Consider the following 91,013-nt stretch of genomic DNA (forward strand, 5'->3'; position numbering starts at 1 on the left):
TCTGAATCCGCCGCTCCACTCCGTTTTCCGGGAAGCCAAAAAGCGGCGCAAAAGCGCCGCTGGCAAATGAAAGGTCAGCTTCGTACGAGCTTGAGGAACTCGCGCATAAAGCCGGGCAAATCCGGCCAAGCATGGCCGGAGACGAGGTTTCCGTCCACGAAGAGCGTGTCCTTCGCATAGGCGGCGCCTAGATTCTCCACATCCGGCCGGCAGGCCGTATACGCGGTCATCGTACGGCCTTCGAAATAGCTGCCGTTCTTCACGACGGCGAGTACGAGAGCGGCGTGGCAAATGGCGCCGACCGGCTTGTTCGTTTCGAAAAAATGGCTGACGATGCGGGGGATGTGCACGTCCAACCGGATATATTCCGGAGCCCGGCCTCCGGGAATAATAAGGCCATCGAACTCGTCGGGATTCACTTCCGCGAACGAAACGTGCGACTCCAGCTGATAGCCCGGTTTTTCCGTATATGTATCCCATCCTTCAAAATCGTGTACGACCGTCCGCAGCACTTTCTTGGTCGGGGAAGCGATCACGGCTTCATACCCTTCCTCCAGAATGCGGTAAAACGGGTAGTATACCTCCAACGATTCCGCAGCGTCACCGGTGATGATCAATATTTTTTTGGACATCGATTTCACGCTCCTCCATTTGGATGAAAGATAGGCCAACTACTATTTAACCTAATAAATCTATCATGAAACAGCATCCGTTTCTTGTAAAGAGGGGGAAAATGAAATGTTTTGTAAATGCGGCTCGAATACTACAACATACCCCCGCGAAGTGGAGTCTATGCTCCGATGCCTATCCGGGTACTTTGCGGGAACCCCGGGATTTATAAATGCTTTAACGACAAAACGGCGCCATGGGCGCCGTTCCGACTATCGATCTTGTATTATTCGGGAATAATGAGCTGAAAAAAGTGCACGTCTTGCCAAGCGTCGAATTTGTAGCCGACTTCGCGGAATACGCCGATCGGGACGAAGCCGAATTTCCGGTGGAGCCGAACGCTAGTCTCGTTGCCTCCCGTAATGGCGGCAATGACGACATGAAAGCCGCGCTCCCTGGCGATCCCGAGCATCCGTTCCAGCAGGGCGGTGCCGATTCCGCCGCCCCGCCGTTCTTTATCCAGATAGATCGAAATTTCTACGGTGCGATCATAGGCGGGCTTGCTCCGAAAAGGGGACAAGCTGCAATATCCCGATACGAAGCCTTCCTGCTCGGCCACGATAAGCGGATAACGGTCCTCGAACTGACCGAACCATGCTTCGCGTTCGTTTATCGTTTGAGTCGCCAAATCGAAGGTGGCGGCGGAATACAATATCGCATCGTTGTAAATGTCGAGCAGCTTCGGTAAATCTTCCCGCACCGCGTAGCGAATTTGAACGGGCACTACGCATCCCTCCACCTATCCCCGCTGTTGTCTCCGTTCCTTATGCTCCTTGTCCGGACGGGAATGCTCCCTGGAAATACTGAGCAAAATGCCGATGCTGCACATCATGACCAGCAGGGAGGAGCCCCCATAGCTGATAAACGGCAGCGTCACTCCGGTCATCGGAATCGTTCCCGTCACGCCGCCCATATTGATCAGCGCCTGGATGCCGATAAGTCCGACGATTCCGGTACCGGCCAAGCTCCCGAAGGAATCGGTGCATCGCAGGGAGACGATAATGCCGCGCCACAATAGCATCAAATAACAGAACAAAAAAAAGATTGTGCCGAGAAAGCCGAACTCCTCGCCGATAATCGCAAAGATGAAATCGTTGTGCGCTTCCGGAAGATAGTGCATTTTTTGAATGCTTTTCCCGAAGCCGGCGCCGATCAATTCGCCATGCCCGAATGCATATAGAGATTGGACGATCTGATAGCAAGCCCCTTGCGGATCGAACCATGGGTTCAAATAGCACGATACCCGGTCCATCCGGTACCCGAGCGAGTCTGAGGTGAGCACGTATATGGTCAAAACTAAAGAGGCGATAACGGCCATCGATCCGACAGCAAGAAAAATATGTTTCAGGTTCGCGCCTCCGACGACGATAACGAGTGAAGCGGCCAAGACCAGAATCATCGTCGAGCCGAAGTCGGGCTGCATCATGATCAGTCCGGCCACGATGCCGACGATAATGACCGTAGGGAGGAGTCCCTTTTTCAAATCGCGGAATCTCTCTCCCTTTTTGCTGATCAATAAAGATAAATAAAGGATGACGGCGACCTTGGCATATTCCGAAGGCTGCATGCCGAAACCTCCGAAAATGAACCAGCTTCTGGCCCCGTTAACTTTGATTCCGAGAAACGGAACGAGCGCAAGCAGGATGAGCACGCCTATAAAAGCGGGACGAAGCAGCGGACGGAGCTTGCCGGCCGGAATATTCATAAGAAAAAACATGCCAACCGTGCCGGCTACGGCAAAGATGGCTTGTCTTTTTACGAAATATAACGGATCGTTGTTGAACTCTTCCTTGGCAAGCGCGATAACGGAGCTTGCACTGAAAACCATCACGAGCCCGAAACCGACGAGCAGAAACGTAAGCAGCAGCAGCATGAAATCCGGTGTGCCCCTACGGGGTTCGTTCATAACGGTTCCGCCTTCACGTTTATTCGCTCAACTGCTTTTTCAATTCGGCCAGCTTCGTGTTTGCGGTTTTCAGGATTTGATCCGGAACGGGGGATTCGTAATCAAGTCCGTGCGGGAATGTGCCGCGTCCGATGTAAGAATCCTCAAGCACCAAAATCGTGTAAGGGGATTCGAGCTTGCCTTCTACGGCTCTAGCGTTGAACCGCAAAAAGTATTCGTCGTTGGTCGCTTTATTTTCCAATTTCAAATCGTATGTAGCGCGGTAATATTCCCATTGCCAGCGAACGAAGCCGATCTTCGTCGACACGCTGTCCAGATGGGCCAAATCGCTTTTCAAGCCTTTCAATCCTGCATTTTCGATTATCACGATAGTTCCTCCTGAGCGTTCATATAAAGTATTTCCGGCAGGCGTGCAATCCTTTATCCATGATAGTATGTTTCCCTTGCATGCGCAAGCCTATTAAGAATCGGAGATTTTAAAATTTGATGGCAATCCGGCCGTACGGATGAAACGGCGGGAGCATTTTGGTACAATAAAGGGAAGGAAAACATTATGCCGGCGGCGGGAGTGGAGAAACATGGACAGCACCACGGAAATTCTGCAATCGTTGTTCCCGGATATGGTGAAATGGCGCCGTCATCTGCATCGCCATCCCGAGCTTTCATATGAGGAGAAGCGAACTTCCGTCTTCGTGGAGGAGCTGCTCGGGCAGTGGGGGATCGAGGTAAGGACCGGAGTCGGCGGATACGGCATTGTCGGTACGGTGCGAGGGGCCAAGCCGGGACCTACGGTAGCTTTGCGGGCCGATATGGACGCTCTGCCCATACAGGACGAGAAAACGTGCGAGTATGCTTCCACGGTGCCGGGCGTCATGCATGCATGCGGTCACGATGCGCATACATCGTCGCTTCTCGGAGTAGCGAAGCTGTTTGCCGACAGGAGAGGAGAGCTGGCCGGAAACATCAAGCTGCTGTTCCAGCCCGCCGAGGAGGTAAGTCCCGGCGGCGCCGCCCCGATGATCGCGGACGGAGCGCTGGAGGGCGTCGATGCGGTGTACGGGGTTCATCTCTGGACGCCGTTTCCGGCGGGAAGCGTATATTCGGCGGCAGGACCGATCATGGCCGCGGCGGACGAATATGTGATCCAGATCAAAGGCAAGGGCGGACATGGCGGACTGCCGCATGAGACGGTCGACAGCATACTTGTGGGCGCCCACCTGATCGTCAACCTGCAGACGATCGTCAGCAGGAGCATCGACCCCGTCGAACCATGCGTCGTATCGGTCGGGAAAATTCAGGCCGGGAACAGCTTTAATGTCATAGCGGAATCTTGCTACATCAACGGCACGGTGCGCTCTTTCGATATGCGCGTACGGGATCGGATCGTCGAGAGAATGAAGCAAATATGCGCACGGACCGGCGAAATGTTCGGAGCGGACATCCAGCTCGACTACAAGATCGGATATCCTCCGGTCGTCAACGATTCGGCTGAGACGGAACGGTTTTTTCGCGTGGCGGCAAGCTTGTTCGGCCCCGAGCGGGCGGTTCGCAGCCCCTTGATCATGGCGGGGGAGGACTTCTCGTATTATTTGCACCGCGTACCCGGCTGCTTTATGTTCGTAGGAGCGGGCAACGCGGAGGCCGGAATCGTCTCGCCGCATCATCATCCGCAATTCGACATCGACGAGACGGCCATGCTGCAATCGGCGGCTTTGCTCGCATCGATGGCTGAAGATTATTTGGAGGCGAATCGCGCCAAGTAATGGAACAAACTCACAGGTATGCCCTCCTCTTGGCCGGAAAGCCTAATGATGCAATCCGTCAACAAAAAGACAGAGGAGGCGTACCGATGAAAAAAATACAGGATATTATGAGTACCGATTGCGTTACCGTAACCTTGAAGGACAATCTTTACGAAATCGCGCTGAAAATGAAGCAGAACGATATCGGCTTCGTCCCCGTCGTCGAAGGCAAGAAGCTGATCGGCGTAGTTACGGACCGCGACTTGGTCGTGCGCGGCTATGCGGAGAAGCATTCCGGCTCGACGGCTGTGGAGGAGGTTCTCTCCAAGGATTTGACGACGGTCACTCCGGAAACGACGGTCGATGAAGCGGCCAAGCTGATGGCGAAACAAAAAATCCGCCGTCTCCCGGTCGTCAAAAACGGCGAGCTTGTCGGGGTCGTCGCAATCGCCGACCTGGCCGTGCGGGAAATATTCGTCAACGAGGCCGGGGAAGCGTTGAGCGAAATATCCGAAAACGTCGATCATGCGGCAACGGCACGGTAACGATAGGAATGGCCAAAAAAAGCGAAAGACGTCGATGGACGTCTCTCGCTTTTTTTATGCGACACTGCGCAATCCGCATACAACCCGGAGAACCCTTAATGAAACGGGGGCAACGTATTGCCGTAAATAGAGGAACTATATTCCGTTATTGTCCCGAATTCCGTTACACTTTTGAAGATAACGGAACAGGCTTCCTTTATCTCGAGCTTTCGGGGTGAAAATGATCGTGAACAGCGAAATAGCGGAACGGATTTCCGTTATTTTACAATCGATCCGAGTACTCGGGTCATTAGCATACTCCAGTTCCGCTCCCTCTGGATTTCGCGGTCCCGCAAGGCACCGGCTAAGGCGGCCGGCCTTCGCCGATCATGCGTTACCTTCACCCGTAAGCGATTTGCAAGTCGCATAACCGCAAACGTTTTTTACATTGTCATCCTCGCAAGAAAGCATAGCCTCTCCTCATCTACTCTCCAGCTTTGCGGAAGCCGGCGTCCGCGGCGTCGTCCTCCGTGCAGAACATCATTTCCGCCTTCGTCTGATTGTAGGAGCTTCCGCCAGGCACGTGATAAATTTTTTCGTTTTTCGAGTTGATGTTGCCTTTGATTTGAGGATCTTTGCAAGAGGCGGTGCCGGCCGTCGCCTTCGAATCGGTACTTCCGTCCCCTTTCGCCCATAAGCCTTTTCCTTTGCTGCGCGCCTCGCGCTCGATATCCACGAACGTTTTGGCGAACATGACGTTGGGCGGGATCGTCATCGTGTTGGCGTAGCCTTCTTTTAACATCGTCGCGTTGTACATCTCGGTCTCGCCTTTGATAAATACATACCGGAGCAGCCGGCCATATTTGTCTTTGTCCCCCGCATCGGCAAACAGGTAGACCGTTGCGTCAGCGAGCCGCTTCTTCGTATAAGCGCTTGCTTCCTTGCCGAATTTCTCGACCGGGCTGTTCGGTTTCACCGTCTCGGGCGTGTTCATGCCGATCAACCGGACTTTGTCGCCGTTACTCGTCTCGAACGTATCTCCGTCGACTACTCGTTTTACTTGCGCCGTCGTATAAGGCCGTCCTTTCAGCTCCGGGTACCGTTTCGTTATGCCGTCCAGGTCGTCGGCCCCGCCGCCCGCGGAAGGCGATCCGCAGCCGGAGAGCAGCATAACGATTAGAAGCATGATGCGAATCGGTTTAAAGTGGTGCATATCCTGTTCCTCCCCCATAAGTTCAACCTCTATAGTACTCTTTCGGCAAGCGGTGTTCAACGCGTAATCCGGGCCGGGCCGTTTATTTCCGCCCGTTTCTTTTCATACTAATACAGATTGAACTAACGGGAATGTAAACGGAGGGACTTAAGGCATGCGTTATGATCCGGATCGACCGCTGGTCGTCCAAAGCGATTCTACCTTGATGCTCGAAGCCGATCACCCGCAAGGCGAAGAAGCCGGCAGCGCCTTGAGCCGTTTCGCCGAGCTGGTGAAAACGCCCGGTCAGATCCACACTTACCGGATGACGCCGCTGTCTCTTTGGAACGCCGCCTCGTCGGGCTTGAGCGTGGAGCGCATTCTGGACGTCTTGAACGGCTACGGGAAATTCGATGTTCCGCTGCAGGTGAAGCAAAATGTAATCCATTTCGTCGGACGTTACGGACTGGTCAAGCTGGTTCCGGACGGTCAACGCATGATGCTCGCGGCCGACGATGCGGAGCTGCTGGAGAAGCTGGCCGGGTACAAGTCGCTTCAGTCGTATTTTATCGGAGGAACGGCTGCTGCGGGCGCATTGGAAATATGTCCGGCATACCGGGGCATGATTAAGCAGGACTTGATCAAGCTGGGATTCCCGGTACAGGATCTGGCCGGGTACCATCATGGAGAAGTGCTGCCGATCCGGCTGCGCGGCAGCACGGCCGCGGGAGAGCCGTTCGTGCTTCGGGATTATCAGCGGAATGCCGCCGACGCCTTCTATGACGGGGAGCGGCTTCACGGAGGAAGCGGAGTCGTCGTGCTGCCTTGCGGCGCAGGCAAAACGGTCATCGGCATTGCAGCGCTGGCAAGGCTGCAATGCGCCGCGCTTATTTTGACGACGAACGTCGCCTCAGTCCGCCAATGGAAGCGCGAGCTGCTGGACAAAACGGATTTGGACGAAGAGCTTGTCGGCGAATATTGCGGGGATCGCAAGGAGGTGCGCCCGGTAACGATCGCCACTTATCAAATATTGACGCATCGGCACCGCAAGGATGACGGATTTTCTCACATGTCGCTGTTCAACGAACGCGATTGGGGCTTGATCATTTACGACGAAGTGCACCTGCTCCCGGCTCCCGTATTCCGGGCTACGGCGGATATTCAGGCGACCCGGAGACTCGGATTGACGGCTACGCTCGTTCGCGAGGACGGCCGGGAGGAGGACGTGTTCTCTCTGGTCGGTCCGAAGCTGTTCGAGGCCGGATGGAAAGATTTGGAGCAGAAAGGCTGGGTCGCCCGCGTTCAATGCACGGAAGTTCGCGTCCCGCTAACCGAGCCGCTGCGGGAAGTGTATACGCGAGCCGAAGCGCGGCACAAGCACCGCATCGCGGGCGAGAATCCGGTCAAGCTGGACGTTCTGGTCGACCTGCTTAATCGGCACAAAGAGGAACCTACGCTGGTCATCGGCCAATATTTGGATCAACTTAAGCATATTTCCGAGAAGGTCGGGGCGCCCATGATCTCGGGGGATATGCCGCACGAGGAGCGGGACGGATTGTATGAACGGTTTAACCGGGGGGATATCCGGACTCTGGTCGTGTCCAAGGTAGCCAATTTCGCCATCGATTTGCCGGATGCCCGGGTAGCTATCCAGGTTTCGGGCAGCTTCGGCTCTCGGCAGGAGGAAGCGCAGCGTCTCGGCCGTATTTTGCGACCGAAGAGGGAAAATAATAATGCGTTTTTTTACTCGCTTGTAAGCGACGATACCCGGGAGCAAGATTTTTCGATGCACCGCCAATTGTTTTTGCTGGAACAAGGATACCGGTACGAAATCCGGAAGTCGGAGCCCGGCTGCGGCTCCGGACGGGAAATGGAGGAGCGACATGAAGCTTGCGGAGCTGCTGGCGAACACGCCTGAACTGATGCGCGAGGAAATAGGGCGCCACAACGGCTGGACGGGGGCGGGGCACGATTTGGGTCGTCTGCTCGGTTCCGAGGAGTCGGTAAGCCGATTGAACGATTCGTTATTCGAGCTTGAGCGCAAAGTACTGGAGACGATCGTGCGTCGCTTCGGTCACGCGCCGTTCGATTGGGCGAAGCTGGAGAAGGCGGGACAGAAGGAAATGTCCGGGGCCGCTCTGAAAGTGGGTCTTATCCGGCTAAGCCGGAAAGGCATCTTGTTCGCGCTGCGGCGGAAATGGGGGGAGGCGGATTACGTATTGCCGGAAGACGGCTTTCCGTTATGGAGAAAGCTGCTGACGCCTATTTCAGAGCAAAAGGCCATATATGCGGGCAATGATGTCGTATCGGATTCGCCTTTTCGCCCGAGCATCGCCGTTCAGATGCTGTCGGTCCTTGCTTACATCGCCGAGGAAGACGTAACGGTGACACAAAAGGGGGGAGCCCATAAAAGGCATGCGGGGAAGCTTGCAGCGCTGGTCCCGGTGCGCGACGAGGAATTGAAGCCGGTCGAGGGGACGGAAGCTATTGTAAAAAGCGAATACGGCTCGGTAGCCGTCGATTTTTTGTGCGGAGCCGGACTGCGGCTCGGCATTCTGGATAAAGGGAGCGAGAGGCTGACCGTGCGGCCCCGTCAATTGGCGTTATGGCTTTCGCAGACCGAGAAGGAGATGGAAGCTCGGTTATACTCGCACTGGAAATCGGTAGTCGCAACGTCCGATCCTTGGCTGCATCACGCTTCAAGCAGCTTGGAGCAGATGCCGGAAGGAAGTTGGATATTGCTCCACGGCTTGGCCGGGCAGCTTCGGGAGGCCGGAATCGGCGGAGCGGACGTGAAGCCGGGCCAGGATGGCCGATTACCCGATCAGACCGGGAAGCTATTGTCCTGGGCAGCCCCTCTGGAGGCTTGGGGATGGGCGGAAACGGCCGCAACGGCCGACGGGAGACGTCTGTTCAGGTGGCTCAGGAAACCTCGGCTTGAATTGGAGGAAGACCGCGGGCAGGAGGCGCGTTCCGTTTCAGGCAACCAAGTCGATGACGACAGACCGCGATTGTTCGTCCAGCCCGACTTTGAGCTGATCGTGCCGCCGGACTGCTCTTACAGGGTCAGATGGGAGCTGGAGATGATAGCCGAGCGGATCCGGCACGAGCATATCGCCGTATACCGGATAACCAGGGAAACCGTCATGCGGGCGCTGAATCATGGAAGATCGGCGGATGCGACAGTCCGATTTCTGGAGCGTCACGCGAAGTACGGAGTGCCGGAAAACGTCAAGACGGCGATCTCGCAATGGGGCGACCGGCAATCGCAGCTGCGGGTGGAAACGGCAACGGTGCTGAGGCTCCGCGACGAAACGACGGCGAAGACGATATGCCGGGACGAGCGGATCGCTCCGCTGCTGGGAGAAGCGTTGGGCCCCACGGCTTGGATCGTTCGTTCGGACAAGGCATCGGAGCTTCGGGCGCTGCTCGAGAAGATCGGTTACAGTCCGGGCGGAACCAAACATGGCCCGGAGGAGGGAGGGGCGTCTTATCCATTGGTGGACGAAGCCGCGCTGCAGAAGCCGGAACAGCCCGTTATGCCGGAGGATGCGACGGTCGAAGGAGAGCTCCCCGCTAAAGGGCTTATTTACTCGAGGGCGGCAGTACAGTATTATGATAGAGAGCGCATTTTTCCGTTAATCGAAGACGTGTATCCCGGACTGCAGGAAGTTCCGTCCATGTGGCTGAAGGACTGCAGGACGTATCACGTTTCGACCCGCAAGCTGATGATCCAGAAGGCACTGGACTGGAAGGCGTGTCTTCGGCTGCGGAAAGCAGGCGCCGACACCCTTTTTATCCCGCTTCGACTGGATGGCATTCGCGACGATTGGGCGGTAACCGGCTTCGAACAGACGAATGAAGTACGGCTTGCCCCGGATCAGTGGGAGGAAATGCAGCTCATCCTGCCGGGAATCAACGACGAGTCCCGGTAACGAAGGAGGCCGGAACCGATGAGCATGACCGAGACTCAAACGCTTGATATGGCGCAACTGCTCCTGCAAGCGTACAATGTCGGAGACATGATCAATAGCTCCGCGGAAGTGGCGGAATATATACGTTGGAAAAACGCCGTGGAACGCGATTCCGTAATCCAGTCGGCCGTCGCGGCATTTGCCAAGGCGAAGCTGATGTTCGAGGATTGCGAAAGGTTCGGACATTTTCATCCGGATTATCACGCCGCGTTGGAAGTTGTTAATAAAGCGCAGGAAAAGCTCGACGCCTTCGAAGCGGTCCGGCGGTTCAAGGAAGCGGAAGCGCGGCTCGACGATCTGCTGTTCAGCGTATCGGAGACGATCGCTCACGCCGTATCGGAGACGATCAAGGTGCCGAGCAACAATCCGCTGCCGACCGGCGGCAGCTGCAGCACCGGCGGCTGCAGCGGGGGTTGCAGCAGCTGCGGCTGACGGTTATAAGTGCAGCTTGAAATCGGGCACGACGGAGCCGACCTTGTCTCCGCTCCAGTTCCGCACCGGCGGACGATGGAACGGGGCGAGGGCGGCCAACTCGTCGGGCTTTAACCAACCGAGTTGAATAAGCGCTTCCACTACCGTAGGATACAGCGCTCGCTGTGCCCCGTCGGCGATTTTGACGGCGAGAGCGACGCCCTCTTCCGGTACGGTCAGCGCGAATACGCCCTCGGCGCCCATTTTTCCGACAATTCGGCCGTTCGTTGCTTGAATAAGCCGGGTATCGAATCGATCCGTGCCCGCGATATAGTGGGGATGGCTTCGAACGGCATCGAGAATCGTTCGGCATGCGGACGCGCGGGGGCCGGACAACCGATCGGGTATCCCGAGCGTGGCGAACGCAAAGGCGAGACGATCGAGCGGCAGGCCGAAGACGGGGACGCCGCAGCCGTCGGTGCCGAGCTGGATGCGCTCGGAAGGGATTCCGGCCAAATCGGCGACCGTCTGAAGCATCGTTCGTTGTACCGGATGATCCGACGAGTCGTAGCCGCCGGCAGGCGCTTCGATGATGCCGGCCAACGCGAGCATGCCTGCGTGCTTGCCCGAGCAGTTGTTGTGCAGCCGGGTCGGTTCGTCGCCGGACCGTTTCATCCGGTTGGCCGCAGGCTCATGAAAAGGATAATGCGGGCCGCACAGCAGCGCGTCCGCTTTAAACCCGATCTTGTTCAGCATTAAGGAGGCTGTCTCGATATGCTCGTTCTCCCCATTGTGGGAGGCGCACATAAGCGCGATTTCTTCCCCGGTAAGTCCGAATCGGCGTGCAGCTCCCGCTTCGATAACGGCGACGGCTTGCAGCGGTTTGGCTGCCGATCTGGCGTATGTTACGCAGCCGGGGTTTCCGGCGTAGGCGATCAAGCTTCCTTTTGCTCCTACGACGGCAATATGCCCGTGGTGAAGCGATTCCGTCAAAGGTCCGCGTTCGATACGAACCAATAATTCCGATCTCATCATTGCGATCACTCCGATCGTATAGTCGTTATGTATTCGGTGCCGGGATTGCACCGCAATATTTTTCAATTTGAAGAGCAGGCTATTACTGCGGAATGCGGTTACCCTAATTCGTCGCATATGCAGCCGACCAGTTCTTGAAATATGTCTTAGCCGTTTTTTTACAGCCGTGAGTGGCTATTCGATAGAGGGAAAGGAAAGAAGACGATGTATCCACAACGTACCGGCCTCATTTTGTGGGTGTCCGATCTGAAGCAGACAAAGCATCTGGAGAAGTTCGGTACCATTCATTACGTCTCCAAGCGCATGAATTACGTCGTCTTGTACATGAATGCCGAGAAGGCAGAGGAAACGACGAAGGCGATCCAAAAATTGTCGTTCGTAAAAAAAATCGAACGGTCGTACCGAAACGAGATCCGGACCGAATATAATAGTAATGTGCCAGATAAAGCGAAACTTTACACATAAGCGGGCGGAAAGCGTTCCATAATCGCCGCTTCAATCATAAAATTTCATTATACCATGCCGCACCGTGTCGTAAACAGTTGGCGGGCGGCATGTTTTTAAAAAAATTCGCGTGCCTCAAACGGGCGGTCAATCTTCAAAAAATGGTACATATTCCATTTGGAAAAATATTAAAGATCGAGTAAAATAAAGTTAACTTCGATGTACATAGGTAATAAGGCCTGATTCGGTAGGAAAGGGGTTGGGATTATGAAGGATAAAATTATGGATCGCTGGAGCACGTATGAACCGTTCTACGTCGTGTTGGGCGATAAAAAAATAGCCGACATCATCATTACGAATCATGCCCGATCCCGCTGGATCGATCGCGTAGAAAGCGAAAAGACCGGCTTCGAGGATATTTGCGCTTTTCTGTGGGATCGGTTGAAAAAAGACCAAGTCAAGCCTTATTACAAAAACGAGAAAGACGTCTATGTCATCGAAGAGGACCTGGTCATGGTCGCCGAATTTTCCGTACTGGAGAACGAATTCGATATCGCCGGAAACCCGCTTCACAAAATGATTATCGTTACGTTTCTCGGACGTATGTCCGAAGTGATCGAGCTGCGCGATTTGAAATCCTATTATTCCTGGCTCCGGCATTCCCGGAGAATGACCTTGATCAAAAATAGCCGCAAACGAAAATAAAACCAAATGCAAGGATGGACCATGCAGCCGTACAAGCGGCCTGCATGGTTTTTTCTGCTCGGGACGGAAAAATTGTAAGGTTTGCGCGGCAGCTTCTCGGTCCGGAGCAGGCCTTCGACAATAGTTGTATGGGTTAGCTTATTCATGAACAGACGATTCATGCATAAAAATGAGTCGATGCCTTTAAGAAAGTGCCGACGGAATCCGCCAAAACCGGTTATTTTTTTCCATTTGTTGCAAACCGTCGATTGTTCCGCTACAGTATCTAATAGATAGGGGGTCGTGCTCGGCATGGCGCTAAATTTTCACCAGCTTCACATTTTTTATACGGTTGCCGATAAAGGAAGCTTCTCGATGGCGGCGCAGGCGCTTCATATGACTCAGCCCGCGGTGACGATGCAGGTGCAGTCGCTCGAAGATTACTTCGGCACGAAGCTGTTCCAGCGCTCGACGAAAAAAATCGAATTGACCGAAGCGGGGCGAACGCTGCTTCCGTTCGCCAAACGCAGCATCGATCTGATTAAAGATACGGACATTGCCATGTCCAAATTTACCCATATGCTGGAAGGCAGACTTCAGCTGGGGGCAAGCCTGACGATCGGCGAATACATACTGCCGCGGCTGCTCGGGCCGTTCAGCAAGGAATACCCGAGCATCTCGGTCAGCTTGAAAGTGATGAATACGACGCAAATTCTTGAGGAAATCTTTAATCACCAGCTCACCTTCGGCCTCGTCGAAGCGCCGATCCATCACCCCGACGTCAAAACCGAAATCGTGTTGAACGACGAGCTGATGCTGATCGTGCCCTCGGATCATCCGCTTGCCGATCAAGCTTCGATCACGCTCGACGATGTGCTGCTGCATCCGTTCATTTTGCGGGAGCAGGGCTCGGGTACGAGGCAGGTGATGGAAGAGGAGCTGCGGAGAGTCGGCTACGGAACGGATCGCCTCAAAATCGTGATGGAGCTCGGCAGTACCGGAGCGATCAAATCGGCGGTGGAGGCCGGTCTCGGCATTACCTTGTTGTCCCCTACGGCCGTTAGGCACGAGACGGCGCTCGGCATTTTTAAAGTGAAATCGATCGAAGGCTTGACCTTTACGAGGCATTTTTATTCGATATATTTGCAGGCCGCGCTGCTTCCGATCTCGGCAGTCACGTTTTTGACATTTTTGCGCGAGCGCGATCTGAAGGCTTGGCTATAGAGCGATACCAGTACGGAATTTGCAGGAAGGCGGGGAACGAGGACGTGACGGAACGGTATGACTTGCATTCTCACACAACCGCATCGGACGGTACGAACGCTCCGGCGGTAAATGTCCGATTGGCCGGAGAAGCCGGTCTTCGCGGGCTCGCCATAACGGATCATGATACGGTCGCGGGCGTAGCTGAGGCGGTTGCGGAAGGAAAACGTCTGGGCATCGACGTCGTACCGGGGGTGGAAATCAGCACGGTTGCGGGCGGTCAGGATATTCATGTGCTCGGCTACTATATCGATACGGAAGATCCGTTGTTCCGGGAGCGCTTGGAGCAGTTGAGACGCACCCGGAATTTGCGCAACGAGATGATACTCGACAGGCTGGTCGAGCTCGGGCTTCCCGTGACGATGGACGAAGTGCTCGAGCAATCGCGGAAAAAGCCGGGCAAGGACGAGACGGTCGGACGCCCCCATATAGCCGCCGTGCTGGTCGCAAAAGGGTATGTCGCCGACATGACCGAAGCGTTCGACCGCTATTTGGGGAAAGATGCGGCCGCTTACGTCAATCCTCCCCGTCTACGACCCGAGGATGCGATAGACTGGATACGCGATGCGGGCGGAGTGCCGATCTTGGCCCACCCCGGCCTGTACGGAGACGACGAGCAGGTGATTCGGCTGATCGAGTATGGAGTGGCCGGCATCGAGGCGTATCACTCCGACCATTCGCGGGAAACCGAAGTCCATTACGCGTCGATGGCGGAACGGTATGGATTGATTGCGACCGCCGGATCGGATTTTCACGGTTCGAGGGGTGGCGTCGTTTTCCATGCGCCGCTGGGAGCGCGTTATACCGATTATTCGACTGTGGAACGTTTGCAAGCCGCAAGCCGTTATTTCGAGAGGAGCCGTGATCAGTCATGACAATACGTAAAGCGATTATTCCCGCAGCGGGGCTTGGAACCCGTTTCCTGCCCGCGACGAAGGCGCAGCCGAAAGAAATGCTGCCGATCGTCGACAAGCCGGCGATCCAATACATAATCGAGGAAGCGATCCAATCCGGGATCGAAGATATCATTATCGTTACCGGGCGGAACAAACGGGCGATCGAGGATCATTTCGACAAATCGGTCGAGCTGGAGGCGACGCTCGAGGAGAAAGGCAACTCGGACCTGCTGCGCATCGTCCAGGACATTTCCAATATGGCGGACATCCACTATATCCGGCAAAAGCAGCCGCTGGGACTCGGCCACGCCGTCCATTGCGCCAGAAAGTTTATCGGGGACGAACCGTTCGCCGTCCTGCTGGGCGACGATATTATCGACTCCAATCCGCCATGTCTGAAGCGGATGATCGAGCTGTACGAACGCGAGCGTTCGTCCGTCATTGCCGTGCAGCGCGTACCCTGGGAAGACGTACATAAGTACGGGATCGTTTCGCCGGCGGAATCGGTCGAAGGCTCGATCAACTTTTCGCGGATCGAAGATTTGGTGGAGAAGCCGGACCGCGAGTCGGCGCCTTCGAATATGGCCGTCATCGGCCGGTATATCATCGAGCCGGATATTTTCCGGCTGTTGGAGGAATGCAAGCCGGGCAGGGGCGGAGAAATCCAGCTGACGGACGCGCTTCGCCTGCTGAATACGATCAAGCCGATGATCGCTTACCCGATCGAAGGCAAACGGTATGACATCGGGGACAAATTCGGCTACATCGAAGCGACGATCGAATTTGCTTTGTCCCGCGACGATTTGAAGCAGGATGTGAAGCAGTATTTGTCTTCGCTCGTGGAGGGATGGAGTTTGGGAGCGAGAAGGTAACGCAATAATCGAAACGTCGGATATAAAAGCGAGCCCGCGGGCTCGTTATTTTTTTATGAGGACGAAATAAAGAAATAGGGCATGTCGCAATAGTGGAGTTCACATGTCACAAAATAGCACTAATCAAAGGGGGGGATCTATGGTATTTTGTAGGGAGTGTCGCTTTTTTTCAGTACAGTACATAATCGAGGGAGTGGATCTGTTGTGATTCGTGTTGCCATGCTGAGCTTTTGGCACGTACACGCCAAAGATTACGCCAAACAAATTAACGAGCATCCGGACACGGAAATAGTCGCGATATGGGACGAGATCGGCGAGAGAGGGCGGAAGGAAGCCGAGGCGAGAGGCGTCCGTTTCTTCGAATCGCTTGACGAGCTGCTCGCTCAGCCCGACATCGATGCGGTCGTCGTCGATACGCCTTCCAACATGCACAGGGACGTGATGGTGAAGGCGGCCAATGCCGGCAAACATATTTTTACCGAGAAAGTATTGGCCACAACGATTCGGGAAGCGAATGAAATCGTCGCGGCCGTGGAGAAGGCGGGAGTCAAGCTCACCGTGTCGCTCCCCCGTCTGAATGACGGCTACACGCTGGCTATTCAAGAGGTATTGGAGCAAGGGCTGCTGGGCGAGCTGACGCTCGTACGCGCGCGGTTGTCGCATGGCGGAGCCGTGGCGAACTGGCTGCCGGCCCATTTCTACAATCTGGAGCAGACGGGCGGAGGCGCGCTTATCGACTTGGGCTGCCATCCGATGTATTTGACACGCCTGTTCCTCGGGCTACCGGAAAGCGTTACAGCCAGCTATGGGTATGTGACCGGCAAAGAAGTGGAAGACAACGCGGTGGCCGTACTCCGCTATCCGAATGGGGCGCTAGGCGTCGTGGAGGCGGGCTTCGTCAACAAATTCTCGCCGTTCACCCTGGAGCTGCACGGAACGGAAGGCTCGCTGCTGTTCGGTACGCCGGACAACCGCATCGTTCTGCGGACGTCCAAGCTCGGCGAAGAGGCGTCCAAAACGTGGAGCGTGAAGGAACTGGCGGCCAACCGGTCGACGGCGATCCAGCAATGGGTAGGACATATCCGCAACAATACGGTCGCTACGGAAAACATAGCGCTTGCGCTCGATTTGACCAAGCTGATGGAAGCGTCGAATTTGTCCGTCCAGAGCGAGCAATCGGTAAAGCTGAGCGAGCTCGGGCAAGAAGACGGCGCCAGATGGCTGTAGAGGGAAACGCCGAAGGTGCCTCATTCGCTTCGGCCAAGCGCGTGGAGAAACGGAATCCGTATGCCTTCATGAAGGGCAGGCATAACGAATTGGAGCGGCGCGACATCCGGTTTCGGTGGGGCAATTACGGCTTCCGCATTCTCCGTTTTCATTGGACGACGTTCTCTCCGTCCAGAGTTGTCGGCTTCCATAAGCATGCCGAGTACGAATTTCATTTTATACCGCGCGGCAAAGGCGTCGTGATCATGGACGATACCGCCCATCCGTTCCATGAAGGCATGTTTTATTTGACCGGCCCCGAAGTCGAGCACCGTCAAGAAGCGGACGCCCGCGAAGGGATGGATGAGCTGTGCCTGCATATCGATATCGTGAAGCTGGAATCCCCGCCGGCGGAGAGCGAGAATGCGGGCCGCGACTCGTATTCGGGCTGGGGAGCGGACTCGGAGGCCGAGGAGGCCGAGGAATGCGTTAGGCGGCTGGCGGAGCTTCCGCGGAAGCCTACGGCGGATCAATTCGGAGCTATGGACGGATTTCGGACGGCATTTCTCGCATGGACCGAGAACGAGTCCGGCATGTACACGACGATCAAGCAATCCGTCATTCAAATATTGCTGCGGGCGGTGCGGGCTTACGGCCACCATCAGGCGGAGTCGAATATTCCGACAAGGGATATGAACGCTTACCGGATACAGCTGGCGAGTCAATTTATCGAAGCCAACTATATGCGGCCCGTCACGCTCGAGGACGTGGCGGAGAAAATCCATATTAGCGGAAGACAGCTCCAACGCATCTTCCGCGAGAACGGCATGGGCTCGTTCAGCGACTACGTCGAATCCGTAAGGCTGGATAAGGTATGTCAAAGCTTGGCCGTATCGGAGGAGCCGATCGAGAGGATAGCGCTTGCTCAAGGCTTTTCCAGCGCCAACTATTTGTATTTCGTATTTCGGAAACGGTTGGGCATGACCCCGGGCGCATACCGGGATTTTACGCGAAGCGAGGCGAAGCAGGCAAAATGACTTCCACCAATACGATACGCATCGGGATTATCGGCAGCGGGGGCATCGCGCGCGCTCATGTGGCCGCGTACAGAACGATCGAGAATGTACAAATCGTCGCCGTGGCTGATGTAGTCCCCGGTAAAGCGCGGGAATTTATTGAGGCGACGGGGCTTGCCGACGCACTCGCTTTCGAAGACCATCGCGAGCTGCTTCGGCTCGATCTGGACGGGGTGAGCATCTGTACGCCGAATATGGCCCACTGCCGGACTTCGGTCGATGCGCTGGAAGCGGGCAAGCAGGTTTTGCTTGAAAAGCCGATGTCGGTTACACTGGACGAAGCGATCGAGATGGTGCAGGTGGCCAAGCGGACGGGCAATATGCTCTCGATCGGGTTTCAACCGCGCTATGATCCGAACATGGACATTATCCGCAACATCGTGCAGTCCGGACAGCTCGGCAACGTATATTACGTGGAAACGGGCGGCGGTCGCCGTCGCGGAATGCCCCGGGGAACGTTCGTCCGCAAGGAGCTGGCCGGAGCGGGAGCGATGGCCGATATCGGCTGCTACTCGCTGGATATGGCGCTGAACGCTCTAGGATACCCGAAGCCTTTGAGCGTCAGCGCGTATACGTCGAACTTCTTCGGCACGAATCCGAAGCACCATCCGGAGGCGGACAAATTCGACGTGGAGGATTTCGGAGTTGCGCTTGTAAGGCTGGAGGGCGGCATTGCGCTCAATTTCAAAATCAGCTGGGCGATGCATATGGATACGCTCGGGGCGACGATGTTTCTCGGCTCGGAAGGCGGATTGAAAATCACTCCGGCCGGAAAAGGCCCTTGGAGCGGCGTATGGGACGGCAAAGTAGGCAGCATTACGTTGTTCCATGACGTGCTCGGCCACCAGACAGAGAGCCCGATACCGATCAAAGAGCATACGATCAACCTGTTCCACGAGAAAGTGAAGGATTTTGTAAAAGCGATTCGCGAAGGAAGGGCGGCACCGATACCGGGCGAGCAAATTTTGTACAATCAGGCTATCATCGACGGCGTGCTGCGTTCGTCCGAGCTGAAGCGCGAAGTCGAAATATCGCTGCCTGGGATGTAGTCGAGATGAAGAGCACATTCAAGCTTATGTCTTACAACATCCAGTTCGGTACCGATTGTAACGGGAACCCGAATTTGCCGACAACGATCAAAACGATTGCAGATGCCGATCCGGACATTGTCGCTCTCCAGGAAGTCGACAGGCATTGGGCTAAGCGAAGCGGATTCGCGGACCAATTGCAGGCTTTGGCCGACGCTTTGGGCATGCAGGCCGTATACGGCGCCAATTTGGACTTGGAGCCGCCGGAACCCGGAGCTCCTCGCCGACAATACGGAACGGCCGTTCTAAGCAAATATCCGATCGGTGCCGGCCGCAACTATCCTCTGTGCAGTCTTGGCTACGAGCAACGGGGCTTGCTGGAGACAGAGATCGATTTGGGCGGAACTCGGTTGAATATGTACTGCATCCATATGGGGCTCACTTCCGATCAGCGAATCGTACAAGCGGAAGAAGCACGGACGATAATCGGCCGGAGGTCCGGACCGGTCGTACTGGCAGGAGATTTCAACTCCGATCCGGGCAGCGCGGAGCTGCATCTGCTGCTGAGCGGAGGGATGTCCGATTGCTTCGACGGGATAACCGACAATCTTACCTTCCCGTCCAATGATCCCAAACGGAGAATCGATTACCTGTTGTACAACAGCCGACTTGCGCAAGGTCCGGCGGCGGTGATCGAGTCGACGGCGTCCGACCATCGCCCGATCGTGTGCGAGTTCCGGATTCGGGACGATCGACAAGCGTAATGTTGGCGGCGAAGGTGCAGGTGCGGGATTAACGGAAGAGCAGAAAAGCCAAGCAGAAAAGCCAGGCCGAGTAGAAAGAACAGTAGAAATGAAAGGACGCATCCAATGAGGATACGTCCTTTTGCGTATTTCGGGGGGCGATATCGTAAGTGAACCAAGGTGCCTCGGATAACCTCCATCCGTTCAAACGCCGCAGCTCCGTCCCCTCCGCTTATTTCACCGATACCGGCATAGCCTTGACCGCTCGCTCGTCCGGTGTCATATACAGCGTCTTCTGTCGCTCGTAGATGACAAAGCCCGGCTTTGACCCGTTAGGCTTGCGCACATGCCGGATCAGCGTGAAATCGACCGGCACTTGGCTGGACGATTTCGCTTGGCTGTAGTAAGCAGCCAGCATCGCGGCCTCCTGAAGCGTCGTCTCGCCGAATTTGTCGGCTCGGATAACGACGTGGGAGCCCGGAATGTCCTTCGTATGCAGCCAGGTGTCGTTGGGCTGGGCGAGACGGTTGGTCAAATATTCGTTCTGGATATTGTTTTTGCCGACATAGATCGGGAGGCCTTCGCCGGACGTATAGCAGGTGAGCAGCGGTTTGTCGGCTTTTTTCTTCTTGCCTCCACGCTTCTTGCCTCCGCGCTCGCGAACGTAACCTTGCTCGACCAACTCTTCGCGGATTCCCTCGATATCGGCAAGCGATGCGCGATCCAAATGGGCCAGCAGCGTATCCATATAGACGATCTCCGCATTCGTGGAATCGATCTGCTCCTCGACGGCGCTCAAGCTGTTGCGCATCTTCGTATATTTTTTGAAGTACCGCTGGGCATTTTCCGATGGCGTCAGTTGAGGATCGAGCTCGATTCGCACCGGCTTTTGCTCCTCGTCGTAATAATTGACGACCTCGACCGATTTATCGCCCTTCCGCATCAGATGAAGCGATGCGGTCAGCAGCTCGCCGAGTATGCGAACATCGTCCGCTTCCTTCGCTTCCTCGATCGTTTCCCGCAGCTTCTCCAGCTTCTTGGCATTTTTATTCCGTTCGTTCTGCAAAAAACGGAGCAGGTCCGAAGCGCGCTGCTTGACCGCATCCCGCTCGGCCTTGTCCCCGTAATACGCCTCCAGACAGGCGCTCACGGAGTCGAAGCGGGTCACCGTTCCTTCGAGGTGCGTCAATGCCATGACGGAGAAGAACGTTTTCCCGCTTGCCGCCTCTTCAACGATTACGGGCTCGTATCGTCCCGAGGCGATCGCCGTCATCGTTTCACGAAATGGGCCCCATAAGCGCTCCGCATCCGTCTGCCCGACGGTTGCACCGGCCGCCGCCCCGCTACGATGGACGATTTCTTTGGCCGCCAGCGGACTCAGGCCGCTATAACGGTCGACGAGCGTTTGCCGGACCGGCTTCCCGCTATCCTCTTCGTCCCGCAGAGTACCGGCAAACTGGGCCTCCGTCGCTTCCAAAGGATTGGCTTTGCCTTGCTCCGGAGGAGCCGTATAAGAGCTGCCCGGCATTACGATCCGGTAGCCGCTTATGGCGGGAGTGACGTGGTGGATACCGTCAAGCACCGTACCCGTTGCCGGATCGAGCAAAATAATGTTGCTGTGCCGTCCCATAATCTCGATGACGATCCGCTTGAAGCTGATATCGCCGATTTCGTCACGCTGTCTGACGTCGATATGGAGGATACGTTCGAGTCCGACCTGCGATATGCGCTCGATGACCGCACCCTCGCAATGTTTGCGCATAAGCATGCAAAACATCGGCGCTTCGGTCGGATTCATCGACTGCGCTTCCGTAAAATGTACGCGCGGATACGTCGGATTGGCCGAGATGAGCAGCTTGCGGTTTTGGCCTTGCGCCCGGATATGAAGATACAAATCGTGACCAGTGGGCTGATAAATTTTATTGATTCTGCCACCTTCGCAAAGCGCCAGCTCGCTAGCGATCGCTCGGGTGACGAGACCGTCCAACGACATGATCCAAACACTCCTTTATAGTGAATCCGCCGTATCGTTCGGCTATACGTAATAATAGGCTTCTCTTATCATGCCATAACAAGGCCGACCGAACAAATGTTTTAACCGTTTTTTCCATCCCGGCGTGCGAAAAATCGCCGCAATGCGGACGGGCGGTGGGATATTTCGCTGCTTGTCTGAATACATTTACCTTGAGTGGGCGTGTACAATTCAGCGCTTCGGGAGGGAAAAAGCGTGGAGCAGAAGAAATGGTATCAGATGGAGACGGAGGAAACGGCCCGGGCGCACGATGTCGTCCCGGCGCAAGGGCTGACATGGGATGAAGCGAAGGCACGCCGGGAGCGGCACGGGGAAAACGAGCTGACGGAGAAGCGGAACGTTTCGCTGATCGCGTTATTTTTGAACCAGTTCAAAGATTTCATGGTGCTCGTGCTCATGGCGGCCACGCTCATATCCGGTTTGCTCGGCGAATATTTGGATGCGATTACGATCGTGGCGATCATTGTCATGAACGGCATCCTCGGCTTCGTGCAGGAGTTCCGGGCCGAGCGGTCGCTGCGAGCGCTTAAGGAGCTGTCCGCGCCGACCGCCAAAACGATTCGTGACGGTGCGCTAGTGCAAATCCCGGCGAGGGAGCTTGCACCGGGGGACATCGTCCTGATCGAGAGCGGCGACCGGATTCCGGCGGATATCCGTTGGATCGAGGCGAACAGCCTGTATGTCGAAGAGTCCGCGCTGACCGGCGAATCGGTTCCGGTGGGCAAGCATACGGGGGCGCTGCCGGGAGAGGAAGTACCGCTTGGCGATCAGAAAAATCTCGGCTTTATGGGGACGATGGTGACACGAGGTACGGCCAAAGGAATCGTGGTCCGGACCGGAATGAATACGGAAATGGGCAAGATCGCCGACCTGATCCAAAATACGGAGGCGATGGAAACGCCGCTGCAGCATCGGCTGGAGCAGCTTGGCAAAGTGCTTATCGCGGTAGCGATCGGACTGACCATTATGGTTGTCGTGGCGGGAATTTTGCACGGTCAGCCGCCGTATGCAATGTTTCTCGCGGGCGTTAGCTTGGCCGTCGCCGCCATACCGGAAGGGCTGCCCGCGATTGTCACGATCGCGCTCGCGCTCGGGGTGCAGCGCATGATCAAGCGCAAGGCGATCGTGCGCAAGCTGCCTTCGGTGGAAACGCTCGGCTGCGCTTCCGTCATCTGCTCGGACAAAACGGGAACGCTGACGCAAAATAAAATGACCGTCACCCACGTATGGCTGGGCGGCGAAGTGCTGGAGGTGACGGGCGACGGCTACGAGCCCGCCGGTCATATCGTCAGCAACGGGGCGATGGTCGATTTGCGGCAAAATCAGACGCTGCGCCGACTGCTGCAAATCGGGGTATTATGCAACAATGCATTGCTTCACGAAGAAATTCCGGAGCAGAAGCGCAAAGGAAGCAAAGGTCCGGTTAAGCCGATCTATTCGATTAAAGGGGACCCGACCGAAGGCGCGCTAGTCGTTTTGGGCGCAAAGGCCGGAATTACCCGTCAGTCTCTGGAAGGGTTGTATGAAAGGAAGGGCGAGCTGCCGTTCGATTCGGACCGCAAGCGCATGTCGGTGCTTATGCAGCATCAGGGAGGCCGTCTGCTGTTCACGAAAGGCGCTCCGGACGTCGTGCTGGAGAAATGCGCCTACGTGCTGTGGGACGGAAAAGTCATTCCGTTTACGCCTACATTGAAACAGAAAGTGATTGCGGCAAACGAAGGAATGGCCCGCTCCGCCCTTCGCGTGCTCGGTCTCGCCTATAAGGAGCTGAAATCGACCGATCGCGACGATACGCCTCATACGTTGGAGCAGCAGCTCGTTTTCGTCGGATTAGCCGGAATGATCGACCCGCCTCGCAAGGAAGTGCGGGATGCGATTCAAGTATGCCGCCGCGCGGGCATCAAGACGGTCATGATTACCGGAGATCACCAAACTACGGCCGAAGCGATCGCCCGTCAGCTCGGCATGATTCCGCAGAACGGATTGTCCATGTCGGGCCAGCAGATTTCAACAATGTCCGACGAAGAGCTGGACGAGAAATCCGACCAAGTGTACGTATACGCACGAGTTTCGCCCGAGCATAAGCTGCGGATCGTCAAATCGCTGCAGCGCAAAGGCCATGTCGTCGCGATGACCGGAGATGGCGTCAACGACGCTCCGGCGATCAAAGCGTCAGATATCGGCATCGCGATGGGGCAGACGGGCACGGACGTGACCAAGGAAGCTTCCGCGCTAATCTTGAGCGACGACAACTTCGCCACGATCGTCGCCGCAATCGAGGAAGGGCGCGGAATATACGAAAATATCCGCAAGTTCATCCGGTATTTGCTCGCCTCCAACGTAGGGGAAATCATGACGATGTTCCTGGCCATGATGATGGGAATGCCGCTGCCGCTCGTGCCGATCCAAATCCTGTGGGTCAACCTCGTTACGGACGGGCTGCCTGCCATGGCGCTCGGCGTCGACCAGCCGGAGAAGGATTTGATGCAGCAAAAGCCGCGAACCGCGAAAGAAAATATATTCGCGCGCCGGTTGGGCTGGAAAATCGTCAGCCGCGGCATATTGATCGGCGTATGCACGTTGGCCGCATTCTGGCTCATGCTGCGGGAAAATCCCGACAGCGCCGATGGGCTCGTCAAGGCACAGTCCGTCGCATTCGCCACGCTCGTTATGGCTCAGCTTATCCACGTGTTCGATTGCCGCAGCTCGCGTTCGATATTTCATCGGAATCCGCTGCAAAACAAATATTTGGTGCTCGCCGTATTATCCTCCCTTGCCTTGATGCTTGTCGTCATGTATGTCGAGCCTTTGCAGCCGATATTCAAAACGGTGCCGCTCGGTTTGAAGGAATGGGTGATTACGCTGTTCTTCGCGAGCGTACCGACATTCCTGATGGGTCTCGGCAGCATCTTGACGACACAGCGCCGCAAACGCCGCAAGCTTGTCGGCGGATATGGCTCGAAGCCTGCTACCAGATAAAAAAAGTGCCTAAACCGGGTAGAAAGTACCCGGTTTTTTTGCATGCAAAAAGGATATTGATTGTTTCTTGAGAATTATACAAATAAACCGAATGGGAGGCGGGAACGACGTGAAGTTCAGGTCAAAATTAGTCATCGGATTCGGAACAATGCTTGCACTCATGCTGCTGCTGGCGTACACGGGTTTAATGTTCTTCCACCAGTTGAACTCCACGTTGAACCGGATCTTGGACGAGAGCTACGTTGGAGTCAAGCTGGCATCCTCGATACGCGGGGAAGTCAATTCGATTAACCGGGAAATTACCGCGTATATGCTGGATCGGGATACGGCCGGCAATACAACGCATATGGAGGCGATCGCGGAAAGCCGCCAACGCATTCTTGGCGATTGGAACCGGCTATCCGGGCTGGAGTCGAAACCGAGCAATTCGGAGACGCTCGCGCAAATCAGCAAGTCGTATGGGGAATTCAACAACGTAGTGGACCAGCTGATCCGCCTGACGGAAGAGGGACGCCGGGAAGATGCGCTGGAGTTGTATTACTCGATTTTGGAAAAAAGCCGGGCTTCCTTGTTTGATAACATTCGGGAATTCAGCGCCATATACGACCGGGAGATCGAACAAGAGCTGGTCGCATCGGACGAAAGCTATAGAGATATGCTGTTACTGCTCGCCGGATTCGTCGCGATCCTATTCGCAAGTTCGGTAGCGGTTGCCGTATGGGTATTCCGAGGCGTTACGGCCAGCTTGCGGCGAGTCTCGACCGTAATGGACGGAATATCGGGCGGGGATACGGATCGGCTTCCGCGAATCAAGGTTGAAGCGGAGGACGAGATCGGCAATATCGCCGGAGCGTACAACCGATTGGCGGAGGCGTTGGAGAAGCATACGCGGGACGTTCGCGTCTACCAGGCGATGCTCGAGGATCGCAACTGGCGCATGACGAAGTTGGCGGAATTTTCCGCCATGTTTCAGAATGTGAACGACGAACGCACCCTTGCCGATACATTTCTGCGGGAAATCGCTCCTGTAACAGGGGCCGGCAGCGGCGCGATATATGCTTGCGGCATTGAGGAGGGGGCAACCTCCTTGATGGACAAGCTCGCTTCATACGCGGATAGCGGAGATGATGTCGGAGATGCGCAGATCGAGCCGGGGCAAGGACTTGTCGGGCAATGCGCGTTGCAGAACAAGACGATTTTGCTGGAGAACGTCCCGTCGACGCATCTCCGCATCCGTTCCGGATTGGGCATATCGCAGCCGTCAAACCTTCTATTGATCCCGATTCCTTTCGACGGGAAGGCGATTGCCGTGATCGAATTGGCCTCGCACGGCTTGTTCGACCGTTCGCGGATCGGGTTATTCGAAGAAATTTGCGGACTTTTCGGCGTAGCCTTGCACAGCGCGTTTGCCTATCGCCAAGTAAGGGATTTGCTGGCGGAATCACAATTGTATACGGAAGAGCTGCAGGCGCAATCCGAGGAGCTGCAAATGCAGCAGGAAGAGCTGCGGACGTTGAACGAGCAGCTGGAAGAACAGTACAATAAAGCGGACGGCAAAAACAAGGAGCTGGAGACGATTCGCGAAGCTTTGGAGGAAAAAAACCGCCAAGTGGTTTTGGGCTCCGTCTACAAATCCGAGTTTTTGGCCAATGTTTCCCACGAGCTGAGAACTCCGTTAAACAGCTTGCTGCTGCTGGCCCAGCTTCTTGCGGACAACAAGCAGGGGAATCTGCTGCCGAAGCAATTGGAATATTTGCGCACGATCCATGCTTCGGGAGCCGAACTGCTCCGGTTAATCAACGAAATACTCGATTTGTCCAAAATCGAGTCCGGCAAAGTGGAATTATTGGAGGATTCCGTCGCCGTGTCCGATTTGGCGGAAGAAATAAAAAACCGCTTCCTGCCTTTCGCCGTGCAGAAAAGGCTTCTTTTGCGAATCGATATTCGGGAGGAGGTGGCTCATGCGCTGCTGCGCACGGATGTGCAGAAGCTGCAGCAAATATTGAACAACCTGCTTTTCAACGCGATCAAATTTACCGAAGAGGGCGGCGTGACGGTGACGTTTCAGCGCTCGGCGGAAGAGTGCCAGGAAAGTGCCGAGCGGTTCGAAAGCCGGGAATGCTTGGTCGTTTCGGTTACGGATACGGGCATCGGAATTCCGCGGGAGAAGCAGGATATGATCTTCGAGGCGTTCCGGCAAGCGGACGGCACGACCAGCCGCAAATACGGGGGAACCGGCCTCGGCCTCTCCATAAGCAAGGAGCTCGCAGCGTTGCTGGGCGGCACAATAGGACTCGTCAGCGAGGAGGGGAAAGGCAGCACCTTTATGCTGCGGATTCCGTTTACGGAAGCGAACCTATACAAGCGTCACGACGTTCAAACGTATGCCGAGAGCGCGGCGGCTTCGGAACCATTTCCCACGTTATCCGGGCAAGCCGTAGCGGACGCTTCGAAGGACAAAGCCGACGATGTCAAAAAGCTCGAGAACAGAACCGTTCTTCTGGTGGACGACGATATGCGCAACATATTCGCCTTGACGGGCGTGCTCGAGTCGTTCGGAATGAACGTCATTTTTGCGGAGAACGGTCGGGAAGGGTTGAAAATGCTGGAGCGTTTCCCCGATACCGATCTCGTGCTGATGGATATTATGATGCCTCAGATGGACGGATACGAAGCGATCAAAGAAATACGCCAATGCGATGAGAAATACCGCAGCCTGCCGATTATCGCCCTGACGGCCAAAGCGATGAAAGACGACAGGGACAAATGTCTGGAGGCTGGCGCCAACGACTACATAAGCAAGCCGGTCCGATACGAGCAATTATTGTCTTTGCTAAGAGTATGGCTTCACCGGTAATTGACGTGTTTAGCATCAGGAAACGTTTCATAAATGGGGGTAGTGATAACATGGTCAAAGTATTAGCCGTCGATGACCGGCCGGAAAATTTGCTTGCGCTGGAGGGGGTGCTGGCATCTTCATCCTATGAAGTCGTCTCGCTCCGATCGGGCGAGGACGCGTTGCGCTATTTGCTTCGCGAAGATATCGGCGATTTGGCCGTCATTTTGATGGATGTCCAGATGCCCGGATTGAACGGATTTCAGACGGTGGAGCTGATTAAGCAGAGAGAAAGATGCCAGGACATTCCCGTTATTTTCGTAACCGCGATCAGCACTTCCTCGGAGCATGTGCGCCAAGGGTATGACGCGGGCTCCATCGACTATTTGTTCAAGCCGATCGATCCGGATTTGTTAAGAATGAAAGTTGGCGCATTTGTGAAGCTTCACCGTTATTACCGGAAGACGATCGAACAGGGGGAAATGCTGAGAAAGCGGACATCGGAGCTGGAGGATTCCAACCGCAGGTTTGCGGAAACGGACGCCTTGCTAAAAGACCAGAACGAGAAGCTGGAGTCGATCGTGGAGGAGCGCACGAAGGAGCTACTCGTCTCTAATATCAGGCTGCTCCGATCGCAGGAGCGGTTCAAGAAAATGTTCATGTCCAGCCCGTGCCTGATTTCGATCCGGCGGTTGAGCGACCTCGCTTATATAGACGTTAATGAAAGCTGGAACAATTTTACGGGGTACGGAGAAGACTCGATCGGAGATTGCTCGAATTTGCTGCAAATGTCGCTGGAATCCGAGGGGGGGACGGAGTTTTTCCGCGATCGGCCTATGCGCAACGTGAAAGTAAACTATAGGACGAAGACGGAAGAATGGAGAGACGGTCTTCTTTCCACGGAAATCATCGACATCGAAGGGGAGAAATGCTTGCTCGAAGTTATCGTGGACGTAACCGAGAAAGTCCGGTACGAGAAGGAGATGACCCGCCTGTCCGAGCTGAATCTGGTCGGGGAGATGGCGGCCGGAATCGCTCACGAAATCCGCAATCCGATGACGACGATACGCGGTTTTTTGCAGCTATCCCAAAACGCCGGGGGGCGGATGGACAAGGAGCATGTCGATATGATGCTGGAGGAGCTGGACCGGGCGAACAGCATTATTACCGAGTATTTGTCGCTCGCCAAAAACAAGCAATCGGACAGGCGTCCGACGTCGCTGAATCGTCTGCTCGATTCGCTCTATCCGTTGATCCAGGCCGAAGCGATGATGTCCGGCAAGCGCGTGCAGATGGAGTTCGGGGATTGCGGCGATATTGCCATCGACGAGAAGGAAATCCGCCAGTTCATTCTGAACATGTCGTTAAACGGACTTGAAGCGATGTCCCCGGGTGGAGTACTGACGATTCGCACGGAGTCTGTCGACAAATTCGTCATCTTGCGCATCATCGACCAAGGCTCCGGAATCAGTAAAGAAAATTTGGAGAAGCTCGGACGTCCCTTCTTTACGACGAAAGAACAGGGAACCGGCTTGGGCTTGGCAGTCTGCTACAGCATTGCGGCCCGGCATCGGGCGGCGATCGAGGTCGACAGCGGACCCGGCGGGACTGCATTCGCCATCCATTTCAACGCGTCGGACGAGCACTGATCGTCCGACGCCCTTTTGTTACATGCGCGCCTTCATCGTTTTCAAATATTCGGAAGGAGCCATGCCCGTCGCTTTTTTGAACTGGCGCGAAAAATAATGGATGCTCGAATAGCCGAGACTTTCCGCGATTTCCGTCACGTTGCACGTTTCCTCGCGTATATGCTGCTTGGCCCGTTCGATGCGCAGCTTGCCGATATATTCCGTAATACCGCAGCCGGTATGCTCGCGGAAAACGGCTCGCAGATGTGTCTTGCTCAGGGCGAATTCCGTGCAAACGCTGTCAAGCGTCGGGTGCTCCAGCAGGTGTTCGTCCAAATATTCGACGATGCGCCCGATCAGATCGCGCTGCCCCTTTTCCTTCGTAATCGAAGACAGCTTCGGATTGATCGCCCGTTCCCGGTTGTTGCGGATCAGCTGGATGAGCAGCCCTTCCAAATACATTTTGATCAGCTGCTCCGAGCCGAATTCCGGTTTTTCCTTTCGCGTAAGCGGGTGCGTCGGCTTTTCCGGCTTTGGCCCCGCATAAGGCCTCGCCACCGGAAGCTCGAACAGCTTGTTCCCTTCGTCGATCAGCTGCGACAGCAGCTCGCGCTCCCCGTTGCCGAGCCGCAGCGCCTTATGGGTGAAAAACTTCATCGCTTCGGATTGGCAGTCGAACGCGACGATGAAGATGTTCGGAGGCGTTTTCTGGTTGCATCTCAAGCTGTGGAACTCATTCGGCGAATAAAATACGATTTCCCCTTGCTTCAGATGAAACGTGCTGTAATCGGTCGAGATTTCCACCTCTCCCTTGTCCACGTACAAAAACTCCCAGAAATCATGCTTCTCTCCGCCGTATACGTAATCTTTATTCAGCTCGCTGTAATGGAACGAATATATTTTGTCGATGGATATTTGTTCCTTGAGCACAATATACCGGTATCGCGTTTCCATGACTCCCCATCCTTCTTTCGAAAGCTTGTCATAAACTCATCGTAAGCGCATCGGACTATCGTGTCAATAAAGTGCAAACAGAAGGACAAAAATGCAAATTTCACATCGTTTAAGCCAAAGATTTCGAACTCCTATCCCCGGTATGATAACGGTAGAAAAACGATTTCGAACCAAATGGAGGAGATGGATTGCTATGAATAAAATTCGCACGGCCGTAGTCGGCCTGAACATGGGACTCGCTCACGCTTACGCCTACAAATTGGCGGAGCGCTCGGAGCTGCGCTGGGTTGTCGATCTGGACGAAGAGAAAGCGAAGAAGGTGGCCGAAGAGCTTGGCTGCAACTACACGACCGATTGGACGAAAATTCTCGACGACGTCGATGCGGTCAGCTTGTGTACGCCCCATCATTTGCACGCGTCCCAGTCGCTTACGGCCATTGCCGCCGGCAAGCATGTGCTTCTCGAGAAACCGCTCGCCAACTCCGAAGAGGATTGCCTGAGCGTAGTACGCGCGGCCGAACAAAATAACGTTACGTTGATGCTCGCCTTCGTCGTACGCTTCTTGCCGGCGATCCGCAAGCTGAAGGAAGCGGTGGACAGCGGCAAATACGGCGTACCGATCAGCGCCCAAGGCTGGGTCGAGGCATTCCTGAATCCGGCGCCGGGCACTTGGTTCGCCAGCAAGGAAAAGCTTGGCGGGGGCTGCTTGTTCAGTCACGGCTGTCACTACATCGATATTTTGCTTTATTTGCTTGGCGAGCCGAACCGGGTATCCCATTTCGGAACGCGCGTAGGCACCGAGTGGATGGAAGGCGAAGGCACGTCGCACGGCATTATCGAGTTCAAGAGCGGCGCGCTCGGCCATCTTGTCACGAGTTGGGGAATGAAATACAAGAAACCGCCGGCCAAATTCCATATCCATATGACGGAAGGCTTCCTCGAGCTGGATAACAGCATGTGGAAGGTGACGGCGATTTCCAAGGACGGAACCGAAACGCTGTACGAGCGTCCGCCGGAATATCCGAATCGCCAAGGGCAAAACGTGCTGTTCGAGATCGAGCATTTCCTGGAAAGCATCGCGAACGGCACGCGTCCCGAAACGGACGGCTACGAAATTTTGAAATCGCACCGGACGATTTGGGCGATGTACGGAAGCCAAGGAGTACCCGTTACGGTTTAACCGATTGAAGAAAGGAGGAAGTTTGCATGAAGACGATTAAAGTAGGGATTATCGGGTGCGGCCTAATGGGCTCTCTCCATGCTCGCACTTTGCATACATTGCCCGGCGTAACTGTCGCCGCGGTGCAAAACCGGTCGAGGGAAAAAGCGGAATCGCTCGCCGCCGAGGTCGGAGCGACCGTGTACGATTCGTATGAAGCTTTGCTGGAACAAGATTTGGATGCGGTATGGGTTGCGACTCCGGACCATTTGCACGTGGATGCCTCCAAGAAAGTGCTGGAATCCGGCAAGCATCTGTTTCTGGAAAAAGCGCTCGCTACCTCGGTAGCCGACGGAGCAGAGATCGTGGCCGCAGGCGCCGCGCATCCGGAATTGAAATCGATGGTCGCCTACCCGCTGCGCTTCTCTCCCGCATTCCGGGCGATGAAGGAAACGGTATCGCGCGGCGATGCGGGCAAGCCGATCCAGGCTTGGTCGATGCGCACCCATTTCCTCGATCCGAACCAGCGCGTGTACGACAAATACCGCGATCATTATTACGACACTCCGAGCTGGTACTTTTCCGACGAAATCGCCAAAGGACCGATCTTCTCGCACGGTTCCCACGATTACGACCTGCTTACGTGGATGTGCGGAGAAGTCGAGTCGGTATTCGCATACGGCGGCACCTACCTGCTTCCTCCGGGAAGCGTAGCCGACGCCTTCACCGTATCGCTGCGCTTTGCGAACGGAGGAATCGGACAGGTCAGCACGCCTTGGGTGACCCGGGTAGAGTATGACATGACCGGAGTAGCGACGGAAAACTTGACCGTAGTGAACAACAACGGCCAACTGCTCGTGAAGGACGACAACGGTCCGGAACGCAAAACGTCGTTCTCCGACAACGATATGTGGGTCCGCCTGAACGGCCACTTTATCGATTGCATTCGCGAAAACAAACAGCCGCTCATCTCTCTCGAGGATGGCCTGCGCGTAATCGCCGTATCGGAAGCGGCGTACCGTTCGCTGAAGGAACGCCGCGAGGTGGCGGTAGACTATTCCGCGCTGCGCAGCGCGGCACGGACAGGCGGCGGGGTATGACTATGAAACCGACAATCAAGCTGGCGTGCATGAGCTGGATCTATATGAAACATCCGTTCGAGCGGGCATTGGAATCGATCGCGGCTACCGGATACAAATACGTATCGTTCGGCTTGCCTCACGAAGGCAAGCCCGCATTCGAGGACGGAGTGGAAGGGGAAGCGGAGCGCATTTCCGGTCTGCTCCGGCAGTACGGGCTCAAGCCCGTATCGCTCGTCAGCACGAATGTGCTGGCGCCGAGCCAGCCGATCGAGAAGGCGATCGAACGACTCGATTTCGCCAAAGCGATCGGTGTCGAAGAGCTTCTGTCGCTCGGCACGACAAGCTACACCCGTTTTCCCGACGAGCCGAAGAGCGAAGAAGAAATGAAGCCGATCAACGAGGCGTTTGCCGAGAAATACCGGCGGATCGGCGAGGAAGCAGGGAAACGCGGCATCGTCGTATCGATCAAGCCGCATACGGGCAATACCGCGACGGCTTCGGTCATTGCGGATACTTTGCGGACGATCGGGTCGCCGTATGTTGTAGGCAGCTACGATCCCGGGAACGTACGGTTCTACGAAGGCATCGAGCCGCATGAAGATTTTCCCGCAATCGCGTCGCAAACCGTATCGATGGTAGCGAAAGACCATGGCGGCAAGCGTGCGGCGATGGACTTCCCGATTCCCGGCGAAGGCGATGTCGATTTCGCGTCCATATTCGCCACGCTGCGAGCCGTCAATTTCGCCGGACCGGTCATCGTCGAGCGTTTGGACGGGGCAAACGGGGCGTTCAGCGCAAACAGTCCGATCGAAGTGCTGGATGAGCGGGTGAAAGCGGCGCGCATCAATCTGGAGCGCTTGCTCGCGGAGGCGGGCTTCGAAGTGTAAAGCATAATATAAGGAGGTAGGCGCATTGGGATCTCCTGAACGACAAAACGTTGAAATACGGCGTTTGGCGGACTGTACGTTCCGACAGGCGGTCGAGCTGTGGAACCTGGGGTTTGCCGGTTATTACTCCGATATGTCGACGACGATGGAGAAATTTGTGCCGAGACTGGGGCGGGAATCGATCCGCCCCGACCTCTCGATTGCGGTCTTCGTGGACGGCGAACCGGCCGGTTTTGTGCTGGTGGCCTTAAAAACGGTAGAAGGCGTCGGCATCGCTTGGAACGGCGGAACGGGAGTAAGCCCGAACCATCGGGGCAAAGGATTGGCAAAGCTGCTTATGCGGGAAGCGATCCAGGCCATGAGGGAAAGCGGGGCGGCCACAGGGCTGTTGGAGGTCGTCCAGAAAAACGCGGGGGCGATCGCCGCATATGAAAGCTCGGGATTCCGGATTTGTGACGGATTGATCGGGGCGAAGCGGACCGGAGCATTCACCGTCAACGATTTGCCGGGCGGCGTCTCCGACGATTACCGGATCGGGCGGATGAAACCGAATCAATTGGCCAAGCTGTCCTTTTTCCGTCATGAGACCGCCTGGTCGGCGGCTTGGTACAATCAAAAAGAAGCCGAGGGCATTGTCGTGACCGACAAGGAAGATGCCGTCGGCGCCTATGCGCTTGTCCGGAAATCGTACGCCGATAGCGGCAAGCTGCAAGGCATTACGCTGTATCAATGCGCCGCGGATCGTTCGAGAACCGATGCGCTTCCTATGCTCCACGCGGCTCTTGCGGCCGCGTTCGCTCCGTTCGGGGAAGATTGCACGAGAGTGACGGACAATTTGTCGATGGCCGATCCGGCCATATCGGAGTGGCTGGAGGCGGCCGGATTCGAGAAGGTATATACGCAGCATTTGATGATCGTTCAGCTTAACTGACGCATGCGAAATAAGCAGGTTTTGCAACGGCAAAAAATATTTGTTTCGGGTCCCCGCAAAGTACCTGGATAGGCATCGGAGCATAAGTCCCACTTTGTGGAGGTATTGGAGGAGGAGCAGCGATGATTCGAGCCGGTATGGCGGAAGTCGATATAACGCCCGCCTTGGGCAGCGAAATCCCGGGTTATTTCGGACCTCGTCTGGCGAGCGGCGTAAAAGACCCGCTTTACGCGAAATCGCTTGTAGTGGAAACGGAAAGCGGAGCTGTGGCGTTTATCGTATTGGATGCGATCGCCGTTTCGAGCCCGACCGTGCAAAGCATTCGAGCAAGCGTGCAGGCGGAGACGGGCATCGAACCGGCCGGGATTTTCGTCTCGGCCACGCATACCCATACGGGCGGCCCGGTTTCCACGGGCTTCGGTTGTACCGAAAGTCCGGAGTATTTGGAATGGATCGCGCGCAGGGCGGCGGACAGCGCGCTGCTCGCTTATCGAAGCCGCAAGGCAGCCAGGATCGGCTTCGGCCGCGGACAAGAAGAGGACATCGCGTTCAATCGGCGCTTTTTCATGAAGGACGGTACATTCCGCACGAATCCGGGAATCGGCAATCCGCTCATCGACCGGGCTGCCGGTCCGATCGATCCGGAGGTGCTGGTCATGCGGATCGATGATGCCGAGGGCAACCCGATCGGCGTCGTCACGAATTATGCATGCCACACGGATACGGTGGGTGGTACCGAGCTGTGCGCCGACTTTCCCGGCGAGCTGAGCCGGTTCGTGAAGCGCGAGCTCGGGGAGCAAGCGGTCAGTCTGTTTCTGTTCGGACCGTGCGGCAATATCAATCATATAGACGTGTCGGGGAAACGGAAGCGGGATCCGGATCATTTCCGCTGGATGGGCCGCATTCTAGGGGCGGAAACCGTCAAAGTCCGCGATAAAATCATCGCAAGCGACGAAGTTTCCATTTCGGCGCTAAACGGCGAGTTTACGGTGGACCTGAGACGACCTACGGAAGAGGAAGTCGAAGCGGCCGGAAAGTTTCTCGAAAGCGAAGCGCACGATTTGCGCGAGACGTTGTACGCCAAGGAAATATTGAAAATCGCCGCCAGCAGCGATTCGGGGCCGGCGACGGTCGAGGTACAAGCGGTGCGGATCGGCGAATTGGCGGTAGTAGGACTTCCGGGCGAAATTTTCGTCGAGTTCGGATTGGACATCAAAGAGCGTTCGGGCAGTGCTTACACGATGATAGACACGATGTGCAACGGCACGATTCGCGCCTATATTTGTACGCGCGAGGCTCATCGGCAAGGCGGGTACGAGCCTAGAATGACATTCCGCAACCGGTTTCCCGTAGAAACCGGCGAGCGTCTGGTCGAACTGGCCGTGCAGCTGCTGGACAGGCTGGACACAAAATAAGCAGGACATCGAATAAACAAAAGGACTCTCGCCATCGCGGCAAAGTCCTTTTGTTTATCTATTGACGTTGGATATGCGCCGCAATCAAGAAGCCGATCCCGGCGGCTCTTCAACGTCTGCATGGGGAACCGGACCCGAACCGGTGAAGACGGCGAAACTCGCCGGGCGGAGACCGATCGCCGATCACCGCGCAAGGAGAAGAAAGGCCGACGGATGGGAGAGGCTCCCGATCCGTCGGTCTTTGCTGCGTTCAACGCTCGCGATAGACATCTCCTTATTTGCTGGTATAAGAGCCATATTCACCGTTATGGCCGATTGAAGCCGCCTTAAGGACGGTTTTCTCGGCCGGAAACGTCCTTACGCACAAAATCACTAGGCATACCGTTCGTTTTGCACTATAATAGGTCTAATCAAAGCGATAAAGAGCAGGGGATGCATGATGAACTTTACGAAAATGCATGGGCTTGGCAACGACTTCATCGTGATCGCGGGCGAATCCCGATTGCCGGACAATGCTTCCGGACTGGCGACCCGATACTGCAATCGGAATTTCGGCGTCGGAGCCGACGGACTTGTGTTCATTTTGCCTTCCGACAAAGCCGATTTTTTAATGCGCATCATCAATTCGGACGGTTCGGAGGCCGAGCAGTGCGGCAATGCGATCCGCTGCGTGGCCAAATACGTATACGATAACGGTTTAACCGATAAAACGGAGCTGGCGATCGAAACGATAGGAGCGGGCGCCCAGACGGTCCGCCTGAACGTAAAAGACGGCAAGGCATTAACGGTTCGGGTGGACATGGGTGCGCCGATCCTTGACGGACTGGCGGTTCCGACGACCGTGGATGAGAATCCGGTCATCGGGCATCCGGTCGAGGTGGAAGGAACCGAATTCAGATTTACCGCCGTATCGATGGGCAACCCCCATTGCGTCATTTATGTGGACGATGCGGCCGACTTCGACTTGCACCGCTGGGGGCCGAAGCTCGAGACGCATCCGCTGTTTCCGAAACGGATCAACGTCGAGTTCGCTACCGTCCTCTCCCGCAGCCATATCGATATGCGCGTGTGGGAACGCGGAGCGGGCCCTACTCTGGCTTGCGGCACCGGAGCGTGCGCGACGCTCGTCGCCAGCGTGCTCGACGGCAAGGCCGACCGCAGCGCGGTCGTATCGCTGAAGGGCGGCGATCTGGAAATCGAATGGAGCGAGACGGATAACCGGGTCTATATGACAGGTCCGGCGGAAACGGTATACCGGGGCGTTTTGGCCTAATCAATATTCAATCATGGGAACGGGTGAGCACGGGATGAAAGCGGGTTTGCGAGAGACGCTCGGCGAGCGCGTGCTGGTCGGAGACGGGGCGATGGGGACGTTTTTGTACCAGCTCGGATTTCCGGTCGGCGTCTCCTACGAGGAATACAATTTGTTAAAGCCGGACGTGATCGCCGACGTTCATAAGCAGTATTACGATGCCGGCGCGAGATTGTTCGAGACGAACACGTTTTCCGCGAACCGGGAAAAGCTGTCCAAGTTCGGACTCGAGAACGAAGTGTCGGCGATCAACAAGGCAGGCGTCGCCATAGCGCGCCAAGCGGTCGGCGATGACGCCTACATCGTCGGCGCGGTAGGCTCGATCCGCGCGGCCCGCCGGCGCAACATTACGACCGAGCAGTTGGTGCGCAACTTTCAGGAGCAGATCGAGGCATTGCTCGAAGGCGGCGCTGACGGTTTGCTGCTGGAGACGTTTTACGACCTGGAGGAGATGCTGATCGCGCTCCGCGTCGCCCGGCAGCTGACGGAGCTCCCCGTCATCGGCCAGTTTGCGACCGACGGCGGAACGACCACCAACGACGGCGTCGGCTACCAGGAAGCGTTCGAGCAGTTGAAGGCGGAAGGGGCGGACATTCTAGGCTTCAATTGCCACAGCGGTCCCAACGGCATTCTGCGGACGATGGAGAAGCTGAAGCCGGTTGACGGGCTGCCGCTCTCCGTATTTCCGAATGCGGGCTTGCCCGGGTATGTGGACGGTAAATACGTTTTCGGCTCGAAGCCCGATTACGTGGCCGAGAACGCCTTGAAGTTTGCCGATTTGGGCGCCCGCCTCATAGGCGGATGCTGCGGTACGACGCCGGAGCATATCGCGGCCATGGTAAAGGCGCTGCAAGGATATACCCCGAGAACGGATCGACCTGCGGCGGACGGAGGCGAGGCCGGTTCGGTTCAGCCCGGTCCTGCCATTGCCGTCATCGAAGCCGAGAAGTCGGCCGAAGCGGCGGAACCTTCGCTGATCGAGCTGGTCAAGCAGCGCCATACCGTTATCGTGGAATGGGATACGCCCCGCGATCTGGACATCGGCAAATTTATGGAAGGCGCCAAGGCGCTGCAGGAAGCCGGCGTGGATTCGATTACGATGGCGGATAACGCGCTCGCGGTGACCCGCATGAGCAACCTGCCGATGGGCTTTCTGCTGAAGGAACGTCTGGGGGCCCGGCCGCTGCTGCACATCGCCTGCCGGGACCGCAATCTGATCGGAACCCAGTCCCATCTGATGGGCATGCACGCGATCGGGCTCGACCATACGCTCGTCATTACCGGAGATCCTTCGCGTTTCGGCGATTTGCCGGGCTCGAGCTCGGTATATGACATGACTTCCTTCGAAATGATCCGCTTGATCAAGCAGTTGAACGAAGGAATCGCTTTCTCGGGTAAACCGCTCAAGCATAAAGCGAAGTTTATCGTTGCCGCCGCCTTTAACCCGAACGTGAAGTATTTGGACAAAGCGGTGCAGAGGCTGGAGAAAAAAATCGAAGCGGGTGCCGACTTCATCATGACTCAGCCGGTATACGACGCGAAGCTGATCGAGAACGTGTACGAATCGACGAAGCATTTGAACGTTCCGATCTTTATCGGCCTCATGCCGATCGTCAGCGAAGGAAACGCGACGTTTCTGCATAACGAGGTGCCGGGCATCCAGCTGTCGGAAGAGGTTCGCAAGCGCATGTCGGGCTTGAGCGGCGAGAAAGGCCGCGAGATGGGCGTGCAAATCGGCAAGGAGCTGCTCGACGCGGCCATGCCGAAGTTCAACGGCATTTATATTATGACGCCTATGCATTTTTACGATATGAGCGTACAGCTGACCCGGTATGTGTGGGGAAAAACGGGCAAAATGCCGTCTTGAGCGATAGAACCCGATTTCCACTTGTCCGCACTTGCAAAATGCTTTAGAATAGGGTAAATGGATGTGATCCCCATTGATTCGCAGCATGACTGGATTCGGCCAATCGGGCCGATCCTCCGGCGGTTACCGACTGCTGGTGGAGCTGAAATCGGTTAATCACCGTTATTCGGAAATCACGGTACGAATCCCCCGCGAGTGGCTTTCGTTGGAAGACGGAGTGAAGCGGGAAATTCAACATGCCGTCAAGCGGGGAAAGGTGGAAGCATTCGTCTCGATTGAAAAGGAAGCCGGCGGATCGAAATCGGTCGAGATCGACTGGACGATTGCGGAAGGCTACCGTCAAGCCGCGGAGCAGCTGCGGGAACGTTTCGGTATAAGCGATACGTTGACGCTGAAGGATATGATGACTCTTCCCGGTCTGATTCTATTCCGCGAAGCGGAGCAAGAGGCGGAGCCGTTAACGGAGCCGCTGCTCGAAATCGTGCGCGAAGCCGCAAGCATCATGCTGCGAATGAGGGAAACGGAAGGCGATCATATATCCCGGTATATGACCGAACGACTGGAGCAACTGGATTACCACCGTCGCGAGATGGTCTCTGCGGCCGGACAGGCGGTAGAGGAGTTTCGTTCGAAGCTGCATGAACGGCTAACGGAGCTGCTCGGCGATGCCGCATTGAGACAAGACGATCCGCGGCTGATCACGGAGGTTGCCGTCATGGCGGACCGATCCGATGTCGGGGAAGAGCTGAGCCGGCTGTCGAGTCACATCGATCAATGCCGGAAGCTGCTAAGCGCCGATGAACCCGTAGGACGAAGATTGGATTTTCTCATACAGGAAATGAACCGGGAAGTCAATACGATCGGCTCCAAATCGAATCGACTCGAGCTTGCGGATCGGGTGATCGAAATGAAAGCCGAGCTGGAAAAAATGCGCGAGCAAGCGCAAAATATTGAATGAACGGCCGTCTTCGAAAGTATGAGCATTGCGGCATTAGGCAAGAATAGTGCAAGGCTGTGGCGGGACCGATTATAGCGGACTCTGCGGTCTTGAATTCGTAGGAGGGCAATGATGGCCATTAAATTGATCAATATCGGCTTCGGAAATATTGTGTCCGCAAACCGGATCATCTCGATCGTAAGTCCCGAATCCGCTCCAATCAAGCGGATCATCCAAGAAGCGCGCGACCGGCATATGCTGATCGATGCTACGTACGGCAGACGTACCCGCGCGGTGATCATCACCGACAGCGACCACGTCATCTTGTCGGCCGTGCAACCGGAAACGGTGGCGCACAGACTTACGAATAACAAGGACGATGATCATGACGAGTAATGCGGACAAAGGCCTTTTGATCGTGCTATCCGGCCCGTCCGGTGTAGGCAAAGGTACCGTCTGTTCCATGCTCCGCAAGCTGGCTCCGGAACTCGTATATTCGGTTTCCGCGACGACGCGCTATCCGCGGGCGGGAGAAACGGAAGGCATTAACTACTTTTTTAAATCGAAGGAGCAATTCCGTTCCATGATCGAGCGGGACGAACTGCTGGAGTATGCCGAGTATGTTGGGAATTACTACGGCACTCCGCGCAGCTTCGTCAACGAGACGATTCAGGCCGGTAAAGATATAATACTCGAGATCGAAGTGCAGGGAGCAATGAAGGTCAAAGAGCGTTTTCCGGAAGGCGTGTTCGTGTTTCTCATGCCCCCGTCGCTAGGCGAATTGAAGAACAGGATCGTAAATCGCGGTACCGAAACCGACGATTCGATCCGCAACCGTCTGTCCGTCGCGGCGGACGAGATCCGGCTGTTGGAGCATTACGATTACGCGGTGGTCAATGACAGGGTGGAGATGGCGTGCGAACGCATCAAGTCGATTATTACCGCAGAACACTGCAAGCGCGAACGTATATTGCCGTACGTGAAATCATTGTTGGAAGAGGTGCGTTAACCTATGTTATACCCATCGATCGACCGGCTTATCGACAAAGTCGACAGCAAATATTCACTCGTCGTGGCGGCGTCCAAACGGGCAAGAATGCTGCGCGACGGCTCGAAAACGGATTTGAAGGACGCACACGCCAGCAAATATGTCGGAGTCGCGCTGGAAGAAATATACGGCGATTATATCAACGTAGAGGCACAGCCTAAAGATACGAAATAGCAAGCCCGCATGACAACAACCTCTGGCAGGTTGTTATTTTTTTCTGCGGACTTCTGCCGATAACGATCAGGCGGTTGCCCCGCTTCACTTTGTGGGAAATGGAGAGGGTTGCACATGCTACAAGGGAAAACGATTGTGCTCGGCGTAACCGGCGGCATCGCCAGTTACAAGGCGGCGGCGCTTTGCAGCAAGCTGGCGCAGGCCGGGGCCGACGTGCGGGTCATCATGACAGCCTCGGCGACGAAGTTCGTTGCGCCGCTGACGTTCCAGACGTTGTCGCGCCACGATGTGGCGGTCGACACGTTCGACGAGAAGGACGCCACGGTCGTGCAGCATATCGATTTGGCGGACAGTGCCGACCTCGTCGTTATAGCGCCGGCTACAGCGAACATCATTGCCAAGATGGCTCACGGGATTGCGGACGATATGCTCAGCACGACGATTTTGGCAACGGAAGCGCCTATTCTGGTAGCTCCCGCGATGAACGTGCATATGTATGCGCATCCTGCCGTGGTGGACAACATGCGTACATTGCGCAATCGCGACATTTCTTTCATCGAGCCAGGGGAAGGGCAGCTCGCCTGCGGTTATGTAGGCAAGGGGAGGTTGGCCGAGCCGGAGGAAATCATGGCGGCGATCGGTCGAATGTTGAATCCTACCAAGCCTCTGGCCGGTAAAAGGGTGCTCGTGACCGCGGGAGGCACGATGGAGCGCATCGACCCCGTCCGTTACATAACGAACGATTCTTCCGGGAAAATGGGGTATGCGATCGCCGAAGCGGCGAAGCGGATGGGAGCCGACGTAACGCTCGTAACAGCCAAGGCGTCCATAGCTGCGCCAACCGGGATGAAAGTCGTTCGCGTCGAATCTACGCTCGATATGATGGACGCCGTCCTCGCCAGATTCGAGCAAACGGACATCGTCATCAAGGCTGCAGCCGTTGCCGATTACCGACCCGCCTATCCTTCGGACATCAAAATTAAAAAGAAAGACGACACGATGACCCTCGAGCTCGTCAAAAATCCGGATATCGCGCAGACGCTCGGCGAAAGGAAAACGACGCAGTTCATCGTCAGTTTTGCCGCAGAGACGAACAATGGCGAGCAGTATGCGCTGGACAAGCTTAAAAGGAAAAAAAGCGATCTGCTCGTGCTAAACGACGTCACGGTACCGGGAGCGGGTTTCGGTACGGACACGAACATCGTACAAATATTCGATGGCACCGGGTTGGTCGCGGCACTGCCGCAAATGAGCAAGCGTGATGTGGCCGAACGATTGCTGAGTCTCGTGGCCGAACGTTTGGACGGTCGAGCCGGGAGTGATGCCTGATGGCCAAGGACGGTGCATCGGGATACGCCGATCTGTATGAGAGTTCTTTGCTGCCCTTGGACGAAGGAAACGAGCCGAACGTGTACGCGCAAGTGATCGTGGATGTGCCGGCCAAGCAAACGAACAGGCCTTTCGATTACGTCGTGCCGGAGGAACTGAGGGCATGGATCGGGATCGGCAGCCGCGTAGGGGTGCCTTTCGGCCCGCGCACTTTGCAAGGCTTCGTCGTCGGACTGTCGGCGAAGTCGGATATGGCGGCCGGCAAGCTGAAGAAGATCGAGCAGGTGCTCGATTTGGTGCCGCCGCTCAATCCGGAGCTGGTGCAGCTGGCCGATTGGATGAGCCGCACTTATGTTTGTCACGAAATAACCGCCTTGCAAGCGATGATCCCCGGTGCGCTTAAAGCCAAATACGAGAAAATGATCGCTGTAGCGGATCGACCGGAGCGGATCGATTCGAGACAGCCGTCAGACGGCGAAGGACAGACGATGCTGTTTGCCGGAAGCGCGGAGGAGGACGCGATCGTCGCGTTCGTCCGTCAGAAATCGGCCGTTAGCACGGAGGCGATGCTGAACCGTTTTCCGGATTCGGGACCGCTGCTGAAGCATATGCTGGAGCAAGGGACGTTAGTGGAAGTACAGACGGTCAAGGACCGGCTGCAGGCCAAAAGAATTCTCTACGTCGAGCCCGCCGCGGAAGCGGAGGCGCTGCTGGAGCATAGCCGGAGCCTACCGTCGAACGCGAAGCGGCAAATGGAAGTGCTGGCTTACTTCTCCGAAAATCCGGAGCCTGTTCCGCTTTCCGAATTGAGCGAGAAGCTGAACGTCGGCGCCGGAACGGTCAAAGGATTGGCGGAGAAAGGGTGGCTGACGGTCCGGGAGCGGGAAGTGTTCCGCGATCCGTACGAGGGCCGGAAGTTCGACAGGACGTCGCCGCTGCCGCTGACCGAGCAGCAAAGGGAGGCTCTCGATCCGATTTCGTCCTCGCTGGACAAGAAAGAGCACAACGTATTCCTGCTGCACGGGGTAACCGGAAGCGGCAAGACGGAGGTGTACCTTCAGGCGATACAGCAGTGTCTCGATCAGGGTCGGGAGGCGATCGTGCTGGTCCCGGAAATTTCGCTTACCCCGCAGATGGTGGAACGGTTCAAAGGCCGATTCGGTGACGCCGTCGCCGTTATGCACAGCAGACTGTCGCAAGGGGAGAGGTACGACGAATGGCGCAAAATCGGCTTGAAGCGCGTCAGTGTCGTGATCGGCGCCCGTTCCGCCGTATTTGCGCCTTTTGCGAATTTGGGACTCATCATTATCGACGAGGAGCATGAATCTTCCTACAAGCAGGAAGAAAGTCCGAAATACCACGCAAGGGACGTGGCGATCCAGCGGGCTTCCCGCCACGGAGCGGCTGTCGTGCTCGGATCGGCTACGCCGTCGCTGGAGAGCTTCGCCAGAACGGGGATGCGTTCGTCGGACGGCGCCGGCAACGAAGCTGCGCCGTACCGGCTGCTGACGATGGCCGACCGCGTGGAAGGCCGTCCGCTGCCCGCCGTCCATATCGTCGATCTGCGAGAGGAATTGAAAGAAGGAAACCGGTCGATGTTCAGCCGGGGGCTGTATAAAGCGATCGAAGAACGGTTACACAAGAAAGAACAGACCGTTTTGCTGCTCAACCGGCGCGGTTATTCGACGTTCGTCATGTGCCGCTCGTGCGGATTCGTCGTCCAATGCCCCCACTGCGACATTTCTTTGACCTACCATCAGGTGTCGAGGTCGATGCGCTGCCATTATTGCGGTTTGTCGCAGCCCGAACCGAAAACATGCCCGAGCTGCGACAGCGAGCATATCCGTTATTTCGGCACGGGCACGCAGCGGGTCGAGGAGGAGCTCGGCAAGCTGTTTCCGGGTATACGCGTCATCCGGATGGACGTAGACACGACGTCGGAGAAAGGATCGCACGAACGGCTGCTGACCCGGTTCCGCAACAAGCAGGCCGACGTTCTGCTCGGCACGCAAATGGTCGCCAAAGGTCTCGATTTCCCGGACGTGACGCTGGTCGGCGTCATAGCCGCGGATACGGTGCTCCATTTGCCGGATTTCCGGGCTGCCGAGAAAACGTTCCAGCTGCTGACCCAGGTGGCCGGACGCGCGGGACGGCACAAGCTGCCCGGAGAAGTGTTCATTCAGACGTATACGCCCGATCATTACAGTATCGTTACGGCCAGCGGGCACGACTATAAAGCGTTTCTCGACAACGAGCTGGAAATGCGCAAAATGCGCGGTTATCCTCCCTATTGCGAGCTGGCTCTCGTTACGTTTTCGCACGAACAGGTACCCATGCTCGTTCGCGCGGGCGAGTCGTTTGTCGCGAGATTGAAAGACAGCTGGCAGCGGTCGCGGCATAAGACGGAAGCCGATCGGTCCCCTTACGATGCTTCGACGTCCTATTTCGAGGTGTATGGCCCGGTCGCCTCCCCTATCCCGAGAATCAAAGATAGATATCGGTTCCAATGCATGGTAAAATATCGGGTGGGTGTCGACGTCTCGGGCATGCTGACGGAAACGGCCGCCGCTTTCGACGAAACGGTCCGTCAGGAAAAGCTGCTGATCAGCATCGACGTAAACCCGCAAGTGCTTATGTAGGGACAGCGATGAACGTATAGAATTCCGTCTTCGAGAGGATGTGCTGTGAAGTATGGCAATAAGGATAATCGTCAAAGATCCGGATCCGGTGCTTCGGGAAAAAGCGAAGCCGGTACCGAAAATTACGCCCAATATTCATAAGCTGCTGGACGATATGGCCGACACGATGTACGACGCCGAAGGCGTCGGCTTGGCCGCGCCGCAGATCGGCATTTTAAAGCGCGTCATCGTCGTCGACGTGGGTGACGACAACGGTCTTATCGAAATGATCAATCCGGAAATCGTAAGCAAGGAAGGCGAGCAGCTCGGCCAAGAAGGGTGCCTCAGCATTCCCGGCTTGAGAGGCGACGTCAACCGGGCGATGAAAGTTACGGTAAAGGGGCTTGACCGCAATGGCGACGAAATCGTCATTACCGGCTCGGAGCTGCTGGCCAGAGCGTTTCAGCACGAGGTCGACCATCTGAACGGCGTCCTGTTCACCGACTTGGCGCAAAGCGTATACCGCGAAGAGGAACGGCAAAAAAAAGGCGAGGAGTGAAGACATGAACGTCGTTTTCATGGGAACGCCCGATTTTGCCGTTCCTTCCCTTAGAACGCTTCTTGACGAAGGCTATAACGTCGTAGCCGTCATTACGCAGCCCGACCGGCCAAAAGGGCGCAAGCGCGAATTGACGCCTACGCCGGTCAAAGCGGAAGCGCTGAAGCACGGCATCCCCGTGCTTCAGCCGCTTAAGCTGCGCGATCCCGTTTCCGTAGAGGATATACGCGGTTATAGCCCGGATCTGATCGTCACAGCGGCTTACGGGCAAATTTTGCCCAAGTCGGTTCTGACGATGCCGCGGCACGGCTGCATCAACGTCCACGGCTCGCTGTTGCCCAAATACCGGGGAGGCGCGCCGATCCAGCACGCGATCATGAAGGGCGAGCCGGTTACCGGCGTGACGATCATGTATATGGCCGAAGGACTCGATACCGGCGATATGATCAGCCGTGTGGAGATTCCGATAACGGACGAGGATACGACCGGCACGATTTTCGATAAAATGAGCTTGGCCGGAGCCGAATTGCTGCGCCGCACTTTGCCCGATCTTCTGGCAGGACGAATCGAGGCGGTTCCGCAAAACGACGCCGAAGCTACGTACGCGTCCAACATAAGCCGCGACGACGAACGAATCGATTGGTCGAAGAGATCGCTCGAGCTGTTCAATCAGATCAGAGGGCTGAATCCTATGCCGGGCGCATTTACGCTGCTGAACGGCGAGGTGTTCAAAGTATGGGCCAGCCTCAAGCCGGGAACGTCCGCAGCCCGCACGTCCGCAACGCCCGGAACCGTTCTGCAAATGACGGACGACGGACTCGAAGTGCGGACGGGCGACGGCTCCTTATGGCTGACGCATGTGCAGCCTGCCGGCAAAAAAGCGATGAGCGTATCCGATTTGAGGCGCGGCGCGCCGATCCCGCCGGGAACCGTATTGGGGGTTTGACCGAATTTGAAACCGAACGGGCAACAACATAAGAGCGGAACGGCCAAGCCGAGCAAGCCTAAAAGCCCGCGTACGAACGGGAATGACGGGAAGCTCGGCTCGAAGCCGCCTTCCGCGAGGGAGCTGGCTCTGGCGATACTTACCCGCGTAGATACCGAGAAGGCTTACAGCAATCTGCTGCTGAATCAGACGCTGCAGAAGTACCGGCCGGAGAAAACGGAGGCCGCTCTCGTCACCGAGTTAGTATACGGCACGATACAACGGAAAAATACGATCGATTTCTTTTTGGACCGGTTCATAGCCAAAGGAAGCGCGAAGCTGGAGGCATGGGTACGCATTTTGCTGCGGCTCAGCCTGTATCAGCTGCTTTATTTGGACCGGATCCCGGAGCATGCCGCCGTCAACGAGGCAGTCAATATCGCCAAGCGGAAAGGGCATTCGGGCATTTCGGGTATGGTAAACGGAGTGCTGCGCAACGCGATTCGCCGCAAAGCGGAGCTTCACGTCCCGGATTCGCTGGACCCGGTATCCCGCATCGCCTTGAAGGAATCCCACCCGCAGTGGCTTGTCGCCGACTGGGTACGGAGATTCGGCGCCGAAACGGCCGAACGGATGTGTCGGGCCAACAATGAGCCTCCTCGCGCCAGCGTGCGGGTCAATGCGCTAAAGCTCGCTCCGGAAGCGCTGCTCGCACGATTGACGGAAGCGGGATACGATGCCCGTCCGTCCGGTTTGTCCCCGAGAGGAATCGTGGTGGAGAGCGGCGGCAATATGGCGCTTACGCCGTGGTACGCGGGGGGAGAGCTGTCGATCCAGGACGAGAGCTCGATGCTCGTGGCCGAGATGGTCGATCCGCAGCCGGGCATGAACGTTTTGGACTGCTGTGCGGCGCCGGGCGGCAAGGCGGCTCACATGGCCGAGCTGATGAACGATACGGGCCGCGTGCTCGCTTGCGATTTGCACGAGCATAAACGGGAGCTGATCGAGGCGCAATCGAAACGGCTCGGTCTTCGGACGGTCGAGACGATGACGATCGATGCGAGAAAGCTGCCCGAGGCGCTCGGAGGGAAGCGGTTCGACCGCATTTTGCTGGACGCGCCATGCTCGGGGCTCGGCGTCATTCGCCGCAAGCCGGACATCAAGTGGGCCAAGCAGCCCGAGGATGTGACGGAGATCGCCAAGCTGCAAGCCGAGCTGCTTGCCGGTATAGCGGCTCTTCTCGCCCCCGGAGGCGTTCTCGTATACAGCACCTGCACGATTTCGGAGGAGGAAAACGAGCGGGTTATCCGACGCTTTCTTCTGGATAATCCCGATTTTTCGCTGGAGCAGCCTCCGAAGCGCTTATTGGAGCGTTTGCCGGAGGGAACAGTCGCAGCAGACGGTACGGTCACCGTGCTCCCGCACCTGTTCGGTTCCGACGGATTTTTCATCGCCAGGCTGCGCAAACGGACCGAATAGGAATGGGAAACGGCCGGAAACTTTAGCTGCGCGGCCGGTTATGCTAAAATGGATTAGAAACGCAGCGGATTCGCGAGGAGCGGGCCGCGCGTGTTATACCGATATGTGAAATTTATCAACGGGTAGGGATGTTTTTGCTGAAACCTTTAAAACCGTTAAAACCATTGGAGCCTTATGTGCCCGAGACTTTATCGGCCTATGACCTTTCCCTGGAGGACTGGCAGGCATGGCTGAAGGAAAACGGCGAACAGTCGTTCCGGGCGGGGCAAGTATTCGATTGGCTGTATGTCAAGAGGGTCGGTTCCTTCGAGGAAATGTCCAACTTGTCCAAAGCTTTGCGGGATAAGCTGACCTCACGCTTCAAATTCGTATCGCTCAAGGAAATTGCCCGTCAGGAGTCGAAAGACGGCACGGTCAAGTTCTTGTTCGAGCTGTCCGACAATAACGCTATCGAGACCGTCATCATGAAGCACGATTACGGCAACAGCGTATGCGTTACGACGCAGGTCGGCTGCCGGATCGGCTGCACGTTCTGCGCCTCCACGCTGGGCGGACTGAAGCGGAACCTGTCCTCCGGCGAGATCGTCGCACAGGTCGTACAAGCCCAGCGGCTGCTGGATGCGACCGGCGAGCGCGTCAGCAGCATCGTAATTATGGGAATCGGAGAGCCGTTCGAAAACTATGAGGCGATGCTCAAGTTTTTGAAGCTGATGAACCACGAGAAAGGTCTGAATATCGGGCAGCGCCACATCACGGTGTCTACTAGCGGTATCGTTCCGAATATTTACAAGTTCGCCGACGAAAATATGCAAATCAACTTGGCGATTTCGATCCATGCTCCCAACGACGAGCTGCGCTCCAAGCTGATGCCCGTCAACAGGCGTTATCCGTTCGCGGAGCTGGTAGAGGCGTGCAAATATTATTTGCGTACGACGGGAAGGCGCATTACGTTCGAGTACGCTCTTATGGGCGGCGTGAACGATGCCGCGGAGCACGCTCAGGAGCTGGCGTCGGTGCTGAAGGACATGCTGCCGCTTGCCCACGTCAATCTGATTCCGGTCAACTTCGTGCTGGAGCGGGATTTCAAACGAACGGAGCGGGACGATATATTCGCATTCCAGCGTATTCTGGAAAAGCAGAATATCCCCGCGACGATCCGTCGGGAGCACGGCAGCGACATTGCCGCGGCTTGCGGCCAACTGCGCGCGCAGCACATGGAATCACAGTGAGGTGAGGGGAACATGCAAACGGCGCATCGTACGGATGCCGGACTCATCCGTCTGATCAACGAAGACCGGGCCGCGGTGAGAAACGAGTGGAACGGGTTTACCCTCGCTATCGTCGCGGACGGCATGGGCGGCCACCAGGCCGGAGAAATCGCCAGTCAGATGGCGATCGAGCTCGTCGAGACGGAAATGCGGACGGTCGGCACGGATATGACGGTGGAGGAGCGGAAAGAAGCGGTACGCCTCGCTATCGCAAAGGCGAACGATACGGTATTCGAATTCGCCTCCAAGCAAGCCCGTTACCAGGGGATGGGCACGACCGTTGTAGCCGCGCTGGCGACGTCCTACGATTTGGTTATCGGACATATCGGCGACAGCCGGGCTTATCTCGTATCGGGCGATTCGATCCGGCAATTGACGGAGGACCACTCGCTAGTGAACGAGCTGATCAAGACCGGCCAGATTACGCCGGAGGAAGCGAACGTCCATCCGCTGCGCAATGTCGTGACCCGGGCGTTGGGTACGGATAAGCAGGTCGAGGTCGACGTCATCCATAATGCTTGGCGGAACGGGGACATTCTGCTTCTGTGCAGCGACGGTCTTAGCGGACTTGTCGAGGAGCGGGAATTGTTCGAGATTATCGCGGCCCGGGAAGATTTGCAGTGGAAGGTGGATAAGCTTGTCGGTCGCGCGCTCGAGGAAGGCGGCGGAGACAATATTACGGTTGTGCTGCTCTCCAACGACGACGCTCAAAGCGCGTACGGAACGAACGATGCGGAAAGGAGGGGTGATGCATGATCGGTCACGTGCTGGGAGGACGATACGAGATTCTCGACCGCATCGGCGGCGGCGGAATGGCACTGGTTTACAAAGGACATGATATATTACTCAATCGGAAAGTCGCCGTCAAGGTGCTGCGCCAGCAGTACGTGCACGACGAAGAATTCATCCGCCGGTTTCGCAGGGAGGCCCAAGCCGCCGCATCGTTGTCGCATCCGAACGTAGTGAGCATTTACGATGTCGGCCAGGAAGAAGAAATACATTTCATCGTGATGGAATACGTCGAGGGCAAGACGCTGAACGACTTGATCAAGGAGCGGGCCCCCCTTCCCGTCGAAGAATCGATCCGGATCGCCGGTCAAATATGCGACGCGCTCGATCATGCGCACCATAATCAGATCATCCATCGCGATATCAAACCCCACAATATTTTGATCGGCAAAAACGGACGCGTCAAGGTGACCGATTTCGGCATCGCCCGCGCCGCGGACGCCTCGCAAATTACCCAGACCGGCTCGGTCGTCGGCTCGGTTCATTATTTTTCCCCGGAGCATGCCAAAGGAACGTTGACCGGAGCGCAATCCGACCTGTATTCGTTAGGCATCGTCCTGTACCAGATGCTGACGGGGCGGCTTCCTTTTCTCGGCGAGAGCCCGATCAGCGTAGCGCTGAAGCATTTGCAGGAAGATGTGGAGGAGCCCCGCAAAGTAAATCCGCTCATCCCGCAAAGCGTCGAAAATATCATATTGAAATCGATGCGCAAAAAGCCGGAAGAACGATACCGCTCGGCCAAAGAGATGATGCAGGATTTCGATACGTGCTTGACGCCCGAGCGCCGAAACGAACCGAAGATCACGTTTACTTCACCCGAGTACGACGATTATGACGATAACGAGAAGACGAGGGTACTCCCGGCGATTCGCGCCGATCATTACGTCCAGGATACGCCGGACGAGGACGAACCCGAGCCGGCGCGCAAGAAGAAGGGCTGGGTAAAGCCGGTCATCTGGACGTTCGTCATCTTGCTGCTGCTCGCGCTAATGTATATGGGGGTCCGTTATGTGAAGCAATCGCTCGAGGTTCCCGAGACGGACATTCCGAATGTTGTCGGCATGCCGGTGAAGGAGGCCGAGGAGAAGCTGAAGGCGCTCCAGCTGCAAACCAAGGTCGTCACGCAGACGAATGCGCAGGTCGCCAAAGATATCGTCATCCAGCAGGACCCGACGCCGGTGCGTGTCAAAATCAACAATTTGGTTACGCTGTACGTCAGTCTGGGACCGGAAAAGCAAAAAATGCCGGACTGGAAAGGCAAAAAGGTTGGCGATGTGATCAAAACCGAGCTCGTCCGACTAGGTATCGCCGAGTCGCAGATCGAGCAGAAGGAAGCGTCCGGCAACGAAGAGCCCGGGACGATTTTGACGCAAACCCCGGCACCCGACGAGGAATTCGATCCGAAGACGGTCGCCATCAAGCTGACGGTCAGCAAAGGCAGAGATCAATTCCCTATGCCGGATCTCATCGGATTGACCGAAGCGGAGGCACAGTCGAGGGCGAAGCTGAACGACTTGAAGCTGATCGTGGAGCAAGCGGGCACCTATAAGCAGCCTAGGGGAAAAGTATACGACCAATTCCCGTTCAAGCCGAAGGACAACGTATCGCCGGGAGCGGAAGTGAAAATATTCGTCAGCACCGGATATCCGGCCGACGCGAAAGAAGTGACCGTCTCCAAGGTCATTCCGCCGGCGGAAAAAGGCAAGGAAAGCACGATCGAAATTATATACAGCGACGCTCGCGGCGATGAGATCAAGTGGGGCAATCCGCGTAAAATTACCGATGCGCAAACGTTCGACATCCAACTGGTATTGTCTCCCGGCAAGGACGGTTCGATCACGTATATGCGCGACGGCAAGAGGTACGATGTCGATACGGTGCCATATTCGGGCAAGACGAGTTCCTCGACGGGCAATAACGGCGCTACCCCGCCGGGAAGCGGCGGACAACAGCAGCAGGGCGGAACGCAGCAGGGCGGTGCGGGCTCGGGTACCGGAACGAGCGGCACTACCGGAGCAACGAGTGGCGGTACGACCGGAACGACCGGCGCCAACAAGCCTGCTTCCGGCACTGTCCAGTCGGGCGGAACGACGGGCGGATCCCAAACGCCGCCCACGGGTACGACTACGCCGACGGGAGGAACAAACTGAATGCCCGAAGGCGTAATCGTGAAAGCGTTGAGCGGCTACTATTATGTATTACCCGCGCAGGCGGAAGCCGAACCGATCCAATGCCGGGCCCGAGGCATTTTCAAGAAAAAAGGAATTACCCCTCTAGTCGGTGACCGGGTCATGTATGAGGTTACGGAAAACGGCGAAGGAACGGTCGATGTGGTACTGCCTCGCACGACGGAGCTGATCCGTCCCCCGGTGGCGAATGTCGATCAAGCGGTGCTCGCATTCTCGCTCGCGGAGCCGGCTCTCAATCTGCAGCTGCTGGACAAATTTTTGGTGCATACGGAGAAGGCCGGACTCGAGACGCTTATTTGCCTGACGAAGCGCGATCTGCTTACGGAGGATGGATTGCTGGACGACCGATCGCAGGAGCAGCCCGCTTTGGACGAAGTAAAACGGTTATATGAAGGTATCGGGTATACGGTGCTGGTAACGAGCACGAGGACAAAGGAAGGCATAGCCGAAGCGCGTTCCCGATTGGCGGACCGGACCAGCGTCTTCTCCGGACAATCCGGCGTCGGCAAATCTTCGCTAGTAAATGCTCTCGTACCCGGACTTTCGTTGGAAACGAATGAAATCAGCTCGAAGCTGGGACGGGGGAAGCATACGACCCGGCACGTGGAGCTGATCGCTCTCGAAGGAAACGGAGGCGGACTCGTCGCCGATACCCCGGGCTTCAGCCAGCTCGATTTTTTGCAGATCGAAGTGGATGAGCTGTCCTCCTGCTTCGTGGAAATGAAGCGCGCTTCCTCCGGTTGCAAATTTCGCGGCTGTCTGCATCAGCACGAGCCGGGCTGCCGCGTATTGGCGGCGGTGGAGAACGGGGAAATCGCGTCGAGCCGCTACAAGCATTACCTCGTTTTTTTGCAGGAAATGAAAGAACGGAAACGGAGGTATTGACAGATGGCGGATTTGATAATTGCTCCTTCGATTTTGTCCGCGGATTTCGCCAAGCTGGGCGAAGAAATCCGCGATGTCGAGCAGGGAGGGGCGGACTGGATCCACGTAGATGTCATGGACGGGCACTTCGTGCCTAACATCACGCTCGGACCGCCGATTGTACAGGCGATACGCCCGCATACGCAGCTGACGCTGGACGTTCATCTGATGATTTCCAGACCGGACGACTATATCCGCGCCTTCGCTCAGGCCGGCGCAGACTATATTTCCGTACATGTCGAAGCTTGCACGCATTTGCACCGTACGGTCCAACTGATCAAAAGCGAGGGAGCCAAAGCCGGTGTCGTGCTCAATCCGGCGACTCCTCTCGCGACTTTGGAGCATATTGTCGAGGATATCGATCTCGTCCTGCTTATGACGGTTAATCCCGGCTTCGGGGGCCAGCGCTTTATCCCGTCGAGCGTGCCGAAAATTTCGCTGCTGAGAAGGCTGCTGGACGAACGCGGACTCGGACACGTGCATGTAGAGGTTGACGGAGGGGTCAACGAGGATACGGCGCCGCTCGTACGTCAGGCAGGCGCGAACGTGCTTGTCGCGGGGAATGCCGTATTTGCGCAGGACGATCGCGGGAGAGCCATTTCCCGCATTCGCAGCGCAGCCGGAACGGGAGGAAAGCTCTTGTGAGGAAGACCTTGATGCTGCTGCTCTGCAGTTTTTTGGCCGGGCATCTGCTATTGATTTTTTCGTGGCATGAATTTTCTATTTTTCGTTACATTTACTCGCTCGGCGCCCTGTTTATCGGCATCTATTATTTCAAATCGTTCGAATCCAAAGGATTGCGCATCAGCTTCGTGCTGATGTCGCTCGTATTTTGGGTGCTGCTCACGGTCGTATACGTCGCTGTGGGCAAAATCCCGATCCTGAATCTCGAACCCCCGGGATTGAAAGTAGAATAGCAACACGCGCCTTCGCGGTATGTTTTCCGGCAGGGCCGCATATAAATGACTACAAGAGTTGCCGCTCTTGTAGTTTTTTTGTCCGGGTCTTCACCTTTTCCGCAGGCGGCGAATAAGCTAAAGTCACGAGGTGAATCCGCGCGGCGGCGCGTAAAACGGGACAACGGCGGGCAATCGGGGCCGCGCGGAACATGCGAGGGAGGGGTAGAAATGAAATTTTATACGATTAAGCTACCGAGATTTCTGGGCGGTATGGTGAAAGCGATTTTGAACTCGTTTAGCAAAAGCTGATTTCTTCGGCCGGCCCGAAGACCCGAAGAAGGGAATTGAAGTACGACCGGCGACAAACAAAGACAGCATGCATCGTGCATACTTGCGTCTACCGTCGGATTCGCTCCATTGCGGGCGCGTACGTCGTCCGGTGCCGGCAGCGCCGCGCCTTGAAGCGGAATCGTCCAAGCGGGCGCATCGCTTCACTGGGCGCCGGGGGCGGTAGGAACGAAAAAAAAGCACCTTGTAACGGGTGCTTTTTGTCTATTCGCCTCGATCGATCGTGAAGCGACGTTTCCGGACGAATGCTTACACGCGCTCGACAAGGCCGGATTTCAGAGCACGGGCGCTTACATAAACGCGTTTCGGCTTGCCGTTAACCATAATGCGCACTTTTTGCACGTTAACGCCCCAGGTCCGTTTGTTGTGGTTGTTAGCATGGGACACGTGGTTGCCTTGGCGCGGGCTTTTGCCAGTAATAAAACATTTGCGGGACATGAATTACACCTCCTGAAAGCAATCATACCGAACACATACCCCAATATATTAGCATATGCCGTGTAGCCGCGTCAATTCCATGCTCTGCGGTTTTTGCATTTCTTTCTTTTGTCGATTATAGTAAAATGGAAGAAACGTTCCGCAATTATGCGAATCAAGTTGCCAGTCGCGTAGAAATCGATAGCAGCACAGATACGGATCGGGGAGGAATTTCGGCATGTCCATGCAGATCGACAACGAATGGGGTAAAATAATCGTTTCGAACGATTGTATAGCGGTACTGGCCGGACAGGCCGCATTGGATTGCTACGGATTGGTCGGCATGGCTTCGCGCAAGCAGCTGAAGGACGGCATTTCCGAGCTGCTCGGCCGCGAGAATTTGAGCCGTGGCGTCGAGGTCCGGACGGAGACGGACGGGGTGCATATCGAGCTGCACATTATCGTCAGCTACGGAACGAAAATTTCCGAGGTCGCGCACAACGTACAATCCAAAGTCAAATATGTGCTGAACGAGGTAGTCGGTTTGAAAGCCGATTTCGTGGACATAGTCGTGCAAGGCGTGCGTATCGCGCGCTAAGGCGGGCAACAAACGGCAAGCCGAGATGTATTCCGAGGGATGGGGGAGTTTTTTCTTGAGTAAGCGCTTTAAAAAGCTGAATGGCTCAAATTTTACCAACATGATGATCAAAGGCGCCGAAGCTTTACACGCCAATGTGGGAAACGTCAACGCCTTGAATGTATTTCCCGTACCGGACGGAGACACGGGAACGAACATGAATATGACATTGACTTCCGGTGTGGAGGAACTTAAGAAAAAGACGTCCCCGCATATCGGCAAATCGGCCGAAGCGCTGTCGAAAGGGCTGCTGATGGGAGCCCGCGGCAATTCCGGGGTTATTTTGTCGCAATTGTTCCGAGGCTTCGCCAAGGCGGTTCAGGATGCGGAAGAAATTGATGTGCAGCAGTTTGCCGCCGCCCTTCAGCAGGGCGTGGACACGGCTTACAAGGCGATTCTGAAGCCGGTCGAAGGGACGATCCTGACGGTCGCCCGCGAAGCGGCCAAGCATGGCTTGGCTTCCGTCCGTCGCAGCGGGGATATCGGAGAGCTGATGCGGGAGGTGCTGGCCAAGGCCAAGGAAGCTTTGGCGAAAACCCCGGAGCAGCTGCCGGTGCTCAAGCAGGTCGGAGTCGTAGATGCCGGCGGACAAGGCCTCGTACTGATCTATGAAGGATTCGTCGCCGCTTTGAACGGGGAAATGCCGGCAGGGAACGGTTCGATCGTGGCCGCGGGAAGCGTTCCCGGCAGCGTTACATTAGAGCATATCCACGCGCAAGCTCATATGGCGACCGAGGATATCGAATTCGGGTATTGCACCGAATTCATGATCCGTCTGGAGCCGGGAAAGACGACGGGAACGGTATTCGATGAGCCGTCGTTCCGGGACGAGATGGAGCGGCACGGCGATTCCGTGCTCGTCGTGGCCGACGACGACCTGGTGAAGGTGCATCTTCATTCGGAGCACCCGGGCGAAGTGCTGACACTGGCGCAGCGATACGGCGATCTGGTGAAGATCAAAATCGACAATATGCGGGAACAGCATTCCCATATCGTGGAAGGAAGCGCAGACCAAGCCGCAAAGGCCGTTCAGGTCCATGAGGCGTCCAAGCCTGCTTCTGCCGCGGAGTCCGTAAAGCCGTTCGGTTTCGTGGCCGTCGCGGCCGGAGAAGGAATAGCGGCGATTTTCAAAAACTTGGGCGCGGACGTCGTCCTGTCGGGCGGTCAGACGATGAATCCTAGTACGGAAGACATTGTCGGCGCCATCGAGAAGGTTCGGGCTGAAACGGTGTTCGTGCTGCCGAACAACTCCAATATCGTGCTTGCGGCACAGCAAGCGCGCGATTTGATGGAGCGCGCCGTCCTCGTTTTGCCGACGAAGACGATTCCGCAAGGGATATCGGCCATGCTGGCGTTCCAAGCGAAAGCCACGGCGGAACGGAATGCCGCTTCGATGGAAGAAGCGATCGGCGCCGTTCAATCGGGACAAGTGACTTATGCGGTCCGGGATTCGCAAATCGACGGGATCGACATTCGCGAAGGCGACTACCTCGGCATTCATAACAACAAAATCGTCGTCTCCGGCCCGGACCTGCTCGATACGTGCCGCAAGCTGCTGGACAGCATGATGGCGCAAGGCGGCGAAGTCGTATCGGTTATGACCGGCGAGGAAGCATCCGAAGCGGATACGGTCCGGCTCGCGGAAATCGTCGAGGAGACTTACCCCGACGCGGAGCTGGAAGTGCTCGCGGGCGGACAGCCGCTCTATTATTATTTGTTCTCGGTTGAATAAATTCAGCAATGGGAAGAGGGGACGCCGATGGCGAACGTCCGAATCGTAACGGACAGCACGTCCGATATTCCGGAATCGGTCCGGAAGCAATACGGCATCGAAATGGTGCCCTTGAAAGTGCATTTCGGCGCTGAGACGTTCTACGACGCCGTAACGATCCAGCCCGACCAATTTTATGACAAGCTGACGTCATCCGCGACGCTGCCTACGACATCCCAACCGTCCCCGGCCGATTTTCTGGACGTGTACAAAAAACTGGGCACCGATCCGGAGACGGAAATCATATCGATTCATCTTTCCTCCGCCCTTAGCGGGACTTATCAATCGGCGGTACTGGCCAAATCGATTCTGGACAGCAATACGAACGTGTCGGTCGTCGATTCGAAATCGGCCTCGTATGGAATAGGCTTGTTGGTCGTGGAAGCGGCCAAAGCGGCCAAGGAAGGGAAGAGCCGGGACGAAATTTTGGCGCAGCTCGAGAAGCTGCGGCAGGAAACCCGCATCTACTTCCTCGTCGGCACGCTGGACTATTTGCAAAAAGGCGGGCGAATCGGCAAAGCGGCCGCACTGTTCGGGTCGCTGCTGAATATTAAGCCTATCCTGACGATAGATACCGAGGGCGAAGTATCTTCTGTGGATAAAGTACGGGGAAGCAAAAAGGCGATGGGCCGCATTATTGAAATGTTGAAGGCGGACTTCGGCGACCGGAAGCTGCATATGACCGTGGCGCACGCCAAAACCAAGGAATCGGCCGATGAATTTACCGAGCTGCTGCGCGCCAATTTCAACATTGCCGAATGGACCTTTACGGATGTCGGTCCAGTAATCGGCACCCACGCGGGGCCCGGTACGGTGGCCGCGTTCGCGAGACCGGCGCCATGAGTACGGATTTGCATGCTCTCCCCGTCCGGTCCGTCTCCGGCGTCACTCCGGCCAAGGCGAAGGAACTGGAGGCGCTCGGAATCGACTCGGTCGCCCGCCTGCTCGAATATTATCCGTTCCGGTACGAGGACTATCGGATACGCGATCTGACCGGCGTGAAGGACGGGGAGAAAATAACGATTCAAGGCAAAATATACAGCGAGCCGAGCGTGCAAATGTATGGGCGCACCAAATCGCGCATGACGTGCAAAGTATATGCGGACCCGTTATTCATATCGACCGTCTGGTTCAACCGGCATTTCATGAAGGACAAGCTGAAAGCGGGACAGGAAATCGTATTGACGGGAAAATGGGACGGCCGCAGGCTGCAGCTTACCGTTGCCGAGTCGGAGTTTCCGGGAGGAAGCTCGTCTCAGTCGGGAACGCTGCAGCCTGTTTATTCGATTACGGGCGGAATTACGCAAAAATGGATGCGCAAGACGGTGCACCAGGCGCTTACCCAGTTCGGTGCGCTCGTAGCGGAAGCGATTCCCGCGGAAATCGCCGACAAATACGACTTCATGGCCCGCAAGCAAGCGGTGTACCGGATTCACCATCCGGACGATGTCGAGGAAGGCAAAAAAGCCCGGAGGCGGCTCGTTTACGAGGAGCTGTTTTTTTTCCAGCTGAAGCTGCAGGCGTTCCGCGCCATTCAACGGAAGCGTGCGGACGGAGTGGCCCATGTATTCGATAATGAGGACGTCCGCCAATTCGTCCGGTCGCTTCCGTTCAAGCTGACCGACTCGCAGAAAAAAGTGATCGCGGAAATTTTGCACGACTTGAAGGAACCATACTGCATGAACAGGCTGCTGCAGGGCGATGTCGGCGCGGGCAAAACGGTGGTGGCGGCCGCAGCTTTGTTCGCGACCGTCAAGGCGGGCTGTCAAGGCGCGCTCATGGTGCCGACGGAAATATTGGCCGAACAACATAAACGGTCGCTCGAACGGTTATTCGAGCCGTATGGCATCCAGGTCGGCCTGCTCACCGGCAGCCTGACCGACCGACAACGGCGGGATACGATCAACTCGCTGCATATGGGGCTCATCGACGTAGTCGTCGGTACGCACGCGCTCATTCAGGACGACGTGCTGTTCCGCAAGCTCGGACTCGTCGTAACGGACGAGCAGCACCGTTTCGGCGTCAACCAGCGCAGCGTGCTGCGGCGCAAGGGGATGAACCCGGACGTGCTGACGATGACGGCGACGCCGATTCCGCGCACACTGGCGATAACCGCCTTCGGCGATCTGGACGTGTCGACGCTCCGGGAGCTGCCTAAGGGCCGTAAACCGATCAAGACGTATTCGGTCGAACACGATAAGCTCGAACGCGTGGTCGGCTTTATCCGGCGCGAGGTGGCCTCAGGCAGGCAAGCCTATGTCATTTGTCCGCTGATCGAGGAGTCGGACAAGCTGGATGTGCAAAATGCGATCGATGTGCATGCGCAAATGTCCCACGCATTCCCCGAATTTCGCGTTGGCTTGCTTCATGGCCGCATGCATCCGCAGGAGAAGGACGAGGTCATGAGGGCGTTCAAGGACAATGAAGTGCAAGTGCTCGTCTCCACTACGGTTATCGAAGTAGGGGTCGATGTTCCGAATGCGACGATGATGGTGATATACGATGCCGTACGGTTCGGCCTGTCGCAGCTCCATCAGCTGAGAGGGCGCGTCGGCCGTGGGGAGCATCAATCCTACTGCATTCTGATCGCCGATCCGAAGAACGAGACGGCGAAGGAACGGCTGAAGGTGATGACCGAGACGAACGACGGCTTCGAGATCGCCCGCCGCGATTTGGAGCTGCGGGGGCCCGGCGACTTTTTCGGAACGAAGCAAAGCGGCCTGCCGGAATTCAAGCTGGCCGACATGATGAGCGACTTCGAAGTGATGGAGATGGCTCGCGACGATACGGCCGAGCTGGTGGCGAAGCCCGGGTTCTGGACGTCGGCGGAGACGCTGCCTTTGCGCGAGTTTTTGCACAGGGAGCAAATTTTGGATGGGGAACAGTTGGATTGAGCTATTGCAAAGCCCGGGCACTCGGGCTTTTTTGCTTTTATGCGCGCCTAGCCCCCGAATAGGCAATCGGTCTGAATCTCGGAATATGTAACAAATTCGGTTTCTCGTTTGTCTTATGGGTAAAACAAACGAGGTGATCCCATGAACAGATACGATGCGGCCGTGATCGGCGGAGGAATTACGGGGTTGACGGCATCCATTTATTTGAGAAAAGCAGGATTGTCGGTTATTGTGCTGGAAAAATCGGAGCTTTTGGGCGGCAGGGCCAAAACCGTGAAGAAAGATCATGCCTTGATGAACTTGGGGGTCCATGCGCTCTATCTGGATGGAGAAGCGGAAGAAGTTCTCAAGGAGCTGAACATTAACTTAACAGGAGCTTGCCCGCCAGCCTCGGCCATCGCCGTCTGGAATAAGAAGTCCTATCCTTTTCCGGCCGGCCCTCTCGCTTTGATGTCATCCAAACTATTCGATTTCGCGGGTAAACTGGATTTAGCCAAAATGATGATCAAGCTGCCCAAAACGGATCCGCGGCAAATGGACAACATGAGTATGCGAGAATGGGTGGAGAAAGAAATTCGGGATCCGATGGTCCGGCATGCCATCTATGCGGTCAGTCGGTCCAATACCTTCGTGCCGCATCCCGATCTTCTATCGGCAGGACCCGCGATCAGACAATTGCAGCGCACTTTGTCAGGGAAGGCGTTTTACGTGGAAAGGGGCTGGGGAGCTCTGGTCGAGCATTTGGAAGAAATCGCTTTGCAAACCGGAGTTGCCATTGCTACCCGCAAACACGTCGTTGAAATTGCGCATAACGGAAAAGTCTGCGGAGTACGTTTGAAAAATGATGAAACGATTCAGGTTTCGAACGTAATCGTTGCCGGAGGGCCGGGAGATGGATATGGGCTTGTCCCGAACGCCGAGCATACGAGCATGGCCAAGTGGAAAAATCAAGCAAGGCCGATTAAAGCCGCCTGCCTCGATGTAGTGTTGCGGAAGCTGCCAAAGCCAAAGCCCTCATTCATCGCGGGATTTTGGCTGGACCAGCCCATTTTCTATAACAATCCCTCCTCCGTTGTCAACATGAGCAGTGACGGATCAGTCGTGATCCATATGATCAAGCACCTTGGGGTGCATCCTGGCGAGCCCAGAGAGGACGAACGTCAGCTGGAACAGGCGCTGGATATGGTACAGCCAGGGTGGCGGCAAGAAGAGCTTGCCCGACAGTTTCTGCCTGCCATGACGGTAACCCATCATTTCCCGACAGTCGATTCGGCCGATTGCTGCTGCGGTCCTGATGTTCCTGAAATCCGCGGCTTGTATGTTGCAGGAGATTGGACCGGGAGAGGCGAAATGCTTGCGGACGCGGCACTGGCCAGCGCCAAAAGAGCAGCCGGAGCTGTCATTCGGGAGCATTACCGCACAAGTTCTTGACAGGAGGCGATAGGACGGAATGATTGTTGACTACGAAAAGTATAAACCGCTGTTGTTTTCCCTCGCCTATCATATACTAGGCAATGTTATGGACGCCGAAGACGCGGTTCAAGAGGTTTTCCTTTCCGTGCAAGAGAGGTCCGGGGATTCCATTCAAAACATGAAATCGTATTTATGCCGATCCGTTCATAATCGCTGTATCAATCTTCTGAACGCTGCAAGCAGGCAGCGCGAAACTTATATCGGGCCGTGGCTGCCGGAACCCTTGCTTACGGAAGGGATTCAGAGTGAAAATCCGTTGGAGAGCTATGTCAGGAAAGAATCGTTATCGACCGCTTATCTGTTGTTGATGCAGCAGCTTTCGGCCACGGAGCGTATCGTGTATGTGCTTCGCGAGGCGTTTCGGTTTCCGTTTGAAGACATAGCGGGCATAGTGGACAAAAGCAGCAACAACTGCCGACAACTTTATTATCGCGCCAAATCGAGCTTGGGCGACACGTCTAGCCGGAACGTTGTTGTTCCCGACAAAAAGAACCATCTTGTGGAGCAATTTACGCGTGCCTTGACGACCGGAAATATTGGCCTTATGGTCGACATTCTGTCAACCGAGAGCGTACTCTTCATGGATGGCGGCGGTAAAGTGAGAGTCGCCTTGCGTCCGATATACGGACCGGATTTTATTATGCGTTACTTTGAGGCGGTACGGCCGGATGTCCCCCCGTTTACAAGCGTCATTCAGGAGATCAACGGCCAGCCCGGGGTTATTCTTATAGCGGAATCGGGTACGTTCGCAGCCATAACCTTCGATTGGCTCTCTGACAAAATAGTCAAGATCTATACGGTAATGAATCCCGAGAAGCTCCGGCACTTTAACAAACAAATATGACTCGCAGGGACCCGTTCAGCAATTGTAGGCAAAATACAGGCACCTTCCTCATACAATGTACAATGGAAGAATTCGGGAGGTGTCCTGGTTGAGCTATCAAAAGTACGGAATCCCGCGGGAACTGGTGGAGCGAGTCAAGCTGAAGCTGAAAAATCCCGATACGAAAGACAGTGTCAAAATGGTATTGGACGGCGTCACCAAGGCGGATTTGCAGGACCGGGCCAAGGTCAAGTCGTTGCTTAGCAAGCTTACGAAAATACTGCATGAACCCGTATCGGAAAGCTTGGCGAATCAAATCGTGCAAATGGTCATCGACTTGAAGATCGATCCGAAAAATACGTTTCATCTGATCAAGCTGTGGGGGATGTTTCGGTAATAGGCGCGGCAAGGGATGACGGACGAGAACCGCTTCGTTCGGAATAAAGGGAAAAGCCGGCCGAAGCGGCCGGTCTTTCAATTGGCGTCGGGACGATCAACGCGTCGAATATCGTCCGAGCCGCCCATAAGACGGCCCTCGGCAAGATCCCGGAATTTCTCCACTCTGGAGAAGACGATGCGATTGCTGTCGTGAAAGCTGTTGGCCCCGTCGTAAGCCGTTCGTACGATATAAATAATGTCATTGCCGTCAAATTGAAAGTCGACGTACTGAAATCCGGTCCGTCTCTTCGATTCCTGGGAAGGGTACCCGAGGTCGTCGTGCAACAGCGCGGCCGCGAAGCGCCATTCCCGCAAATCCGGCGAGACGAACAGGGAGAGCGTTTCCCGTAGCACGTGCTTCGCCGGATCTTCGCCTTTATTGGACAGCGTCCAGTACAAGCCGGTTTCCGGATCTTTGCGGATCGTAAATTTATGCGTGCTACCGGGCAGCCATACGAAATCTTCGGCGGGGTCGAACTCCACCCGGTTGCCGCCGTCATATACCCGGACCATGGCGCATTTGTCGGTCACGGGCTCGGAGCAAATTCTCAGCATGTTATAAATTTGTCCGTCGGGTCCTTCCACGAGATTGCCCTCGATCCAACCCGCGCCTTTATTGTTCGTCCCCCATTCGGGAGGGTCCGCCTCCTGGTCGTATACCAGTTTGTTGCTCATCGTCCAATTGTCCGCCTTCAGCAAGTCGGCATCCGCGTCGCAAGAAATGACGAAGGAACGGAAACCGATCGGGCGTATGGCCGGATCCAAATCTTCGAAAGCGCGATACAGCCGTCCTCCGGCATTCAGTACGGGCATGGGGGCGCAATGATAATTGGGCGGTTCCATCCCCGGTCCCCCGCGAAACAGCAGTCCGCTAGACTCGTCGAGAGCTTGCGTCCACGTAAAACCGTCGTCTTCGCTTTTGCGGATGACGATATGGCCGAAGTCCCCTGTGGTCCCGAGCAAGAATAACTCGCCGCGGTGCAAAAACAGACTGCTCCAGAACGCTCTGGCAAGCTGAGTGACACAAGTCCAAGATAAGCCGGCGTCGTATGAATGGTAAATGCTAGTTAGCGTTTCCCTGCCTTCGTAATCCTTCGGACTTCCTTTGCCGAAATAATCGTGCGAGGCCACTAACGTACCGCCGGGCAGGCGGACGATGCTTGGGCTGCCCAGAAACGTTTGCGTCGCCCGGTCCTGGTACCGGATTTCGCTAATCCACTGCTTCATCGGTTATCCATCCTCTTCTATCCATTTGGCGCCTTGGCCGCAAACGGCCGTGCTTTCCGACAGCGCCTTACTTTTTCTTCGCTTTCTCGGTTTCGACCATCTTGTTGATTTCTTCGTCCGCCTGCCTAAGCGACGTGTTGAGGTCGGTTTTATCCGTGTAAAACAACTCGACCTTTTTCTCGATAATGTCCCGGTTCGCTTTTGTATCATACGCTGTTTTGGCATATGGGGGAGCGCTGCGCAGCGAGAGTACGGGAGCCAAATCGATTCCTTTGACCAACGGGTTATCTTCGTATAGCCGCTTCTTCACGGACGGATTGGCCAGCGCCGGCGGATTTCCGAGCTTGGCAGCCATCGTCTGCACCTCGTCGGAGAGCAGATAGGCGATCAATTCGAAGGCCAGATCCGGGTTTTTGCTGCCGTTCGGAATGACGAAGCCGTCCGAGAAGATGCCCGGCCCGATACCCGGCTTCTCTTTCCATACCGGGAACGTACTGATGCCCCATTCCAGACCTTCCTTCGCGGCTAGAGCGAAATCGGCGTCTCCGATCAAGACGAGGTGGGGGAACATGGCCAAGTTTTGGTCTTTGAGAAAGGCTGTTCTTCCGTCGCTAAACTTGGCGTTTGGCGGGTAATTGCCCGGAATCCCATAGATGCTCTTGAACATCCGGAATACGTCTTGCCACTGATTGTTCGTCAGCAGTACCGACTTGCCCGTCGACCCATCGATAAATGGCAAGGAAAGTTGGGTTTGCAGCCTGTTCACGTTGATGCCTGCGCTCAGCCCCCTGTAGTTGACGCCGTTCTCGGTCCGGGTCACCTTCTTGGCGAGTTCGACGGTCTCTTCCCACGTCATGCCGTTTCTCGGATAGGAGACACCGAATTTGTCGAAGATCGTTTTGTTCCAATGCAAGGCAAAGGAAAAGCTGCGGAACGGCATGAACAGCAGCCCGTTTTTTTCGGAGAACGAGCGGATGCTGCTGACCATCTCCGGTTCAAGACGGTTTAAGTCGAATTTATGCTTTTTGACGAGAGGATCCAAATCCGACGGCCAGCCTACATCTTTGATGACGTCGATATTCGTCAGCCCGTCCCAGATGAAGTCCGGAGTATCCCCGGCGGCGATAAGATCGGAGGGCTGCCGGCCCGCTGCGGCATCGACCTTTTTAACCGTGATGTGCGGGTATTTCGCTTTGAGCGGGTTCTGAATGTACTTGACGAAGTCATCGTCGGTGAGCAGCGTCTTCGCATATAGCGTTACGGTAACCGGGTCACTGCTTGCCGGTTTGACGGGTTGAGCGCTTTCCTCCGTATTCGTCGGATTGCCTTTTCCTGCGCAGCCGGCCAACACGAAGCCGATTGCAAATAAAGTCAACATCGGTTTTTCCCATTTACGGAACAAGATTCGTGCACCCCCAATATTATTTTTCTTGCTGTTTTCCTTCATGGATACCCGTTTCCCGCTCACATCCGCAAGCGAATTCAGTCAGACTGCCGCTTTGACGGATTCTGATTCCGGACATGTTCCTCCTTTCTGGGAAAGCGTTTTCCTGATTTCGCTTTTATTATAAAAAAAGTTGGCGTATAATGCCTATATCAATCTGCTTGCTACATTCACTATTTGGCTACGAATACGAGGTGACGACGGATGGAGCCACTACGGCTGCTCTTGTGCGGTTATTCTTACCATACCCAACCTGCCGCTTATTTGCAGGATCGGGAAGGACTGCCGCACTATTTGTTCCGTTTGCAAACGGAAGGCTATTGCCAAGCGCTGGTCGATGGCGTATTGACCACATTGGGGCCGGGAGATTTGCTGCTGTACAAGCCGGGAGACCGGTATGAGCTCGCATTTGCCCCGATGCCCAATGAGCTGGGTCAAACGGCGGTGTATAGCGGCGACTATTTCTTGTCTTGTACCGGAGATTGGGTCGGGGAGTGGTGGAAGAGAACGCCGAAAATGCAAAGGACCCAAATCCATCTCGATGAGAAGCTTATTTCGCTATGGCGGCATCTGGTGTTGGAGAAGAGGAAATACCGGATGGGGGAAGAGAACGAGGAGTTGCTCGGTTACTTGCTGCGCGCACTTTGCCTATGCATCGAACGCGCCGTATTGGAAACGTCGGCGCCTCACGGCCGCTCATTTTCCGCGGTCCGCATGAAAACGTTCATTCAGGAGAATGCGATGTTCCCCTTCAAAATCGAGGCGGTCGCTCGACATGTCGGGCTCAGCGTGTCGCGTGCCGTTCATTTGTTTAAAGAATGCTTCGGCTTTTCGATTATGGAATATACGAAGCAGGTTAGGCTCGCCGCCGCGATAGAACGAATCAAATACAGCAAAATGCCGTTGGAGCAAATAGCCGAGGCGTCCGGCTTTGCCAGCTACAGCTTTTTTTATCGGGTGTTTCGGGAGAAGTACGGCATCTCCCCATTGGAATACCGCAGGCAAGCGTGGGAGTTGGGCGATGTGAAGGTGGATCCGGCTCGTTAGCCTGTAGCGTGAGAAGTTAGGCGGGCCAAGGTTGCGGTAAGCCTTTGTTCGCGCAGCAATCATTCCAAGCGTAAATAAGGTGGAGCTTGAAGAAAATCGACGACCATGCGCTTCGATTCGCGTACAGCGGGTAATGGAATATAGACAAGGATGAGGCGAGCTGCAGGCTTGCTACATCCATTACCCGAGGGAGGAGCGAAACGATTATGAATCCGGTACATGTTACGATCTTATATTACAGTTCCACGGGAACGAACTATAAAATGGCCAAGGCGGCCGAGGAAGCGGCCAAGCAGCAGGGGGCCGAGGTCCGGATAGTCCGCGCGGCGGAGTCGGCTCCGGAAGAGGCGATATCCGCCAATCCGGCATGGAAAACCCATATGGAGGAAACGGCTTCCGTGCCCGTAGCCTCTCTGGATGACTTGACGTGGGCGGACGCCGTCATCATCAGCACTCCGACGCGCTTCGGCAACGTTGCCGCCCAGATGAAGCAGTTTCTCGATACGACGGGTTCGCTATGGGCAAAAGGGAAGCTTGAGAATAAGATCGCTACCGCGATGACCAGCGCAAGCAACAGTCACGGCGGGCAGGAAGCCACGCTTCTCGCCTTGTATACCAGCATGTTCCATTGGGGAGCGATCGTCGTCGCCCCGGGTTATACGGACGAAGCGATTCGGGCTGCAGGGGGCAATCCGTACGGTACGAGCGCGACGGTGAACGATGACGGGAGTTTTGATCCGAAAGTGCTGATGGCGGCAAAGCATCAAGCGAAGCGCGCGATTACGATCGCAAAGGCGCTGAAGAATGGACTGGGCGCTTAAGGCGGAGGTGGCGACACTTCGTTTGCGTAAAGTTACTCATGTTCGTGGAGTAAAAGGGATAGCCGATTATGGTTATTCTTTTTTTTGACTGAAAGGTTAGCTCATCTTCGCTCGGAGTATTCCGATTCGAAGCATTGCGGAACGGTGTTCCGTCAATGCCGCGATTTCCGGAATATTTCCGGGCTTAGCGGAATTGAGTTCCGTTAGTACTGCCTTTCGGGGGAGAAAAGGGATGCAAACGGCGAGATAGCGGAACGCTGTTCCTTTATTTTGCGGTCGAGAACCGGTCTAGGGTAAATAGAGGAAGCTAGATCCGTCATTCCTCCGCTTTAATTAGGGAAAAGAGAGCCTTCGGCGCGCATCGACAATAACGAATATATCATGATATATTATTATGAATAGAGAAGATGAGCATACGGGCAGGAGGCAGCCTCATGACCAACGATACATCGTCCAAACCGATGTACGAAAAAATATTCGAAGAAGTGAAGCAGCGCATCGCAACGAAACAGTACGAGACCGGCGAGCGGATACCGTCGGAGAAGGAGCTGGCGGACGAATATGGCGTCAGCCGGATTACGAGCAAGAAGGCGCTCGAAATGCTGGCGGGCGAGAAGCTCATCGTGCGAAAGCCGGGACGAGGCTCGTTTGTCGCCGATCCGGAGGTCGACTTCGCGGATTCGGCCGCGAATCCGGACCGGGGAGCGGGGCAGCCGGCACGAAGTTTCGGCAAGCCGGAGCTCGTTACGATCGGTCTCATCATGACCGATTTCGGAAACAGCTACGGAACCGGGCTCGTCTATGGCATGGAGGATGCTTCGCGGGAGCGCGATTGCTATCTCGTCTTGCGCCGGTCGTTCGGAATAGCGGAAAACGAGGAGCAATCCATCCAGAAGCTGCTGCAGCTCGGCGTTGGCGGCTTAATCGTTTTTCCGGCGCAGGGCGAATATTTCAACTCCGAAATTTTGAAGCTGGTCATCCGGAAATTTCCGCTCGTGCTTGTCGACCGGCATTTGAAAGGAGTCGCCGCCACTTCGATCAGCACCGACAATGTGACAGCGGCGAAGCAGGCGACGGAATATTTGTTCGGGCTCGGGCATTCGCATATCGCGTTCGTATCGCCGCCTCCCGCCGACACGACGGCCGTGGAGGAGCGAATCGAAGGCTTTATACGCGCACACGCGGAGCGGGGAATTGTCGTGAACAAGGAGCTGTGGGCGAGCGACCTGACATCGACGCTGCCGGACTGCTTCCGCAAGGAGAACATCGACCGGGACATTGAAGGATTGATCGATCATCTGAAGAGCAAGCCCGCGATTACGGCCGTATTCGCGACCGAATATAATCTCGCGCTGCTGGCCAAGACGGCGGCGGAAAGAATCGGGCTGCGCATCCCCGAAGATCTCTCGATCGTGTGCTTCGACAGCCCGGCGACACAATGGGGAGGCGGGTATGCGTTTACGCATATGCGTCAGGACGAAGAGCGGATGGGCCGGCTTGCGGTCGAGCGCATTTTGCAAATTCGCGAGGGCGTGTCCGTTCCTAATCGAACGATGCTGACGGCGGAGCTCGTCATCGGGGAGTCGACCGGACCCGTCAAAGCGTAACGCTCCTTGTTTTAGCGGCTTGAATAGTCATGTAATGAAGCTCCGTTCCGGCAATGGGGCTTTTTTGCGCTGTGAAAGAGGTTTTTAGTGTCATATTAGCTTTGCATATTAGTATATCAATTAATTATATTGACATATTAACATTGCGATAATATACTGGGTTTGTGAAAGCGATTAACCTGATCACTGTCAACAAAAAAGCAAATCGGGCTCGTTCTAGAAGAAATGCGGATTTCGGCATGGACGAGCGCAGATCGTCGGAACGTTCCGAGGCTAAAATGAAAACGGTTTCATGTGGAGGGCTCGTTTTCAACCGGACCAAGCGAACGTCCTTATGCCGGCTGGCCCGTTAGCCGTGGTAAAGCGCTAACCTGACGCAATCCGGGTTCGTCTACGTCACACCGGGTTTAAACGAACGAACCCAAACACATCGGGAGGAGAGAGACAACCGAGATGAAGCATTCGGTGCAAGCGCAGGGATTATGGGGAAAACGGGCTGACGAAGCGCAGAATGCTCTGGAGCAAATGTTTTGGAACGAATCGCTCGGCATGTACGATATCGAAATTCCGCGATCGGCCGAATCGGATCAAACCGTCTTCCATTACTGGTGGATGGCGCATGCGGTCGATGTGCTCGTAGACGGATTATTGCGTACGAATAACGAGCGTTACTTAGTCCGTCTCCGATCGTTATACGACGGCATTGTCAGGCGCAACGGAGGCGCTCTGCCGAACGAGCTGTACGACGATATGGAGTGGATGGCGATTGCATGGCTTCGGGCTTACGAGGCCACAGGCCAAACGCTCTACAAGCAAGCGGCGCTCGTGCTATGGGACGATATCGTTACCGGATGGAACGAACAGCTGGGCGGGGGCATCGCTTGGCGGAAGTCGCAGACGGATTATAAAAACACGCCGGCCAATGCTCCGGCCGTCATATTGGCCGCCCGTTTGTACCGCGCATTCGGGCGAGAGGACCATCTCGCTTGGGCGCACCGCATCTACGCGTGGCAGCGCATCAATCTCGTCGATCCGGCGACAGGCTTCGTCTGGGACGGTATGAATCGTACGGGAGACGGGAAGATCGATCAAGATTGGAAATTCACCTATTGCCAGGGCGTCTATATCGGAGCGGCCGTCGAGCTGTATCGGATTACCGGCGAACGAACATATTTGGCCGATGCGATTCGCACCTATGACACGGCGAAGCGGGAGCTCGCCGATTCGGCGACCGGCATGCTGCCGGACGAAGGCCGCGGCGACGGCGGGCTGTTCAAGGGCATTCTGGTCCGATATGCTGCCGAGCTCGAGTTTGCCGCGCCGACGGGCACCGTCGATGCCGCCTGGTTTTTAACCGCGAACGCGGACCGGTTGTGGCTAAGCGGCAAGTCGCCAGATGCCGCGCTGTTCGGCACGGATTGGTCGGCCGCCCCGGAAGGCGGAGTACCGCTTAGCGCCCAGTTGAGCGCGATGAAGCTGCTGGAACAGGCTGCGCGGTTCGAGACGCGCGGGATAGCGTCGGCCACGTGAACGTTCGCCGAGACGGTGAATCATAAAATGTTGAAAGGGGAATTGCCATGTTGTCACGCCATAAAATAACGATTGCCGCCGGTTTGGCGATTTTGACCGCTTTGACTTCCGCTTGCACGAAATCGACGGAAGATACTCCGGGCAAAGCGGAGCAAGCGGCCGCGAGCGGCGAGCCGGTGGAATTGGTATTTTTCTCGACCAGCCGCGACTCGGAGGAAAGCTTCGATCAAAGATTCGGCGAAGCGATCCGCAAAAAGTTCCCGAACTACACGATCCGCTATATCGCGGACAATGGAAACACGCTGGACGACTTGATGCTGACCGGACAGTCGTTCGATATCCATTGGGATTCGATCGGCGTACTGGCAAAGCCTTTGCTCAACTACAATTTTCAATACGATATGACCGGTCTGATCCAAAAGCATCAAATCGATTTGTCCCGGATCGAGGAAATGCCGCTGGACGCCATGAGAAAGCTATCGAACGGCGGATTATACGGCTTGCCGGTGACGAATAACAACCTTGCTCTGTTCTACAACAAAGATTTGTTCGACAAGTTCGGAGTACCGTACCCGAAGGACGGCATGACATGGGATGACATTCTCGATCTGGCCCAACGGATGTCCCGCAGTGAAGGCGGCGTCCAATATATCGGCTTGGGAATGTCCCCGCTCCATATGATGCGCATGAACGAGCTGTCCGTTCCTTATATCGATCCGAAAACCGGTCAGGCCGCGGTCAATACCGAGCCATGGAAGAAGTTGTTCCAGTCGGTATTCGATCGGGTAGCCGCACAGCCCGGGTTCAAAGAGTTCGTTCAGCAAAAAAATTATTTTCCCGGCAACGACTTGCGTGAGCTGACCAAAGATAAAGTGATGGCGATGTCGATCTTCCTGTCCGGCTACAGCGTACGACCGAAGGATATGGGGGACGTGAACTGGGACATGGTCTCGCTGCCGACGTTCAAGGATGCGCCGACCATAGGCTCGCAAGCGTATCCGACGTACTTCTCGGTGACGAAAATGAGCAAGCATAAGGATGAGGCGGCGGAAGTCATCAAATATTTGACCTCGGACGAGTACCAAATGGAGATGTCCCGCAAAGGCATGATGACCATCCTGAAGGATCAGGCGATCAAGAAAGCTTTCGGCGCCGAGGCGCAGGAAAAGGTTAAAAATTATTATTCGGTTTTCGTGAACCAGTTCGCCGCCACTCCGGTCAAAACGAAGTACGATTCGCAGGCGGAAGGGCTGCTCTACAAAGAACTATTCGAATACTTGAAAGGAACGACCGATTTGAACAGCGCTTTGAGGAAGGCCGAAGAAGAAGTGAACAAGATGCTGGCCGAGGAAAAAGCGAAAAGCAATTGAGCGCTTCCGTTCCGGGCCGGACTGTGCCGGAATTATAACGGATGACGAAAGTCATGCGAGGGGTCCCGCCTCGCCACTTGAAAGGCTCCCTTTCAACAGCGCGCGGAACAAGAACGTTCGTTATTTTTTGCGAAGGGAACGAAAAGTTCCTTTATTACGTGCGAAAGACGGGGAAACAGCGCAAACGGAACGATGAATTCCTTTATTGGAGCAACACGGCCCTCAAACGACCTTCAATCTGCCGATAAAGGAACGAATCGTTCCTCTACGCCCCATTTTAGCGGCTCTCCGAAGAAATAGCGGAGCTTTTTGTTCCGCGTTGCTCGACCTATCAGAACCTTTAAGTTTTTATCGTGCTAAAGTGAAATCGTATTCCTTTACTTGACCGAAAGTTGGCAACTTGAAAGTATGGTCGAAAACGACACGATTTCAACGAGCGGCTGGAGCCCGATACCCATTCCCTCCAACGCGCTGACGTTTGGGTTTGCACACCAAAGGACCGTCCGGGCGTTTTTCCGGACGGTTTTTCTTATTGATACGGATCTCGGAAAAATAATGCGATCGTCATTTCAGATTTTTGTGCTACAATGCTACGATAAGGGATACGGGCATAAGCGAAAAAATCGGATGACGTACGGATCGCAATTGACATACAGCGTGCAACGAGATGGAGGCCTACTTTGTCGGACAACCAATCCAGAACGAACTATTTCATCTTATTATTCGTCGTCTTCGGCGGATTTCTCATATTCGGATTTTCCGAAAATATTAAAGGACCGGCCATTCCGAGAATGCAAGCGGATTTCCGGCTGGATGAGGCCCAGTTAGGCGTACTGCTGGCCTTGAACTCCCTCGGTTATTTGGTCGCCTGCTCCTTCACGTCGGCATTGTCCAATAAAATCGGCATCAAATGGACCGGAATCGCCGCATTCGTCTCCATGGCAGCAGCCGGCGTATTGATGTACATATCGACGAGTTACGCTTTTTTGTCCGCTTCCTACTTTCTCATGTATATCGGCAACGGCATGCTCGAGATCGGACTGGCCATAATGGCAGCCAGAATCTTCACCAAAAATACGGGGACGATGATGAACCTCTCCCATTTTTTCTATGGGCTCAGTTCGACGGCGGCTCCTATTATCGCGGCATCGATGATGGGATGGAACGTGCTCGGAGGCGAGCTTGGCTGGCGCGGCATGTACGTGATCATGCTGTCCTTGTCACTGCTGCCTATCATTCCTTCCCTGCTGGGGAGGTTTCCGGCAGATCAAGAGGAGAAGCGGGACCGGACTTCGTTTCGCAACCTAGCCCGCGATCCGATCGCTTGGCTGGTCGTCGCCATTTTATCGTGCGGGGTCGTATCCGAGCTGGCGGTCGGAAGCTGGCTTGTCAACTTTTTGGAGAAGGCTTACGGGTGGACGATAGACGAAGCATCCCGCATGCTGTCCGTCTTTTTTGTATTTTTTATGTTATCCCGTCTATTATTCGGCCCCGTCACGGACAAAATCGGCTATACGCGCTCCGTCATGATCGCCTCGGCTTTCTCGGGAATATGCAGCCTGGCGGCTATCGCGATCGGGGAACGGGGAGCCATTTTATTCGCGGTTGCGGGTGTCGGCATCGCCCCGATATACCCGACGGTAATGGCGCTGCTCGCCAAACGATATCCGAACGGAACCGGCACGGCGATTACGTTTACGGTAACGCTTATGGGAGTCGCCAGCGTCGCGGGCAATCTTTTCATCGGCTACATCATCGATTTCGTTCGCCGGCTCGCTTCCCGGCAAGGCGCGATGGAAAGCCAATTGATCGGCCTGCAGGCCGGATATGCGGTCATTGCCATACTCGCCCTGCTGTGCTCGGCATGCTGCATCCTGCTGTACGTCATACTCCGCAAACGAAACGAGGTCGTTTAATTTTCATATAGCGCTAGGTGAAAAGGCAGCAGCCGACCCGACTCTGCAGAGCGAGAGTCGAGTGGCTGCTGTCGGTTTGGCCTACAGAAACCTTTGTAGATGCTCAAAGCGGCATATCATTGTTGAAATACGATGCAAACCGAGGCGACCGAGCTTGCACCAACGCCGAATTCGACAAATTCGGCGTTGGACCCGATAAATAAGCCGCCGGAAGCTTTGCGCTCGTTGGAGTCGACGAAATAAGCTTCGGTCGCGGGTTTGAACAGCTGAAGCTTGACCTTGGTGTCCCGACCTTCCGTCTCGTACACGCGGACGATCCAACGGTTGCCTTCGGGCTCCTCCGGCATTTTGACCGCGGAAATGGCGACTGTTCCTTCCGTCAGCTTCAGGAAGCTCGCGTCACAGGGCCGGGTACCGGGGCGAGGCACTCCGGACAATACGCTCAAAGGATGGTTGAATCGATAAGCCGTCTCCGCCAGCTCCCGGTTGGAAGAGGACGGGCCAGCTACGCATACGGCCAATCCGATCTTGTGCGGATTGCCCAATTCCGGATACGGATCGGGATCGAACGAGCTGCGGATTAACGACACCGACAACGAGTTGTCCGTTCCGCGAAAGCCGTATTTGTTCGTAGTCACGATCATGACGGTCGGCTTGTCCGGTTGTAGGCGCATTCCGAGCGCCCAGCTGTTGCCGGGCACGTCCATGTCGAGCGGCTTGCGCACTATGGTGCCGAACGGTATATCGTACTTGTACGACGGGCTCTGGTAGGCTAGCGGCCAGTGGAAGCTCAGCTGCGGGATGCCCGTCGCTCCTTTGCCGATCTCGTGCCAATCGCATTCGATGCCGAACTGAAGCCGCGGGCTGTTTCGGTCGAGGGACACGGACACCTTCAGGGCGGAGCTGCCGAACTGTAGCTCGTATTTCAGCGACTGACGGACGTTGCCCCGGTGCTCCATCTTTATTTTGACGTTCTCGTGTACGCTCGCGATGCTCATATAGCGGCCTACCCGCCATGCGGTCATTCCTTTGCTGGCGTCCTCCCGAATGAAACGGAACATGCCGGCCGGACGCGACCGGTCGATCAGCTCCGTACCCGTCGCCTTATCGATCATCGATACGACGGTTGCGTCGAATGGACTGAACGCCACCCGGAGAAGCTCATTTTCCAGCACGAACGATTCTTCGCGCTCCACCCTCGGATCTGTCGGGAAAAAAGGCCGGACGGCTTCTTCTCCGAGCGCAACGGTATAGGTAGCATATCCGCAAGCCGGAACCTTGGCCTGAATGAGCAACCGCATATAATGATGTCCCCAATGTGTATGAAAGCCGTTGTCGAGCAACTGATGCGCGACGGGATTGCCAAAGCTGTCCTTGACGACGAGCGTGCGGATCGGACTGCTCCAATCCCAGATCACGAGCTCTGCCGATTCCTCGCGATCGTACGCCGAGGGATTGAACAGATGGACGATTCGCGTATGGCCGCGTCCTCGCTCGACCTGCGTTATTTTGAATGCCTGGGTGCCAAATCCGACGCCGGCCCCCTCCGATACGGTCAGCTTGTCGCCCGGCTCGCCCAGTCCGGACGTATCGATGCCGGCGGCAATATGCTCCATGGCCAGCTTGCGGTTCGTATTGGCGATTGCCATCGTATTTTGAAACAAGCCGAGCGCGTGCTCCCGGGTTTCGATTACGCCGGAGCCGGGCAGGATGTCGTGGAACTGATTGAACAGCACGTTTCTCCACGCTTCTTCGTATGCGGCTCCGGGATAAGAGGCGCCGGATAACGCCCCTGCGGCAGCGCTGAACAGCTCCGCCTCGTTCAACGACGCTTCCCCGATCCGGTTTGCCGTCTTGATGCGCGTCTGGGAAGTGTAGCAGCCGGTAAATACGAAATTTTGCTCGTCTTGGATGACAGGCAATTTCTCGCTGACCGTTTCGAGCAGCCTGTAAAAATCGGCGAACGTTCCGAAGCGGATATTCGGATAAATCGGCCAGCCGTCCATATCGCGCAGCCGCTCCAAATCGCGTCTCGTCGGCCCGCCTCCGTGATCCCCGACGCCATACACGTGCAGATGCGTCTTCAGTCCGGTTTGCCGGCATATATCGGGCACATACGAGCCGAGAATCGGCTGGATGAAGTCGTTGTACCAGGTAGGTTCACGGTAGCCGATGATCGAATGGCCCGACGGCGCTTCCCAGCGGTAGGCAACGGGTCCGTCGCTTCCGCGGCAATTGTAGTAATAGCGGACCCCTCCGTTTGCGAGTATTTCCGGTACATGAAGGCTGTGACCGAATGTATCCGGCTCGAAATCCAGATTGAGCGAGCCGGCGTCGATATCGAGCAGCCTCGCCAAATATCGTTTCGCATAGAGCATTTGCCGGGTCAGGCTCTCGCCGTTCGGCATGTTTTTATCCGCTTCCACCCAATGCGAAGCCGTCACCTCCCAGCGCCCCTCATGAACCCTTCGTTTGATCTCTTCCAGCATAAGTGGCGCATATTGTTCGACGATCCGGTAAACCGCCGCCTGCGATTGGGAGAAGACGAAGAACGGATATTCCTCCATCAGATTCAGCATCGTCCGGAACGTATCCAAAGTTACCGAGACGGTCTCGTCCCAAGGCCACATCCAATTCATATCGATGTGCGCATGCGCTACGCAAAGGATATCGTAGCTTTTGGCCTCGGCGGCGAGATCGTTCAGCAGCTGCTCGGCTTCCAAGGCCGTTTGCTTGGCGATGACGCCTTCTTCGGCAATTCGCCCCTCCACATAGGCCAGCGCCGTTTCGATAACGTCTGTATAAGCGCCTGCTTTTCCTTTCGAGATTTCATTGGCATAAACCAATTGCGATAAAATGCGTTCTCCCCAGTAGCCGGGGTGCGATTTGATTTTCTCGTCCCAATAGCTTGTCGGAACCGCACCGAGAAGCTGCCGAAGCCGCGAGTCGATCGATTTCATATGCATACCTCCATACAAATTAGAATATCAATATATAAATATACCAAAAAGGTATTTTTAGTTTACTTTAAATGCCAATCTGTGTAAACTGTAATTATACGACGCGATAAAATTGTATATTGGTATTTTTGTGTGCTACACTTAAGTCCGTTGCTATATAAGTTGAACTAAACTATCAGCTTTGGATAAACCAAATGCAATGGAAGGGAATTGCCTTGTAAGCAAGTTTTGGATTTGAGTTTCAACATTCCGAGGGCCTATTCCATCAAGGAAATTCAAAAAAATTCAAAACAACTTGTCTGAAGCTGAAGGGTAATCCCTTCTGGAATGGAATGAACACGAAATGCTTTAGTTCAACTTATATAGCGAAAACGAATGAACGGAGGAGCAAGCGTCAGTGAAGTCGGATACGAAACGCATACCCTTATATTCACGGATAAGAGATTATATTCTGGAGCAAATACGACGGGACAAATGGCGGGCCAACGATCAGCTGCCGACGGAAGCGGTATTGGCCGGCCAATTCGGAGTCAGCCGGTTTACGATCAAAAAAGCGTTGGCCGAACTGGTGGAGGAAGGACTCGTATATCGCGTTCAAGGCAAAGGCACTTTCATCGCCACGACAATAGCCGGGCAGTCCGGTATCCTTGACGGAGAGGAGCAAGGGGAAGAGTCTTCCCTGCGTCCGGTCGTCTTTATCGCCCCGTCCATCCAAAGCTCGTTATCGTCGCGCATCATGCTAGGAGCGGAAGAGCAGCTGACCGAGCGCGGCTACCAGATCATGTATCGCTCTTCGCTGAACGATCGGGAGAGAGAGCGGCGCATTTTGCGGGAGAGCGTCCGGTTGGGCGTCAAAGGCATCCTTATTTTTCCGGTGGATGGGGAATCGTATAGCGAGGAGCTGCTGCGCCTGTCGCTGAATCAATTTCCCGTCGTCGTGATAGATCGTTATCTGCGCGGAGTAGAGACGAATTGCGTCTGTTCGGACCATGCCGGAGGCGCATGCGAAGCCGTCTCTTATTTGATCGAGCAAGGGCATTCGAAGATCGCATACGTCGCCGTACACGGGAGAACGACGACAAGTTTGGAGGACCGGCTGAGCGGCTACGAACGAGCGCTCGCCAGCCATCATATACCGATCGATCATCAGCGCTGCTTATTCGAGCTGTTGGCGGACCGGCAGCAGGATGGGGCGGTGCCGGAGACGAAAGCGCTCGTACGCGCGTTTCTGGAACGGAACCCCGAGACGACTGCCGTGTTCGCCGCGACGGTAGCTAGCGGGCTGGCCGTATTGGGAGCGGCCGAGGAGTTGGGCATACGCGTTCCGGAGCAGCTATCCGTGCTGTTTTTCGACGATTATGAATATTCCTCGTTCTCCCGCATTCCGCCGAGCTGCGTCGTTCAGCAGGAACAGGAAATCGGCGCTGAAGCCGCGAGACTCCTATTGTCGGTGATGGACGATCCTTCGCAGGAGCGCAAAAAAGTGCTGCTGCCGACCCGTCTCGTGCTGCGCAAATCGACGGCCCCGCCGACACGCTGAAGTCGGTGAGTTTACGGAAATCATGGACTTTAGCGGAATTGCCGTCGAATCGGCCGCCGCCGAGGTCCTTTACGGATTGCAGCCTGGCGACATCAGCTTTCTAACAGCGTATTGCAACTCGAATGAAAACGTTTCCAGCGAAGCTTATCACTTGTTACAGCTTGCGGCGATCCTCTCACTGGTCTAGCGCTTTACCGAATGCAAAAGGAATGGCGAGCTTCGTGTGAAGAGCGGGTCGACATGGCGGGTGCAAGGGTGGCGGCAACGAAAAGGGAACGCCTTCGAATAAGCCGGGCAAAATGCGACTACAGACATGGCGTTGGAAACTGAGGAAGGAGGGATGCAATGATTCGGTTCAAATTCGATTCTCGCAGACGAGGGTGGATCATCTTTGCCTATATCCTATCTGTATGTATCGTTTCGACAGCAGTCTTGTCGTATTTCATCCTGAACGACAATTGGAAGGAGGAAGCGAATCGCGCAAATATGTCGCTGCTTCGCGAGGTCGACAGCAAAATTGCGTTCGTGCTGCAGGCCATCGACAAGGAGACGATCCCCGAGAGCTACATCTACGAAGCCATACGGAACGCCGTCGACCTTGAATCGGGCGACCTGTATATCGTCAATGCGGAAGGGGTTATCGTCAGCCATCGGGACAAGCGGATGATTAACCGCACAGCGGACAGCGATCCGGTGTTGTCGCGGCTTTCTTTCGACCGGAAAGAAGGAATCGTGGTGGGTGCGCCGGATGGAGCGGGCCGCACGATTTTTTACTATACCTCTCCCCATACGCGATGGAAAATCGTCAGCGTCGTGCCGAAGCTTCTCTCGCATGAAGGCATGCTGCAAGTCCGCAATACACTGCTCGGGATATGCATCGTCCTGCTCGCGTTCGTAGCTTTGGCAGCAGGACGGCGGACCTCGAGGCGGGTGAATGGGCTTGTGCGGAACGTTTACGACTTGCTCAAGGTCAATCGGTCGTATCCCTCTAATGAGGTTGTGAATGCAGGGCTGACGCAAACCGAAGAAACTGGTACGAAAATGGCTGCGGACGGCGACCGGGCGTTCCGGCAAATGACCGAGCTCGAATCGGCGCTCAAATGGCGGCTGGCCATACAATTGCTGACCGGCATCGGCAAGCGAGCCGACTCCGACACCCTGCTGTCGCTGGCATCGCTCGGCTGCAAGCTTCATACGTCCTCCTTCGTCGTCATCTGCATCGAACTCGACAGGAAAGAGGGCGCCTCGCCGGAACATAAGCACCCTTTCTGCTGCGACTTGTCCAATGCTGCGGAAGAAATGATCGATATAGGGAATCGCGGGATTTCGGTTCAGATCGAACAGGGCTTGACAGCGGCCATTATCAGCTTCGAAGATCCGGGGGAGAGCAATTTGCCGCGCGCCTACGCGGTTTCCGAGCTGATTAAGCACTATGCGGAAAACGATTTGAAGCGGTCCGTAACGATCGGAATCGGCCGGGTCGTCGAATCGGCGGAGCACATCCGGCTGTCTTATCGCCAAGCGGAGGCCGCTCTCAAGTACAAAATAACACTCGGCTGCAGTTCGATCATTTACTTCGGTGATGCCGATGAGCGGGACGACAGCATCAGCGAAACGGAGCATTTCATGTTTGGCTTGAACGATGATGCGGTCGGGCGAGTCGGGGAAAAGCGATACTATCGGGAGCGTCACGAGGTAGTGGACAGCATGCTTGCATTTATCCGGCAGCATTATGGACGAAGCGATCTATCGCTTAATTTGCTGGCCGATCAATTCAAGCAGAGCGTCTACCATCTCAGCCGGATATTCAAAGAGCAGACCGGCGGGAACTTCATCGATTACGTCCTTCGGTTAAGGGTGGAAAAGGCCAAGGAGCTGCTGCTGGCGAGCGACAAAAAAGTTCGCGATGTCGCCGAGGAGGTCGGCTATCGGAACCTGAACAGCTTCGTGCGAATTTTCAAAAAGACGACCGGTTTTACGCCTACCGAATTCAGGGATCAGGGAACGGAACAGCCGGAGAAGCCGGCGAAATCCGCAAAATGATCCATCGCAAAACGAGCCTTTCTCAAGCGGGAAAGGGCTTTTTTTGTGCCGAGCAAAAACGGTATACCGGAACAAAAAGTGTAGGTTTCGGGGCGGCAGCGGTCATGGTACGTTCGAATGGGGCGCCAAGGTCCGCCTATATCGGGAGAGGAAGTGAGCGGGAGACGATGCATAAGCGGATTCGGACGATGCGTACGAACAAACCGTCGGCGTTGCACCTATTCAATAGCAGGTACTAGCGAAAGGGGGAGAAGGCATTGACGTTAACGCGAAGCGAAAGCAAGGAAGCTCGGGCACGCGCCGCCGATATGCTTGAACGGGCCGGAATCGTATTGACCGAGGCAGAGAGCGAGCAAATCGAGATAGCCGATTTCGGTCTCGGACGGCTGCCGCTCGAAGGATTGCAGTTGATCACGTATATCAATACGGACCGATACTGCGCGAAGGAACTGGTGTTGTTTCCCCGGCAAACCTGTCCGGAGCATCTTCATCCGCCCGTGGGAGGCGAACCGGGCAAGCTGGAGACGTTCCGCTGCAGGCTGGGCCAAGTGTTTTTGTATGTAGAGGGCGAGCCCGCCTCCGATGTTCAAGCTGTAGTACCGGAGGAAAGCGAAGCGTATTACACCGTATTTCACGAAATTGTCCTCCATCCGGGGGAGCAGTACACCATTCCACCGGGGACGAAGCATTGGTTTCAGGGAGGGCCGGAAGGGGCGGTCGTATCGGAGTTTTCCAGTACGAGCCGGGACGAATCGGACATCTTCACCAATCTGGCAATCGTACGGATGCCCGACGAATCAGAGGAGGTCATAACATGAAAACGATACTCGGACTCGGGAGCAAAAGCGGCAGACTGGCGCTGGCCGCGTTCATGGCGGCCGCGCTAGCCGCCGGCTGCGCCAAGAAGGAAGGCGACCCGGCGGGGGCGGTCGGAGCCAACGACCGGAAGCCGCCGGAAATCAGCACGGAGCCGGTAACCTTGACGGTATTCAACAGCAGCATGGGCGATCCGTTGTTTCAAAATGCGATCGTGATTCCGCTTCGCAACAAATACCCGCATATTACGATCGAAATGATCAAGAAGGGCAAAGGTTCGATGATGGAGGATCTGATTGCGGCGGGAAGCGTACCCGACATCATTTTCGGGGACAACAGCGGCGACATCCCCGTCTACCGGGAGCTAGACGTGTTAAGCGACCTGATGCCGTACATCAAGAAGTACGGCTTCGAATTGAACAAGTTCGATCCGGTCGTCCTAAGCTCGGTTCAAGCGAATTTTCCGAGCGGGCAAATTTGGATGCTTCCTTCCTCGGTCAATATCGCCACCTTGCATTACAACCGGGACATCTTCGACAAGTTCGGCGTACCGTATCCGAAGGACGGCATGACATGGGACGAGACGGTGGATTTGGCGAGAAGGGTTACGCGAATGGACGGAGGCGTGCAGTATGCGGGATTCGATTTTGCCAACAACGTGCTGCTGCCTTATAACCAGCTTTCCGCGCCGATGGTGAATGCCCAGACGATGAAGGCCGCCGTAAATACCGACCAATGGAAAAAAATATTCGATACGATGAAGCGGTTCTACGAAATTCCCGGGAACGATTGGGGCAAAGGGGGCGACGCCTTCCTGAAGAGCAAAACGCTTGCAATGTACGCCGGCACGTCGATGTTCGGAAGTCTCCCGGACGCGACGAAAAACGGTCTCAACTGGGACGTAGTGGCGCTACCCTCTTTTCCGGACGCTCCGAAAACGACAATTCAGCTGTTCGCTCCGCTGCTCGGCGTATCCAAGACGAGCAAGCATCAGGATCAAGCGTTTCTGGCGGTTGCCCACCTGCTCTCGGAAGAAGGCCAAAGGGACAACGTCAGGCAAGGAAGGCCTTCGGCGCTTAACAATGCGGACATCAAGCAGCAGTTCGGCAAGGATGTCGAGGTGCTGCAGGGAAGGAATGCCGGAGCGTTTACGTACAGCAAGCTGGCGGCGACTCCCCAGGCGGTGACGAAGTACGACTCCGCCGCATTCCCGATCATCCGCGACAAGTTCAGGGAAGCGGCCGTCGGCGGAAAAGACGTGAATACCGCGCTGAAGGAAGCGGAGGAAGCGATTAACAAAGAAATCGAGAAGCGCAAAAACCAGTAGCGTCCTTGCAGCTGGCGAAATTCGTTTGCGGAACGCACTTGGTTTCAATGAAGGGAGAACGGGCAGATGGCGGATCGAGATAGCCAGCCGATCATGAGTCGGAGGAAAATGTTGACGGCGCTCGGGATGGCCGGGGCGTTCATGAGCTTGGGCGCCTCCGGGGCGAGCGGGAGTTCGGTCATGCAAGCCGTTTACGGCGACGGAGAGGGCGGCTGCCCTCCGTGCGGCGGATATGCAGAGAGCGTGGAGGAGCTGAGAACGATTGCTCCCGAATGCGAAGGTCGACTTATTTATTTGGAAGGATACTATGCAGACTCTCCCGGTATAGGGGGCGGTATTCTCGTATCGGTACAGGGAGCGTCTGCGGACGACGGAGGGTCGGTCTTCCAATCGGCAAAACCCGGCTTGTTCTGGAAGAGAGGCAGCGACAGACTCGTGTTGGAGGATTTCGGTGTCGTCCGCGGCGATGATGCTTCCTATGCGGCCCATAACGCGGAGCGAATAGCTGCTGCCTTCCAAACGACGGAATATGCGATCAGCGCCACGCCGCAAATGACCTATGTTTACGACGGTGACGTGACCATTGCGACGGCGCATTTGTTGGATTGCCGCAAAGCGGTATTCAAAGGGATTACCGGCTGCATCCGGATTGCCAGCGCCGGCTGCGTCGTTCATTCGCCGGTGCTGGATGACTCGCTGCGCTCGGACGATAAGAGAGCGATGCTGGTAGAGGCTGACCACGTACAAATCCGGTATGCGGAATTCAGAGGCAACGGCCATCAGGAATGCTGTCTGGAAATTACGGGCAGCAACGTGTCGGTGAGCGATTCCCGGCTGCGGGACGCCAGCTATATGATATTGGCCACGACCGGCCGCGGCACGCATATCACCGGCAATTATTTCACGGGGGGCAATACCAAGGCGGTATTAAGCGCCAATCGAATGGCGGCTACGACGATTCCGTGGGGGGATGCCATCAAGCTGTCCAGCGATACGAACGATCTCGGCAACCCGAATGCGCCCGGCCGACACGACAATATCATTACGAACAATATATTCGAAGATGTGTATCGCGACTGCGTGGATTTGTTTACCGACGGCTCTCGAACGATATTCAGCCATAACGTCGTCCGGAACCATCACTGGAATATTCTCGACATCAAGTGCATCTACAGGGACGTTCCAGCGAATGGTACCTCCGTCGACCCGAGCCGAAGGGAAGAGGCCGTAATCGCGTACGGGAACATTATTAAAGACGTGGATAACCCTTATTCGAACGGGGAATCGCTGTTTAGCGTCGTCCACTACAAAAACCCGGAATCTGGCGGTAAAGTGTCCGATTATACGCTCGGTCCGAACAAAGTGAGCATATACGGCAACGTAATCGACGGGGTGTTCGGCTACGTGTTCCGGGCGCTTGACAGCTTCGATGTGTCCTACTATGACAACGCGCATTACAACCTGATCAACAACGCCGTGTACATTACGGGAGAAAGCGGCACTCGCCATATCGACGTGGACCGGAACAAGTTTGTTTATGCCAACGGCAAAGATTATTGGGGCAACCCGCTTCAGGTTGTCCGGCGCACGTCCGCCAATTGCACGGGAGGCTCAGTCAGCCATAACCGGTTCGTCTGCTACAAAAAGGACGGCTTCCGGGGAGCGGTCGCGGCGGTAGTCATGGGCAGCCGGATGACGGCCAACGGCAATACCGGCGAAGGCTTCGATATTGTCATCGACGCGGCGAGAGGCACCCACTTGGCATGCGACGGCACGCAAGCCCATGATTGCAAAATTGCCGTCAGAGTCGGGCAATACGGCTCGACTACCGGCGTTCGCGTCTCCAGAACGTATGCCGTCTCATGTATCCAGGTCGTGGCGGTTCATACGGCAAACACGGCCAAGCTGATTATGGTCGATAACGACGGGGTCGATATTACCGGGACCGCATTCACCGACGTGTCCTCGCTAGCAAGCACAATCGTCAAGAACAACAACACGCTTTAGCGACAACGCGGCAAGCTCCTCGTTCTATGAAGGATGTTTCGCTCTGAACAGGCTATGCCGTTCAAGCTTTTCCGGCATCAAAAAAATCCTCCGGACCACGCGCAAGCGAGGTTGGAGGATTTTTTGTTTTCCGAGCCTATTGATGGGAAGCTGGCTTGAAGGTGTTCAACAATAACTCCATATTTTTCATGGCATAACCGACATGCTTGTTGTCGCGGGTTAATCGGCTTGCCATTATGGCTCCTTCGATCGAGGAGAAGAGGAACGAGGCCACGGATTCGGTGTCCATATCCGCCCGAAACTCTCCGTCGGCTACGCCCTGTATCAGAATGCTTTGGATGAAGGAGAGCATGTTATCGTAAGCGGCGAGAGCATTGTCGCGTAAAATGGGGAAGGAGTGATCGCTCTCGACGGCCGTATTCAAAAAAGGACAGCCTCCTTTGATCGGAGGATTGTTCACCGTATCGCTATATACGCTGCACATCGCCAGCATTTTGTCGGTTGCCGTATCCAAGCCCTCGATCGCCGCGGAGAAGTGCCCCCATAACACTTTGCCCGCATATTCGAATGCTTCCATAGCAATTTCGTCCTTATTCGAAAAGCTCCGGTAAATGCCGCCCTTCGTCAGTCCGGTCGCTTCCATAATGTCCTGAATCGTGGAGCCGGCATATCCTTTTTGGTTAAAAAGCTCGGCCGATTTCTCTATAATATGAATTCGCGTTTTTTCGCCTTTACGCATGAGGTACGTTCCTTTCCCGTTTTATCGTTTGGCGCAGTTTAGCCGATATGATCCCGTACATAGATTGTAACATTTTATTAGTGAATCATAACATAATTTGATATACAATAAAAAAAGACCGGACGGTTCGGTTTCTAAACGGGCTTGACTTTATTACGAGGAGCGGCAAATAATGAAAATGATTAAAAGCAAACATCTGTATCTCATCATGATCGTAGTATCAATCGGCTATATGCTGTACGTCACGTATGTCAATTTCATTCACGACCCGCAGGCGACCGACTTTTTGAGCCATAAAACCGAGCTTAGTCGTTCGTTGAATATCCCGGTCTGGTTAAACGTGATGTATGTTCATCTTATTTTCGCTTGTATGGCGATGGCGGCGGGTGCGGTTAATTTTGCGGCGAGCCTGTTAAGGAAGCACCGTGCGCTTCACAGAGCGATAGGCTACTTGTATATCGTCTCCGTTTTAATCGTTTGCCTCACCTCCGGGTATATGGCTCCTTACTCGACGGGAGGGAAAATCAACAGCATCGCCTTCAACCTCGTCAATATGATTTGGATCGGCATGACGATCGCCGCCCTGGTGCAAATCAAACGAAAACAAGTGAACAAGCATCGCAAATGGATGGTCCGAAGCTATGCATTCTGCTTCACGAATATGTTCATACATGTCTTTACTTTTGTGCTATCCGACCTGTTCGGCGTACCGTATGCTACCGGTTATACGGTCGGCGTCTATGGGACGATCGTATTGAATATTGCGCTGGCCGAGCTTGTTATCCGATACGTTTATAGGAAGCCTACCGCTTTGCAGCCATCGAGAAAATAAGCTTGCAGGTTGAGGGATATGTCCGGGATTGAATTTACATAGTGAGGAGGCCTTATATGTATAACGCATTGATCTTTTTGCATGTGACCAGCGCACTGCTATTGGGTACCTATGTTTTATTTCCGCTCGTCTCCGGTCGTCTGACCGATTTATCCGGTCCGGCTCGGGAGGGCTTCGTCATGATGCTGTTGAACTATTTACGTGCGGGTCATTTCGCGCTGATCGGAGTGCTGCTTACCGGCGGGGGAATGATCGGTCTGGCCGGTACGAGGCCCTCGGTACTTTGGATGGTTACGGCTGTCGCGCTCGTAATCGTCATCGGCGGCGTAATCGGAAATATCAATAAGGGGTTGAAGAAGCTTCTTGCCGCCGGCAAAGCAGGATCCGACATAGCGGGACATGCACGCGATATAAAGATTTCCGGCTGGATAGCGGCAGGCGCGATAGTTGCGGCTATTCTGATCATGACGAACCCGGGCCTATTATCGTAATTGGCAGTGAAATGGGGGGGACAGATGAGCGATCGAGAGCATGGTCCGGCAGAGGAGAATGAAAAAGAAGAGGGCCGTAAAAGGGAAGAGGAGCTATGGGAGGAGGAGAACCTTCTTCACGTGAGCGAAGCGGACGAAGAGGAGGACCGCGCCTATTTCGAGAAGAAGGCCAGAACAAGAAGAAGGCTGAGGAAAGCGATCGCCGTTTTCTTGATCGCAGCTTTGCTCGTCAACGGGTTCGCCTTCTGGCCGTTGATTTACAACATGCAGGCATTCCGGTTTCTCGCCATATCCAGAGAGCTTTCCCGCAACGAAGCGGTATCTCAATACAAAGAAGCCGTTGTCGTGGTGGCTACGGAGGATGGCAAAGGAACCGGGTTTCTGCTTTCGCCGGACGGATACATCGTAACGAATCACCACGTGGTCGAGGGCAAGAAAAAAGCGTTCGTCCGATTCGCGGACGGGGCGCGCCATGAAGCGGATGTCTTGATCAGCGAGCCGTCTCTCGACTTGGCCGTTTTGAAGCTTCCGCAGCAGGAGCAAGAACGGGCCGCGCTGCCATTGGAACGGGAGAGAAGCTGGCAGCCCGGCATGCATGTCTACGTAATCGGCAATCCGTTGTTTTTCAATCATATAGCGAACGAAGGCACCATTCTGGGAGAAATTCCGGTCCAAGGGTTGGAAGTTCCGGCCATGGCCATTCAGGCTCCCATCTATAAGGGCAATAGCGGAAGCCCTGTCATCAATGAGCGCGGCGAAGCAATCGCCGTCGTATTCGCAACGGCGGAGATCGAACGCTCGGGAGAGAAACAGATGGTCGGTCTCGCGGTGCCTGTAAGCCACCTGCTCCCGCTTTTGGACAAGCTTGAAGGCGGCACAGGCAAGTAAGATTAACATGCATCTTCAAATATATCCGAATGGAGCTGAAAGGAATGATGGCTGTGGGCGGCCCTCAAGCCTGGCCTGCTTGTGACGAAGATATAAAGCGTTTCGTCGTTGAACTGGTAGAGCTGCTGAAACAGGAGCTGGGAGATCGGTTGACGGGCATCTACCTTCACGGCTCCTTAGCCATGGGCAGCTATTACCGTCCCAAAAGCGACATCGATCTGATCGTCGTCGTAGAGAACAAATTGGAAGCCGCCTTAGCCGGCAAAGTAGGGGTCGCCATCGCGAGGAAGTCGGAGAATAGACCTACGACCGGCAACGTGGAGTTAAGCATTATTTCGGCTGACGCTGCGAAGCGAGTACCTATCCCGGTCCCTTTTGAACTGCACTACAGCTCGACGTGGCACGATAGGATCCTGAATCATGAAGTTGACTACAGCGAAGAGCGAACCGACCCGGATTTGGCCTCGCATTTGATGTATGTATGGAAACGGGGCATAGGTTTAACCGGTAAACCGATACCCGAGGTTTTCGGAGCAGTGGAGTGGGCATCGTTCATGGATGCGGTTATGGACGACTTCAGCTGGATCATCGAGGAAGAGCATATTGTCGAAACCCCCTTTTACGGTGTGTTGAACATTTGCCGCGTACTTCAGCTTAACAGCGAAGACAGCCGGATGGTGCACAGCAAAGATGAGGGCGGCGAGTGGGGGCTTAAACATTTGCCAGTGTTGTATCATCCTCTTATTCGACAAGCTCTTGATATATATCGTTCCACGGAGCCCGTATCGGAGGAGCAGAGAAGAACGGGCGGCAAGGATTGGGATCGTCAGATGCTGCTTGATTTTAGGGATTATGCTCGGTCCTATTTTCTATAGATCGCTGTTGCAATAATCAATGAATCGGAAGTACATCGCATTGATCGTTGTAGGCTTGCTGCCTTTTGTCGGCGCTCGCGAGACCGCGTATCCATAAAATAGCGGAACTGGCGTATGTTATTGACCCGTAAAGCAGTGCCGCCAGCAAAATAAAGGAAAACCATTCCTCTATTTCGCTGTTCACCACCCAGTTTCACCCCGAGAGATCGAAATAACGGAAGCCAGTGCCGTTATATTCAGGAGTGCAACGAAATTCGAGACCATAACGGAATTCAGTGCCGCTATATACACGCAACGTTTTGTCATGCCAACCCAAACGTCTCCAGGTTGAATGCGAGTTATGCGGTCGTAGTTTTTTGTTCCAGCCTGATTTCTCTGGCATTTTGTTCTTCATGGTATAACACAGGCGATCAGGAATGCGGATACGGTACCAATGGAGATGAAGGAGTGCCACCCATGTCGAAATATTTGGACCCATTAAACCCGGAAGAGGCGAAAACTGTCTTGAGTCTTCTTGCAAAGAGAATCGTGATTGGGCGAGTCGAATCGAGGAGATAGCAAAAGGTCTTTTAGACAATGCGGATGAAGACCATGTTGCAAACGAAGTTTATCAAGCGCTAATCGGCATTGACATAGAAGATGTGTGGGATCGTCCCTCCGGCTCCACGCGTTTCCGATATAAGGAACCGGTCGAAGCGGCGTATGAATTGGTAGAGGAAGTGCTGAAGCCCTTTGCGGCGCAGCTCAACAAGTATCGGAAGCTGGGCATGCTTGTGCAAACTAAGAAGGTAGGACTTGGCTTGGCCAAAGGAATTATCAAGTTCTCAAGAGAAAGCGAGACCGAATTCAGAGAGTTCGCGCCGGACGATGCATTGGAATGGCTGGGCGGACTGGTGATGGAGTGGGAGACGGAATGCACGGATGAAATCGAGAAACAATGCATCCGCGACATTAAAAAGCTATTTCACGAATAGTTTGATGAGAATCTCATCTATCGTCAAGTGGAGGAGTCGACTTCGGATGAAGAGGTTGATGCTCTTTTCATACAGGTAAGAGATCGCTTCGGACCGGCTTGAAACATTCAAGAGAATGGACGATGGCGTATCCCATGTATCCTTATATGGGTTGGGAGCAGCGATGCACGAATGTTCCGGCAGTTTTTCCTCCGCAGCATCAGAACAGGCATCCGGGTTTCGAATATTTGATGAATCCCCGGCCGATTTCCGATAATCCGGCTTATACGGGAAGCGGAAAGCTGCACCATAAGGTAGCGATCGTGACGGGCGGAGACAGCGGAATCGGGCGGGCCGTCGCCATAGCTTTCGCTAAAGAAGGAGCCGATCTGGCGATTCCTTATCTCGACGAACACCGGGATGCGGCCGAGACGAAGCAGATCATCGAGAAGCTTGGCCGGAACTGTCTGCCCATAGCCGCAGATTTGAGGCGGGAAGACGCTTGTCCTTACATTGTAGAGACAACGATCAAAACCTTTGGACGGCTCGACGTATTGGTGAACAATCATGGCGTGCAGTTTCACCAGAACAGTATTATGGATATTACTAGAGAACAACTGATGAATATTTTCCAAACCAATATTATTTCTTTTTTCGATATGACCAAAGCCGCATTGCCCCACATGCCCGCAGGGAGCTCCATTATCAATACGACCTCGGATACCGCTTTTTCCGGGATGGGGAATATGATCGATTATACCGCCACGAAAGGGGCTATCGTGTCCTTTACCCGTTCCTTGTCGCTGTCGCTGGCCAACCGCAAGATTCGGGTAAACGCAGTGGCGCCCGGACCTACTTGGACCCCATTGATCCCATCCGCCTTTACCGCGGAAGAGGTACGAACCTTCGGAACCGAGGTTCCTTTGAAAAGACCGGGACAGCCATTCGAATTGGCGCCTGTATACGTGCTGCTGGCTTCCGATGATTCTTCTTATATATCGGGCCAAATTTTGTTCGTAAACGGCGGATCGATCGTAACTTGAATTCGGTCCGGAGGCGCATTATTTCCGGTAAAGCAATCCAACCACGCCGTTCTCATACTTTTTGCTGCCGCTTAACGTCATGGAGAACGGTTTTTCGGCATAAGCAAACAGCTTCTCGCCTTGAGAGGCGATCGCCGGATGAACGAACAACCACAATTCGTCAAAAATCTCCGCTTGGATAAAAGACTGCCACGTTTTCACGCCGCTCTCGACCGAAATCTTTCCGGCGTTCTTCTTCGTTTCTTCCATTTCCCGTACGAGAGCCCGGTTATCTTGAACGACGATTTGCCTCGAATTTCTCCATACGAGATCTTTGACCGTGCTGGAAATAACAATTTTGGGTATATCGTTAATGCGTTTCGCCATAGAACGTTCGAGGGCGGATTCGGAACATTTCTCCGCATGCTGCCAATATTGCGCCATGGAAGCATACGTATTGCCTCCAACGACGATCGTATCCAGCGTGTCGTAATATTCATAATAATCCTCTAATATTTCGTCGCTCAAAGACATCCATCGATCCTCATTCGAAACAATGCCGTCCAAAGACATTTGCATGGTCAGGATGATTTTTCCCATCTTTCAATCCTCCTTATTTTATGGTGAAGTTAGCCTGATCCGTGAACAACAATAGTGTGAAGTGTGGCATCCATACGGTTGTACCGAAGTACCGACACGGCCGGGATAACGGAACGTTTTTCCGTTATTGTTCCGATTTCCGCGACTTTTTCGAAAATTGCGGAACTCCGTTCCGTTATATACTGCATGTCAGGTAGAAAAAGCTCTGAAAGTGCGGAATAACGGAACATGTGCATGTAGAATAAAAAGTGGACACCCGTTAAGAGAAACGA

Annotated in this window: 79 protein-coding genes; 64 read left to right on the forward strand and 15 right to left on the reverse strand. The window is 55.3% G+C overall.

Features of this window, described 5'->3' with window-relative positions; all coding sequences use genetic code 11:
* Positions 1 to 74: 74 nt before the first annotated feature.
* The 4 genes from FE784_RS06435 to FE784_RS06450 all read right to left on the reverse strand — a co-directional run bounded on the left by FE784_RS06435 (position 75) and on the right by FE784_RS06450 (position 2,942).
* Positions 75 to 632, reverse strand: a complete 558-nt coding sequence (locus tag FE784_RS06435) for a DJ-1/PfpI family protein (RefSeq protein ID WP_139601313.1) — start codon at positions 630 to 632, stop codon at positions 75 to 77.
* A 263-nt stretch (positions 633 to 895) separates the two neighbouring features.
* On the reverse strand, positions 896 to 1,393 hold the full coding sequence (locus tag FE784_RS06440; protein WP_139601314.1) for a GNAT family N-acetyltransferase: 498 nt from the start codon (positions 1,391 to 1,393) through the stop codon (positions 896 to 898).
* A 15-nt stretch (positions 1,394 to 1,408) separates the two neighbouring features.
* On the reverse strand, positions 1,409 to 2,575 hold the full coding sequence (gene ftsW, locus FE784_RS06445) for a putative lipid II flippase FtsW (protein WP_246131927.1): 1,167 nt from the start codon (positions 2,573 to 2,575) through the stop codon (positions 1,409 to 1,411).
* A 19-nt stretch (positions 2,576 to 2,594) separates the two neighbouring features.
* A complete protein-coding gene (locus tag FE784_RS06450; RefSeq protein ID WP_139601315.1) occupies positions 2,595 to 2,942 on the reverse strand; it encodes a YugN family protein in 348 nt (115 codons plus the stop codon).
* A gap of 211 nt (positions 2,943 to 3,153) precedes the next feature.
* Between FE784_RS06450 and FE784_RS06455 the strand changes: the two genes are divergently transcribed.
* Both FE784_RS06455 and FE784_RS06460 read left to right on the forward strand, forming a co-directional pair.
* Positions 3,154 to 4,338, forward strand: coding sequence for a M20 metallopeptidase family protein (locus tag FE784_RS06455; protein ID WP_139601316.1), 1,185 nt, complete (start codon positions 3,154 to 3,156; stop codon positions 4,336 to 4,338).
* Between the two features lie 86 nt (positions 4,339 to 4,424).
* Entirely contained in the window at positions 4,425 to 4,862 is a 438-nt protein-coding gene (locus FE784_RS06460) for a CBS domain-containing protein (protein WP_139601317.1), read from the forward strand.
* A 463-nt stretch (positions 4,863 to 5,325) separates the two neighbouring features.
* Here the strand turns inward: FE784_RS06460 and FE784_RS06465 are convergent, their stop codons facing one another.
* Positions 5,326 to 6,054 (reverse strand): thermonuclease family protein, encoded by a 729-nt coding sequence (locus FE784_RS06465; RefSeq protein WP_139601318.1) that lies wholly within the window; start codon positions 6,052 to 6,054, stop codon positions 5,326 to 5,328.
* Positions 6,055 to 6,208: 154 nt separating this feature from the next.
* Here FE784_RS06465 and FE784_RS06470 point away from each other — a divergent pair, with 154 nt between their 5' ends.
* The 3 genes from FE784_RS06470 to FE784_RS06480 are packed head-to-tail and all read left to right on the forward strand — an operon-like array spanning position 6,209 to position 10,439.
* Positions 6,209 to 7,951, forward strand: a complete 1,743-nt coding sequence (locus FE784_RS06470; RefSeq protein ID WP_139601319.1) for a DNA repair helicase XPB — start codon at positions 6,209 to 6,211, stop codon at positions 7,949 to 7,951.
* Positions 7,917 to 9,968: a helicase-associated domain-containing protein gene (locus tag FE784_RS06475; RefSeq protein WP_139601320.1), complete on the forward strand. Its 2,052-nt coding sequence runs from the start codon at positions 7,917 to 7,919 to the stop codon at positions 9,966 to 9,968. Before FE784_RS06470 ends, FE784_RS06475 begins: the two co-directional genes overlap by 35 nt.
* An 18-nt stretch (positions 9,969 to 9,986) precedes the next feature.
* On the forward strand, positions 9,987 to 10,439 hold the full coding sequence (locus FE784_RS06480) for a YlbF/YmcA family competence regulator (protein WP_139601321.1): 453 nt from the start codon (positions 9,987 to 9,989) through the stop codon (positions 10,437 to 10,439).
* A 3-nt stretch (positions 10,440 to 10,442) separates the two neighbouring features.
* Here FE784_RS06480 and FE784_RS06485 read toward each other — a convergent pair whose 3' ends face one another.
* Complete coding sequence (locus FE784_RS06485) at positions 10,443 to 11,453, reverse strand: asparaginase (protein ID WP_139601322.1); 1,011 nt, start codon at positions 11,451 to 11,453, stop codon at positions 10,443 to 10,445.
* Between the two features lie 204 nt (positions 11,454 to 11,657).
* Here FE784_RS06485 and FE784_RS06490 point away from each other — a divergent pair, with 204 nt between their 5' ends.
* From FE784_RS06490 to FE784_RS06530, 9 genes are all read left to right on the forward strand, one after another.
* Complete coding sequence (locus FE784_RS06490; protein WP_139601323.1) at positions 11,658 to 11,918, forward strand: YlbG family protein; 261 nt, start codon at positions 11,658 to 11,660, stop codon at positions 11,916 to 11,918.
* 246 nt (positions 11,919 to 12,164) lie between these two features.
* The gene (locus tag FE784_RS06495; RefSeq protein ID WP_139601324.1) at positions 12,165 to 12,602 is read left to right on the forward strand and encodes a hypothetical protein; all 438 of its coding nucleotides are present in this window, start codon (positions 12,165 to 12,167) and stop codon (positions 12,600 to 12,602) included.
* Positions 12,603 to 12,893: 291 nt separating this feature from the next.
* Complete coding sequence (locus FE784_RS06500; RefSeq protein ID WP_139601325.1) at positions 12,894 to 13,805, forward strand: selenium metabolism-associated LysR family transcriptional regulator; 912 nt, start codon at positions 12,894 to 12,896, stop codon at positions 13,803 to 13,805.
* Between the two features lie 44 nt (positions 13,806 to 13,849).
* Positions 13,850 to 14,719: a PHP domain-containing protein gene (locus FE784_RS06505; protein WP_139601326.1), complete on the forward strand. Its 870-nt coding sequence runs from the start codon at positions 13,850 to 13,852 to the stop codon at positions 14,717 to 14,719.
* Complete coding sequence (galU, locus tag FE784_RS06510; protein ID WP_139601327.1) at positions 14,716 to 15,612, forward strand: UTP--glucose-1-phosphate uridylyltransferase GalU; 897 nt, start codon at positions 14,716 to 14,718, stop codon at positions 15,610 to 15,612. The genes FE784_RS06505 and galU overlap by 4 nt, the downstream gene beginning before the upstream one ends.
* Before the next feature lie 204 nt (positions 15,613 to 15,816).
* A complete protein-coding gene (locus FE784_RS06515; protein ID WP_139601328.1) occupies positions 15,817 to 16,839 on the forward strand; it encodes a Gfo/Idh/MocA family protein in 1,023 nt (340 codons plus the stop codon).
* Entirely contained in the window at positions 16,830 to 17,855 is a 1,026-nt protein-coding gene (locus FE784_RS06520) for an AraC family transcriptional regulator (RefSeq protein ID WP_139601329.1), read from the forward strand. Before FE784_RS06515 ends, FE784_RS06520 begins: the two co-directional genes overlap by 10 nt.
* Positions 17,852 to 18,943, forward strand: a complete 1,092-nt coding sequence (locus FE784_RS06525; RefSeq protein ID WP_139601330.1) for a Gfo/Idh/MocA family protein — start codon at positions 17,852 to 17,854, stop codon at positions 18,941 to 18,943. The genes FE784_RS06520 and FE784_RS06525 overlap by 4 nt, the downstream gene beginning before the upstream one ends.
* A gap of 5 nt (positions 18,944 to 18,948) precedes the next feature.
* On the forward strand, positions 18,949 to 19,686 hold the full coding sequence (locus FE784_RS06530; RefSeq protein WP_139601331.1) for an endonuclease/exonuclease/phosphatase family protein: 738 nt from the start codon (positions 18,949 to 18,951) through the stop codon (positions 19,684 to 19,686).
* Between the two features lie 211 nt (positions 19,687 to 19,897).
* Here FE784_RS06530 and FE784_RS06535 read toward each other — a convergent pair whose 3' ends face one another.
* On the reverse strand, positions 19,898 to 21,658 hold the full coding sequence (locus tag FE784_RS06535) for an Rqc2 family fibronectin-binding protein (RefSeq protein WP_139601332.1): 1,761 nt from the start codon (positions 21,656 to 21,658) through the stop codon (positions 19,898 to 19,900).
* Positions 21,659 to 21,892: 234 nt separating this feature from the next.
* Between FE784_RS06535 and FE784_RS06540 the strand changes: the two genes are divergently transcribed.
* The 3 genes from FE784_RS06540 (at position 21,893) to FE784_RS06550 (ending at position 29,161) form a co-directional block, all read left to right on the forward strand.
* On the forward strand, positions 21,893 to 24,676 hold the full coding sequence (locus FE784_RS06540) for a calcium-translocating P-type ATPase, SERCA-type (RefSeq protein ID WP_246131928.1): 2,784 nt from the start codon (positions 21,893 to 21,895) through the stop codon (positions 24,674 to 24,676).
* A 109-nt stretch (positions 24,677 to 24,785) separates the two neighbouring features.
* Positions 24,786 to 27,533: an ATP-binding protein gene (locus tag FE784_RS06545; RefSeq protein ID WP_176706000.1), complete on the forward strand. Its 2,748-nt coding sequence runs from the start codon at positions 24,786 to 24,788 to the stop codon at positions 27,531 to 27,533.
* 50 nt (positions 27,534 to 27,583) lie between these two features.
* The gene (locus FE784_RS06550) at positions 27,584 to 29,161 is read left to right on the forward strand and encodes a response regulator (protein ID WP_139601334.1); all 1,578 of its coding nucleotides are present in this window, start codon (positions 27,584 to 27,586) and stop codon (positions 29,159 to 29,161) included.
* A gap of 18 nt (positions 29,162 to 29,179) precedes the next feature.
* On the opposite strand, the gene FE784_RS06555 is transcribed toward FE784_RS06550, so the two are convergent.
* Positions 29,180 to 30,094 (reverse strand): helix-turn-helix domain-containing protein, encoded by a 915-nt coding sequence (locus tag FE784_RS06555; RefSeq protein WP_139601335.1) that lies wholly within the window; start codon positions 30,092 to 30,094, stop codon positions 29,180 to 29,182.
* Positions 30,095 to 30,287: 193 nt separating this feature from the next.
* On the opposite strand from FE784_RS06555, the gene FE784_RS06560 reads away from it, so the two are divergent.
* The 23 genes from FE784_RS06560 to spoVM all read left to right on the forward strand — a co-directional run bounded on the left by FE784_RS06560 (position 30,288) and on the right by spoVM (position 54,194).
* The gene (locus tag FE784_RS06560) at positions 30,288 to 31,274 is read left to right on the forward strand and encodes a Gfo/Idh/MocA family protein (protein ID WP_176706001.1); all 987 of its coding nucleotides are present in this window, start codon (positions 30,288 to 30,290) and stop codon (positions 31,272 to 31,274) included.
* A 26-nt stretch (positions 31,275 to 31,300) separates the two neighbouring features.
* Positions 31,301 to 32,353: a Gfo/Idh/MocA family protein gene (locus tag FE784_RS06565; RefSeq protein ID WP_139601337.1), complete on the forward strand. Its 1,053-nt coding sequence runs from the start codon at positions 31,301 to 31,303 to the stop codon at positions 32,351 to 32,353.
* Between the two features lie 2 nt (positions 32,354 to 32,355).
* Positions 32,356 to 33,222 (forward strand): sugar phosphate isomerase/epimerase family protein, encoded by an 867-nt coding sequence (locus tag FE784_RS06570; protein ID WP_176706002.1) that lies wholly within the window; start codon positions 32,356 to 32,358, stop codon positions 33,220 to 33,222.
* 25 nt (positions 33,223 to 33,247) lie between these two features.
* Positions 33,248 to 34,153 carry a GNAT family N-acetyltransferase gene (locus FE784_RS06575; RefSeq protein ID WP_139601339.1) on the forward strand — a complete coding sequence of 302 codons (906 nt, stop codon included), beginning with the start codon at positions 33,248 to 33,250 and terminating at the stop codon, positions 34,151 to 34,153.
* A 122-nt stretch (positions 34,154 to 34,275) separates the two neighbouring features.
* Positions 34,276 to 35,568, forward strand: a complete 1,293-nt coding sequence (locus FE784_RS06580) for a neutral/alkaline non-lysosomal ceramidase N-terminal domain-containing protein (RefSeq protein WP_139601340.1) — start codon at positions 34,276 to 34,278, stop codon at positions 35,566 to 35,568.
* Between the two features lie 439 nt (positions 35,569 to 36,007).
* Positions 36,008 to 36,841: a diaminopimelate epimerase gene (dapF, locus tag FE784_RS06585; protein WP_139601341.1), complete on the forward strand. Its 834-nt coding sequence runs from the start codon at positions 36,008 to 36,010 to the stop codon at positions 36,839 to 36,841.
* Between the two features lie 34 nt (positions 36,842 to 36,875).
* Positions 36,876 to 38,747 (forward strand): bifunctional homocysteine S-methyltransferase/methylenetetrahydrofolate reductase, encoded by a 1,872-nt coding sequence (locus FE784_RS06590; RefSeq protein ID WP_139601342.1) that lies wholly within the window; start codon positions 36,876 to 36,878, stop codon positions 38,745 to 38,747.
* Positions 38,748 to 38,820: 73 nt separating this feature from the next.
* On the forward strand, positions 38,821 to 39,705 hold the full coding sequence (locus tag FE784_RS06595) for a YicC/YloC family endoribonuclease (protein ID WP_139601343.1): 885 nt from the start codon (positions 38,821 to 38,823) through the stop codon (positions 39,703 to 39,705).
* A gap of 111 nt (positions 39,706 to 39,816) precedes the next feature.
* Positions 39,817 to 40,080, forward strand: coding sequence for an extracellular matrix/biofilm regulator RemA (gene remA / locus FE784_RS06600; protein ID WP_110840413.1), 264 nt, complete (start codon positions 39,817 to 39,819; stop codon positions 40,078 to 40,080).
* Positions 40,070 to 40,693: a guanylate kinase gene (gmk, locus tag FE784_RS06605; protein ID WP_139601344.1), complete on the forward strand. Its 624-nt coding sequence runs from the start codon at positions 40,070 to 40,072 to the stop codon at positions 40,691 to 40,693. The genes remA and gmk overlap by 11 nt, the downstream gene beginning before the upstream one ends.
* A 3-nt stretch (positions 40,694 to 40,696) precedes the next feature.
* Positions 40,697 to 40,906: a DNA-directed RNA polymerase subunit omega gene (gene rpoZ / locus FE784_RS06610; RefSeq protein ID WP_139601345.1), complete on the forward strand. Its 210-nt coding sequence runs from the start codon at positions 40,697 to 40,699 to the stop codon at positions 40,904 to 40,906.
* A 114-nt stretch (positions 40,907 to 41,020) separates the two neighbouring features.
* Positions 41,021 to 42,235 (forward strand): bifunctional phosphopantothenoylcysteine decarboxylase/phosphopantothenate--cysteine ligase CoaBC, encoded by a 1,215-nt coding sequence (coaBC, locus tag FE784_RS06615; protein ID WP_139601346.1) that lies wholly within the window; start codon positions 41,021 to 41,023, stop codon positions 42,233 to 42,235.
* 80 nt (positions 42,236 to 42,315) lie between these two features.
* Positions 42,316 to 44,874 carry a primosomal protein N' gene (gene priA, locus FE784_RS06620; RefSeq protein ID WP_246131929.1) on the forward strand — a complete coding sequence of 853 codons (2,559 nt, stop codon included), beginning with the start codon at positions 42,316 to 42,318 and terminating at the stop codon, positions 44,872 to 44,874.
* Positions 44,875 to 44,926: 52 nt separating this feature from the next.
* Positions 44,927 to 45,412 carry a peptide deformylase gene (gene def, locus FE784_RS06625; RefSeq protein WP_139601348.1) on the forward strand — a complete coding sequence of 162 codons (486 nt, stop codon included), beginning with the start codon at positions 44,927 to 44,929 and terminating at the stop codon, positions 45,410 to 45,412.
* Positions 45,413 to 45,416: 4 nt separating this feature from the next.
* Positions 45,417 to 46,358, forward strand: coding sequence for a methionyl-tRNA formyltransferase (gene fmt / locus FE784_RS06630; protein WP_139601349.1), 942 nt, complete (start codon positions 45,417 to 45,419; stop codon positions 46,356 to 46,358).
* A 6-nt stretch (positions 46,359 to 46,364) separates the two neighbouring features.
* Positions 46,365 to 47,816 carry a 16S rRNA (cytosine(967)-C(5))-methyltransferase RsmB gene (gene rsmB / locus FE784_RS06635; protein WP_139601350.1) on the forward strand — a complete coding sequence of 484 codons (1,452 nt, stop codon included), beginning with the start codon at positions 46,365 to 46,367 and terminating at the stop codon, positions 47,814 to 47,816.
* Between the two features lie 137 nt (positions 47,817 to 47,953).
* Positions 47,954 to 49,045 carry a dual-specificity RNA methyltransferase RlmN gene (gene rlmN, locus FE784_RS06640; protein ID WP_246131930.1) on the forward strand — a complete coding sequence of 364 codons (1,092 nt, stop codon included), beginning with the start codon at positions 47,954 to 47,956 and terminating at the stop codon, positions 49,043 to 49,045.
* Positions 49,046 to 49,057: 12 nt separating this feature from the next.
* Positions 49,058 to 49,840, forward strand: coding sequence for a Stp1/IreP family PP2C-type Ser/Thr phosphatase (locus tag FE784_RS06645; RefSeq protein ID WP_139601352.1), 783 nt, complete (start codon positions 49,058 to 49,060; stop codon positions 49,838 to 49,840).
* Positions 49,837 to 52,023: a Stk1 family PASTA domain-containing Ser/Thr kinase gene (pknB, locus tag FE784_RS06650; RefSeq protein WP_139601353.1), complete on the forward strand. Its 2,187-nt coding sequence runs from the start codon at positions 49,837 to 49,839 to the stop codon at positions 52,021 to 52,023. Before FE784_RS06645 ends, pknB begins: the two co-directional genes overlap by 4 nt.
* A complete protein-coding gene (gene rsgA / locus FE784_RS06655) occupies positions 52,024 to 52,947 on the forward strand; it encodes a ribosome small subunit-dependent GTPase A (protein WP_139601354.1) in 924 nt (307 codons plus the stop codon). It begins immediately after the preceding gene.
* A gap of 3 nt (positions 52,948 to 52,950) precedes the next feature.
* Positions 52,951 to 53,631: a ribulose-phosphate 3-epimerase gene (gene rpe, locus FE784_RS06660; RefSeq protein WP_139601355.1), complete on the forward strand. Its 681-nt coding sequence runs from the start codon at positions 52,951 to 52,953 to the stop codon at positions 53,629 to 53,631.
* Entirely contained in the window at positions 53,628 to 53,903 is a 276-nt protein-coding gene (locus FE784_RS06665; protein WP_139601356.1) for a hypothetical protein, read from the forward strand. Before rpe ends, FE784_RS06665 begins: the two co-directional genes overlap by 4 nt.
* Positions 53,904 to 54,113: 210 nt before the next feature.
* The gene (gene spoVM / locus FE784_RS06670) at positions 54,114 to 54,194 is read left to right on the forward strand and encodes a stage V sporulation protein SpoVM (protein WP_138878267.1); all 81 of its coding nucleotides are present in this window, start codon (positions 54,114 to 54,116) and stop codon (positions 54,192 to 54,194) included.
* Between the two features lie 288 nt (positions 54,195 to 54,482).
* Here spoVM and rpmB read toward each other — a convergent pair whose 3' ends face one another.
* Positions 54,483 to 54,671: a 50S ribosomal protein L28 gene (rpmB, locus tag FE784_RS06675; RefSeq protein ID WP_139601357.1), complete on the reverse strand. Its 189-nt coding sequence runs from the start codon at positions 54,669 to 54,671 to the stop codon at positions 54,483 to 54,485.
* Between the two features lie 217 nt (positions 54,672 to 54,888).
* Between rpmB and FE784_RS06680 the strand changes: the two genes are divergently transcribed.
* The 7 genes from FE784_RS06680 (at position 54,889) to FE784_RS06710 (ending at position 62,645) form a co-directional block, all read left to right on the forward strand.
* Entirely contained in the window at positions 54,889 to 55,248 is a 360-nt protein-coding gene (locus tag FE784_RS06680; protein WP_139601358.1) for an Asp23/Gls24 family envelope stress response protein, read from the forward strand.
* A gap of 55 nt (positions 55,249 to 55,303) precedes the next feature.
* The gene (locus FE784_RS06685; RefSeq protein ID WP_139601359.1) at positions 55,304 to 57,019 is read left to right on the forward strand and encodes a DAK2 domain-containing protein; all 1,716 of its coding nucleotides are present in this window, start codon (positions 55,304 to 55,306) and stop codon (positions 57,017 to 57,019) included.
* A gap of 27 nt (positions 57,020 to 57,046) precedes the next feature.
* A complete protein-coding gene (locus FE784_RS06690) occupies positions 57,047 to 57,901 on the forward strand; it encodes a DegV family protein (RefSeq protein WP_139601360.1) in 855 nt (284 codons plus the stop codon).
* Positions 57,898 to 59,952 carry an ATP-dependent DNA helicase RecG gene (gene recG, locus FE784_RS06695; RefSeq protein WP_139601361.1) on the forward strand — a complete coding sequence of 685 codons (2,055 nt, stop codon included), beginning with the start codon at positions 57,898 to 57,900 and terminating at the stop codon, positions 59,950 to 59,952. The genes FE784_RS06690 and recG overlap by 4 nt, the downstream gene beginning before the upstream one ends.
* A 141-nt stretch (positions 59,953 to 60,093) precedes the next feature.
* On the forward strand, positions 60,094 to 61,383 hold the full coding sequence (locus FE784_RS06700) for a phytoene desaturase family protein (protein ID WP_139601362.1): 1,290 nt from the start codon (positions 60,094 to 60,096) through the stop codon (positions 61,381 to 61,383).
* Between the two features lie 19 nt (positions 61,384 to 61,402).
* Positions 61,403 to 62,269 carry an RNA polymerase sigma-70 factor gene (locus FE784_RS06705; protein ID WP_139601363.1) on the forward strand — a complete coding sequence of 289 codons (867 nt, stop codon included), beginning with the start codon at positions 61,403 to 61,405 and terminating at the stop codon, positions 62,267 to 62,269.
* 88 nt (positions 62,270 to 62,357) lie between these two features.
* Positions 62,358 to 62,645 (forward strand): stage VI sporulation protein F, encoded by a 288-nt coding sequence (locus tag FE784_RS06710; RefSeq protein WP_139601364.1) that lies wholly within the window; start codon positions 62,358 to 62,360, stop codon positions 62,643 to 62,645.
* 77 nt (positions 62,646 to 62,722) lie between these two features.
* Here FE784_RS06710 and FE784_RS06715 read toward each other — a convergent pair whose 3' ends face one another.
* Together FE784_RS06715 and FE784_RS06720 are read right to left on the reverse strand one after the other, a co-directional pair.
* Positions 62,723 to 63,913, reverse strand: coding sequence for a sialidase family protein (locus FE784_RS06715; protein ID WP_176706004.1), 1,191 nt, complete (start codon positions 63,911 to 63,913; stop codon positions 62,723 to 62,725).
* 67 nt (positions 63,914 to 63,980) lie between these two features.
* On the reverse strand, positions 63,981 to 65,315 hold the full coding sequence (locus FE784_RS06720; RefSeq protein ID WP_176706005.1) for an ABC transporter substrate-binding protein: 1,335 nt from the start codon (positions 65,313 to 65,315) through the stop codon (positions 63,981 to 63,983).
* A 246-nt stretch (positions 65,316 to 65,561) separates the two neighbouring features.
* Here FE784_RS06720 and FE784_RS06725 point away from each other — a divergent pair, with 246 nt between their 5' ends.
* The 6 genes from FE784_RS06725 (at position 65,562) to FE784_RS06750 (ending at position 73,648) form a co-directional block, all read left to right on the forward strand.
* Positions 65,562 to 66,404 carry a helix-turn-helix domain-containing protein gene (locus FE784_RS06725; RefSeq protein WP_139601366.1) on the forward strand — a complete coding sequence of 281 codons (843 nt, stop codon included), beginning with the start codon at positions 65,562 to 65,564 and terminating at the stop codon, positions 66,402 to 66,404.
* A 206-nt stretch (positions 66,405 to 66,610) separates the two neighbouring features.
* Positions 66,611 to 67,225 (forward strand): NAD(P)H:quinone oxidoreductase, encoded by a 615-nt coding sequence (gene wrbA / locus FE784_RS06730; protein ID WP_139601367.1) that lies wholly within the window; start codon positions 66,611 to 66,613, stop codon positions 67,223 to 67,225.
* A 434-nt stretch (positions 67,226 to 67,659) separates the two neighbouring features.
* Positions 67,660 to 68,832, forward strand: a complete 1,173-nt coding sequence (locus tag FE784_RS06735) for a GntR family transcriptional regulator (RefSeq protein ID WP_139601368.1) — start codon at positions 67,660 to 67,662, stop codon at positions 68,830 to 68,832.
* Positions 68,833 to 69,285: 453 nt separating this feature from the next.
* Positions 69,286 to 70,362 carry a glycoside hydrolase family 76 protein gene (locus FE784_RS06740; RefSeq protein ID WP_139601369.1) on the forward strand — a complete coding sequence of 359 codons (1,077 nt, stop codon included), beginning with the start codon at positions 69,286 to 69,288 and terminating at the stop codon, positions 70,360 to 70,362.
* A gap of 47 nt (positions 70,363 to 70,409) precedes the next feature.
* Positions 70,410 to 71,732 carry an ABC transporter substrate-binding protein gene (locus FE784_RS06745; protein WP_139601370.1) on the forward strand — a complete coding sequence of 441 codons (1,323 nt, stop codon included), beginning with the start codon at positions 70,410 to 70,412 and terminating at the stop codon, positions 71,730 to 71,732.
* Between the two features lie 680 nt (positions 71,733 to 72,412).
* Positions 72,413 to 73,648, forward strand: coding sequence for an MFS transporter (locus FE784_RS06750; protein WP_139601371.1), 1,236 nt, complete (start codon positions 72,413 to 72,415; stop codon positions 73,646 to 73,648).
* A 116-nt stretch (positions 73,649 to 73,764) separates the two neighbouring features.
* On the opposite strand, the gene FE784_RS06755 is transcribed toward FE784_RS06750, so the two are convergent.
* Positions 73,765 to 76,608, reverse strand: a complete 2,844-nt coding sequence (locus tag FE784_RS06755; RefSeq protein WP_176706006.1) for a glycoside hydrolase family 38 N-terminal domain-containing protein — start codon at positions 76,606 to 76,608, stop codon at positions 73,765 to 73,767.
* 397 nt (positions 76,609 to 77,005) lie between these two features.
* Here FE784_RS06755 and FE784_RS06760 point away from each other — a divergent pair, with 397 nt between their 5' ends.
* The 5 genes from FE784_RS06760 to FE784_RS06780 all read left to right on the forward strand — a co-directional run bounded on the left by FE784_RS06760 (position 77,006) and on the right by FE784_RS06780 (position 84,341).
* Positions 77,006 to 78,148 carry a GntR family transcriptional regulator gene (locus FE784_RS06760; protein WP_139601373.1) on the forward strand — a complete coding sequence of 381 codons (1,143 nt, stop codon included), beginning with the start codon at positions 77,006 to 77,008 and terminating at the stop codon, positions 78,146 to 78,148.
* A gap of 345 nt (positions 78,149 to 78,493) precedes the next feature.
* Positions 78,494 to 80,191, forward strand: a complete 1,698-nt coding sequence (locus FE784_RS06765) for a helix-turn-helix domain-containing protein (protein ID WP_139601374.1) — start codon at positions 78,494 to 78,496, stop codon at positions 80,189 to 80,191.
* Positions 80,192 to 80,499: 308 nt separating this feature from the next.
* Positions 80,500 to 81,009: a D-lyxose/D-mannose family sugar isomerase gene (locus FE784_RS06770; RefSeq protein ID WP_139601394.1), complete on the forward strand. Its 510-nt coding sequence runs from the start codon at positions 80,500 to 80,502 to the stop codon at positions 81,007 to 81,009.
* Entirely contained in the window at positions 81,006 to 82,334 is a 1,329-nt protein-coding gene (locus tag FE784_RS06775) for an ABC transporter substrate-binding protein (RefSeq protein WP_139601375.1), read from the forward strand. Before FE784_RS06770 ends, FE784_RS06775 begins: the two co-directional genes overlap by 4 nt.
* A 66-nt stretch (positions 82,335 to 82,400) precedes the next feature.
* Positions 82,401 to 84,341 carry a hypothetical protein gene (locus FE784_RS06780; RefSeq protein WP_139601376.1) on the forward strand — a complete coding sequence of 647 codons (1,941 nt, stop codon included), beginning with the start codon at positions 82,401 to 82,403 and terminating at the stop codon, positions 84,339 to 84,341.
* 136 nt (positions 84,342 to 84,477) lie between these two features.
* Here FE784_RS06780 and FE784_RS06785 read toward each other — a convergent pair whose 3' ends face one another.
* Complete coding sequence (locus FE784_RS06785; protein ID WP_139601377.1) at positions 84,478 to 85,080, reverse strand: TetR/AcrR family transcriptional regulator; 603 nt, start codon at positions 85,078 to 85,080, stop codon at positions 84,478 to 84,480.
* 172 nt (positions 85,081 to 85,252) lie between these two features.
* On the opposite strand from FE784_RS06785, the gene FE784_RS06790 reads away from it, so the two are divergent.
* The 6 genes from FE784_RS06790 to FE784_RS06815 all read left to right on the forward strand — a co-directional run bounded on the left by FE784_RS06790 (position 85,253) and on the right by FE784_RS06815 (position 90,162).
* Positions 85,253 to 85,912 carry a DUF2306 domain-containing protein gene (locus FE784_RS06790; protein ID WP_342779076.1) on the forward strand — a complete coding sequence of 220 codons (660 nt, stop codon included), beginning with the start codon at positions 85,253 to 85,255 and terminating at the stop codon, positions 85,910 to 85,912.
* Positions 85,913 to 85,968: 56 nt separating this feature from the next.
* Positions 85,969 to 86,403 carry a hypothetical protein gene (locus FE784_RS06795; RefSeq protein ID WP_139601378.1) on the forward strand — a complete coding sequence of 145 codons (435 nt, stop codon included), beginning with the start codon at positions 85,969 to 85,971 and terminating at the stop codon, positions 86,401 to 86,403.
* Between the two features lie 24 nt (positions 86,404 to 86,427).
* Positions 86,428 to 87,291, forward strand: coding sequence for a S1C family serine protease (locus tag FE784_RS06800; RefSeq protein ID WP_139601379.1), 864 nt, complete (start codon positions 86,428 to 86,430; stop codon positions 87,289 to 87,291).
* A gap of 44 nt (positions 87,292 to 87,335) precedes the next feature.
* Positions 87,336 to 88,166, forward strand: coding sequence for an aminoglycoside adenylyltransferase domain-containing protein (locus tag FE784_RS06805; protein WP_176706007.1), 831 nt, complete (start codon positions 87,336 to 87,338; stop codon positions 88,164 to 88,166).
* A 641-nt stretch (positions 88,167 to 88,807) separates the two neighbouring features.
* On the forward strand, positions 88,808 to 89,140 hold the full coding sequence (locus FE784_RS06810; RefSeq protein WP_139601381.1) for a hypothetical protein: 333 nt from the start codon (positions 88,808 to 88,810) through the stop codon (positions 89,138 to 89,140).
* 122 nt (positions 89,141 to 89,262) lie between these two features.
* Positions 89,263 to 90,162, forward strand: coding sequence for an SDR family oxidoreductase (locus tag FE784_RS06815; protein ID WP_176706008.1), 900 nt, complete (start codon positions 89,263 to 89,265; stop codon positions 90,160 to 90,162).
* 18 nt (positions 90,163 to 90,180) lie between these two features.
* On the opposite strand, the gene FE784_RS06820 is transcribed toward FE784_RS06815, so the two are convergent.
* Together FE784_RS06820 and FE784_RS41550 are read right to left on the reverse strand one after the other, a co-directional pair.
* A complete protein-coding gene (locus tag FE784_RS06820) occupies positions 90,181 to 90,741 on the reverse strand; it encodes a dihydrofolate reductase family protein (RefSeq protein WP_139601382.1) in 561 nt (186 codons plus the stop codon).
* 29 nt (positions 90,742 to 90,770) lie between these two features.
* On the reverse strand, positions 90,771 to 91,013 hold a 243-nt coding region (locus FE784_RS41550; RefSeq protein ID WP_218103753.1), incomplete at its 5' end, for a hypothetical protein.

Origin of the sequence: Paenibacillus hemerocallicola (assembly GCF_006265175.1) — a bacterium.
Taxonomy (GTDB): Bacteria; Bacillota; Bacilli; order Paenibacillales; family NBRC-103111; genus Paenibacillus_AB; species Paenibacillus_AB hemerocallicola.

Bases quoted from the DNA above. Each gene is read 5' to 3' on its own strand.
- FE784_RS06435 (WP_139601313.1), bottom strand. From the start codon at position 632: ATGTCCAAAAAAATATTGATCATCACCGGTGACGCTGCGGAATCGTTG.
- ftsW (WP_246131927.1), bottom strand. From the start codon at position 2,575: ATGAACGAACCCCGTAGGGGCACACCGGATTTCATGCTGCTGCTGCTT.
- FE784_RS06455 (WP_139601316.1), top strand. From the start codon at position 3,154: ATGGACAGCACCACGGAAATTCTGCAATCGTTGTTCCCGGATATGGTG.
- FE784_RS06460 (WP_139601317.1), top strand. From the start codon at position 4,425: ATGAAAAAAATACAGGATATTATGAGTACCGATTGCGTTACCGTAACC.
- FE784_RS06465 (WP_139601318.1), bottom strand. From the start codon at position 6,054: ATGCACCACTTTAAACCGATTCGCATCATGCTTCTAATCGTTATGCTG.
- FE784_RS06470 (WP_139601319.1), top strand. From the start codon at position 6,209: ATGCGTTATGATCCGGATCGACCGCTGGTCGTCCAAAGCGATTCTACC.
- FE784_RS06475 (WP_139601320.1), top strand. From the start codon at position 7,917: ATGAAGCTTGCGGAGCTGCTGGCGAACACGCCTGAACTGATGCGCGAG.
- FE784_RS06480 (WP_139601321.1), top strand. From the start codon at position 9,987: ATGAGCATGACCGAGACTCAAACGCTTGATATGGCGCAACTGCTCCTG.
- FE784_RS06485 (WP_139601322.1), bottom strand. From the start codon at position 11,453: ATGATGAGATCGGAATTATTGGTTCGTATCGAACGCGGACCTTTGACG.
- FE784_RS06490 (WP_139601323.1), top strand. From the start codon at position 11,658: ATGTATCCACAACGTACCGGCCTCATTTTGTGGGTGTCCGATCTGAAG.
- FE784_RS06495 (WP_139601324.1), top strand. From the start codon at position 12,165: ATGAAGGATAAAATTATGGATCGCTGGAGCACGTATGAACCGTTCTAC.
- FE784_RS06500 (WP_139601325.1), top strand. From the start codon at position 12,894: ATGGCGCTAAATTTTCACCAGCTTCACATTTTTTATACGGTTGCCGAT.
- galU (WP_139601327.1), top strand. From the start codon at position 14,716: ATGACAATACGTAAAGCGATTATTCCCGCAGCGGGGCTTGGAACCCGT.
- FE784_RS06520 (WP_139601329.1), top strand. From the start codon at position 16,830: ATGGCTGTAGAGGGAAACGCCGAAGGTGCCTCATTCGCTTCGGCCAAG.
- FE784_RS06525 (WP_139601330.1), top strand. From the start codon at position 17,852: ATGACTTCCACCAATACGATACGCATCGGGATTATCGGCAGCGGGGGC.
- FE784_RS06530 (WP_139601331.1), top strand. From the start codon at position 18,949: ATGAAGAGCACATTCAAGCTTATGTCTTACAACATCCAGTTCGGTACC.
- FE784_RS06535 (WP_139601332.1), bottom strand. From the start codon at position 21,658: ATGTCGTTGGACGGTCTCGTCACCCGAGCGATCGCTAGCGAGCTGGCG.
- FE784_RS06550 (WP_139601334.1), top strand. From the start codon at position 27,584: ATGGTCAAAGTATTAGCCGTCGATGACCGGCCGGAAAATTTGCTTGCG.
- FE784_RS06555 (WP_139601335.1), bottom strand. From the start codon at position 30,094: ATGGAAACGCGATACCGGTATATTGTGCTCAAGGAACAAATATCCATC.
- FE784_RS06560 (WP_176706001.1), top strand. From the start codon at position 30,288: ATGAATAAAATTCGCACGGCCGTAGTCGGCCTGAACATGGGACTCGCT.
- FE784_RS06565 (WP_139601337.1), top strand. From the start codon at position 31,301: ATGAAGACGATTAAAGTAGGGATTATCGGGTGCGGCCTAATGGGCTCT.
- FE784_RS06570 (WP_176706002.1), top strand. From the start codon at position 32,356: ATGAAACCGACAATCAAGCTGGCGTGCATGAGCTGGATCTATATGAAA.
- FE784_RS06580 (WP_139601340.1), top strand. From the start codon at position 34,276: ATGATTCGAGCCGGTATGGCGGAAGTCGATATAACGCCCGCCTTGGGC.
- dapF (WP_139601341.1), top strand. From the start codon at position 36,008: ATGAACTTTACGAAAATGCATGGGCTTGGCAACGACTTCATCGTGATC.
- FE784_RS06590 (WP_139601342.1), top strand. From the start codon at position 36,876: ATGAAAGCGGGTTTGCGAGAGACGCTCGGCGAGCGCGTGCTGGTCGGA.
- remA (WP_110840413.1), top strand. From the start codon at position 39,817: ATGGCCATTAAATTGATCAATATCGGCTTCGGAAATATTGTGTCCGCA.
- gmk (WP_139601344.1), top strand. From the start codon at position 40,070: ATGACGAGTAATGCGGACAAAGGCCTTTTGATCGTGCTATCCGGCCCG.
- rpoZ (WP_139601345.1), top strand. From the start codon at position 40,697: ATGTTATACCCATCGATCGACCGGCTTATCGACAAAGTCGACAGCAAA.
- coaBC (WP_139601346.1), top strand. From the start codon at position 41,021: ATGCTACAAGGGAAAACGATTGTGCTCGGCGTAACCGGCGGCATCGCC.
- def (WP_139601348.1), top strand. From the start codon at position 44,927: ATGGCAATAAGGATAATCGTCAAAGATCCGGATCCGGTGCTTCGGGAA.
- fmt (WP_139601349.1), top strand. From the start codon at position 45,417: ATGAACGTCGTTTTCATGGGAACGCCCGATTTTGCCGTTCCTTCCCTT.
- FE784_RS06645 (WP_139601352.1), top strand. From the start codon at position 49,058: ATGCAAACGGCGCATCGTACGGATGCCGGACTCATCCGTCTGATCAAC.
- pknB (WP_139601353.1), top strand. From the start codon at position 49,837: ATGATCGGTCACGTGCTGGGAGGACGATACGAGATTCTCGACCGCATC.
- rsgA (WP_139601354.1), top strand. From the start codon at position 52,024: ATGCCCGAAGGCGTAATCGTGAAAGCGTTGAGCGGCTACTATTATGTA.
- rpe (WP_139601355.1), top strand. From the start codon at position 52,951: ATGGCGGATTTGATAATTGCTCCTTCGATTTTGTCCGCGGATTTCGCC.
- spoVM (WP_138878267.1), top strand. From the start codon at position 54,114: ATGAAATTTTATACGATTAAGCTACCGAGATTTCTGGGCGGTATGGTG.
- rpmB (WP_139601357.1), bottom strand. From the start codon at position 54,671: ATGTCCCGCAAATGTTTTATTACTGGCAAAAGCCCGCGCCAAGGCAAC.
- FE784_RS06680 (WP_139601358.1), top strand. From the start codon at position 54,889: ATGTCCATGCAGATCGACAACGAATGGGGTAAAATAATCGTTTCGAAC.
- FE784_RS06690 (WP_139601360.1), top strand. From the start codon at position 57,047: ATGGCGAACGTCCGAATCGTAACGGACAGCACGTCCGATATTCCGGAA.
- recG (WP_139601361.1), top strand. From the start codon at position 57,898: ATGAGTACGGATTTGCATGCTCTCCCCGTCCGGTCCGTCTCCGGCGTC.
- FE784_RS06700 (WP_139601362.1), top strand. From the start codon at position 60,094: ATGAACAGATACGATGCGGCCGTGATCGGCGGAGGAATTACGGGGTTG.
- FE784_RS06705 (WP_139601363.1), top strand. From the start codon at position 61,403: ATGATTGTTGACTACGAAAAGTATAAACCGCTGTTGTTTTCCCTCGCC.
- FE784_RS06715 (WP_176706004.1), bottom strand. From the start codon at position 63,913: ATGAAGCAGTGGATTAGCGAAATCCGGTACCAGGACCGGGCGACGCAA.
- FE784_RS06725 (WP_139601366.1), top strand. From the start codon at position 65,562: ATGGAGCCACTACGGCTGCTCTTGTGCGGTTATTCTTACCATACCCAA.
- wrbA (WP_139601367.1), top strand. From the start codon at position 66,611: ATGAATCCGGTACATGTTACGATCTTATATTACAGTTCCACGGGAACG.
- FE784_RS06735 (WP_139601368.1), top strand. From the start codon at position 67,660: ATGACCAACGATACATCGTCCAAACCGATGTACGAAAAAATATTCGAA.
- FE784_RS06740 (WP_139601369.1), top strand. From the start codon at position 69,286: ATGAAGCATTCGGTGCAAGCGCAGGGATTATGGGGAAAACGGGCTGAC.
- FE784_RS06745 (WP_139601370.1), top strand. From the start codon at position 70,410: ATGTTGTCACGCCATAAAATAACGATTGCCGCCGGTTTGGCGATTTTG.
- FE784_RS06755 (WP_176706006.1), bottom strand. From the start codon at position 76,608: ATGAAATCGATCGACTCGCGGCTTCGGCAGCTTCTCGGTGCGGTTCCG.
- FE784_RS06765 (WP_139601374.1), top strand. From the start codon at position 78,494: ATGATTCGGTTCAAATTCGATTCTCGCAGACGAGGGTGGATCATCTTT.
- FE784_RS06770 (WP_139601394.1), top strand. From the start codon at position 80,500: ATGCTTGAACGGGCCGGAATCGTATTGACCGAGGCAGAGAGCGAGCAA.
- FE784_RS06775 (WP_139601375.1), top strand. From the start codon at position 81,006: ATGAAAACGATACTCGGACTCGGGAGCAAAAGCGGCAGACTGGCGCTG.
- FE784_RS06780 (WP_139601376.1), top strand. From the start codon at position 82,401: ATGGCGGATCGAGATAGCCAGCCGATCATGAGTCGGAGGAAAATGTTG.
- FE784_RS06785 (WP_139601377.1), bottom strand. From the start codon at position 85,080: ATGCGTAAAGGCGAAAAAACGCGAATTCATATTATAGAGAAATCGGCC.
- FE784_RS06790 (WP_342779076.1), top strand. From the start codon at position 85,253: ATGAAAATGATTAAAAGCAAACATCTGTATCTCATCATGATCGTAGTA.
- FE784_RS06795 (WP_139601378.1), top strand. From the start codon at position 85,969: ATGTATAACGCATTGATCTTTTTGCATGTGACCAGCGCACTGCTATTG.
- FE784_RS06800 (WP_139601379.1), top strand. From the start codon at position 86,428: ATGAGCGATCGAGAGCATGGTCCGGCAGAGGAGAATGAAAAAGAAGAG.
- FE784_RS06805 (WP_176706007.1), top strand. From the start codon at position 87,336: ATGATGGCTGTGGGCGGCCCTCAAGCCTGGCCTGCTTGTGACGAAGAT.
- FE784_RS06815 (WP_176706008.1), top strand. From the start codon at position 89,263: ATGGCGTATCCCATGTATCCTTATATGGGTTGGGAGCAGCGATGCACG.
- FE784_RS06820 (WP_139601382.1), bottom strand. From the start codon at position 90,741: ATGGGAAAAATCATCCTGACCATGCAAATGTCTTTGGACGGCATTGTT.